The 115,343-nt window shown below is 56.5% G+C and carries 101 protein-coding genes, 1 tRNA gene, 1 pseudogene and 1 riboswitch (1 of these 104 only partly in view); of the genes and pseudogenes, 40 read left to right on the forward strand and 63 right to left on the reverse strand.

All coding sequences use genetic code 11. The features are described from left to right. From cphA to NZ705_02655, 6 genes are all read right to left on the reverse strand, one after another. Positions 1–2,126 (reverse strand): cyanophycin synthetase (gene cphA / locus NZ705_02630; GenBank protein ID MCS7291855.1); only part of this gene is annotated, 2,126 nt, incomplete at its 3' end. 10 nt (positions 2,127–2,136) lie between these two features. Then, a complete protein-coding gene (locus NZ705_02635; protein ID MCS7291856.1) occupies positions 2,137–2,958 on the reverse strand; it encodes a cyanophycinase in 822 nt (273 codons plus the stop codon). Positions 2,959–3,012: 54 nt separating this feature from the next. Continuing rightward, entirely contained in the window at positions 3,013–3,693 is a 681-nt protein-coding gene (locus tag NZ705_02640) for a M15 family metallopeptidase (GenBank protein ID MCS7291857.1), read from the reverse strand. Further along, on the reverse strand, positions 3,690–4,325 hold the full coding sequence (locus NZ705_02645) for an alpha/beta fold hydrolase (GenBank protein ID MCS7291858.1): 636 nt from the start codon (positions 4,323–4,325) through the stop codon (positions 3,690–3,692). The genes NZ705_02640 and NZ705_02645 overlap by 4 nt, the downstream gene beginning before the upstream one ends. Next, positions 4,322–4,783 carry a GNAT family N-acetyltransferase gene (locus tag NZ705_02650; protein MCS7291859.1) on the reverse strand — a complete coding sequence of 154 codons (462 nt, stop codon included), beginning with the start codon at positions 4,781–4,783 and terminating at the stop codon, positions 4,322–4,324. Before NZ705_02650 ends, NZ705_02645 begins: the two co-directional genes overlap by 4 nt. 122 nt (positions 4,784–4,905) lie before the next feature. Next, entirely contained in the window at positions 4,906–6,450 is a 1,545-nt protein-coding gene (locus NZ705_02655; protein ID MCS7291860.1) for a tetratricopeptide repeat protein, read from the reverse strand. Between the two features lie 388 nt (positions 6,451–6,838). Here NZ705_02655 and NZ705_02660 point away from each other — a divergent pair, with 388 nt between their 5' ends. Both NZ705_02660 and NZ705_02665 read left to right on the forward strand, forming a co-directional pair. Beyond that, positions 6,839–7,222 carry a helix-turn-helix domain-containing protein gene (locus NZ705_02660; protein MCS7291861.1) on the forward strand — a complete coding sequence of 128 codons (384 nt, stop codon included), beginning with the start codon at positions 6,839–6,841 and terminating at the stop codon, positions 7,220–7,222. A gap of 354 nt (positions 7,223–7,576) precedes the next feature. Then, positions 7,577–7,663, forward strand: a pseudogene (locus NZ705_02665) (transposase). 645 nt (positions 7,664–8,308) lie between these two features. Here NZ705_02665 and NZ705_02670 read toward each other — a convergent pair. The 3 genes from NZ705_02670 to NZ705_02680 all read right to left on the reverse strand — a co-directional run bounded on the left by NZ705_02670 (position 8,309) and on the right by NZ705_02680 (position 10,636). Next, positions 8,309–9,292 carry an alpha-ketoacid dehydrogenase subunit beta gene (locus NZ705_02670; GenBank protein MCS7291862.1) on the reverse strand — a complete coding sequence of 328 codons (984 nt, stop codon included), beginning with the start codon at positions 9,290–9,292 and terminating at the stop codon, positions 8,309–8,311. A 9-nt stretch (positions 9,293–9,301) separates the two neighbouring features. Further along, entirely contained in the window at positions 9,302–10,336 is a 1,035-nt protein-coding gene (gene pdhA, locus NZ705_02675) for a pyruvate dehydrogenase (acetyl-transferring) E1 component subunit alpha (protein ID MCS7291863.1), read from the reverse strand. Positions 10,337–10,405: 69 nt separating this feature from the next. Beyond that, positions 10,406–10,636 (reverse strand): hypothetical protein, encoded by a 231-nt coding sequence (locus NZ705_02680; GenBank protein ID MCS7291864.1) that lies wholly within the window; start codon positions 10,634–10,636, stop codon positions 10,406–10,408. A 93-nt stretch (positions 10,637–10,729) separates the two neighbouring features. Between NZ705_02680 and NZ705_02685 the strand changes: the two genes are divergently transcribed. Beyond that, a complete protein-coding gene (locus tag NZ705_02685; GenBank protein ID MCS7291865.1) occupies positions 10,730–11,179 on the forward strand; it encodes a phycobiliprotein lyase in 450 nt (149 codons plus the stop codon). 100 nt (positions 11,180–11,279) lie between these two features. Here the strand turns inward: NZ705_02685 and gshB are convergent, their stop codons facing one another. Genes gshB through NZ705_02700 form a run of 3 tightly spaced genes read right to left on the reverse strand, consistent with a single transcriptional unit; the run spans position 11,280 to position 13,380 of the window. Further along, on the reverse strand, positions 11,280–12,248 hold the full coding sequence (gene gshB / locus NZ705_02690) for a glutathione synthase (GenBank protein ID MCS7291866.1): 969 nt from the start codon (positions 12,246–12,248) through the stop codon (positions 11,280–11,282). Next, positions 12,245–12,499, reverse strand: coding sequence for a glutaredoxin 3 (grxC, locus tag NZ705_02695; GenBank protein MCS7291867.1), 255 nt, complete (start codon positions 12,497–12,499; stop codon positions 12,245–12,247). Before grxC ends, gshB begins: the two co-directional genes overlap by 4 nt. Beyond that, positions 12,496–13,380 carry a ferritin-like domain-containing protein gene (locus NZ705_02700; protein MCS7291868.1) on the reverse strand — a complete coding sequence of 295 codons (885 nt, stop codon included), beginning with the start codon at positions 13,378–13,380 and terminating at the stop codon, positions 12,496–12,498. Before NZ705_02700 ends, grxC begins: the two co-directional genes overlap by 4 nt. 130 nt (positions 13,381–13,510) lie before the next feature. Here NZ705_02700 and ftsH point away from each other — a divergent pair, with 130 nt between their 5' ends. Beyond that, positions 13,511–15,397, forward strand: coding sequence for an ATP-dependent zinc metalloprotease FtsH (ftsH, locus tag NZ705_02705; GenBank protein ID MCS7291869.1), 1,887 nt, complete (start codon positions 13,511–13,513; stop codon positions 15,395–15,397). A 4-nt stretch (positions 15,398–15,401) separates the two neighbouring features. On the opposite strand, the gene NZ705_02710 is transcribed toward ftsH, so the two are convergent. From NZ705_02710 to NZ705_02725, 4 genes are read right to left on the reverse strand one after another with little or no spacing between them, the layout of a single operon-like run. After that, complete coding sequence (locus NZ705_02710; GenBank protein ID MCS7291870.1) at positions 15,402–16,364, reverse strand: DUF928 domain-containing protein; 963 nt, start codon at positions 16,362–16,364, stop codon at positions 15,402–15,404. 16 nt (positions 16,365–16,380) lie between these two features. After that, positions 16,381–16,605 (reverse strand): hypothetical protein, encoded by a 225-nt coding sequence (locus NZ705_02715; protein MCS7291871.1) that lies wholly within the window; start codon positions 16,603–16,605, stop codon positions 16,381–16,383. A gap of 35 nt (positions 16,606–16,640) precedes the next feature. Beyond that, positions 16,641–17,606 (reverse strand): alpha-E domain-containing protein, encoded by a 966-nt coding sequence (locus NZ705_02720; GenBank protein ID MCS7291872.1) that lies wholly within the window; start codon positions 17,604–17,606, stop codon positions 16,641–16,643. Between the two features lie 9 nt (positions 17,607–17,615). Next, positions 17,616–19,052, reverse strand: coding sequence for a circularly permuted type 2 ATP-grasp protein (locus NZ705_02725; GenBank protein ID MCS7291873.1), 1,437 nt, complete (start codon positions 19,050–19,052; stop codon positions 17,616–17,618). A gap of 1,304 nt (positions 19,053–20,356) precedes the next feature. Here NZ705_02725 and NZ705_02730 point away from each other — a divergent pair. Together NZ705_02730 and ppc are read left to right on the forward strand one after the other, a co-directional pair. Continuing rightward, positions 20,357–20,524 (forward strand): hypothetical protein, encoded by a 168-nt coding sequence (locus NZ705_02730; GenBank protein ID MCS7291874.1) that lies wholly within the window; start codon positions 20,357–20,359, stop codon positions 20,522–20,524. A gap of 28 nt (positions 20,525–20,552) precedes the next feature. Further along, the gene (ppc, locus tag NZ705_02735) at positions 20,553–23,441 is read left to right on the forward strand and encodes a phosphoenolpyruvate carboxylase (protein MCS7291875.1); all 2,889 of its coding nucleotides are present in this window, start codon (positions 20,553–20,555) and stop codon (positions 23,439–23,441) included. Here the strand turns inward: ppc and NZ705_02740 are convergent. The 4 genes from NZ705_02740 to uvrC are packed head-to-tail and all read right to left on the reverse strand — an operon-like array spanning position 23,379 to position 28,799. Then, entirely contained in the window at positions 23,379–24,059 is a 681-nt protein-coding gene (locus tag NZ705_02740) for a pentapeptide repeat-containing protein (protein MCS7291876.1), read from the reverse strand. The two genes, ppc and NZ705_02740, sit on opposite strands and share 63 nt — an antisense overlap. After that, positions 24,056–25,120: a metallophosphoesterase gene (locus NZ705_02745; GenBank protein MCS7291877.1), complete on the reverse strand. Its 1,065-nt coding sequence runs from the start codon at positions 25,118–25,120 to the stop codon at positions 24,056–24,058. Before NZ705_02745 ends, NZ705_02740 begins: the two co-directional genes overlap by 4 nt. Beyond that, positions 25,117–26,865: a cation:proton antiporter gene (locus NZ705_02750; GenBank protein ID MCS7291878.1), complete on the reverse strand. Its 1,749-nt coding sequence runs from the start codon at positions 26,863–26,865 to the stop codon at positions 25,117–25,119. Before NZ705_02750 ends, NZ705_02745 begins: the two co-directional genes overlap by 4 nt. Positions 26,866–26,924: 59 nt before the next feature. Then, a complete protein-coding gene (gene uvrC, locus NZ705_02755) occupies positions 26,925–28,799 on the reverse strand; it encodes an excinuclease ABC subunit UvrC (protein MCS7291879.1) in 1,875 nt (624 codons plus the stop codon). A 241-nt stretch (positions 28,800–29,040) separates the two neighbouring features. On the opposite strand from uvrC, the gene NZ705_02760 reads away from it, so the two are divergent. From NZ705_02760 to sppA, 3 genes are all read left to right on the forward strand, one after another. Further along, positions 29,041–29,325 (forward strand): DUF1830 domain-containing protein, encoded by a 285-nt coding sequence (locus NZ705_02760; GenBank protein MCS7291880.1) that lies wholly within the window; start codon positions 29,041–29,043, stop codon positions 29,323–29,325. 62 nt (positions 29,326–29,387) lie between these two features. Continuing rightward, positions 29,388–30,863 (forward strand): diguanylate cyclase, encoded by a 1,476-nt coding sequence (locus NZ705_02765; protein ID MCS7291881.1) that lies wholly within the window; start codon positions 29,388–29,390, stop codon positions 30,861–30,863. Between the two features lie 14 nt (positions 30,864–30,877). Then, positions 30,878–31,654: a signal peptide peptidase SppA gene (gene sppA, locus NZ705_02770; GenBank protein ID MCS7291882.1), complete on the forward strand. Its 777-nt coding sequence runs from the start codon at positions 30,878–30,880 to the stop codon at positions 31,652–31,654. A 384-nt stretch (positions 31,655–32,038) separates the two neighbouring features. On the opposite strand, the gene NZ705_02775 is transcribed toward sppA, so the two are convergent. The 7 genes from NZ705_02775 to NZ705_02805 all read right to left on the reverse strand — a co-directional run bounded on the left by NZ705_02775 (position 32,039) and on the right by NZ705_02805 (position 39,028). Then, positions 32,039–32,668, reverse strand: coding sequence for a methyltransferase domain-containing protein (locus tag NZ705_02775; protein MCS7291883.1), 630 nt, complete (start codon positions 32,666–32,668; stop codon positions 32,039–32,041). A gap of 55 nt (positions 32,669–32,723) precedes the next feature. Continuing rightward, positions 32,724–34,043 (reverse strand): amino acid permease, encoded by a 1,320-nt coding sequence (locus NZ705_02780; GenBank protein ID MCS7291884.1) that lies wholly within the window; start codon positions 34,041–34,043, stop codon positions 32,724–32,726. Positions 34,044–34,102: 59 nt separating this feature from the next. Beyond that, complete coding sequence (locus NZ705_02785; protein MCS7291885.1) at positions 34,103–34,477, reverse strand: STAS domain-containing protein; 375 nt, start codon at positions 34,475–34,477, stop codon at positions 34,103–34,105. Between the two features lie 22 nt (positions 34,478–34,499). Then, positions 34,500–34,823, reverse strand: coding sequence for a cupin domain-containing protein (locus NZ705_02790; protein MCS7291886.1), 324 nt, complete (start codon positions 34,821–34,823; stop codon positions 34,500–34,502). Between the two features lie 4 nt (positions 34,824–34,827). Next, positions 34,828–35,673, reverse strand: coding sequence for a glycosyltransferase family 61 protein (locus tag NZ705_02795; GenBank protein ID MCS7291887.1), 846 nt, complete (start codon positions 35,671–35,673; stop codon positions 34,828–34,830). A gap of 331 nt (positions 35,674–36,004) precedes the next feature. After that, positions 36,005–36,991 carry an L-histidine N(alpha)-methyltransferase gene (gene egtD / locus NZ705_02800; GenBank protein MCS7291888.1) on the reverse strand — a complete coding sequence of 329 codons (987 nt, stop codon included), beginning with the start codon at positions 36,989–36,991 and terminating at the stop codon, positions 36,005–36,007. Positions 36,992–37,030: 39 nt separating this feature from the next. After that, positions 37,031–39,028, reverse strand: coding sequence for a hypothetical protein (locus NZ705_02805; GenBank protein ID MCS7291889.1), 1,998 nt, complete (start codon positions 39,026–39,028; stop codon positions 37,031–37,033). Positions 39,029–39,154: 126 nt separating this feature from the next. Here NZ705_02805 and NZ705_02810 point away from each other — a divergent pair, with 126 nt between their 5' ends. Continuing rightward, positions 39,155–39,415: a hypothetical protein gene (locus NZ705_02810; protein ID MCS7291890.1), complete on the forward strand. Its 261-nt coding sequence runs from the start codon at positions 39,155–39,157 to the stop codon at positions 39,413–39,415. Here the strand turns inward: NZ705_02810 and NZ705_02815 are convergent. Further along, positions 39,378–40,208, reverse strand: coding sequence for an inositol monophosphatase (locus NZ705_02815; GenBank protein ID MCS7291891.1), 831 nt, complete (start codon positions 40,206–40,208; stop codon positions 39,378–39,380). The two genes, NZ705_02810 and NZ705_02815, sit on opposite strands and share 38 nt — an antisense overlap. A gap of 188 nt (positions 40,209–40,396) precedes the next feature. Between NZ705_02815 and NZ705_02820 the strand changes: the two genes are divergently transcribed. Next, positions 40,397–41,134 (forward strand): response regulator transcription factor, encoded by a 738-nt coding sequence (locus NZ705_02820; protein ID MCS7291892.1) that lies wholly within the window; start codon positions 40,397–40,399, stop codon positions 41,132–41,134. Positions 41,135–41,255: 121 nt separating this feature from the next. Here the strand turns inward: NZ705_02820 and NZ705_02825 are convergent, their stop codons facing one another. From NZ705_02825 to NZ705_02835, 3 genes are read right to left on the reverse strand one after another with little or no spacing between them, the layout of a single operon-like run. Beyond that, a complete protein-coding gene (locus NZ705_02825) occupies positions 41,256–41,771 on the reverse strand; it encodes a hypothetical protein (protein MCS7291893.1) in 516 nt (171 codons plus the stop codon). A gap of 28 nt (positions 41,772–41,799) precedes the next feature. Beyond that, entirely contained in the window at positions 41,800–42,441 is a 642-nt protein-coding gene (locus tag NZ705_02830; GenBank protein MCS7291894.1) for a hypothetical protein, read from the reverse strand. Beyond that, a complete protein-coding gene (locus tag NZ705_02835) occupies positions 42,431–42,718 on the reverse strand; it encodes a DUF1232 domain-containing protein (GenBank protein MCS7291895.1) in 288 nt (95 codons plus the stop codon). Before NZ705_02835 ends, NZ705_02830 begins: the two co-directional genes overlap by 11 nt. Positions 42,719–42,758: 40 nt before the next feature. Here NZ705_02835 and NZ705_02840 point away from each other — a divergent pair, with 40 nt between their 5' ends. Continuing rightward, positions 42,759–43,526 carry a biotin--[acetyl-CoA-carboxylase] ligase gene (locus NZ705_02840; protein ID MCS7291896.1) on the forward strand — a complete coding sequence of 256 codons (768 nt, stop codon included), beginning with the start codon at positions 42,759–42,761 and terminating at the stop codon, positions 43,524–43,526. On the opposite strand, the gene uca is transcribed toward NZ705_02840, so the two are convergent. The 4 genes from uca to NZ705_02860 form a co-directional block, all read right to left on the reverse strand. Next, complete coding sequence (gene uca, locus NZ705_02845) at positions 43,506–47,099, reverse strand: urea carboxylase (GenBank protein ID MCS7291897.1); 3,594 nt, start codon at positions 47,097–47,099, stop codon at positions 43,506–43,508. The genes NZ705_02840 and uca overlap by 21 nt on opposite strands. A gap of 4 nt (positions 47,100–47,103) precedes the next feature. Next, on the reverse strand, positions 47,104–47,745 hold the full coding sequence (locus NZ705_02850; protein ID MCS7291898.1) for an urea carboxylase-associated family protein: 642 nt from the start codon (positions 47,743–47,745) through the stop codon (positions 47,104–47,106). A 36-nt stretch (positions 47,746–47,781) separates the two neighbouring features. Continuing rightward, a complete protein-coding gene (locus NZ705_02855; protein MCS7291899.1) occupies positions 47,782–48,555 on the reverse strand; it encodes an urea carboxylase-associated family protein in 774 nt (257 codons plus the stop codon). A 77-nt stretch (positions 48,556–48,632) separates the two neighbouring features. Then, positions 48,633–48,740, reverse strand: a riboswitch (guanidine-I (ykkC/yxkD leader). Positions 48,741–48,811: 71 nt separating this feature from the next. After that, entirely contained in the window at positions 48,812–49,894 is a 1,083-nt protein-coding gene (locus NZ705_02860; GenBank protein MCS7291900.1) for an aromatic ring-hydroxylating dioxygenase subunit alpha, read from the reverse strand. Positions 49,895–50,253: 359 nt separating this feature from the next. Between NZ705_02860 and NZ705_02865 the strand changes: the two genes are divergently transcribed. The 6 genes from NZ705_02865 to NZ705_02890 all read left to right on the forward strand — a co-directional run bounded on the left by NZ705_02865 (position 50,254) and on the right by NZ705_02890 (position 56,312). After that, positions 50,254–51,222: an ABC transporter substrate-binding protein gene (locus NZ705_02865; protein ID MCS7291901.1), complete on the forward strand. Its 969-nt coding sequence runs from the start codon at positions 50,254–50,256 to the stop codon at positions 51,220–51,222. Positions 51,223–51,259: 37 nt separating this feature from the next. Then, complete coding sequence (locus NZ705_02870) at positions 51,260–52,084, forward strand: ABC transporter permease (protein MCS7291902.1); 825 nt, start codon at positions 51,260–51,262, stop codon at positions 52,082–52,084. Between the two features lie 32 nt (positions 52,085–52,116). Beyond that, a complete protein-coding gene (locus NZ705_02875) occupies positions 52,117–52,914 on the forward strand; it encodes an ABC transporter ATP-binding protein (GenBank protein ID MCS7291903.1) in 798 nt (265 codons plus the stop codon). Position 52,915: 1 nt separating this feature from the next. Then, positions 52,916–54,250, forward strand: a complete 1,335-nt coding sequence (gene atzF, locus NZ705_02880) for an allophanate hydrolase (GenBank protein ID MCS7291904.1) — start codon at positions 52,916–52,918, stop codon at positions 54,248–54,250. A gap of 130 nt (positions 54,251–54,380) precedes the next feature. Next, positions 54,381–54,797 carry a hypothetical protein gene (locus tag NZ705_02885; protein ID MCS7291905.1) on the forward strand — a complete coding sequence of 139 codons (417 nt, stop codon included), beginning with the start codon at positions 54,381–54,383 and terminating at the stop codon, positions 54,795–54,797. Between the two features lie 987 nt (positions 54,798–55,784). After that, positions 55,785–56,312, forward strand: coding sequence for a DUF697 domain-containing protein (locus NZ705_02890; protein ID MCS7291906.1), 528 nt, complete (start codon positions 55,785–55,787; stop codon positions 56,310–56,312). Positions 56,313–56,322: 10 nt separating this feature from the next. Here the strand turns inward: NZ705_02890 and cobA are convergent, their stop codons facing one another. Both cobA and cysS read right to left on the reverse strand, forming a co-directional pair. After that, a complete protein-coding gene (gene cobA, locus NZ705_02895; GenBank protein MCS7291907.1) occupies positions 56,323–57,789 on the reverse strand; it encodes a uroporphyrinogen-III C-methyltransferase in 1,467 nt (488 codons plus the stop codon). After that, the gene (gene cysS / locus NZ705_02900; GenBank protein ID MCS7291908.1) at positions 57,786–59,207 is read right to left on the reverse strand and encodes a cysteine--tRNA ligase; all 1,422 of its coding nucleotides are present in this window, start codon (positions 59,205–59,207) and stop codon (positions 57,786–57,788) included. Before cysS ends, cobA begins: the two co-directional genes overlap by 4 nt. A 117-nt stretch (positions 59,208–59,324) precedes the next feature. On the opposite strand from cysS, the gene pgeF reads away from it, so the two are divergent. The 3 genes from pgeF to NZ705_02915 all read left to right on the forward strand — a co-directional run bounded on the left by pgeF (position 59,325) and on the right by NZ705_02915 (position 62,474). After that, complete coding sequence (pgeF, locus tag NZ705_02905) at positions 59,325–60,032, forward strand: peptidoglycan editing factor PgeF (GenBank protein MCS7291909.1); 708 nt, start codon at positions 59,325–59,327, stop codon at positions 60,030–60,032. A gap of 128 nt (positions 60,033–60,160) precedes the next feature. Beyond that, positions 60,161–61,171 (forward strand): class II fructose-bisphosphatase, encoded by a 1,011-nt coding sequence (gene glpX, locus NZ705_02910; GenBank protein MCS7291910.1) that lies wholly within the window; start codon positions 60,161–60,163, stop codon positions 61,169–61,171. 10 nt (positions 61,172–61,181) lie between these two features. Continuing rightward, positions 61,182–62,474, forward strand: coding sequence for a glutamyl-tRNA reductase (locus NZ705_02915; GenBank protein MCS7291911.1), 1,293 nt, complete (start codon positions 61,182–61,184; stop codon positions 62,472–62,474). On the opposite strand, the gene NZ705_02920 is transcribed toward NZ705_02915, so the two are convergent. Genes NZ705_02920 through NZ705_02930 form a run of 3 tightly spaced genes read right to left on the reverse strand, consistent with a single transcriptional unit; the run spans position 62,471 to position 73,434 of the window. Then, positions 62,471–68,716: a DEAD/DEAH box helicase gene (locus tag NZ705_02920; protein MCS7291912.1), complete on the reverse strand. Its 6,246-nt coding sequence runs from the start codon at positions 68,714–68,716 to the stop codon at positions 62,471–62,473. The two genes, NZ705_02915 and NZ705_02920, sit on opposite strands and share 4 nt — an antisense overlap. Beyond that, on the reverse strand, positions 68,700–69,662 hold the full coding sequence (locus NZ705_02925; protein ID MCS7291913.1) for a hypothetical protein: 963 nt from the start codon (positions 69,660–69,662) through the stop codon (positions 68,700–68,702). Before NZ705_02925 ends, NZ705_02920 begins: the two co-directional genes overlap by 17 nt. Continuing rightward, positions 69,619–73,434, reverse strand: a complete 3,816-nt coding sequence (locus NZ705_02930; protein ID MCS7291914.1) for a hypothetical protein — start codon at positions 73,432–73,434, stop codon at positions 69,619–69,621. Before NZ705_02930 ends, NZ705_02925 begins: the two co-directional genes overlap by 44 nt. Positions 73,435–73,682: 248 nt before the next feature. On the opposite strand from NZ705_02930, the gene pflB reads away from it, so the two are divergent. The 7 genes from pflB (at position 73,683) to NZ705_02965 (ending at position 83,808) form a co-directional block, all read left to right on the forward strand. Next, positions 73,683–75,965 carry a formate C-acetyltransferase gene (gene pflB, locus NZ705_02935; GenBank protein MCS7291915.1) on the forward strand — a complete coding sequence of 761 codons (2,283 nt, stop codon included), beginning with the start codon at positions 73,683–73,685 and terminating at the stop codon, positions 75,963–75,965. Then, the gene (gene pflA, locus NZ705_02940) at positions 75,931–76,686 is read left to right on the forward strand and encodes a pyruvate formate-lyase-activating protein (GenBank protein ID MCS7291916.1); all 756 of its coding nucleotides are present in this window, start codon (positions 75,931–75,933) and stop codon (positions 76,684–76,686) included. The genes pflB and pflA overlap by 35 nt, the downstream gene beginning before the upstream one ends. Before the next feature lie 239 nt (positions 76,687–76,925). Then, on the forward strand, positions 76,926–79,571 hold the full coding sequence (adhE, locus tag NZ705_02945) for a bifunctional acetaldehyde-CoA/alcohol dehydrogenase (GenBank protein ID MCS7291917.1): 2,646 nt from the start codon (positions 76,926–76,928) through the stop codon (positions 79,569–79,571). An 11-nt stretch (positions 79,572–79,582) separates the two neighbouring features. After that, positions 79,583–82,318, forward strand: a complete 2,736-nt coding sequence (locus tag NZ705_02950; protein MCS7291918.1) for a bifunctional acetate--CoA ligase family protein/GNAT family N-acetyltransferase — start codon at positions 79,583–79,585, stop codon at positions 82,316–82,318. Positions 82,319–82,926: 608 nt separating this feature from the next. Beyond that, the gene (locus NZ705_02955; protein ID MCS7291919.1) at positions 82,927–83,064 is read left to right on the forward strand and encodes a hypothetical protein; all 138 of its coding nucleotides are present in this window, start codon (positions 82,927–82,929) and stop codon (positions 83,062–83,064) included. A gap of 298 nt (positions 83,065–83,362) precedes the next feature. Beyond that, on the forward strand, positions 83,363–83,605 hold the full coding sequence (locus NZ705_02960) for a hypothetical protein (protein MCS7291920.1): 243 nt from the start codon (positions 83,363–83,365) through the stop codon (positions 83,603–83,605). Positions 83,606–83,625: 20 nt separating this feature from the next. After that, positions 83,626–83,808 (forward strand): hypothetical protein, encoded by a 183-nt coding sequence (locus NZ705_02965; protein MCS7291921.1) that lies wholly within the window; start codon positions 83,626–83,628, stop codon positions 83,806–83,808. A gap of 332 nt (positions 83,809–84,140) precedes the next feature. Here the strand turns inward: NZ705_02965 and NZ705_02970 are convergent, their stop codons facing one another. From NZ705_02970 to NZ705_02995, 6 genes are all read right to left on the reverse strand, one after another. Continuing rightward, on the reverse strand, positions 84,141–84,509 hold the full coding sequence (locus NZ705_02970) for a PIN domain-containing protein (GenBank protein MCS7291922.1): 369 nt from the start codon (positions 84,507–84,509) through the stop codon (positions 84,141–84,143). After that, positions 84,493–84,720: a hypothetical protein gene (locus NZ705_02975; protein MCS7291923.1), complete on the reverse strand. Its 228-nt coding sequence runs from the start codon at positions 84,718–84,720 to the stop codon at positions 84,493–84,495. The genes NZ705_02970 and NZ705_02975 overlap by 17 nt, the downstream gene beginning before the upstream one ends. Continuing rightward, positions 84,717–84,908 carry a hypothetical protein gene (locus NZ705_02980; GenBank protein MCS7291924.1) on the reverse strand — a complete coding sequence of 64 codons (192 nt, stop codon included), beginning with the start codon at positions 84,906–84,908 and terminating at the stop codon, positions 84,717–84,719. Before NZ705_02980 ends, NZ705_02975 begins: the two co-directional genes overlap by 4 nt. Positions 84,909–85,191: 283 nt before the next feature. After that, positions 85,192–85,491, reverse strand: coding sequence for a hypothetical protein (locus NZ705_02985; protein MCS7291925.1), 300 nt, complete (start codon positions 85,489–85,491; stop codon positions 85,192–85,194). Between the two features lie 827 nt (positions 85,492–86,318). Then, positions 86,319–86,390 (reverse strand) — tRNA-Gly (locus tag NZ705_02990). Positions 86,391–86,420: 30 nt separating this feature from the next. Then, the gene (locus NZ705_02995; protein MCS7291926.1) at positions 86,421–87,719 is read right to left on the reverse strand and encodes a hemolysin family protein; all 1,299 of its coding nucleotides are present in this window, start codon (positions 87,717–87,719) and stop codon (positions 86,421–86,423) included. Positions 87,720–87,755: 36 nt separating this feature from the next. Here NZ705_02995 and NZ705_03000 point away from each other — a divergent pair, with 36 nt between their 5' ends. From NZ705_03000 to NZ705_03010, 3 genes are all read left to right on the forward strand, one after another. Further along, positions 87,756–89,075 carry a TrkH family potassium uptake protein gene (locus tag NZ705_03000; protein ID MCS7291927.1) on the forward strand — a complete coding sequence of 440 codons (1,320 nt, stop codon included), beginning with the start codon at positions 87,756–87,758 and terminating at the stop codon, positions 89,073–89,075. Positions 89,076–89,097: 22 nt separating this feature from the next. Beyond that, entirely contained in the window at positions 89,098–89,796 is a 699-nt protein-coding gene (locus NZ705_03005) for a TrkA family potassium uptake protein (protein ID MCS7291928.1), read from the forward strand. Between the two features lie 122 nt (positions 89,797–89,918). Further along, complete coding sequence (locus NZ705_03010) at positions 89,919–90,605, forward strand: DUF4349 domain-containing protein (protein MCS7291929.1); 687 nt, start codon at positions 89,919–89,921, stop codon at positions 90,603–90,605. Here NZ705_03010 and purF read toward each other — a convergent pair. After that, entirely contained in the window at positions 90,602–92,020 is a 1,419-nt protein-coding gene (purF, locus tag NZ705_03015) for an amidophosphoribosyltransferase (protein ID MCS7291930.1), read from the reverse strand. The genes NZ705_03010 and purF overlap by 4 nt on opposite strands. Positions 92,021–92,234: 214 nt before the next feature. On the opposite strand from purF, the gene NZ705_03020 reads away from it, so the two are divergent. Genes NZ705_03020 through NZ705_03030 form a run of 3 tightly spaced genes read left to right on the forward strand, consistent with a single transcriptional unit; the run spans position 92,235 to position 96,996 of the window. Further along, entirely contained in the window at positions 92,235–92,936 is a 702-nt protein-coding gene (locus tag NZ705_03020; protein ID MCS7291931.1) for a SpoIID/LytB domain-containing protein, read from the forward strand. Between the two features lie 46 nt (positions 92,937–92,982). Continuing rightward, positions 92,983–93,123, forward strand: a complete 141-nt coding sequence (locus tag NZ705_03025) for a hypothetical protein (GenBank protein ID MCS7291932.1) — start codon at positions 92,983–92,985, stop codon at positions 93,121–93,123. A 9-nt stretch (positions 93,124–93,132) separates the two neighbouring features. Next, on the forward strand, positions 93,133–96,996 hold the full coding sequence (locus NZ705_03030; protein ID MCS7291933.1) for a response regulator: 3,864 nt from the start codon (positions 93,133–93,135) through the stop codon (positions 96,994–96,996). Here the strand turns inward: NZ705_03030 and rplT are convergent. From rplT to NZ705_03065, 7 genes are all read right to left on the reverse strand, one after another. Further along, positions 96,993–97,343, reverse strand: coding sequence for a 50S ribosomal protein L20 (gene rplT / locus NZ705_03035; GenBank protein ID MCS7291934.1), 351 nt, complete (start codon positions 97,341–97,343; stop codon positions 96,993–96,995). The genes NZ705_03030 and rplT overlap by 4 nt on opposite strands. Positions 97,344–97,352: 9 nt before the next feature. Continuing rightward, a complete protein-coding gene (gene rpmI / locus NZ705_03040; GenBank protein ID MCS7291935.1) occupies positions 97,353–97,553 on the reverse strand; it encodes a 50S ribosomal protein L35 in 201 nt (66 codons plus the stop codon). Between the two features lie 59 nt (positions 97,554–97,612). Next, on the reverse strand, positions 97,613–99,004 hold the full coding sequence (locus tag NZ705_03045) for an NAD-dependent malic enzyme (protein ID MCS7291936.1): 1,392 nt from the start codon (positions 99,002–99,004) through the stop codon (positions 97,613–97,615). A gap of 73 nt (positions 99,005–99,077) precedes the next feature. Further along, on the reverse strand, positions 99,078–99,434 hold the full coding sequence (gene rplS / locus NZ705_03050) for a 50S ribosomal protein L19 (protein ID MCS7291937.1): 357 nt from the start codon (positions 99,432–99,434) through the stop codon (positions 99,078–99,080). A 44-nt stretch (positions 99,435–99,478) separates the two neighbouring features. Further along, positions 99,479–100,321, reverse strand: a complete 843-nt coding sequence (locus NZ705_03055; GenBank protein ID MCS7291938.1) for an RNA methyltransferase — start codon at positions 100,319–100,321, stop codon at positions 99,479–99,481. Then, positions 100,252–100,980, reverse strand: coding sequence for a succinate dehydrogenase/fumarate reductase iron-sulfur subunit (locus NZ705_03060; GenBank protein MCS7291939.1), 729 nt, complete (start codon positions 100,978–100,980; stop codon positions 100,252–100,254). The genes NZ705_03055 and NZ705_03060 overlap by 70 nt, the downstream gene beginning before the upstream one ends. A gap of 25 nt (positions 100,981–101,005) precedes the next feature. Next, the gene (locus tag NZ705_03065) at positions 101,006–103,198 is read right to left on the reverse strand and encodes a hypothetical protein (GenBank protein ID MCS7291940.1); all 2,193 of its coding nucleotides are present in this window, start codon (positions 103,196–103,198) and stop codon (positions 101,006–101,008) included. An 82-nt stretch (positions 103,199–103,280) separates the two neighbouring features. Here NZ705_03065 and NZ705_03070 point away from each other — a divergent pair, with 82 nt between their 5' ends. Continuing rightward, on the forward strand, positions 103,281–104,531 hold the full coding sequence (locus NZ705_03070) for a 2-oxo acid dehydrogenase subunit E2 (protein MCS7291941.1): 1,251 nt from the start codon (positions 103,281–103,283) through the stop codon (positions 104,529–104,531). Here NZ705_03070 and NZ705_03075 read toward each other — a convergent pair. From NZ705_03075 to def, 5 genes are all read right to left on the reverse strand, one after another. Next, positions 104,513–105,574 carry an aromatic ring-hydroxylating dioxygenase subunit alpha gene (locus NZ705_03075; GenBank protein MCS7291942.1) on the reverse strand — a complete coding sequence of 354 codons (1,062 nt, stop codon included), beginning with the start codon at positions 105,572–105,574 and terminating at the stop codon, positions 104,513–104,515. The genes NZ705_03070 and NZ705_03075 overlap by 19 nt on opposite strands. Positions 105,575–105,657: 83 nt before the next feature. Next, entirely contained in the window at positions 105,658–106,413 is a 756-nt protein-coding gene (locus NZ705_03080; protein MCS7291943.1) for a hypothetical protein, read from the reverse strand. Further along, positions 106,413–107,609, reverse strand: a complete 1,197-nt coding sequence (locus NZ705_03085; GenBank protein MCS7291944.1) for a bifunctional oligoribonuclease/PAP phosphatase NrnA — start codon at positions 107,607–107,609, stop codon at positions 106,413–106,415. The genes NZ705_03080 and NZ705_03085 overlap by 1 nt, the downstream gene beginning before the upstream one ends. A gap of 214 nt (positions 107,610–107,823) precedes the next feature. After that, positions 107,824–108,024: a hypothetical protein gene (locus tag NZ705_03090; protein ID MCS7291945.1), complete on the reverse strand. Its 201-nt coding sequence runs from the start codon at positions 108,022–108,024 to the stop codon at positions 107,824–107,826. After that, positions 108,021–108,587 (reverse strand): peptide deformylase, encoded by a 567-nt coding sequence (def, locus tag NZ705_03095; protein ID MCS7291946.1) that lies wholly within the window; start codon positions 108,585–108,587, stop codon positions 108,021–108,023. The genes NZ705_03090 and def overlap by 4 nt, the downstream gene beginning before the upstream one ends. Before the next feature lie 155 nt (positions 108,588–108,742). Here def and NZ705_03100 point away from each other — a divergent pair, with 155 nt between their 5' ends. The 5 genes from NZ705_03100 to NZ705_03120 all read left to right on the forward strand — a co-directional run bounded on the left by NZ705_03100 (position 108,743) and on the right by NZ705_03120 (position 111,530). Continuing rightward, positions 108,743–108,940 carry a hypothetical protein gene (locus NZ705_03100; GenBank protein ID MCS7291947.1) on the forward strand — a complete coding sequence of 66 codons (198 nt, stop codon included), beginning with the start codon at positions 108,743–108,745 and terminating at the stop codon, positions 108,938–108,940. 5 nt (positions 108,941–108,945) lie between these two features. Next, positions 108,946–109,665 (forward strand): response regulator transcription factor, encoded by a 720-nt coding sequence (locus NZ705_03105; protein ID MCS7291948.1) that lies wholly within the window; start codon positions 108,946–108,948, stop codon positions 109,663–109,665. Between the two features lie 5 nt (positions 109,666–109,670). Then, positions 109,671–110,228 carry an alpha/beta hydrolase gene (locus NZ705_03110; GenBank protein ID MCS7291949.1) on the forward strand — a complete coding sequence of 186 codons (558 nt, stop codon included), beginning with the start codon at positions 109,671–109,673 and terminating at the stop codon, positions 110,226–110,228. Beyond that, positions 110,229–111,125, forward strand: a complete 897-nt coding sequence (locus NZ705_03115; protein MCS7291950.1) for a TIGR01777 family oxidoreductase — start codon at positions 110,229–110,231, stop codon at positions 111,123–111,125. 96 nt (positions 111,126–111,221) lie between these two features. Further along, positions 111,222–111,530 carry a hypothetical protein gene (locus NZ705_03120; GenBank protein MCS7291951.1) on the forward strand — a complete coding sequence of 103 codons (309 nt, stop codon included), beginning with the start codon at positions 111,222–111,224 and terminating at the stop codon, positions 111,528–111,530. A gap of 164 nt (positions 111,531–111,694) precedes the next feature. Here NZ705_03120 and NZ705_03125 read toward each other — a convergent pair whose 3' ends face one another. The 4 genes from NZ705_03125 to NZ705_03140 all read right to left on the reverse strand — a co-directional run. After that, the gene (locus NZ705_03125; protein MCS7291952.1) at positions 111,695–113,044 is read right to left on the reverse strand and encodes a class I SAM-dependent methyltransferase; all 1,350 of its coding nucleotides are present in this window, start codon (positions 113,042–113,044) and stop codon (positions 111,695–111,697) included. A gap of 710 nt (positions 113,045–113,754) precedes the next feature. Beyond that, positions 113,755–113,994: a hypothetical protein gene (locus tag NZ705_03130; protein MCS7291953.1), complete on the reverse strand. Its 240-nt coding sequence runs from the start codon at positions 113,992–113,994 to the stop codon at positions 113,755–113,757. Positions 113,995–114,281: 287 nt separating this feature from the next. Continuing rightward, the gene (locus NZ705_03135) at positions 114,282–114,509 is read right to left on the reverse strand and encodes a hypothetical protein (protein MCS7291954.1); all 228 of its coding nucleotides are present in this window, start codon (positions 114,507–114,509) and stop codon (positions 114,282–114,284) included. Positions 114,510–114,617: 108 nt separating this feature from the next. Next, on the reverse strand, positions 114,618–115,343 hold the 3' portion of the coding sequence (locus NZ705_03140) for a glycosyltransferase (protein MCS7291955.1). 537 nt of this gene lie beyond the right edge of the window; 726 of the gene's 1,263 nt are visible here — the last part of the coding sequence; the start codon falls outside the window, past its right edge; it ends in the stop codon at positions 114,618–114,620.

Raw genomic sequence — 115,343 nt, forward strand, 5'->3', positions numbered from 1 at the left:
GTCACCCCCTGGGCATAGGCCGCCAACACCGCCGCCAGCACATTGGCAATCATAAACGGCACCCGCCCACCCAAGGTCAAAGGCACGTCCGCCGCCCGCAGAATTCGCAGCGTCCATTCCCCCTGGTAAAGCCACAACTCGCCCTGGTCATAGACCGCCGCCAAACCTCCCCGTCGCCGGTGGGCTTGAATGCGGGGATGGTCCGCCTGGAGCGAAAAGTAGGCCACTCGACCCTTGACCCGCTCGGCCATCGCCGCCACCCGCTCGTCCTCGGCGTTCAATACCGCTACACCGCCCGGGCGCACTACCTCCGCCACCACGCTTTTGACCTTGGCCATGTCGTCCAGGGTGTCAATGTCGTAGCTCCCCAGGTGGTCCGCCGCCACGTTCAACACCACGCCGACATCGCACTCGCGAAACGCCAGGCCTGAGCGCAAAATCCCGCCCCGCGCGCACTCCAGCACCGCAATCTCCACCAGCGGGTCGTTGAGAATCAAGCGAGCGCTCTGGGGTCCCGTGTTGTCCCCTGGCTCCACCAGGTAATCCCCCACATACGTCCCATCGGTGGTGGTAAATCCCACGACCTTTCCCGTCTGTTTGAACAAGTGAGCTGTCAGGCGTGTCGTGGTCGTTTTGCCGTTGGTACCGGTGATGGCAATGATGGGAATGCGACAGGGACGCCCCGGCGGAAAGAGCGCATCCACCACTGGCGCCGCCACATTGCGGGCGAGTCCTTCGCTCGGGCGGTAGTGCATCCGAAACCCCGGCGCGGCGTTGACTTCTACCACCACTCCGTCTGTCTGGCGCAGGGGCCGGGTAATGTCGGTCGTCACCACGTCAATCCCAGCGATATCGAGTCCGACTGCTGCCGCTGCCCGCACCGCCAGCCAGGCATTTTCCGGGTGAATGTCATCCGTCCGGTCCACCGCCGTACCCCCGGTGCTGAGATTGGCCGTGCGTTTCAAATAGGCGATTTCCCCCGGCGCTAATACCGTCTGGGCGTGGTATCCCTGCTGGGCCAGAATTTGCTCAGTGGTCTCATCCCAGTTGATGCGCGTTAAGACATTGTCATGGCCTTCTCCCCGCCGCGGGTCGCGATTGACCTGAGCCACCAACTCACGAATGGTATGCACCCCGTCTCCGACCACGTGGGCCGGCACCCGTTGCGCCACCGCCACCACCTGGCCGTTAATCACCAAAATGCGATGGTCGTGGCCCTGGTGAAAGCGCTCGACGATCACCCGTCCCGCCCGCGACTCCGCCATGGCCAGGTCGTAGGCTGCCAGCGCCTCCTCAAAGGTGCGAATGTCCAGGGTGATCCCCCGCCCGTGATTGCCGTCTAAGGGTTTGAGCACCACCGGATACCCACCGACTTCGTGAATGGCATCCGCCAGCTCCCGCTCGCGCCGGATCACGGTTCCCTTGGGTACGGGGATCCCCGCCTCCTGGAGCATTTGCTTGGTGCCTTCTTTGTCACCGGCCAGCTCCACCCCGAGAATGCTGGTGCAGTCCGTCTGGGTGGCCTGAATCCGCCGCTGGTAGCAGCCGTAACCGAATTGAATAATCCCCCGCGCCCGCTCTTGCCAGGGAATCCCTCGCGCTTCACACTCTCGCACAATCGCTTCGGTACTCGGTCCCAGCGCTGCTTCCGCCCGGATTTGTCGCAGTTCCCCCACATCTTCAATCAGCTCTTCTAGGGGGTAGTCCTGCTCCTGGGCCAGGGTATGCACAATCCGCACCGCTGCTCGACCCGCAACCCGTCCCGCCGCTGGGTGTTCGTACTCAAACACCACCTGGGCTACCCCCGGCGTGCTCGTCCAGCGGGTGCGACTAAAGCTCACATTCATCCCGGCAATGTACTGCAGCTCCAGGGCCGTATGTTCCACCACGTGGGCTAAGGATGTGCCGTGCTGCACCTCTTGCAAAAAACCACCCCAGCGATGGGCCACGCAGTAGTGTTCCGCCAGCCCAGGGAGCAAGCGCGTCAACCGCTCATAAAACCCGGGAATGTCCGTCGTGCGCACCTCCGCCCACCGGCCCAGGTCCAACCGCAACACGATGAGTTGGGTGCGTTCAATGCTCCAGTAGTTAGGGCCGTTCAACGTCAGGATGCGCAGGATGTCCACGGCTCTTTCCTCACACGGGACAGTGCTGGTAAACGGGGGGTAACACCTTGCGCCGCTGGTAGTCGAACCGGTCGCCCCGCCGCAACAGATGCACCCGCAAGTTGTGAATGCTCACCGGCGTCCGGCTGTGGGGATAGGGTTCACAAAACGACGACGCCTCGCCCGCATCCAGAATCATCACCGTCCCACGTCCGACCACCAGCAATTCACCCGACGGTTCAAACACAGCGCACGTGTCCTCGTCCACACCCACGCCTAGACATTCGGGGTGCATCACGACCGCACTGAACAGTCGCGCCACCCGGTTGCGGTTGTGGAAATGCTGGTCCACGATCACGTCCGGTAAAAAGCCCAGTCCGTTGGCCATGTTGACCAGCGCCGGATGGGGCGATTCGCCGTTGCCGCCACCGGCAATCATGTGGTAACCCATGGCCGCTGCTCCTGCACTGGTACCTGCCAGCGTTAAACGCCCCCGCTCCCGATAATAATGTAACGCCTCTAGCAATGCCGAATCCGCCAGCAGCGTCGCCAAGCGCAACTGGTCGCCTCCGGTTAAGAAAATGCCCGTGAAATCCTGCAAGCGTTCATGCCAGCGGGGGTCTTCGCTCTGTTCCCGCTCCCGCACATCCAGCACCTGCACCCAGCGAGACCCCATGTTTTCAAACAAGCGCTGGTACAAACTACCGATGACCGCCGGTTCCCCCGAAGCTGAAGGGATAATTCCAATCCGTGCGTGGTATCCCCCTGCGCGCTTCCAGAACGTTTGGAGAATTTCCAATTGATTTACCTTGTCCTCTGCACCACCAATGACCAACGTCGGGGCTTGATCCATCGTGTTGTCGCTTGCTTACCGAAACTTAATCTTCAGTTAATCATAGCGGTTCCCCTAAATGGTGTTCCAGGATGCAATTTCTTCATCGACACGCCCGTAGCAAGCCATGCCAACGCCGCTCAACCAGGCCCACAGTTGGTCGCCCCAGGAAAAGTGCCACCACTCCTCGGGATGTCGCACAAACCCCGCCTGCGTCATCACCTGCTGCAACAACCGGCGGTGGCGCCCGTACAGACTGTCCGGCGGGTAGTAATCCGGGTGCGAACGGGGCGACAGTTCATCAATGGGTGACCCCATCGCCACCGGCTGGCCCTGCCCATCAAGCAACGTCACATCCACAGCGGCACCAGTGCTATGGGGGGGTGGCGTCAACGGGTCCTCGCTAGGCACGGCCCATACCTGGTACACCTGCGCCCATAACTTGGCGGCGGGTTGGTCGGGATATTGGCGGGCCAATTGCGCGTAGGTATAGTCCACCATAAACGCCTGCACCCGGTTAGGCCGGTAGCCATCGTAGATTTGCAAGCGCCAGCCCGGTTGAAGTGTTTGTAAATAGTCTTGCGCTTGTAATAATTTCTCCACCACGCGCCGGCGCAACCAAAAAGGCGATACCGCACCGTAGGGCGCTCCCAGGACAACGTAGGGATGGGGGTGAATGAGAGCCAGGCGTTCGGCGGGAATGGGAACCAGGGGTTCACCGCACTCTTGAATTGGCAAGTAACGATAGGGTTTCACAGCCCGAGAAACGTCACCATCTGTTGCCAGATCAGGTCCAGGCTCCGGTGCAAGGTGTGGTCGTCGTCCACCGGCACTAACGTCACCCAGGCGCGGGTACGGGCGTAATCTTCGCTCACTGCCAAGGGCACCACGTCATCCTGGCGGCCATGCACGATCAGCGTGGGCACCGGGCGTTGCAATTGGCTTTCATCATACATCTGCAAATCTGGCAAAAACCCGTAGTGCAACGGCAATTCTTTACCTTCGCCGTAGTGATAAACGGGGAGCGTCCCCTGGGTGCGCCATTGCTCCAACTGCTCGGGCGTCAATCGCTGGAGCCAGTACTCCGCCATGCGAAACGCCGGCGCCAGTAACACCAAATGACTCACCTGCGGGTGTTGTTCCGCCACAAAGACCGCCGTTAGCCCCCCAAAGCTAGAACCAATCAGTACCGTGGGTTCCGGGGTTAATACCTCCGCAACTCGCTGAATTTGGCGCGTCAGAGTCAGGTGGGTAAAATCCCCCTGGTTCAAATCGGGCACGGCAATCGGGATGCCGACCTGGGCCAGTTGTTTTTGCAGATACTGAGCTTTCCCGGAGCGAGGACTTGACCCAAAGCCGTGGATGTAGATAGCGCGGCTCGGTTTCATGGTGCAGGCACCGTTTCCACCAGGCGTTCGAGAGTCGGTAATGTTACCGTCGGCTGGCGTTGGTACCGCACCATGGTCGTCGTCAAATTTTCCTCAAACCCTAGCCGTTCATAGAACCCCTGTTGGCTGCTGGTCATCAGATACACCCGTTCCACCGACCGGATACTCGGGTGGGCCAACAGCGTTTCCACCAATTGACGACCCAAACCCCGGCCCCGGTACTCCGGATGAATCACCACATCCCACAACACCGCCCGGTACACCCAGTCCGATGTCGCCCGCCCAAACCCGATGAGCCGTTCCCCATCCCAAACCGTCACCACCGGTTCGCTATGGTCCACCGCCGTCTGCAAGTCCTCCAGCGTTCGGTTCACCGCCCAAAACGCCCCGATATTCAGCAGATGTTGCAGTTGCACCAGGTCCACCTTTTGCCGGTCGGTGCTCACAGTAATGGTCATTGTTGGATCAATCCAGGGACCAACCTGTATGAGCATAGCAAAAATTGCGGTCTTCTCACTCCGTTGGCGAGCGGCGACTGGTTATAGCTTGATACTTTTTGACCCCAACATTTAGATTCATTTCAACTTTCGCCCTGGGGCAGCATGAACGGGGGAATCTCTAGCGTGGGGTCCAGCAGCAATGCCCGGCGAATATCCCCGATGGCTCCCCGTTTATCCCGCAGTTGGTAGCGCAGCAAGCCGCGCCGGTAATAGGCCGGGGCAAAGTTGGGGTCTAAGCGCAATGCTTGGTTGTAGTCAGCAATGGCTCCCTGCCAGTCCCCTTTTTCCGCCTTGGTGTTGCCCACCGCATAAAAATCCGCCGCATCCTGGTGCGTGGGGTTCAACGCCGTGCCGTGGATGTAGGCAAAATTGGGGTTCAGTCGCAGCGCCTGGTTATAGTCCTGCACTGCTTCCCCATACTGGCCCATCCGTCGCCGCGCAATACTGCGGTTGTAGTAGGCATCGGCCAAATTCGGTTGTAGCTCAATCGCCCGTGTGTAGTCAGCAATCGCGCCTTCCCGGTCGCCCAGCCGGTAGCGCGTCAATCCCCGCTGGTAGTAGATGTCAGCCCGTTGGGGCAACAGTTGCAACGCCTGCTGGTAATCCTCCAACGCGCCCCGGTTATCGCCCTGTTCAAACCGCAGCCACCCCCGCCGGAAGTACGCCTCGCCGCACTGGGGGTCCATCCGCAGCGCTTGGTTGAGTTGGGTCAATGCCTCCTGGTACTGTCCGTCGCGAATGCACGCCAGCGCCTTTTGGACGTACTGGGCCGCAACGGTCGCCACTTGGGGACGCAGGGGAGCAGTCGGTCGGGGTTCAGGTTGCACCCGGTTGAAGTCTTCCATTGCTCCCCGCCGGTCGCCCACCATGGCGCGCGCTTCCCCCCGGTGGTAGTACACCTGCGTCAAACGCGGGTCCAGCAGCAAAGCCCGGTCATAGTCGGCAATCGCTCCCAGCAAATCCCCTACAGCTTGGCGCGCCAACCCTCGCCGGAAGTACGCCTCAGCAAAATCCGGTTTCACCCGCAAGCACTGGTTGTAAGCTTCAATGGCCGCCGTCCAGTTTTTTAGCTCGGCTTGGGCCAACCCCTGCTGATAGAACCGCTGGGCGCTATTGTGGGCTACCGCTTGGGCGGTCCCGTGGATGTGCGTGTAATTGGGGTTTAGTTTGAGCGCCTGGGTATGGTCCGCCACTGCGCCCTGGTAATCCCCTTCCCGGCGTCGCGCGATACTGCGGTTGTAATAGGCATCGGCAAAATTCGGTTGCAGTTCAATTGCCCGCGTGTAGTCCGCAATCGCTCCTCGGCGGTCCCCCAAGCGGTAACGGCTCAAACCGCGGTGGTAATAGATGATGGCTTTGTGGGGTTCGTACTGAAGCGCCTGGTTAAAATCAGCAATCGCCCCCTGGTAGTCATGGGTGTGAAACCGCACCAAACCCCGCTGGTAGTAGGCGGCGCTGTAGGCCGGTTGACACTGTAACGCCTGGTTGAAAAATCGAATCGCCCCTGGGTAATCCCCCGCCTCCACCTTTTTCAATCCCGCATGGTAAAAACTTTCCGCCTGTAATCGCAGGGTCTCTATGGACTGCTGTTGAGAGCGAGTGAGTCGGGGATCAAGATCGGGCATAATTGAATGACCTGAGCAGGAGCATAATTCCATCCTTATGGTTAGGTATAAGGTTTGCGAGTGATAGCAATCACACTGAGACCCTTTTTTGGCAAAATTGGGTGTTTTTGCGTAGAAAATGGCTTAGCTTATGTCAATACCAGTAAAACTACCGAAATTTGTCATTACGAACCAAGAAAACTTTGTGCATTGTCAGCACAACTGACATGCTACTGCCCTAGAAGAGTCCCGAACGGGTCGCCAATTCGCGGTCGCAGGGGAGGTACCCCCGTCTCTGGTTTTAGGTGATCTCTGGATGCTCAGCAGGTGCTTTTCTGGCAGAAATGGCTGTTCTAGTCAAGCTGTTTAAGATTGTCATATAATGGACATGTTGTTAGGGACGAGAGAAATGCCCAGGCCATACAACTACGATTTGCGCAAGAAGGCGGTAGAAGCCATCTTGAATGGTGCCACTATCATGGAAGTCAGTCAGTTCCTAAACGTCAGCTATCGAACGGTACAAAGATGGCTTAGACAGTGGTCAGAAACGGGAGATGTTCGTCCCAAGGAAGGCTATCAAAAAGGCCACAGTCATAAGCTGAAAGACCTGGAAGAATTCCAGCAGTTTGTGGATGCCAACCCCGGTCTAACCCAACGGGAGATAGCCGCTCACTTCGGTGTGAGCCGCGCTACTATCTGGAAGGCCCTACAAAAGATAGGCTATACCCTCCGAAAAAAACGTACTTCTATCACGAGCAAGACCGCCAAAAGCGGCAAGCTTATTGCGAGTTAATTGAGCAGATACCGCCAGAGCGGGTGGTCTATATGGACCAATCTGGCGTGGATAATACAGTCGGGCACCGAAAGGAGAGAGAGTCTACGGGGAGAAACCCGGCGATCGTGGGGAAAAAGTTATAGCCGAGCTGCTTCAGTTTGTCAGGGGGATACTAGGAGAACCCAAGGCGGGGCTGGGCCCTGCGACTCCAAAACATGACAAGCAGAGATGGCTTAGCTATAGCATCATGGCGGCTTATCAATCGGGGCGTGTGATTGAACCGTTCACTTGGATAGGCTATGGCGATACTCAGGTAGTCATCAGGTGGTAAAGCGAGAAACTTTTGCCAGCGATAGGTTCTGGGAAAGCTATGCGGCGGTGAGACAGGTCGTGGAAGCGGCTGGGTGTCGATTGGTTTATTTACCGAGATATTCGCCTGATTTGGATCCGATTGAGCAGGTCGGGTCTTGGCTATAGCTAAGCTGCTTTAGTTTGTCAGAAAGAGGAGAGAAAACCTAAAGGCGGGGCCGTGCTCTGGGACTCAAGGGCTGACAACCATAGATGGCTTGGCTATAAAGCGGTGGGTCCGCACAGAACCTACGTTCTCTGGTAAATGAAGCCGTCTGTCTTATATGTCAACCTTTGTCAGCTTAGATACAGCAGAAAACATTTAAGTTGGTGTGCTTGAGCAGCAAGCAAGGCAAAAGCGTCAAGGTTTTCAGTTGTTCTCACGCCAAACATTGTGTGCTTAGCGCTAGGTCGCAGGGTGCATCCCTGCCCTTAGTTTTTCTCTCATCTCTCTAACAAAGTGAAGCGGCTTAGCTATGGCTATAGGTTCGCAATTTTTGGTCAATGAAACTATCCGTAGCTGACGTCAAGTTTTGTGATTTTAGCTATATAGGTTTCTCTGACTGCTTTGGGAAGGGGCTTCTTGACTTGTCCACATTATTTTCCGCCCAACACCCAGTTGTTATTGCTCGCATAGGTCTCGAAAGCTTTTTGACCAAGTGCGCCACCTGACCCCGCTTGAACCCATGTGCTACCAGGATTATAGTCAAGCCGTCTTGCTTATCAACCGCACGGCAAGGCCCCATTTTATCTACCTTAAATCTTACCTCGAACCAAATCTGTCACCGTCTGGACAATTTGTTCCGGTTGCACCACTGTCAACCGCTCGAGGGTGCCGTTGTAGGGGGTGGGAACGTCCAGAGACGAGAGCCGCACCACCGGCGCGTCTAACTCATCAAACAACCGCTCCATTACCCCGGCGCAAATTTCGGCACCAATACCTCCCGTCTTCATACATTCTTCAACAACCACCAGCCGGTGCGTCTTGCGCAGCGATGCCCCAATCGTTTCCCAGTCCAACGGTTTCAGGGAAATCAAATCAATCACTTCGGGGTGAATGCCGCGCCGTTCCAACGCCGGTAGGGCCTGCAACACATGATGGCGCATGCGGGAATAGGTGAGTATCGTCACGTCTTCGCCCGGTTGCACCAACTCAGCTTTATCCAGGGGCAACAGGTACTCCTCGTCGGGAAGGTCCTGCTTCAAGTTGTAGAGTAGCACATGCTCAAAAAACAGCACCGGATTGTTGTCTCGAATCGCCGATTTCAGTAACCCCTTGGCGTTATAGGGGGTTGAGCAGGCCACAATTTTTAACCCCGGCACCGCTTGAAAATAGGCCTCCAATCGCTGAGAATGCTCCGCTCCCAACTGCCGTCCCACGCCGCCTGGTCCCCGAATCACAATGGGAATAGTGAAATTGCCCCCCGACGTGTAGCGCAACATGCCGGCGTTGTTGGCAATTTGGTTAAACGCCAGCAGCAAAAATCCCATGTTCATCCCTTCGACAATCGGGCGCAATCCCGTCATTGCCGCGCCAATCGCTAGGCCCGTAAAACTGTTCTCGCAAATGGGCGTATCCAACACACGGAGTTCCCCGTACTTCTTATACAGGTCTTTGGTGACCTTGTAGGAACCGCCGTAGTGGCCTACATCTTCCCCCAGCACAAACACGGTGGGGTCCCGCGCCATTTCCTCGTCAATGGCCGCTCGCAGGGCGTTGAACATAAAGGTTTCCGCCATGGTTACGCTTTACTCCTCCGCATAGACGTAGCGCCACAGTTCGTCGGGCGACGGCTCAGGACTCTGTTCGGCAAAGGCCACCGCATCGTCGACCACTTGTTTCACCTTTTGCTGAATCGCCTGCAAATCCTGGCTGGTCGCCAAGTCCTGTTCCACAAGAAAACTACCCAGGCGTTTGATGGGGTCGCGGCTCAGCCAGAATTCTTTTTCTTCTTTACTGCGCAATTCGTCGGGGTCGGCTAGGGAATGTCCCCGGAACCGGTAGGTCAGCGCTTCGATCAAGGTGGGACCTTCCCCCGCCCGTGCACGTGCGACAGCTTCTCGAGCCACTTCGCGCACCGCCAGCACATCCATCCCGTCCACCTCCACGCCCACCATATTGAACACACTGGCTTTTTTGTATATGTGGGGGTCGGACGCCGCCCGCGCATGGGCCATGCCAATCGCCCACAGGTTGTTTTCCACCACAAAAATCATGGGTAATTTCCACAGGGCCGCCATGTTCAATGTCTCAAAAAACTGGCCGTTGTTGCAGGCCCCGTCCCCAAAAAAGCAGGCGGTGACCTCATCCGCCTGGGCATCCCCAAGCACCTCCCGCCGGTATTTAGTCTGAAACGCTGCGCCGGCTGCGACGGGAATCCCTTCCGCTACGAAGGCGTAGCCCCCCAAAAACCGTTGCCGCGCTGAAAACAGGTGCATCGAACCGCCGCGCCCCTTGCTGCAGCCAGTGACCTTGCCAAAGAGTTCCGCCATGACTTCCCGCGCTGGGATACCGGCACTCAGAGCGTGCACATGGTCCCGATACGTACTGCACACGTAATCAACCCCTGGCCGCAGCGCTCCCCGGATCACTCCCGTCGAGACCGCTTCTTGACCGTTGTAGAGATGCACAAACCCAAACATCTTGCCCCGGTAGTACATCTCGGCGCACTTGTCTTCAAACGTCCGCCCCAGCACCATGTCCTCGTACAGCAGGAGACCTTCTTCCCGGGTCAACTGCAGCGTCGCTGGCGAAAAAGTCGGTAGCGGACGTTCCTGGACCATTGGTAGCAACGGTGAAAACAGTATTTTGTAGGATACTTCCGAAGGGGGCCATCCTTCAAGCAATGCCAGTTAATCCTCGAGCAAGATCACGCCCTGGCTGACCCGGTCCATGAGCTGGTTAAGCACCTCCAGCTCCTGGGGCGTGACGTGGCCGTCTTCGCGCACCTTGGCGCGAATTTCTTCCCACTCGCGCCGGGATAGGCGTCCATCGCGCGTCACCTGTTCGATTAAGCTAGTCAGTTCGGCCAGGGATTTTTGTTCCTCCGGCGTCGGGACGGTTTCACCGCTAATCTGCATCACACTCCCCCTTAGTCAATCGACACTCCCCTACCCTAACACAGCCCTTTGCGGGAAAAAGTTGCCTAAGTCGCATTATGATGGATGGGTATGGAGATGACCTTTACCGACCTGGAACAGTTACTGCAGCACCATGTCGGCACTTGGATCTGTCAGCGGACCCGTTTTTACCTAGACGGCGCACCCGCGAATCACGGCAAAGCCCAGTTGCAGGTAGCTAATTTAGGGCCTGATGCCCCCCATTCGCTGGGTCTGGTGCTGACCTGGACGGAAAACAATCAACCCGTAGGCCGTACTACGCTGGCCTTTGACCCTGCCTCGTCCTGCTTTTGGCATTACCCTGCAGGCGGCAGTCCCGCTACAGGACACTACACGTGGGACAGTCATGGCGTTTTAGAACTCACGCTCGCCGGGGCTGACGGTTTGCAGATTCAGGAACGCCTGTGGTTTGCTGCACCCAATCTACGGCTGCGAACCGTTCTAGTGCGTAACCAGCAAGGATTGGTCGCCGCTTCATTCTATTCGGATATCCGGCGGCTGACTTAGCTCAGAGGGCAACTACTGTTCAACCCCTGGTTTTCGATTGGCAAATACAGCTCAGCTATCTATGCTGGTCATGTCTTGAGGCCATAGGGAGTTGTTTGGATTACTTCTTGGCTTGGCATTTTTCTTCTAGCCAGGCAATCACCGTTTGCCCAAGTTGAGTACCGCTCAAGCGGTCAATTTCCCGGATGCCGGTGGGACTGGTGACATTTATCTCCGTTAGATAGCCGCCAATGATGTCAATTCCCACAAAGTACAACCCCGCCGCCTGCAGCGCTGGTCGCAAATGGGCCGCAATTTCTCGGTCCCTGGGAGTAATTTCCGCCGCCACCGCCTGGCCTCCCACCGCCATGTTGCCGCGAAAGTCGTGCCCGGAAGGGATGCGATTCACGGCGCCAATGGGTTCTCCGTCCAACAGAATCACCCGCTTGTCCCCCTGGCGAATCTCCGGCAGGTACATCTGCACCATCACTGGCAACCGCCCGGCAGTGCTCAACTCAACCAGCGACGCGACGTTCCGGTCCGCCGGGTCCAAGTACAAAATCCCTTCGCCGGCCTTGCCCCCCAGGGGTTTTAGCACCGCAGGTCCGTAGCGAGCCAGGAATTTGCGAATGAAGGTGAGCTGGCTGGTGACAAGGGTGGGCGGGAGCAGGTGGGGAAACCGCAGAGCATACATTTTTTCGTTGGCCTCCCGCAGGGCGCTGGGCCGGTTGAGCACCAAGGTTCCAGGAGGCACATGGTCCAGTAGATAGGTTGCCCACAGGTAGGCTGTATCCACCGGTGGGTCCTTACGCATCCATACGGCGGTCATTTCCCCAAGGGCTAGATGCGCCGGTTCCCCCAGGCGATACCAGGGCTGGGGAATCTCGTAGCGTCCCTGCTGGAGTCGTACCGGTTGAATCTGCACCGGTCGCAGCCAAGCCCAGGTCTGTCCGTCTTGCACGCTGAGCTGGTCAATCGTGGTGACCCAGACTTCGTGCCCCCGCTGGCAAGCCGCCTCCATCAGGGCGACCGTCGAGTCATGCCCCGGGTCCAACCGCTCCAGGGGGTCTATCACGAACGCCAGCTTCATGCCTGTAGGAGCCGGTCTAACTCACCCGCCTGTTCCAGTTGGTAGAGTTCGTCGCAGCCCCCGATATGGCGACCATTGATGAAAATTTGGGGCACCGAACGCCGTCCTCCCGCCCGTTCTGCCATGCGACTGCGAGCGGCTTCATCCCCATCAATGGCGTACTCGGTGTAGGGAATCCCCTTGCGATTCAGCAGCGCCTTGGCCCGGATGCAAAATGGGCAGGTGCGCCATGTGTAAATCTCCACCTTCATCGGCGTTGCACGGTTTTGGGCGAAGGGGGATTGGGGTTCAAAAACAGGGGAATAAATCGCTCCATCAACTTCTGGGGGTCCCGTCGCCAAGCCCGTTGCAGGATGTCCAGGCGAGTTTGCTGCAAATCGGGCGCCAGTAACGCCGACGGCAACCGCTCGATCAAATAGGCGGGGCGCTCCCACACAGGCAGGGTGCTGGCAATGGTCACCAGCCGCTCCACCCGCCGCAGTTCCGCGCCTAGGGTGATATCCATCCCCGACTCAAAAGCCGCCTGTTCAATCGCGCTGTAGCGGCGTTTGGCTTGTTCCACCAGTCGCTGGTGCTCTGGACTCTTGCGGGCCAACTGGGCCAGCCAGCGGTTGCCCCAGCGCACGTGGGCCGCCTCCTCCGGAAAAATTCGCTCGAGCGTCTCCCGAATCGCCACATTCTCTTCCGTCTGGGGCGCCTGTTTCAACGCTTGAATGTGCGCCGAGAAGTACTCACACCCCCGCTTTTCCGTGACATTGATGGCCGCTAGCGATGAAATAAGGAATTCATCCGTGCCCGGCGTGTGGGCATCGCTGTCTAAAAGGGTTTCAAATTGCTCGATGTAGCTCGTGCCAGGCGGTTTGCCCACTGGAGCGCCCAGGTCACAGAGCAAGTCTGTCAACCACATGGCATGGCGTGCCTCGTCGCTGATGTGGTGGGACAAATCCCGCACCAGTTCCGGGGGCTGGCCATTCAGGCGCTCCACCAGGTCGGTCAAGTCTTTGCAACTGCGCTGCTCGCTGAACCGGTAGCGGTTGAGGGTGATCAAATGAATCTCCCGGTCCTGGACAACCTGCTCCAGAATCGCCCGGGCGCTCCACTCTCCAAACTTACGGGGGTAGGCGACGGTCATGGCTCTTAACCTAAACACGCCGAGAAACCAGCCCCATGTTACCGTGTTTGCCGCGCCAGCGACAACCAAACCAGCCCCCCCGCTTGACTATACTGGTAGATAGGCAACAAACCATCCCGAATTTACAGATATGGCGATAAAAAAATCTCCTCAGTTTCCTAGCCCCCGCGCCATCGGCAACATTCTCTTTTTGATTGGCGTGGGTTTCCTGCTGCTGAACCTGTTCCTACCCGGGTTGCTGGGGCCGCGCATTCCCCAGGTGCCCTACAGCCTATTCATCCATCAAGTGGATGAGGGGCAAGTAGCCCGTGCCTTTGTGGGGCAAAACGAAATTCGTTATCAGTTGCGCCCGGAATACGGTGGCCAAGTCCTGGCGACCACACCGATTTTTGACCTGAGTTTGCCCCAACGTCTGGAGGAGCACGGGGTCGAGTTTGCCGCCGTGCCGCCGCCCCGGAACAACTGGTTCACAAACCTGCTGGGTTGGGTGTTGCCCCCCTTGATTTTCGTGGCAATCTGGCAATTTTTCTTGGGCAGGGGAGCCGGTGGGCCCCAGGGCGCCCTCTCTATCAGTAAAAGCCGCGCCAGGGTGTACGTGGAGGGCGAAATGGGCAAGGTCACCTTCGCCGATGTGGCCGGCTGTGACGAAGCCAAGGCGGAACTGGTGGAAATCGTGGACTTTCTCAAGTCGCCGGAGCGTTATATTCGGATTGGGGCGAAGATTCCCAAGGGGGTGCTGCTAGTGGGACCGCCGGGAACGGGGAAAACGCTGCTGGCCCGTGCTGTCGCCGGCGAAGCAAAGGTGCCGTTTTTCAGCATCTCCGGTTCGGAGTTTGTGGAGTTGTTTGTCGGGGTGGGTTCGGCCCGCGTGCGGGACCTGTTTGAACAGGCGAAAAAGCAGGCTCCCTGCATTATTTTTATTGACGAGCTGGATGCCATCGGGAAATCGCGGACGAGTGTCGGTTTTTACGGCGGTAATGACGAGCGGGAACAGACGTTGAACCAGCTCTTGACAGAAATGGACGGGTTTGACAGCTCCCAGGCGACGGTGATTGTCCTGGCGGCGACCAACCGCCCCGAGACCCTGGACCCAGCCCTGCTGCGGCCAGGACGGTTTGACCGGCAGGTGCTCGTGGACCGACCGGACCTAGCGGGGCGGGAAGCGATTTTGAAAATTCATGCGGCCAAGGTGAAGCTCTCGCCAGAGGTGGATTTGCACAAGATTGCCGCCCGTACCCCTGGGTTTGCCGGTGCTGACTTGGCGAATCTGGTCAACGAGGCGGCCCTGCTGGCGGCCCGCAACCAGCGCGCGGAAGTGACCATGGCCGACTTCAACGAAGCGATTGAGCGGGTGGTGGCGGGTCTGGAGAAAAAGAGCCGTGTGCTCAGCGAAAACGAAAAACGCATCGTGGCCTATCACGAAGTGGGACACGCGATAGTGGGCTCTCTGATGCCCGGCTCAGGCAAGGTGGAGAAGATTTCCATCGTGCCGCGTGGCATGGCGGCGCTGGGGTACACGTTGCAACTGCCGACGGAGGACCGGTTCCTCCAGAGTGAGCCGGAATTGCGAGGGCAAATTGCCACGCTGTTGGGCGGTCGCGCCGCCGAAGAGCTGGTGTTTGGGCAGGTGACTACGGGTGCCAGCAACGACCTACAACGGGCCACGGACCTGGCGGAACGGATGGTAACGGCCTTTGGCATGAGCAAGGTGCTTGGACCGCTGACCTTCCAGCAGCGCCAGCAGAATATGTTCCTAGGCAACGCCATGGAAATGCGGCGCGCGGTGAGTGAGGAAACTGCCCAGGCGATTGACCGCGAGGTGCGGGAGATTGTGGAGCAGGGGCATCAACAGGCGCTGGAAATCCTGCGCTACAACCGGGAGGTGCTGGAGGCGATGGCCCAGGAAATCTTGGAGACCGAAGTCATTGAGGGGGAAAAACTGCACCACTGGCTCAGCCAGGTCAAGCTTCCTCCTTCTCTCGCGCCTCAACACGCGCCGATGCCGGTGGCGGTTTGACGGTTCAGGAACAGAGCGCTACGCCTCCTTTTGGATTGGGTTGGACACAGCGCAGGGGCTGGTTGGCAATTCCACCCAGGCCGATCCGGCTCAGGAGATTCCGCCAGTCCTCCACCAGTCCTGGCTCGTTCGGATACTGTCGCCGCAGAACTACCAGGGTTTGCAAGGCGTCGTACCAAAGACCGGCTTCAGCCAAGAGCGCTGGGTAGTCCCCGAGATTGGCTTGCCCTAGAGCAGCCGCCAGTTCCCTATTCGCCGGTGCCACTCGCTCAATCCGCCCCATGACCACCATCCAGCTATCCGGCTGGTCCGCCGTACATTGCACCGCCAGGGACCATTCGTACTCCTGGCCCACCTGGAGCGCCGGTGCCTCGAGGGGGAGGGTCAAGCCGCCGATCCCGCCGCCAGTGGCCGTAAACGTGGTGGCGTAGAGGACTTCCCCCACTTGACCTTGGGGAGTTACGAGGCGCAGTTGAAATTCCACAGGTGTAGGGCGCTCTAGCTCCGGCAAATACCAGAAAAAGGTGGGGTAGTCCCGCAGCGTCCGACCGTAATTGGTTTCGGGCACAAGCAGCCGCACCCTTTGGTTTTTGTCCTGGGTGCAACCCGACCCCCGCTTGGAGGCCCCTTCCCGTTGTCCTGGACGCCCGACCGCCGGTAAGTTCAAGCTGACAAACGCCGGACGCCGCCGACCCATCGCCAACCGGGGTTGAAAGCTTGGGGGTAAGGGCGTGCGCAACGCCCGCTCCACCGGAGACAGGGGAATGACCAGTTGTTGACCCACTAGGATCAAATCCGGGTCCCGGCGTAGCTCCGGATTGGCCTGCAACATTTGTTCCAAGGTCAAGTTATAGCGACGGGCAATCCCGGTCAGGGTATCCCCGAGCTGCACCGTGTACAACGTCTGGGCAACCGCTAGGGAGGCCCCTAGCAAGAAAGTTCCCGCCGTCCAAATCCCTCGCCGCATGGTCCTAACTTTCGCATTACTGAGACGATGGACTGGCGCCGTCGGCAGGCGCTACGGTGGGGCTGATTTCCAAAGACGGCGTAGGCGCTTGATACAACCGGCACATCTCCTGCTCCAAGCGCTGTTGGCCCAGACTGAAAAACCGCTGGCTGCTGTTGAAACCAAAGCCCGCTGGTTCCGGCGTCCCTATCCAGGGCGAACAGACTTGCGCCATCAGCAGGCCCATTACAACCCCTGGCATAACCTCTCCCAAATTCGCCACACCCTCAGTCTAGCTCAGCTCCGCCCGGCTGGCTCGGGACGCAGGGCGAAAAACGTCTCAAAAATCGTATCGTCTAGGCGGTTGAATTCCACCAGCAGACGGTCCAAAAACTCGTGCAAACCGCCCTGGATAATCTCATCAATTGTGATGTATTCCAAATCGGCGCACAGGCGTCCCAGGCGGCGTTCGACCCCCATGCGCCAGTCCGGCAAGGCCGTTCCCGTAATGCAGTGCAACGAACGCTCGAGATGCCGCAGACAGAACAACACCGAGCGGGGAAATTCCCGGTTCAACAGTAAAAATTCCGCCACCAACCGAGGACTGATCAAATGCCGTCCCTGCTTGCGATACATCTCGTAGGCGCTAGCGGATTTCAGCAGGGCGATCCATTGAATTTCATCCAGGGTCGTCCCTACGTCCTGCACCGACGGTAGCAGCACATAGTACTTCACATCCACGATCCGCGCCGTCTTGTCCGCCCGTTCGAGCAGGCGGCCCATCTGGCCAAAATGCCAGGCCTCGTTGTGGGACATGGTGGCGTCCATGACGCCGGCGAAGCGGTGACTGGCCCGTTTCACCTCTTGAAAAAAGTGGTTCAAATCCACCTCTTGGCCCTGGGTGGCCGCCTGTTGCACCATCAAGTAAAAGGAATTGACCTCCTGCCACATTTCCGATGAAATAATCTCTCGCACCGACCGGGCATTTTCCCGCGCTGCATACAGACAGGACACGATGGAGTTAGGGTAATCGGCGTCGAACGTCAAAAACTGGATCACTTGCTCTTGGGTGGGCAAGCCGTAGCGTTCTCGAAACAGGGCCAAATCCCCCGTCACCATCACCAGGGGTTCCCATTGGGTTACCGACTGGTGGGGCAAATCCAGGATCAAATTCAAATTCACGTCCACAAAGCGGGCCACATTTTCCGCCCGTTCGATGTAGCGATTCAACCAATAGATGGAATGGGCCACTCGACTCAACATCGTCCTTACTTACTCCGCCAGTACCCAGGTGTCTTTGCTGCCGCCTCCTTGGGACGAATTCACCACCAGCGACCCTTTTTTCAGGGCCACCCGCGTCAGTCCCCCCGGATGCACGTAGAGGTGGTCGCGCCCGTGTAAGATGTAGGGCCGCAAATCCACGTGACGCCCTTCAAAGTGGTCCCCCACAATCGTCGGCACCCGCGATAGGGCAATCACGGGTTGGGCGATATAGTTGCGGGGAAACCGCTGGATTTTTTCGGCAAAATTCGCCCGTTCCTTGGGCGTGGCGCTGGGACCCATCAACATGCCGTAGCCCCCGGATTCATTGGCCGCTTTCACCACCAATTCGTCCAGGTGTTTCACCACGTATTCCCGGTCGGCGTCGCGCCAGCACAGGTAGGTGGGGACATTGGGCAAGATTGGTTCTGCGTCCAGGTAGTAGCGAATCATGTCGGGCACGTAGGCATAGACCACCTTATCATCGGCCACCCCCGTCCCCGGTGCATTGGCCAGCGCCACTCGTCCCTGGCGATAGACCTCCATCAGGCCTGGAATCCCGAGCAGCGAATCCGGGCGAAAGACCTGGGGATCAAGGAACACATCATCTACGCGGCGGTAAATCACATCGACCCGTTGGAGACCTCGGGTGGTCCGCATTTGCACATAGCCGTCCACCACCACCAGGTCGCGGCCCTCCACCAGCTCCACCCCCATCTGTTGGGCCAGAAACGAGTGTTCAAAGTAAGCCGAGTTATAGACGCCAGGAGTCAGCACCACCACACAGGGATGGTCCAGGTAGTCCGGCGCTAGACCTAGGAGCATTTCCAGTAAATGACCGGGATAATCATCCGTCGGGCGAATATCCAACATGCGGAACACTTTGGGAAAGGTATTTTTCATCACCCGCCGGTTTTCCAACACATAGGACACCCCCGACGGCACCCGCAAATTGTCCTCTAACACCCACCAATTGCCCTGGCGGTCCCGCACCAGGTCGCTACCCGTGATGTGACACCAAACCCCACCGGGCGGAGCAAGGCCCTGGCAGGCGGGTAAATAGCCCTGGGATGAGTAAATCACCTCCGCCGGGATCACCCCATCTTTGATGATTTTCTGGTCGTGGTAGATGTCCTGGAGAAATAGGTTCAGCGCTGCCACCCGCTGTTTGACACCCTGTTCCAAATAGGCCCACTCCTGGGCGGTAATCACGCGGGGAATCACATCAAACGGCCAAATTCGTTCCCGCGCCGCTGGGTCATTATAGACCTGAAACGTCACCCCCATTTGCATCAACACTGCCTGGGCGGCCTGCTGTCGTTGCTGGAGTTCGTCCGGCGGTAATTGATTAATGCGTTCAACCAGGGCGGCCACGTGAGGGCGGGGTTCCCCCTTGCGCACAAACCATTCATCATAAAAGTCTTCTGGATCGTAGTCGTGGAAATTCATAGCCTATTGAACCAGCGCGTATTTCCCATCCTAAGTTAGTCCAGGCAGTTCCCATTGGATGGTTACTTTCGGTACATTCTCATAGTCAGCGCAATGGGCCGCTTGCCGATGGTGGCGTCGGTATTTGTCTTCGTATGCTGACCCGATAGCTGACAGGGAGAAGACAGGAAAACCCGAGACGGGGCTGCATCCTGCGACCCAGGCCATGACAAGCAAGAAGCAGTGATTATCTTGCCTGTTTGCGCGAATCCCTCCAACATTACCAAGGACTCCCAACGACACCGAAGCCAGCCCAGAAGTAGGGATGGGACAGGTCAAATATCTGGATCGTACTCAACTCCGGGGGCAAAGGAATGGACTCCCCGCTGCGGGCGGCAAACTGTAGCCGTCCTCCTTCAATTTTGGCTTGCCCCCGCAACAGCGCCAGTTGAGCTTGCCGCAGAGTTTCCGCCTGGATGGGTAGTGCTATGTAAGTAATGTGGATGGGGTTGAATATAACGCCAATGTAAAAGGACAGAGTTCTTCTCGACTAACTCGCTGTCTAAAGGTGTCGTTGAAGTGTTCAATCAAGGACGTCCTACTACCCCCTTTGGCACGGGCTGCGTGTTGAGAGTTCGGAATAACCTTCCGACTAAACTGACCAACAATCAGTATAAAACTTTGCCCGTTTTCGCCAAATTATCGGCACCCTATGCCATAACTTTTTTGCTGTCTCTATGCTTCTGTCTCCTATACAGGCCGCTACAATCATATGTGTCCTTCTTTCTAGAACCAGCCAGAGCCCTTGGAGACAAAACGACCATATCTCGTATCGTTGCGGGACTGAATATCCATGATTTCTGATGTATAAGTTGTCTTTTGCTTTACATATTTATACACAAGATTGGGAGATTCCGGTCACCCGCGAGATGGTGGCGATTGGAAGTCGCTCTAGCAAGTTGCCTTTGCGCTTCAGAGCTTTAGGCGTAAATTGCCGATGGCTGTTTTCCACTATGTTCACAACGTTTTGAGACTGGCAACGGGGGGCGAGTAATTATACTCATGGTTCACCCAAACCCAACTGCCCCTACTTTGACCATTACAAGAATGGGACTACCGCGTTGGTAATCGGCGTCGTACAACGATTGGCTGGTCGTTGCAAACGCCATAGCAAAGCCCCCCGTCTAGTTGCAGGGCGCGGTCCCATCCTGGGTTTTCCTTCTGCCATAGGAAAGGAGCTGAGCTTTCGGCAAGGATACCCCACTAGCGACCGATCGGGCTTTGCTAGGCTAAAACGATATAATGAAGGCTATCGTCAAAACTCTATGCCGTCGGTTACCCACTGTGCGTTGAGCGTCTGTACTGCACCCGTGCTGGTCGTCCTGCTGGCCGGAGCGGCTTGGCAACGGGCAAATCAAACCTTGGGACAGTGGGCGCAAGAAGTGTTTCGGGGGGAACGCTTGCCTGTGTTAACAACACCGGTGCCGGAATAGCTACGGTAGGTCGCCGGGGAGACAGACGATGAGCACGCTTTTGCGCATCAACACGCCAGAGTCAGCGGAACTGCGGGCGGGGGTGGGGATTCGCCACTTGCCCTTGATGGAATCCCTGCTGGAATCGGTGTTGCGTGAAGAAGGCGGCCAGCACCTGGTGGATTTATTGCGCCAGTTGCAATCGGTTTGTCTGCTGGAGGGGAAGGCTCAAAGCGTCGCCAGTGCCGAAGCCGCCGCCCTGGTGGAAAAACTCGACCTCAATGCTGCGATCCGGGCCACGCGGGCCTTTGCGCTGTACTTCCAATTGGTCAACATCGTGGAGCAGTACCACGAGCAGTGTGAAAAAAAACGACAGCAATCCCTGGCGACGACCCTAGGGAATGGTCACCTGCCGTCCTACTGGGAACCGGGGGAAGCCGTTGGCAGTTTGCGTTGGGTCTTTCCCTACCTGAAAGGGCTGAATGTGCCGCCGGGCCGGATTCAAAAGGTGATTGACCAGATGGAAATCCGGCTGGTGTTCACGGCTCACCCCACCGAAATCGTGCGCCATACCATCCGCGACCGGCAACGGCGGATTGGGCATCTGCTGGCAAAATTGGACTGGACGGAAGCGGGGCTGGCTCAAGGGGTCACTGCGCCCTGGGAGGTGGAAGCTATCCGCGCGGAATTGCTCGAGGAAATCCGGCTCTGGTGGCGCACTGATGAATTGCACCAGATGAAACCAACCGTCCTGGATGAGGTAGATCACACGTTGCACTATTTCCAAGAGGTGCTCTTTGACGCTGTGCCGCTGTTGTACGAACGGTTTTGCCAGTCGTTGCACAGCGTGTTTCCCCAGTTGCGCCCTCCCAAGTTGGATTTCTGCCAGTTTGGGTCGTGGGTGGGGGCGGACCGAGATGGCAACCCGTCGGTGACGCCGGAGGTGACCTGGCAAACGGCGGTGTTCCAACGCAATATGGTCCTGAAAAAATACCTGCAATCTGTTGATAGATTGATCAGCTTGTTGAGCTTGTCATTGCACTGGAGCAATGTGTTGCCGGAGTTGCTGGAGTCGTTAGAACAAGACAAGTTGCAGATGCCGGAGGTGTATGACCAGTACGCGATTCGCTACCGGCAAGAACCCTATCGCATGAAATTGGCCTACATGCGCCAGCGGTTGCAGAATACGTTGAACCGCAACCAGCAGTTGACCCATCCAGATTGTGTGGTGCCGCTAGAGAGCGCGTATTACAAAACGGGGGCAGAATTCCAAGCGGAGTTGGATTTGATCCGCCGCAGTTTGCAGGCCAGTGGCTTGACGTGCCGGGCACTGGACCATTTGCTCATTCAAGTGGCGACGTTTGGGTTTATCCTGGCGCGGTTGGACATCCGGCAAGAGAGTTCTCGGCATGAGCAGGCGCTGGCGGAAATTGCCGAATATGTGCAGGTATTGCCCCGCAGTTACCTGGAGATGACGGAGGAGGAGCGGTCGGCCTGGTTGCTGAGCGAGTTGCAAACCCGGCGGCCCTTGATCCCGTCCCGCTTGCCCTTGTCGGAGGCGACCCAGGAGACGGTGGCGACGGTGCAGATGCTGGCGCGGCTGCAGCAGGAATTTGGGGTGGAAATTTGCCAGACGTACATCGTTAGCATGAGTCACTGCTTGAGCGATTTGCTGGAGGTCTGGCTGCTGCTGAAGGAGGCGCAAATCTATGACCCGGTGACCCATCGCAGTACGGTGCAGGTAGTGCCCCTGTTTGAAACGGTGGAGGATTTGCAGCGCTCGCCCCAGGTGATGGAGGCGCTGTTTCAGTTGCCCTGGTATCGGGATTACCTGCGCCAGAGCACGGATTCCATCCAAGAAGTGATGCTGGGCTATTCCGACAGCAACAAGGATTCGGGATTTTTGAGCAGCAATTGGGAGATTTACAAGGCGCAGCGGGCGTTGCAACGGGTGGCGGCCCAGTACGGCATCACCCTGCGGTTTTTCCACGGGCGGGGCGGGTCCGTCGGACGGGGCGGCGGGCCAACCTACGAAGCCATCCTGGCGCAACCGGGCGACACGATCAACGGGCGGATCAAGATTACGGAGCAGGGGGAGGTGTTGGCGTCGAAGTACTCGTTGCCGGAGTTGTGTTTGTTCAACCTGGAAAATGTGGCGACAGCGGTGTTGCAGGCCAGTTCCCTGAAGCTGGGGTTTGACGAGATTCTGCCCTGGCACGAGATTATGGACGAACTGGCCCAACGGTCGCGGCGGCACTACCGGCAGTTGATTTATGAACAACCGGATTTCCTAGACTTTTTCCACCAGGTCACGCCGATTGAGGAAATCAGTCAATTGCAAATCAGCTCGCGACCGGCGCGGCGCAAAGGGAAACGGGATTTTGCCAGTTTGCGGGCGATTCCCTGGGTGTTTAGCTGGACGCAGATGCGCTTGCTGTTGCCGGCCTGGTATGGGCTGGGGACGGCCCTGGCGGAGTTCGTCGCCGAAAACCCACAGGAGCATTTGAAATTGCTGGGCTACTTCTACGCCAAGTGGCCCTTTTTCCGCACGGTGATTTCCAAAGCGGAAATGACGCTGGCCAAGGTGGATTTGAAAATGGCCCGCCATTACTTGGACCAACTAGCCCAACCCGAAGATAAGCCGCGATTTGAACCGTTGTTTGCCCAGATCGTGGAAGAGTACCACCGGACGCGGGAGATGGTGTTGACGATTACAGGGCATGAGCAGTTGCTGGCGGGAGATGCGGGTTTGCAGCAATCGGTGCAGTTACGCAACCAGACGATTGTGCCGCTAGGCTTTTTGCAGGTGTCGTTGCTCAAGCGCCTGCGTCAAACCCAACCGGTGGGGCTGGCGTCTCGCTACAGCAAGAGCGAATTACTGCGGGGGGCGTTGCTGACCATCAACGGGATTGCCGCCGGGATGCGCAACACGGGCTAGGTCGCCGTCGGGCAAAATGGCATCGGTCAAGTCCGCCCAGTCCACGAGCACCTCCACCCAATGGGCTTGGTAGAAATTGGCCCCCTGCAGATTGGCCCCGCTCAAATCGGTGCCCAGCAACCGGGCGTACTGGCAACGACTCCGGCGTAAATTGGCACCCCGCAGGTCGGCTCCGGTCAAATCGGCGTCCACCAGTTGGATTTCCTGGAGTTCCGCCCCCGTGCCCATGCATTCCCGAAAGTTCGCGCTGTGGCAACTGGCCTGGTTGAGCACGGCTCCCGTCAAATCGGCTCCCTGCAGGCAAGCGCCGGCCAAATCGGCTTCCGTCAATCGAGCGCCCCCCAACTGCGCTCCCGTCAAATCCGCCCGCACCAGGTCGGCCTGCGCCAAAACGGCACCAGTTAAATTGGCGTGACGGAGATTGGCCCCGCTCAAATTCGCGCGACAAAACTTCGCTCCCCCCAGGTTGGCACCCTGGAGGTTAACCCCCACTAAAATCGCATCGCTCAGGTCAATCCCCCGCAAGTCCTGGTTGCCCAGGTCGGCAAAGCTAAGATTGACCCCGGTAAATGTCCGGCGACCGGCTTCGTAGGCAATCAGGAGATCGGCGACGTTCATGGCAAGGGCAACACAGCGTCGTTGTCGCCAGGAGGACGGTCGCTGCAGGCTTCAAAAAACTCCCGCACTGGCGAAGGTAAATCGGGGAATTCAAAATAGGCATCTCCCCAAGCAATATCCGGCCAAAAGTGGGCCAACCGGGGCGCTAGTTCTTGGGCCTGCTCCGGCGGCAAGTTCAGCGGCGGGTGGGTGAGCAGGTGGGCCATGAATTGGGGCGAACGACGCTCCATCCAGGCGCGAGCGTCGGCGAGTAAATGGGGTGCTTCGGGAATGGCCGTCACCCGTTCTGTGGTAATATGCATTTCCCGCTCGTACCAGGTCACCAGGCGATAGGCGTGGGGGTAGGCCGCCAGCGAACCCGTCGTCACATCAAAAAACCCGTCCTCCTCGGCGATGTCCTGCACGTGCAAGTGCCCGGTAAACACGACCCGAATCCCGTAGTGGGTCAACAACTGGCGCAACTCGCGCCGGTTTTCCAGTAAATAACGCCGCCCTAACACGCTCTGGGATTGGTGGGGGATGTGTTCACAGACATTGTGATGCACCATCACCAGCGTGTGTCGCCAGCAGCAATCCCGCAGGACCGTTTCTAACCACTCCCATTGCTCTGGGTCAATTTGCCCAAACAGCTCGCCTTGAGCGTCAAACTGGTTGGAATTCAACCCAATCAGCCCCACCCCCGGCAAGATTTCCTGAGCGTAGTAGAGCTGGTCGGTGTGGCGATACCCCTGTTGCCGGTAGTATTCAGGAAAGTCGGCGGGAGCAATAGCGCCGGGGTCCGGGGGGATGTCGTGGTTGCCCGGAATCACGTAGCAGGGAAACGGCAAGCAATTCAAGCGCTTGGACAACCAGGTGTGGTTGGCCGGCTCCCCGTGTTGGGTCAGGTCACCGGGAATCAGCAAAAAATCCAGCTCGTAACGGCTTAGGCGTTCCAGGGCCGCTTCCAGCACGGGAATGCTGTACTCCAGGCGGTGCAGGCGGTGGGGGTAATAGCGGAAAGTCTCCAGCGTGGTAACGTGGGGGTCGCTCAGGACGGCAAAGCGGCAGATTGGGTCGGTCATGGAGTCACCTCGACTGTAACGGGTGGTGGCGGGTGCATGGGCAACAAACACACCGGCTGGCCAGCGCTCAAGTCCTGGTAGTGGTGATTGCGAATCGCCGCCAGTTCCGCCTGGATCTGGTGGGGGGGCACCCCTAGTTCCGTGAGCAAGTGACTGCACAGCCCCAAACTGGCCTCAAAGTCGGGGTGAATCACCTTGCTAGCTCCCAACCGGTAAAGCAGCTCAATGTGTTCCTTGCGGGGCGCACACACCAGCACCGGCAATTGGGGCGCCAACTGGAGCACCCGTTGCAGGCACAGCCGAATACTCGCCAAATCCGGCAAGGTAATCACCATAGCCCGCGCGCAGGGAAGATTCGCCCGCTGCAAAATCGCCCACGCCGTGGCATCGCCCCACAGATAGGGAAATTCCCGTTGTCGCGCCTGGGCAATCGCCCGCTCGGATTGGTCTAGCACCAGCAGCGGGCAGCGATGCGCCGCCAGGATTTGGGCCACGTCTTGACCAATTTGCCCGTAGCCGCAAATCACGAAGTGGTCGCGCCATTGGGATTCTCCCGTCGTCGCCGGCGGTTGGGGCGTTGGGTCCCAGCGTTCCCAAAGTCGCGCCGCCCAGGGCAACAGCGCCGGACTCACCAACAACGTAATCGCCGTCGTGCCCACCACCAACAAATAAACACTGCGGCTAATCAATCCCAACTCCTGCGCCGCTGTCGCCAAGATGAACGAAAACTCCCCAATCTGGCTCAACCCGCACCCCACCAGCACCGCCATCGGCCAGGAATAGCCAAACAAGCGGGTAACTGGCGCCGCAATCAAAAACTTGCCCCCCATCACCAGCAACACCAACCCCGCAATCAAGGGCGCGTGGGCCAGGATAAAGCGGGGGTCAATCAGCATCCCGATACTGGCAAAAAACAGCGCACCAAACACGTCCCGCAGCGGTTCCACATAATCCAACGTCTGGTCGGCGTAGTCCACCTCGGCAATCATCAACCCCGCCACGAACGCCCCCATTTCACTGGACAACCCCAGCCGTTCCGTCAGCAGGGCAACCCCCACGCACAGGCACACCACCCCCAGCAGAAACAACTCCCGGCTCTCCCGTTGGGCCAGGAATCGCAGGAAACGGGGCACCCCCCAGCGTCCCAAGGCGACCGCTCCCAAGCTAAACAGCAACAATTTCAACAAGGCCACCCCCAGGGCTGTACCGATTTCCTCCCAGGTCACCGCCAGGGCCGGCAAGACGGCCAAAATCAACCCCACCGCCAAGTCCTGGACAATCAGAATCCCTAACATAGCCTTGCCCGCTAGGCTATCGGTTTGCCCAATTTCCGCCAGGGATTTCAGCGCCACCGCTGTGGACGACAAAGCCAAGATCGCGCCCAAGACGACCCCCGCTGTCGGCGACAACCAACCGCTCACCGCCACCCCATAGGCCGTCAAAGCCATCGTCAGACCCATTTGCAGCAGGCCGCCACCTAGGGCAAAGACCCCCACCTGGCGTAAGCGGGCAAAGGAAAACTTCACCCCCAAGGAAAACAGCAACAGCGTCACCCCGAACTGGGCCAGGGTTTCCACCTGCACCACTTCCCGGATGCCCCCAAACCCCGTCGGGCCAACCAGCACCCCCGCCACGATATAGCCCAACAATGGCGGTTGTTTCAACAGCGCGGCTAACGTCCCCCCGCCCAGGGCCGCCGCCAGCACCACGACCAGATCAACGATCAGTCGTCCGTCTGCCTGCATGGTGCACCACTCCGATTGCCCTTTCCACCTTAGCGATTTTCGCCGGTCATCCGCGCCGTTTAACCGTCCACCGCCGGGTGAAAGTAGCGATAGATCTGCTCCGCCAGACGGGGGCCAATGCCCGGCACTCGCGCCAGTTGTTCCGCCGTCGCCGCCTGGATCATATCCAGCGAATGGAAATAGGCCAAAAGCTGTTGTTGCCGGTGCTGCCCCAAGCCCGGAATCTGCGATAGGGTGGAATAGCGATACCGCCGCGCCCGTTGTTGCCGGTGGAATTTCACCGCAAACCGGTGGGCCTCATCCCGCAGGCGCCGCAGCAGTTGCATCCCCGGTTGTTCCGGGTCGGCCACCAGAGGTTCTGAGCGTCCCGGCAGGTAAACTTCCTCGTGCTTTTTCGCCAGGGCAATCACTGTTAATTCCTCACTCCCCGGCCAGTCTTGCAACACCTGCATCACCGCTGACAATTGCCCTTTGCCCCCATCAATCAGCACTAGATCCGGCCAATCTGGGTCGCCCAGGGTGGGGCGTTCTGGGTCGTGTCTCCAGGGGGCAAACCGCCGGGAAATCACCTCCGCCAGACTGGCAAAATCGTCGCTGTGGCCAGGGCCAACCTGGGGATTTTTGATGTGGTAGTGCCGGTAATGTTGTTTTGCCGGTTGCCCCTCAATAAAGACCGCCCGCGACGCCACTACATTTGTCCCCTGCAGGTGGGAAATGTCATAGGCTTCCATGCGGTGGGGAATATCCGGTAACTGCAACAATTCCGCCAGGTCTGTCAACGCGAATAGATGGGACTCCCGTACCCGCTGCCGCCGTTGCAATTCCAGTTCCGCATTGCGCATCACCATTTGGATCAGTTCTGCTTTTTGCAGGCGTTGGGGCGTGTGGATTTTCACCTTACCCTGGCGTTTTTCGCTCAAGAAATGGCTCAACCACTCCGCATCCGGCAGCTCATGCTGCACCAGAATCAGTGGCGGAATTTCCACCCCTTCTACATGGGTGTAGTGTTCCTCCAAAACCCGCTGCAAAATGGCGCCCGGTTCATCCCCTTGTCGCTGGGTAAAAAACCCCAATCGCCCCACTAATCGCCCCGCCCGCATTTGGAACAACTGGATGCAAACATCTCGGTCATCCATCGCCAGGGCTACTGCATCCAAAACGGCGTGGTCATCGGGCAAGTTCACCTTGGGTTGTTCCCCCAAACCCTGCAACCGCCGGATTTGGTCCCGCACTTGGGCCGCCGCTTCAAAGTTCATGGCCTCGGCAAATTGCTGCATCTTCTGGGTGAGTTTTTGAATCAACTCCTCGGTGCGACCTTGGAAAATCATGGCCACCTGCGCCACCGTTTGCCGGTAGGCCTCTGGGCTGATCAATCTTTGGCACACGCCGGGACACCGACCGATTTGGTAATTCAGGCAGGGGCGGTCGGGGAACAAGGGTTTTGGGCGTTGGCGCAAGGGAAAGAGCCGGTAAATCAACCCCAGGGTTTGCCGCAGTTGAAACGCATCTACGTAGGGGCCGTAGTACCGGTCTTTGGGGTTCGTCAAACCGCGTTTGCGACTGATAAAAATGCGCGGGTAATCCTCCGACCAAGTGATGCAGACATAGGGATAGGTTTTATCGTCCTTGAGCAGGATGTTGTAGTGGGGCTGGTGTTGCTTGATGAGATTGGCCTCTAGTACCAGCGCTTCCGTCTCGGTGTCGGTGACGATGAACTCAATGTCGGCCACCTGCTGCACCATCAGGGCAATCCGGGGACTCAAACGCGCATCAGCCCGGAAATAGGACTGCACCCGGCTGCGCAAGCGCTTGGATTTGCCAATGTAGAGGATGTTGTCCTGCCGGTCCTTGAAAAGATACACCCCCGGCTCCAACGGCAGGTCCGCTAAACGTTGCTGCAGGAGTTCGGGCTGCTGAACTAACGGCAGTTCCATCCCCAGAAGCCCACTGCATCCGCCTAGGCAAGGATTGTAGCAACCACCAGCGTCAACACTCTCCCGTCTTGCTTAACAAATCTTTACATTTCGTTACACCAGGCCGGTCAAGGCCGGCGCTGTCTGGGCTAGCCGGTAAGGGGTGACCTGCGAGGCGAGCGATTCGTAATTCTGATTACAGCGATAGGCAGAAATGAATGCTAAGGTGGAGCGCGTAGGATGATGTTTTATGAAGCACCAAATGATGAGCCAAATTCTTGATCCCCTGCCGGTGACTGCCACGGATTGCCTTATTTGTTGTTATGTTAACGCCACCAGTCAGATTCAAGTGGTGCGAATTACGAATATCCCCAATTGGTACTACGAGCGGGTGGTTTTTCCGGGACAACGGTTGATCTTTAGCGCGCCCAGTGACGCCCATTTACAGGTCCATGCTGGAAGTATGGGGGAGTTGGATGAGGTGATTCCCTGCCGAGATTTACAGCTTTTGGGGAGCGCAACGGAAGAGGCGTTGGTGCTGTCCTAAAACGCTTTGGCTTAGGCCCAGCTAGCGGTTGCACTAGAATAAACAGGTAGTGCAGGTCGTGTGTGGGCAAAACAGCGGCGGGGGGCATGGTCACACTGCCATGGCGTCAGGGAGCGCCAGTAATCCTAGTGGTGGATGATGACCGTTCTGTTCGCGAAATGCTCCAGGGAGAAATGGAGCGTGAAGGCTACCGTGCCCTGACTGCCAGCAACGGAGTGGAAGCGCTAGAGGTGTGCCGCAGGACTTTGCCCGATATGGTGTTGCTTGATGCGGTCATGCCTCAGATGGATGGGTTTCGTTGCTGCGCTGAAATTCGCCGCTGGCCGGCTTGCGAAAATTTACCGGTGTTGATGATTACCAGCCTGGATGACGAGGAGTCGGTGGCGGAAGCCTTTGCCGTCGGTGCGACCGACTACATCATCAAACCGGCCAAGCAGATTCACTGGAGTGTGTTGCGCCAGCGGGTACGCCGGTTGCTCGAGGCCTACGCCGCCATGCAGGAGCTGCAACAGCGCAGTGCCCAGGAGCGGAAGTTGACCCAGATCACAGCCCACATGCGCGGCTCGTTGGAAATGGACACCATCCTGAAGACGACGGTGGCGGAGGTGCGCGACCTTTTGCAGGTGGAGCAGGTGGCAATTGGCGAGTTCCAGGCCACGGGCGGTTTCCAGTTCACGGTGGAATCCACCAACCCTGGTTGGCCGTCGGTGGTCCACAAACCCTTGCCGCTGATGACGCCCCAGACCGATGGCATCGATTGGCTGGTGCAGGTGGCCGATGGGGAAACAGTGGACACTGATACTTGGTATGGGCAACTGATCCGGCAATGGGGAATGCAGGCATTCCTGGCGGTGCCAGTGGTCGTCGGGGAACGGCTGTGGGGCCTGTTGACGGCGCACCATTACTCGACCCCCCGTCCCTGGTCTCCTCATGAAGTAAATATGTTGCAGCAGTTGACCATGCAGTTGGCCAGCGCCCTCCAGCAGTCCCAGTTATACCACCAGTTGCAGGCGGCCAACGGGGAATTGCAACGCCTGGCGGCTTCCGACGGCCTCACTCAGGTCTACAACCGGCGGCGGTTCGATGAGTATCTGGCGCAACAGTGGCAGCAATTGGCGAGCGAAGGGGCGAGCCTGGCCTTGATCCTGGCGGACATCGACTTCTTTAAACGCTACAACGATACCTACGGTCATCTAGCGGGGGACGAATGCCTGCGGCAAGTGGCCCAGACCATTACGCAGGTGGCGAACCGCACAGACAACCTGGTGGCCCGCTACGGGGGCGAAGAGTTTGCAGTGGTCCTGCCGCGGGTGCCGCTGGCGCGAGCGGTGACCTTGGCGGAGCAGATACGGGTGGCGGTGGAACAGCTCCGGATTCCCCACTCCAATTCAATGGTGCATGAGTGGGTGACCTTGAGCTTGGGGGTGACCTGTATGACCCCGACTGCGGATAACAGTCCGGCGGAACTGGTAGCGGCGGCGGACCATGCCCTGTACCAGGCGAAACAACAGGGGCGCAACTGTGTGGTTCCCTACTGATGGAGGCAACAGTGATGCGTTGGCCTTGGTGGGGACGACCTCGATGTGTGGCCAAGGTGGAAATTAGCGGCGTGATCAACGGCGCCCAGCGCCAGCGGGTACTCAACGCGCTGAAGGTGGTGAAAACCCGCCGGTATCCCGCTTTGGTGGTGCGCATTGACAGTCCCGGCGGCACGGTTGGGGATTCCCAGGAAATCTACAGCGCCCTGTGCGCCCTGCAACCCCACACCCACATCGTCGCCAGTTTTGGGAATATCGCTGCGTCGGGGGGAGTTTACGTTGGCATGGGAGCGCCCCACATCGTAGCCAATCCTGGCACGGTGACCGGCAGCATCGGCGTCATCCTGCGGGGCAACAACCTGGAGGAACTGCTCAAAAAAATCGGCGTGTCCTTCAAAGTGGTCAAATCGGGACCCTACAAGGACATCCTGGCCTTTGACCGCGAACTGACCCCCGAAGAGCACCAAATCTTGCAGCAACTGATTGACGTTAGCTACCGGCAATTTATTACAACAGTGGCGACAGCGCGGCGGTTGCCCCTAGAGCGGGTGCAGGAATTTGCCGATGGCCGGATTTTTACCGGTGAGCAGGCTCTAGCGCTGGGGGTGGTGGACCGCTTGGGAACAGAGGAGGATGCCCGCCGCTGGGCCTGCGAATTAGCCGGTCTAGACCCGGAACGCACACCGATGCGTACCATCCCTGGACGGCCCCGTTCTCCCCTGGCCCGTTTCCGTAACCAAGCCTTGCCCTGGGAGTACGTGGGCATTCCCCTGTGGCTCTACAGCCCCTAGCCACGAAAAAACCAGCCATGGCGGCTGGCCCTGACTGCTGTGTTGAGAGGAGAAAAGATCACAACTGCTGACCTTTGCTCTGTAAACAAATGTAAAGGGCTTGCAGGAGAAACGCAAGTCCTGGATGGATTGGATCCGATAAGCTCAGGCAATACCCGCATAGTTTGTCAGGGAGGAGAGTCAATAATCCTTTCCGTACTTTGGCTGGTCCAGAATATACGCTTCAGTTTGTCAGAAGCGATTTAGCTAAGCCGCTTCAAAACCAAAGACGGTGCTGTGCCCTACGACCCAAGGGATCAGCTATAGTAGGAAAACCCAAGGCGGGGCTATGCCCTGCGAGGAACAACGAGCCTACCCCATAGGTAACGGCCAGGCGCGTTGGCGTCACTCCTTCACTTCCTTGAGTAAGTGAGGCGGCACCTTTTCCAGTGGCGGCACCACCCACAAGTAAATCATTCGCCCGTCCACCTGCTCCACCTTGTCCGGCTGCCATTCCCCCATATCAAAGGCATGGGACACAATCCGCGTCCCCGGTCGCAACCGTAACAACTTGTGACGCAAGCGTAAATTCACACTAGGTAATAAATACATTGTAATAACAGTATACTTGCTTAGGTCGGCTTCAAACAGGTTTTGCTGGATGATTTCGGCGCGGTCGGCCACGCCAGCGGCTTGGATATTCCGGCGACTCTCGGCCACCAACGCCGGGTCAATTTCGATGCCGACAGCTTTCTTCACGCCAAATTTTTTGACCGCCGTAATCACAATCCGGCCATCGCCGCTGCCTAGGTCCACCAGCACGTCATTGCTGTTGACGTTGGCCAGTTTGAGCATGGCGTCCACCACCGGTTGGGGCGTTGGGACGTAGGGAACATCCTTGGCGATGTGTTCTTGGATGACAGGCGCTGGCGTCGCGCTGCGGCGAACGGACTCGGCCTGGAGCGGCTCCGTCCACCAGGGCAATAGGGCCGCCACCCCCAAACCCACCAGCCAAACGATGGTTTTACGTCCCATATTCACCTCCACACGCTCGCCATCCTATGTTACGCACAACCGGAACCGGTAGGATTCAGGTCGCCTTAGATAGGAAGCTCAACGGTAGCCCGACCGCCAGTACCGCAATGCCTACCAGCGCCCCCATCCCCGTGTAGGCCAGGCTGGCGTAGAGCAAATAGCCGCAGGTGGCGCAAAACAGCAGGGGCGTCCAGGGATAGGCGGGTACGCAAAAGGGCCGTGCTTGTTCCGGTTCTCGCCACCGCAACCCTAGCAACGCCACGCCGGTGAGCAGCATAAACAGCCAGAACACCGGCGCGGTGTAATCCACCATGGTGACAAAGCCTTTGCGTGTCCAGGTGCCCAAGCCCACCAGCGCCAGACAGATGGCGCCTTGCCAGACCAAGGCACTCACAGGCGCATCCCAGCGGCTGTTCCAAACGCCCAGCCAGCGCAACGGGGCAAAATCTTGGCCCAGGGCATAGTTGGTGCGAGCACCGGTGATCATCGTCCCCTGAATCGCCCCTAATGCCGACAGGGCAATCACGCCACTCGTCAGGGCTGCACCTGCTGGGCCAAAGGTCTGGCGCATCAGGTCTGCCGCCACCGCCTGGGATTGGGCTACGCCGGCCAGTCCTAGCCCCCGCAGGTAGGCCCCGTTGACCAGAAGATACAACACGGTCACCGCCCCAATCCCTCCCAGCAACACCCGAGGCATCGCCTGTTGGACATTGCGGAGTTCCGCCGAGATATAGGCCGCTTCGCTCCAGCCGCCATAGGTAAACAGGACAAAGATTAAAGCCAGCCCCAAGTTGAACGTCGGAGTTGGCGCCGCTGTTCCCAACGTTGTCCCAGTCGCCCGCCAGCCCGCCAGCACCACCAGCAGTAGACTCAGCACCTTAGCCCCGCTTAACCCCGCCTGGAGCCATTTACTGGGGCGCACCCCTAGCAGGTTGCAGCCGGTCAACAGTACAATCACCGCTGCCGCATACCAGGAGGCGCTGTAGCGCCCCAGCGACCACAACTGCGTGCAATAGTCCCCAAACACAAAGGCCAGCAGGGCAATCGAACCCGACTGGATCACCGTCATCCGCGCCCAGCCGAACAGAAAGGCCAGCCGCCAGCCAAACATCCGGTCCAGGTAGTGGTAGATGCCCCCAGCGTGGGGATAGGCCGCTCCCAATTCGGCCACGCACAGCCCGCCAACCAGGGACAGAACCCCCCCTAGTAGCCAGACGCCCAGGACTTGGGCAACGCTGGTCAAGTTGCTGGCCACCCACACCGGCGTCTCAAAAATCCCCACACCCACCACAATCCCAACAATCAGGGCAATCCCATCCCAGGTGGTCAACTGGGGACGCGGGCCGGCCACTGTCTCTTCTGCCGCAGGGGTCATCGCGCCACCGAAGCTACTTGTTACCATAGGCGAGAAGCTGCCCGCTTGACAAGGCAAGCCTACCAAGACCGGTCGGGGTCCAGCCCCTGTTCAAAATGCTCCCGCTTGGTGTAGATGGGGATGAAGCGGTAGACCGCCACCGTCTCCAGCAGCACCAGGATTCGGGGTTGAGGAGCCACTAGGGCCATCTGGTTGCCGGTCGCCTGCAACTGCTTACTACAGCTCACCAGGGCGCCCAACCCGCTGCTATCTATAAAGTCCACCGCGCTCAGGTTCACGCCGACGAGGTAGCCTTGACCATTGCAGCAGGCGAGACACTGGGTTTTGAAGAGTTCCGCCGTTGAGCCATCCAAGCGGGTCAGGGGAATTTCGACAAACTGGGGAGGGTCACCGAAAGACTCCTGCGTCATCGGCGTAAACAGAACGCGTTCCATCGGTTGCCTTGGGACGTGCGATTCAGTCAAAACGATAGTGCTTGCGTACCGGCTGCGTGATCTTCCAAGTGCATTGCAGACCCTTAGGAAAGACGGCCAAATCCCCAGCTCGCAGGGTCACCGGTTCACCTTGCGCCGGCGTGACGGTCACCTCCCCCGCCAGGAAATAGCAGGTCTCCTGCGTCTCATAGGTCCAGGGAAACTCCGAAATTCCCTTTTCCCAAACCGGCCAGCTTTTTACCCCCAAGGCATCCTGCTCCGCCGCCGAAATTTGGCGTTTCACTTGGATGCCCTCCTGCTTGGTCACGCCTTCCATGCTGCCCATCTCCACCCCTTCCCCCTCCATCTTATCAACTTTCAAAGTGTTCCACGACTTGTGGAAACATCGCCATATCTATCCAGAGGTCTGCATCGTAGTTTTCATTCCCGTGCTGGCTATCGGGATACCAGTAGTAGTAATCCCATCCCGCCTGATGGGCCAAAATCCAGTAGCAATCTCGACAGGGCACAGCGGGGAAAATCTCCAAAACTCGACCCCCCGATTCACCCCAGACGAGATTGGTCAAACCCGCGCCGTGCACACCAATGACATACCTGGCCCCACGGAATAGACCCACTTGCTCTAAGAAACTCAAATCCTCCAAGCAACAGACCGTATATCCCCGTGACACCAGGTAATCCACGACCTGCGCCTCATTGAGAATGCGCCGGCGTTGGGCCTTCCGCCGACTGATATAGACCTTGGGATGCGGTTGGAGCGGCGCTTGGCCGTAGGGCAAAAATGACGTTCTCAAACCATCTAAAATCCAGGGGGGAATTTCTCGGATAAAAGTCGGCACAACCACCAGGGGACTGCGCAATGAGTAGTTAAATTTGGTGGGAATCCTTTTAGCTTGGGGAACCCCCAGAATCTCCAGGGTGATCTCCAGTTGTTTCAGCGGTTGATCTACCAGGAAATAGTCAATCTTTGGCCAGACATCGCCCTGTTGCAGCAGGATGAACTTGGGGACGATGTTGATCAACCAGTGCCAGTAGTTGGCCCCACCGCTGCCATCGGTCATCACTGCAATGGTATGGTCAACCCACTGAACCGGGGGAAACCGGCGGTGCAGGGCTTCATTGTGGGCAACGGGGAAGCTGCACTGGCGCGAACTGTCATGGATGACGCGGCCATCGTGGGCGATGACACTCCCCATCGAACGATACGCTCTCAGAATGGTGCCCTTTGGTACAGTCAGCCAGTAGGTCTCAGGTATCTGCCGATGTGCTCGCTGGGAAAAGCAGGGGTGAATGTCAGTGTGAATGGTGTGCGGTAGCCTGTAAGTAACTTCATAACCTGGATAACAAACATGGTATTCTAAATCCGGTAATTGCCCGCAATAGTTTTGATAGTATTCCCAACTGGAAGCCCAATACCCTTTCGCTGGTATGGTTCCTAAAATAGGAGTTGTCCACTTCAACCAGCGGCGATGTATCTTTTCAAAAAGTTCGTATTTGCTGCCTACTGCTGTTGTCATTTGTGCGTCACTATACCCGTTTACATAGCAATAAAGCAAACCACTTTTGCTCATCTTGCCAGACCCGTTGCACTGGTAAACCGTGGCAGTCAAGTTGTTTGGCCATTAAAGTGACATCAAACTTGCGGGAAATTTCCGTGCGAATTGTTTCCTGAGGGGCGAAATCCACCCTTAAGCCTAGGCCCGATAACTCCACCACTTGATGCGACAAGCTGACCAGATGCATTTCAATTTGATGGAGTTCCTGGTTGTAGAAGGCCCAGTGGGCAAAATATTCTAGGTTAAAGTTGCCGTTGAATTCGCGGTTCAAATGCCGGAGGATGTTCAAGTTAAAGGCAGCGGTGATGCCTTGACTGTCGTTATAGGCCGCTGTCAAAATCTCTGCGTCTTTCTGTAAATCCACCCCCAATAAAAAGTAATCGCCCGGCGATAGACGACGGTAAATTTGTTGTAAAAATACCTGCTCTTCCTGGGGCGAGAGATTGCCGATGGTGCTGCCTAAAAAGATGAGCAAACGCGGCTGTCGCGATGGGGGCAAATGGTCCAGGGCGATTTGATAAACACCGGCCAGGGCGTAAATGGAGAGTTCGGGGTAGTCCGCCAACAAGCGCCAGGCCGTCGCCTGCAGCATCGTCGTGCTGACGTCAATGGGGATATAGGTCAACCGACCCTGCAACCGGGTGTAGGCGTCGAGCAACAGGCGGGTTTTGCGGGAACTGCCGCTGCCCAGTTCCACCAGGTCGCAATGGCCCGTCAGCGCGGCAATTTCTGGGGCGGCGGTTTCCAAAATGTGCTGTTCGGTGCGGGTGGGGTAATACTCCGGCAAGTTGCAGATTTGTTCAAACAACTCCGAACCGCGCTGGTCGTAGAAGTAGTAGCTGGGAAGCGTCTTGGGACGACGGGTGAGGCCGTGAATCACTTCTGCTCCCCGTTGACCCGCCGGCATGGGGATTGACTCACAGCGATACCGGCTCGCTGGGTCTGCGTCGGATGCCATGGCGTTTATCCCCCCCCCCCGTTAGCATAGCACGCTTCTTCAGGGGAAAACCGGCAACCGCCGTTCCAGCCGAGGTCGCCCTACACTGTAGCCCAGGTGATAGCTCTGGGCCAGCCAAGCCAGCCACCGCTTGGGGAAGCGACGTTCCAGCCAGGGTTGCCACCGCCGCAATAGTCGCGGCCACCAGGGAAGCAGCACTGCGCTCACCAACGCCTCCCCGGTAAACACCAGGTAACTGCGTAGCCAGCGCAGGAGGTCTCCCCAGCCGGTCAGCGGCCAAATCCAGACTAGAAGTAAGGGGTTGGTCCAGGCGGCTTTGAGGGCCATGGCGGTAAATTCGCCCCAGCCGCTGCGGTCTTTGATGAACCGGTCGGCCACCTCCGGCGGGGCTTTGGCCAACAACCCAAAAAAGGTGTTGAGGATGCTGTTGATGCGGGCTGGCGGCAACCGCTTCCCAGTGGGCACCATCATCCCTTTGGAAAATAACCAGGTGACCGACGTGTTACCCTGGTAAGCCCGGATGACATTTAGGGAGTCGGCCCCCAACAGGTCATGGCGCAGCGCCGTATCCAGCAAATCCACCAGCCGGGGGAGATTGCGCACCAGCGACCCAAACCCGGTAAAGACCAAAGGGGACTGCAAAGCGGCGGCATCGCCAATGCTGATCACTCGGTCCCAGGCCACGCGGCGTTCCCCAAACCGACTGCTGAAATGCCCCGGAATATAGCCAAAGGTGGCCTTGACCCACTGCAACTGTTCCATTTCGCAACGCCGGTACTCAGGCAGGATATGGAAAAAGTCTTCGTACAGCTCCAGCAGGGAACCCGGATTTTCTGGGCAGGGCTGGTGGTAGTGGAACAGGTACACCGTTAGTTCATCCCGCGCTCCCGGAAATAACTCCCAGATCAACTGCCGCCCGCGCGAGATGTCCCCGTGACTGTGAAGCACATCTCCGTAACGCCGGTCCCACACCTGGGGGTCCAATCCCCGCAACACCGCCCCGACCGTGGGGCACACGCTGTCAAAGGCCCGTCCGCCGTTGAGTTGCCAGGCAATGGGCGAAGCCGTCCCCATCGCATCCACCAGCAACCGCCCCGTGACTTGCTGGGTTTGCCCCGTGCGTAAACACCGGAACTGGACCTTGACCCCCTGGGCGCCGATTTCCGCTTGGAGAAACTCGCATTCGTCCTGGATAGTTCCTCCAGCCCGGCGCAACTTTTCCCCCGCCAATTCCAGGAGCTTTTGTGCCTCCAGCGCTACGTTCAACACCGTCGGCGTGTGTAGCACCGGCGCTCGCACCCGTTTGGGCACCTCCGGCCAGTAGAACTGGTGAAACCCATCTTCGTACTCACAGGCAATCGTGCGCTCAATTTCGGCGGCGGTAAACAGATTCAGGTCGATCAGGGCTTGCAGCTCGGCGCGGGAGATGTTCCATTCTCGGTTCATCCGCCCAAACGGCAGCCGCTCCAGCAGCAACACCCGGTAGCCCAAGCGGGCCATCACCGCTGCGTGTAAAGCCCCCAGAGCGCCCCCCACGTACACTAGGTCGTAGTCCGGTCGGGCGTCCACCGTCCCCGGAAACAGCACCCGGTTGACCTGAGGATTGCGCACCCCCTGGCGCCAGCGCTGCTCCCACCAATACACCCGCTTTAGGTCAGATGCGCCGTTGGGTATCTTCTGGAAAAAATGCACTGTCGCCGGGTAGTAGGGAGCCAGGGCTGTGAAAACGTCTGTCTGGGTCAGGTCGACCTCCGGAAAGGCTGGATACTGCAGGGGGAACTCCCGGTCCAAAGCAGCCGTCAACTGCCGCAACCAGACGCGCTCACCAGGTCCCGCTTGCCAGCGAAACACCTTGAGGTAGGTCGTGCGCTGCAACCCCCATGTCACCACCGTCCACTCGCCGCTCCCCTGGCGCAGGTGCAACCCTGTCGGCGTTGGCGTCACCGTCAACCCTGGCGCTGACCACCGCTGCAACCAGGCCCGCACCCGCTCGACCACCGGACAAGGAATCTCTCGGTACAACAGCTCCTGGATCACCGGCCTCCATCCCCAAAATTTGTTACACTCTTAAAAGCATCCTTAAAAAAGTTTACATTCTTCTCATAATAGCGGGGACATTATCTATAGGGTATTACTTACTGTACTTACTGATTGTGGCCTGCGATGGTACTGCCGATTCCCCAGACCCCTGAAGAATTTGCGGCGCTGCGGCAGCAACCCCCCAGTCCGGACCGGATTGCGGTGGCGATTGCGGGGGTGGTGCGTTTAGGGCAAGCAGCAGGGCAATCCCTGGCGGACCTGCAGGCGCAAATTCTCGCGGAAGATGGCCTATTGGAACCAGCGACGCGCTGCTGGTTGAGCCAACTGGTGGCCCAGGCGTGGGAACTCATGGCCCCAGAAGCACCTGCGTCGTACAGTGGGTGAGGGCTTGGCTCAAGGCGGCGTGAATCCAACCGTTGGTAGCCAGCAAGCGCCCCGAAAAAACATCCACCGGGTTGCCGTCGTAGGCGGTGACCAGGCCGCCTGCCTCCCGCACCAGAACAATCCCGGCGGCGATGTCCCAGGGGGATAGGCCTCGCTCCCAGTAGCCGTCGAGTCGTCCACAGGCGACGTAGGCCAGGTCGAGGGCCGCCGAGCCGCCCCGGCGTATCCCTTGACAACGGTGGGTCAGGTGGCAAAACTCGGCGTAGTTATTGTCGGGGGTTTCCCGGCGGTCGTAGGCAAAACCCGTCACCAGCAGGCTGCGCTCTAGCGTGTCTGTACGGGAGACGCGCATGGGTTGCCGGTTGCAGGTAGCACCGAGTCCCTGGGCGGCCCGGAAAAGTTCCTGGCGCAGGGGGTCGAGCACCACTCCCACCACTGGCTCCCTCTGGAACAACAACCCGACGGAAACGCTGAACATCGGGTACTGGTGGGCGAAATTGGTTGTGCCGTCGAGGGGGTCCACCGCCCAAAGAAAGTCCTGCTGGGGATGCACCTGCTGCCAGCCCGATTCCTCCGCCAGGATGTTGTGACTGGGAAAGTGGCGTTGGAGCACCTCCAGGATGGCGGCTTCCGATTCGCGGTCGGCGACGGTGACTAAATCACCGCTGTAGCTCTTTTCTTCGATTTCGGCCAGCTTTCCCCAGTAGGTCTGCAACACAGCGGCGCCCGCCCAGGCAGCTTCCGTGGCGATGTCGAGGTAGATGGCCAATTCCTGCTGGGAAAGAGGTTCCATGGGTCTTTTCTGCCTCCAAACCGCAACATTTTTTTACTCTACCTAGCATTTGCCTAGCCGCATGGGATACCATCGGAAATAAGATTAGGACGGTTGTAAATCCTGTTAAAATTGAGTTAAATTAGACACAATCACTTAAAGGTAGGGCGTCTGATACGGTGCGTGGGTCTATGGCGGCAACAGCGACGTTGGATAACCGGAAGGAACGGATTTTGGTGGTGGATGACGAGGCCAGCATTCGCCGGATTTTAGAGACTCGTCTTTCCATGATTGGTTACGACGTGGTGACGGCGGCGGATGGGGAGGAGGCCTTGACTGTCTTTCGTCGGGAACACCCGCACCTGGTGGTGTTAGATGTCATGATGCCCAAGCTGGACGGTTACGGCGTTTGTCAGGAGTTGCGCAAGGAGTCCGACGTGCCAATCATCATGCTGACGGCCTTGGGGGATGTGGCAGACCGGATTACGGGCTTAGAGCTGGGGGCGGATGACTACGTGGTGAAGCCCTTTTCGCCTAAGGAACTGGAGGCTCGCATCCGGTCGGTGTTGCGCCGGGTGGAGAAAAATGGCAGCACTAGCAACATTCCCAGTTCGGGGGTCATTGTCGTTAACAACATCAAAATTGACCTGAATAAACGCCAAGTGTACAAAAACAACGAGCGGGTTCGCCTAACGGGGATGGAGTTCAGCCTGTTAGAGCTACTGGTCAGTCGCTCTGGGGAACCTTTTTCCCGCACGGACATCCTTCAGGAGGTGTGGGGCTATACACCAGAGCGGCATGTGGATACGCGTGTGGTGGATGTCCACATTTCCCGCCTGCGGGCCAAGTTAGAGGACGACCCCAGCAACCCGGATTTGATCCTAACGGCGCGTGGCACGGGTTACCTGTTCCAGCGCATTACGGACCAGAACAAGGCGTCGGAGTAAGGTTAGGAAAACCAACAGCGGGACCTTGTCCACAGCTAAACTGCTTGAGTTACGGATTTTTGCCTGCAACTCCCAAGTATCCGTTGGCGGTTGAGACGGAACTTTTTGCCCAGTAGCAGCGCTACCGTTTTAGGATGTCCTGAGGACGCGCGAGTGTGATTTGGCCTTCGGGCAATTTGGGGGAATAACCCAACTGGATAGCCTTCTCGGCCAAAGCGGGAGTGTCTGGGTCAGTCACGCCGTGGCACACGCCCCAGTATAAAACGTAGGACGCATAGTGGGACATGGCACGAGGGCCGTTGACTGGGTCCAGTAGGTGGGCTGTGTAGTTGCCAGGGTTGCCAAAGATGTAGGCTGGGCGCGTGCGCGAGCAGTAAGCGTACTCCTGGCGGCGAGTCTGGAAACTCGCAGGGGGTGATTTATCTTCCATCCAGGTGCGTTGCCCAACGGTCACTCGGTAGAGTCGCCCCTGGGGCGTTTGTTGCTCTAGCCGCACGCTCAACACCTGAGTCTGGACACATTGCCCTTGCCGGCAGGTGGTGTACAGGATGGGTTTGCCCCGACCTCCTTGGGGTTGGGCAAGCGCCGGTAGCCCCAGACTCCACAGCCCAACTAGGCCAATGACGACAGCACGCATGCGTTCAGTCCCCCTGATTTCTATTTGATTATGGCTGCTGGGATAGGTGTCGTTCAATCGCCGCAATACACTCGGCCACCGATTTCCTTTGCCGCATCGCCTCAACCAAAGCCCAGTAGGCTGCGGCGTGGGTTTGTAGCAGGGCTTGGGCTTCCCGTTGGGCCAACCGCAGTCGCCAAGGCCGTTCCGCTGGTGGAAAACCCTCTAAATGGCGTAGCGCCTGCTCCTGATCCAGAACACCGCCCCGCACGTCGCCGTAAAGCCATTCCTCAGCGGCAACCCCTGCCATCCACACCACCGGACAGCGAGGCCAGAGCGATAGGGGAACTGCACCCAACCGCACACCCGCTTCCGTCGGGGGATAACCGCGCCGCCAACTGCTCCAGCTATCCAGTGTGTAATCTTCAATGGGAATTCCCATCAAGTGTGCGACGAGAAAGTGACCCGCTTCGTGGTGCAAGACCCGCTCGGATGGCCATAGTCCCAGCAGGAAGGTCAATCCCTGCGATTGCCACAACCAGGCATCGGCGGTGGCCAGCCCCATGAGAACTAGGGTGGTACTAGCAACCCACGCCGGGGAAAGGTGAAACCAAGGCCCGAGCAGTGCCGCTAGGGTGAGACCAAACACGACAACAGCCACGAGATTCACCCAGCGTTCCTCATTCATCATCGGGTATGGAGCGCGCTTGGACATCTACGACGGGGCCGTCGGTCGGGCTTGCCGATGCGCCACCAAACAATAGGGTGGATAGTTCACCCACCAGGATCGCCAGCAACAAGCCATCATCTATCCAGCCTAAGAAGGGGAACACATCAGGGGCGATATCCACCGGGCTTAGTAAATACAGCAACGACCCGAGTATCAACAGCCACCGGTAGGGCGAGTAGCGCAACGTGTCCCGATACCAACGATAGAAACTGGCGAAAGGCTGCACGGAGTGACTCATATAGTACTGTCTTTTCCAGTTTAGTCCGGTTCTTCGGTGTATGGCGTATCCCCCTTGGCTGCACTGGCTGGATGAATGTCCCAGCACCAACACCTGGGCGCTGCAATCTCTAGCGCGTTTACAACCGGGAGATGTCATCTACACGCCACGGCAAACGGCTGGTCGCGGGCGAGAGGGACGAGCCTGGTATGCGCCACCGGGGGTGTTGACGGCTTCGTTTGTACTGCATCCCGTTGTGGCAGCACACCTCCCTCAGTTGAGCTTAGCGGCGGGACTGGCGGTGATCCATGCCGTCGAAGATACGGTTCCCCTCTCGCCTGGCACCCTAGGCATCAAATGGCCGAATGACGTGGTGCTCAATGGCCGCAAGTTAGCCGGGGTGTTGTGTGAGCCGTCGTTGCCCTGGGTTGTGGTGGGCGTTGGCCTCAACCGCGCAGTGGATTGGCATACAGTTCTCGCAACGGCAGCGCCAAATTTATCCCTCGCCCAAGTCGCCAGTCTACTGGACGTCACACCCCATCCACCCGATGTCCTAACGGTGCTGAGTACATTGCGGCGTTACCTGCTCGAAGCCCACAGTTTGCTCCAGCGGGGGGGATGGGCTAAACTCTTGCCCCAGTTGCGCCAGCGGGATGTGCTGGATGGTTGCCCCTTGGTGATTCACACGGGTCAGCAAACGATGGCAGGCGTAGGGGCGGGCCTGGATGACCAGGGGCGCTTGCTACTGCAGGGAGCGGACGGAACTATCCACGCCCTCACAGCCGGACATGTAGTGCGCTGGGAACCGTTACGTTTCGTCGGGGATTAAGGTCAGCACCGCTTGCCCTGCAGTAACCGGTTGTCCGGGTTGACGGAGAATTTGGGCGACCATCCCAGCGCAGGGGGCCAGCACCTCAATTTCCGTTTTCATGGCTTCAATGACAGCCACCTTTTGACTAGGGGCCACCCGCGCCTGGGGAGTGACATCTACCCGCCGCACCGTACCGCTCACTTCGGCGTAGACCGCCACTTGTCCTTCAGGAATTTCTACCTCTGACAAGGCAGCCGTAAAGACGGGTACCTCCTGACTCGCGCGGTCAAATTCCCCAGCCGCCACCCAGCGCTCCCGTTCCGCGTTGAAGGCTTGCTGTTGTTGGGTCTTGAACGCTTGAATCTCGGCCGCGTTTTGCGCCAAAAAGGCCAAGTAGTCTCGCAGTCGAAAGGTCTGCTCGTATATCTCCAATTTGACCCGACCGTAGATCAGGTCTTCCCGATAGCGCAGGAGTTCTTCAGCAGTGACTGGGAAAAAGCGAATCTGGTCAAAAAACCGCAGCAACCAGGGACGAGAAAACTCGCGGGTTCGACGGTAGCGGTTCCAGACAGGTACGGTGCGTCCTACTAACTGATACCCCCCTGGTCCCTCCATGCCATAGATGCAGAGGTAGGCGCCGCCAATCCCTACAGCATTTTCCGGCGTCCAGGTGCGGGCCGGATTGTACTTGGTGGTTACCAGCCGATGCCGCGGATCCAAAGGAGTAGCCACAGGCGCTCCCAGGTACACATCCCCCAAGCCCAGCACCAAGTAACTGGCGGCAAACACAATGTCATGCACCTGCTCGATAGCAGCCAAGCCGTTGATGCGCCGGATAAATTCCAGATTGCTGGGGCACCAGGGAGCATCTGGCCGCACCAACTGCATGTATTTCTCGATGGCTAATTGAATCGCGGGGTCGTTCCAGGACAGGGGCAAATACACGATGCGCGTCGGCACCTCCATGTCCTGGACTGGAGGCAACTCCCGCTCCGCCTGGGCCAGCAGTTCCAGCAATGCCGCGCGGGGCAAACGCCGGTTGTCGTAATGCACCTGCAACGAGCGAATCCCCGGTGTCAGGTCAATAATTCCTGGTAGCCGCTGCGTCTGGAGCCAGGTCATCAGAGCATGCACCCGAAACCGCAGGGTCAAATCCAACGTCAACGGGCCGTATTCAATCAAGATGTATTTATCTCCCGCCTGGCGATAAGTGACGCCCACCGGATGGGTTTCAGTCTCCTGGCGCAGGATGGGGTTTTCTATCACAGTTAGCGCCGCAGGCCGGGGTTGGGGTTGCAGGGTAGCAAGTTCACGTTCTTGTTGCTCCTCCCAGGCGCGGGCCATTTCCTCATCAATGGGCACAAACCGCACCGTATCCCCTGGTTTCAATTGCCCGATTTTCCACAGTTCCGCCTGCACAATGGTAGCTGGACACACAAACCCACCCAAGCTCGGTCCATCGCACCCCAAGATGATAGGCATATCCCCGGTAAAATCAATCGTGCCGATGGCGTAGGCGTTGTCGTGGATGTTGGACGGGTGCAATCCCGCTTCTCCCCCATCCGGTCTGGCCCAGGTGGGCTTGGGACCAATCAGGCGAATGCCCGTGCGGTCTGAATGGTGATGCACCACCCAGGCGTGGTTCAACAACATTTCGATGTCCTCTGGCGTAAAAAAGTCGGGTGCCGCGTGGGGGCCAATCATCACCCCAATCTCCCAGGCGTGGGTGTAAGTCGGGATGAGTTCCGGGGGTAAAGCTTGGGGTCTGTCTTCCCCTGACCAAGGGACTAACGGTAATACATCCCCTGTTCGCAGCGCTCGGCCTGCAGCTCCCCCGAATTGTCCGAGGGTAAACGTCGCCCGACTGCCCAGGTACGGCGGCACAGGAATACCCCCCTGGATAGCAATGTAGGTGCGGCAACCGGGTCCCTGTACCGCTTTGAGTTCGAGCACGCTTCCCGCCGGCACCACCACCGTTTGCCAGTAGGGGATGTCCTGGCCATTTAATTTTGCTGGCATGTAAGCTCCCGTTAGACATATCCGCGTCGGTGCGTTGAACCGCAACGTTGGCCCCACCAGTGTACATTCCAGTCCAGCGGCATCGGGTGGATTCCCCAGCAAACGATTGCCCCAGCGAAACGCCAGATGGTCCATCGGTCCCGACGGTGGCACCCCCACATCCCAGTAGCCCAAGCGCCCGGGATAATCCTGCACCGTCGTCATGGTTCCCGGTGCCAACACCTCTATCGTGTGGGGTTGATAGGGAAAATCCCCTAACAGACGGGTGTGCACCTCTCCCTGCTGAAACGCGGGCGCCGCCAACACCTGTTGCAAATACTCCAGGTTGGTGACAATGCCGGCGATGGTGGTTTGGTCCAGGGCTGCTTGTAATTTTCGGAGCGCTGCCGTCCGGTTTGTCCCGTGGGCAATCGCTTTGGCTAGCAACGGGTCATAAAACGGCGTTACTTCCGTGCCTGTTTCAATCCAGTGGTCCCAGCGAATACCGGATGCCAACTGTACATAGGTCAACGTCCCAGCGCTGGGTTGGAAATTTTTATGGGGGTCTTCGGCGTAAATCCGGACCTGGATGGCATGACCGTGGGGATTGGGTGTCCAGGCATCGAAAAACGCCCGCTCACCCGCCGCCAGTCGCACCATCCATTCCACCAAATCCACGCCCCAGACCAGCTCGGTGACCCCATGCTCCACCTGCAGGCGGGTGTTGACTTCCAGGAAGTAAAACCGTTCCGTCTGCACGTCATAAATAAATTCCACCGTGCCCGCTGATTGGTACTGCACCGCTTCGCCTAGCCGTCGGGCTGCTGCTGCTAAGGCCTGGCGGATTTCCTCACGCAAACCGGGCGCTGGTGTTTCTTCAATCACCTTTTGATTCCGGCGTTGAGTCGAACAGTCCCGTTCCCCCAGCGCCAGTACCCGCCCCTGCCCATCCCCAAAAATTTGCACCTCAATGTGGCGCGCCCTCGGGATGTACTTTTCCAGGAAGACACCTGCGTTACCAAAGTTGGCCTGGCTCAGGCGTTGCACCTGCTCATAGGCTGCGGCCAGTTCTGCCGGGCTATAGCAACAGCGCATCCCAATCCCACCGCCGCCTGCCGTGCTTTTGAGCATGACCGGGTAACCGATGTCAGCCGCCGCCGCTTGAGCTTCCTGGAGACTATTTAATAAGGATGTGCCGGGCACCAGGGGAATGCCGTGGGCTTCGGCTAGAGAACGGGCGACGTGTTTGAGACCGAATTGGCGCACCTGTTCCGGTTTGGGGCCGATGAATACCAGTCCTTGTTGGGCGCAGGCGTCAGCAAAATCGGCATTTTCGCTTAGGAACCCGTAGCCTGGATGAATCGCCTCTGCCCCCGTCGCCCTGGCAATTTCCAAAAACCGGTCTGCGCACAGGTAACTCTCGCTCGCCAGGGTTCCCCCTAGGGGTTGGGCCTCGGTGGCCATTTGCACGTGGAGACTGTGGCGGTCTGGTTCTGAATACACAGCCACACTGGCAATGCCCAGCCGATTCAGCGTACGAATGACGCGACACGCAATTTCCCCCCGGTTGGCCACCAAGACCTTGCGGAACATCCCCTTACGCAGCGTCCCAGACCAGCAGGCGGATTGGAGTAGGGTTGTAGGCGTTGCAGGGGTTATTGATCTGGGGACAGTTGGAAATCAGCACCATCACATCCATCTCTGCCCGCAGGTCCACGTATTTCCCCGGCGCGGAAATCCCATCCACAATCTCCAAGCGCCCATCGGCAGTCACCGGCACGTTCATGAAGAAATTGATATTGCTCACCAAATCCCGCTTGTGCAGGCCGTACTTGCTCAGCTCCAGCAGGAAATTCTCCACACAGGCGTGCAGGTGCTTCTTGTGCAACCCGTAGCGCACCGAATTGCTCTCCATGCTGCAAGCACCTCCCAGCGTGTCGTGGCGGCCACAGGTATCCGCAATCACCGTCATCAGCACGTTGCCCAGGTTGGAGATGAGCTGGGTTCCCGTGGTGATAAAGATATTGCCCTGGCGCACTACCGTATCAGGGGCGCTGTAGCGTTCGGACGGGTCATGGGCGTTATAAATCAGGGTGTCCACCGCCTGGTTGCCCTCCAGGTCCACAATCCGCAGGACTTGGCCTTTGGTAATCACCTTGGACCAGGGTTGACGCGCCGGCAGCACATAGTCGTAAATTGCTTGGGCTGGGTCCAGTACACGTTCCGTCGTCGCCACCATGATGGTCACCTCCTTACGTACAACAACAGCACAGAATTACAGCGCGTAGGTCGGCATGAGCGGTCGTTGCAGCCACCAGGTATCGGTGTTGATGAAGGCCCGTTTTGCCTCTTCATTGGCCGTGCGGCACAGGTCATCAGGTCCCGGCGCAGGGGAACGCCACACCGTCAGTTGCACCGGCGGCGGGTTGTAGGTCGTGTCGGGATGCAGGACGTGGGGGCAATTGGCAACCACCACCAGCACATTCATTTCCGCCCGTAGGTCAATGAAGCTCCCTGGTTTGGCCGCTGTGGCATCGTAGTGCAACTCGCCATTGGGTCCCACCGTCACCCGGCTAAAGAAATTCACACAGGGCATCAAATCCCGGCGACTCATACCCCACTTGCCCAGCGCCCGCAAAAACTGGTCTCGCGCGTTGTGGAAATCCCGCCGGCCAAACTTGTCATCGCCCCCTTCCCCATACTTGGCGCGGTTGCGCTCCGGCGTACTGCACCCGCAAATCAGGTCATGCCCGTTGGACGTGTCCTCGGTGATGGAAAACAACACCCGCCCCATGTCCGAGTAGAGCACCATCCCCTTGCGCAAAAACGCATTGAACTGAATCTTGGCCGTATCCGCCACATTCAGCCGCTCCATGGGTCGGTCCGCGTTGTAGCAAATCATGGACACCCCGTGGGACCCGCCCAAATCCGTGATGCGCAGCGTTTGCCAGCGGGGGACAATGCCGTGCCAATAGGCCCCACCTGGTAACTTTTCCGACCAGACCACCAACTCCGGTGCAATGTCCGTGGGATTGATTGTGGCAACCATCGCTCTCCCTCCATGCGGTTCAAAACAACGAAGCCCAGGAGTCTCGTCATCCAGCCTGTTGCCAGACCTTCAGCACGTCCTCCCGGGCTTTTATCCCGCCGTGTGACCGCTACCTGTTCGGGTAACGGCTTGCTTCTCTTGGACCAGTCGCGGCTACTGCCGCCGGAACCCTAGAAGCTCTCCTGCTTGCTCTATTGCCACAAACTAACCCTGCAACACTGGCAAAACAGTCGCCTACGCTACTTTTTACAAAAATTTACATGCCAGCCAGTGTCGTCATCGCGCCTTGCAGGTGAGCCAGCAGGAGTTTTTGGTGGTGCAGGATGCGGGCTTCCAGGGGGTGAACCGGTCCCGGCTGGTAGCGACCGCTGGCGTAACCCCTTTGCACTGATTCCGCCAGGGCCATGTCTTCCCGCATGAAAGCCTCTAGTTCAGCCAGCAGTTCGTCCAGGTTGGTCTCTGGCATCCCGTAAATGTCCGTCACCACATCGCACTCGTCCACTGTCACGGGGTCAATGCGCAGGCAAGCCAGGGAGCCGTCGGGGAGCGCCAGGATGTGCAGGTTGGGGAACACCCCGAACGTGTAGAAATGGGTTTGGTTTTCCGGCGGCAAATCCCTACGCACCCGATGGCAAGCCAACCATTCTGGGGGCACCGGCGTCACCAGGGCATTGACGTAGCGACCAAAGCGATGCTGGTAATGGCGCACCGGTCCCTGCAGGCGGTGGAGCGTCTGGCTGTGAGCGACCGCCACGTGGTAATCGCACAGCGTGTTGTCGTGATAGACCTTCCAGTTGCAGGCCACCCGCCGGGTCTGCTGGTGCCGCCACCGCCATTCCCCCTGCGCGTACAGACCCAGCATTTGCGACATAGGCGCTAGATACTCCGCCAACGGCATCACGTCCGGGTTGAAACTCACAAACAGCAATCCTTGCCAAACTGCAACGTGCACCGGCTGCAACGGATAATCCCGACCGTCAAACCCTTCGCCAAACCCTTTCTGCCGCGCCGCTGCTACAAATTGCCCTTGCAAGTCATACACCCAGGCGTGGTACGGGCAAATCAGGCGCTTGGTCTGAAAAATCCCCGGTTCTGGACAAAGTTCCATCGCCCGGTGGGGACACAGGTTGTGAAATCCCTGCAATTGCCCGGCTTCATCCCGGATGACCAGCACGCTCACACCCGCAATGTGGGTTGCCCAAACCGTTCCCGGCATGGCAACTGGTTCGGCTGGCCCGAGATACAACCAGGTCTGGTGAAAAATCTGTGCTTGTTCCTGGGGAATCAACGTTGGGTCTGTGTAATGCTGCGCCTGCAGCAGGAATCGGTCAAGTTTCATACTGCGGTCATACAAACAACGCCATTATTCCGGCTGAGCAGGCAACGGCTTGAACTCAGTCGCTATCACCAGCTCTCCCGGAAGCAGTCCTCATCCTTGCCCCCGCCACCCTGGAAAAAAGTATAAAAAACTACTTCTTTACAAAAATTTACAATTAAAAATTTTGGGGGCTTATATATGTATCGGGGTAAAGAGAGAGAAAAATAACTGTAGCTTTTGATACTGTTTTTCAGAAAACGAAATTGGGATGGTGAAAAAGGAGCTTGCTGGTAAAACGGTCAAGTGTCAGCAGGCACCTTTCAGTGCGGGTTTGTATCGCTATGAGACGAAAATCATCTCAGCTTGCTGGGGTTTTGTTTGTGCTGAGTTTGTTGCTGGCGGTTAGTTGCGGGCCAGCGAATGTCACGTCCGATGATGTTGTGGTGCGGCTTGGTTTTAGTGCTTGGCCAGGCTGGTTTCCCTGGCAAGTCGCCCAGGAGAAAGGCATCTTTCAGAAGCACAATGTGCGTGTGGAATTGCAATGGTTTGACAGCTACACTGACTCTATGAATGCCCTCAAAGCCGAGCAACTCGATGCCAATTCACAAACGTTAAACGACACAATTAGTGCCGTGGCTGGTGGGGCTGACCAGGTGATTGTTTTGGTCAACGATAACTCCACCGGTAATGACCAAATTATCGTGCGCGAAGGCATCAACACTCTGGCGGATTTGAAGGGCAAAAAACTAGCAGCCGAAGAAGGCTCTGTCAGTCATTTCTTCCTATCGTTGGTGTTAGAACGGGCGGGGTTAACGTTGCAGGATATTACCTTTGTGCCCTTGGAAACGGGGAAAGCCGCCGCCGCTTTTGCCGCTGGTCAAGTGGATGGGGTCGCTGTTTTTGCACCCTTTACCACCCAGGCCTTGAAACGACCGGCTAGCAAAGTGTTAACCAGTTCCAAGGATTTTCCAGGTGCCATTTCCGACCATTTGGTCTTTACTCGCCGGTTTGTGGAGCAGTACCCACAGCAGGTGCAAAAAGTGGTGGATGCCTGGTTCGATACGCTCAAGTACATTCAGGAACATCCTGATGAATCAGTAGCCATCATGGCGAAACGGGCTAACGTCACGGTGGCTGAATACAAGCAATATGCTACCGGCACTCGCATTTTTAATGCCCAAGAAAATGTCACAGCCTTTCAACCCGGCAAGGACATGACATCCCTACCATTTGCAGCCCAGAAAGTCAGTGCCTTTTTGGTGCAGACAGGACTGGCAAAAACTCAACCCGATGTAAGTCGGTTATTCGATGACCGATTTGTGAAAACCTACGTCGCCCAAGCTCAGTAACGCCTAGGCCATGACTCCCGACTCGACACCCCCCCAAATGACGCCGCGCCGTTTGCCAAAGCCGTCTCTACAGCCATCGGTATTCTGGCGCTTGGCTGAAGATATCCCCGCCCCCCTGTACCGGCGATTAATGCTGGTGTCAGTACTAGTGCCCCTAGTGGCCTGGTGGTTGCTAACCACGTTTGGACAGGTGGACGCCAAGTTTTTGCCATCGCCAGGGCAGGTTGCCACGGCAGCACTCCGGCTAGGTCAATCCGGGGAATTGTGGCAGGACACCTGGGCCAGTTTGCGGCGGGTGGGCATTGGGTTTGGGTTGTCGGTACTGGTGGCGGTGCCAGTAGGCGTTTTGATGGGGTGTTTCCAGAGTTTGCGGGCGCTGGGAGAACCCCTATTTGGGTTGATGCGGTATATGCCGGCGCCAGCGTTTATCCCCTTGCTGATTCTGTATCTGGGGATTGACGAAGCCCCCAAAATTGCCCTGATTTTTATCGGTACTTTTTTCTACAACGCTCTGATGGTCATGGACACAGTGAAATTTGTCCCCAAGGAGTTAATTGAAGCGACCTACATGCTGGGTGGTAATCGGGTGAATACAGTTATACGGGTGATTTTTCCCCATGTATTGCCGGGAATTTTGGATACGTGCCGGATCAATTTTGCATCGGCGTGGCAGCTTGTAATTGTGGCAGAACTGGTGGCGGCAACCGAAGGCTTGGGACGGCGGATCAGTTTAGCAGGACGGTTCCTGCGCACGGATGAAATTTTTGTGGGTTTGATGGTCATCGGACTCATTGGTTTGGGTCTAGATTTGTTCTTCCAATATCTGGTGCGGGTGACCTGTCGGTGGGCGCAGCCAGAATGAAGGTTTTTGAGTTGTTGCTTCGGAGGTGATGTATGTTTCTGCAAGTGCGTGAGTTGACCAAGGTTTTCTCCACCCGGCAAGGGCCTTTGCTAGTGCTGGAGAATATCAATCTCTCCGTTGCGCAGGGGGAATTTGTCTGTGCCGTGGGGGCGTCCGGTTCTGGAAAATCCACCTTGCTTCGACAGATCGCAGGCCTTGACCAACCGACGCGGGGCGGGGTGTGGATTGACGGCCAGCGAGTGACGGGTCCGGGGGCCGACCGGGGCATGGTATTTCAGCACTACACGCTCTACCCCTGGATGACGGCGCAGCAGAATGTGGAGTTTGGTTTAGAGCTGCAGGGGGTGCCGAAACGGGAACGGCGAGAACGGGCGCGTTACTACCTGCAGATGGTGGGGTTAAGTCACTTCACCCAGGCGCTGCCCCGGCAGTTATCCGGTGGCATGAAACAACGGGTGGCGATTGCACGGGCGCTGGCGACGGAACCTCGGTTGCTCCTGCTGGATGAACCCTTCGGCGCTCTGGACCTGCACACGCGGGAGATGATGCACGAATTTATGCTGGACCTGTGGCAGCGCACGGGTCTGACAGTGTTCATGATTACGCATGACGTGGAGGAGGCGGTGTTTCTATCCACGCGCATCTTTGCCCTGAGTGCGCGTCCCGGTCGCATCGTGCGTGAAATCACGGTAGACTTGCCTGATCGTTCCCAGGGGGTGATGGCGACCAAACGGCACCCCCGTTTCCATGACTACCGGGATGAGCTGGTGATGCTGTTGCGACAAACGGGTCAGGCGGCTCAACGGCGAGCAGTGGCGATGGCGGCCTGACATGGGGAGTGACGTTCGCCTAGACCTTCAATCCCTACGCCAAGCCTACATCGCTGGTAAACTCGCGCCCACTCAGGTGGTGAAGCAGGTTTACGAGCGCATCGAACGCTACAGCGACCCAGCGGTATGGATTTATCTGGCTCCCCCAGCAGAGAGCTTGGCCCGGGCAGCGCACCTGGAAACCCGTGACCCGGCGGGCTTACCCCTGTACGGTATCCCTTTTGCCATCAAGGACAACATTGACTGGGCGGGAGTACCCACAACGGCTGGCTGCCCAGCGTTTGCCTATGTCCCAGCAGTTTCGGCAACGGTCGTAGCGAAGTTGGAGGCCGCTGGCGCGATTCCCATTGGCAAGACCAATCTCGACCAGTTTGCGACGGGGCTGGTGGGGACGCGCTCGCCCTACGGCATTTGCCGCAATCCCTGGCATCCAGAGTACATTCCTGGCGGGTCCAGTTCCGGCTCGGCGGTGGCGGTGGCGGCGGGTTTGGTGAGTTTTAGCCTGGGGACGGATACGGCAGGTTCAGGTCGGGTGCCGGCAGCGCTCAACGGCATCGTCGGTCTCAAACCTACGCGCGGTTATCTCAGCACCAGGGGCGTTGTACCGGCAGTGCGCAGTTTGGATTGCGTGTCCATCTTCGCCCAGACGGTGGGGGATGCCCAAGCTGTTTTCCAGGTGGCGGCGGGTTTTGACCCGGAAGACCCCTTTTCTCGGCGACCGGCTCCACCCCCGGCGTTACCCCCAACAACGGTGCGTCTAGGCGTTCCCCCGCTGGAACAGTTGGACTTTATGGGCAATCAAGCGGCGGCCCAAAACTACCAGGCGGCGGTGCAGCGGTTTGCCGATATAGGCGCACAGGTGGTGACGGTGGATATTCAGCCGTTTCTCGCCGCTGGGGAATTACTCTACGAAGGAGCGTGGCTGGCCGAACGCACGGCGGCGGTTGGGGATTTTTTAGTCCAGGACCATCCCGGCCTAGACCCGACAGTACGCCAGATCATCCTGGCGGGACGAGAGATTTCGGGTGTCCAGGTGTTCCGGGACATGTACCGCCTGCAAGCGCTGCAACGGGAAACCGAAGCTCAATGGGAACGGATGGACCTGCTGCTGTTGCCAACGATAGGGACAGCCTACCGGGTGCAGGAGGTGCTGGCGCAACCGGTGGAACTGAACCAGCGTTTAGGGCGCTACACCAACTTTGTGAATTTGTTGGATTTGTGTGCGCTGGCGTTGCCCAGTGGCTTTCAGCCTGATGGGTTGCCAACAGGTGTCACTTTGATAGCCCCAGCTTGGCACGAAGCGCAGTTGTGCGCATGGGGTGAGCGTTATAGCTAAGCTGCTTTAGTTTGTCAGAGAGAGGAGAGAAAACCCAAAGGCCAGGCCGTGCGCTGGGACTCAAGGGCTGACAACCATAGATGGCTTGGCTATATTACCAGGCGCTGCCACGGAGAAAAGACCCGTGAGTATGACGGAACCCTGGGTGCGCTTAGCAGTGGTGGGCGCTCATCTCACCGGTCAACCCTTGAATGGGGAATTGCTGGCGTTGCAGGCTCGATATGTACGCACCTGTACCACAGCTCCTATTTACCGTCTCTACGCGCTGCCCGGGGGAGAAATCCCTAAGCCAGGTCTCATCCGTCAACCGCCGGGCCAACCGGGTTACGCCATCGAGGTAGAGGTATGGGAACTGCCGGTGGGAAATTTCGGTCGCCTGGTAGCGCAAATTCCTTCGCCCCTAGGGATTGGGACCGTAGTGCTAGCTGACGGCGAGATGGTGAAAGGTTTTTTGTGTGAATGGTTTGCTATCGTGAACGCCCTAGATATTTCCCATTTCGGGGGTTGGCGAGCCTACTTACGCCAGAGCTACAGCAATCCCACTTGAGGGCACAACAGCCTAGGAACGACTAGGCAATCCCTTCTCGACGTAGCCAAGTCATTCCCCCTTCTTCATTGCCAGTCTAACTGGGTATTGTCATATATAGCTAAAATTACAAAACTTGACATAATTCACAGATGGTTTTATTGACCAGGGATTGCAGATGTTCCACCGCACTTGCCTGTAATTTTCACACCTTTTGCTTAATTCGATACCATACATGCTTAATGGGATTTAAATCTGGTGAATATCTAGGCAAATATATCAGCTCACACCCAGCCGCTTCCACCACTTGCCTAACCGCCGCCGACCGGTGAAAACTGGCATTGTCCATCACTATCTTTTTGCCAGGACCAATCGCTGGTAACAACCACTCACGCAACCAAGTTAAAACGACCTGTAAATTGCAGCTCCCTATCCAGGTTAATGGCTCAATTAATCTCCCGAGATAATCACTACCCATCATATCCCACCCGCCTTCTTCCCATAATTACATAAACTGCTCGCTGGTCAATGCCGGATGGGTCTATGTAAACAACTTCTTCCCGCTTCACAGCCTTCATGTTCTCGAGATATGCTTGCCGCTGTTGCTCGTCTTTTAAGCGCCCTACAAATCGTCATACTAGCCGCCATTTCCTTCTGGGTCAGACTGGAATTTGCTTCGACAAACTTGCGAAATTTATGACTATGCCCCTTTTGGTAACCGGTTTTAGACCATTGCTTGAGCCAACGTTGTAACGTGCGATACCCGATGTGGAACATTTGGCTCACTTCGACCAGTTTCGCACCCCCCACGACCGCTTCAATGGCTTTCTGACGCAGGTCTGTGCTGTAGGCATAGACATCACTCCGTAACCTATCAGCTTTATTCTACGTCGGACTAAATGTTTTTAGCCACATAATTACCACAGTCTAGTTCTTAATAATTTTTTTACTAATAATCCAATGCTTTTCGACTATAATCGGACCGTGGTTGGGCCAGGTAAAACCTGGGTGGAGGATTCAATGGGGCTGGAAAGTGTCATAAACTACTTTGGCAGTAAGTGGGAACAGATAAACCGGTACTTGAGCGGTGATTTTTCGAACTCCACAGATGAAGAAAGAGCGCGGTTTTCCGAGCAGGTTCGACAAATCTGTGCCGTGACGGCTGGGCTTGTGGCTCCCCAACCTATACCAATCGCTGACATATGGATAATCACACCGATTCAATATACGATGGTTAGAGCGATTGGTAACATTTACGGTTATAAACTTGACCCATCTTGCCTCGCTGAGGTAATGGCAGTTGTTGGTGCTGGTATAACTGGCCAACAACTTTGCCTAGCTCTCTATAAGTTGGGTATGCCAGGACTTGGAGGGTTGTTTGGTGCAGGTTTTGTTTTTGCCTGGACACAGGCGATTGGTCATACTGCTGAAGCCTACTTCAAAAGTGGTATGACTATGGTGAAAAGCGAGCTAGAGAAAATACGCGAAGAAGAATTCAAGAAGGCTAAAGACTCGTATTCCCAAGAAAACTCATAATCCTTGATGCTCAGCCGTAGTAGTTTATGATAGCCTTAACCAAACCATCGAGGGTGTATTCCTGAGCTTGAATGTCCACGCGCTGGAAATAGCGTTCACAGGTGCGAGACGTCTGGGGGCCAATTGAGGCAATTAAGCTGTGGGCAATCCAGGTCTGCCAGGTGCCGGGAGCTGCTTGTTCTAACAACTGGCAAAAGTGAGCAACGGTCTTGGAACTAGTGAAGGTCAGCACATGAATGTGACCTTGGCGCAAGTAGCCATAAATGTAAGGGGGAATGTCGCGGGGACAAACGGTTTCGTAGGCGGCAACTTCAGTCACGTGGGCGCCCCGCGCTTGTAAGCCTTCGGTGAGGACCTGCCGTCCCCCACTGGCCACGCGCGGAAATAGCACCCGCATTCCTGTACAATCCTTGGGAAATTCGTCAAGTAAGGCATCGGCGACAAATTCTTTAGGAACTACATCAGCACGTAGTCCCTTGCTCTGTAAATAGGTCGCTGTTTTTTCGCCCACGACTGCGATTTTCAAGTGCGCTAAGGCTCGCCAGTCGTAACCCTGCTCCCACAGGCGGGCCAGGAAAAAATCCACCGCATTGGCTGATGTCAAGATGAGCCAATCGAAGGTGGCTAACTGGTGCAGGGCCTGGTCCAGAGGCGTCCAATCGGGTGGGGGCGTGACGACTAGCGTTGGCAAGCTAACTACCTGAGCGCCCAAACGTTGCAACCGGTCGGTCAATTCACTGCCACTGTCAGCAGCCCGCGTAACGAGGATGTTTTTGCCAGCTAAAGGCAACCGGGATTGTCCCAACTTCTGCTGCGCCGCGCCTGGTCCAACAATGACCACACTGGGTGGTTGCGCTGGCTGTTGCGCCAGTTCCCCTAGCGTTCCCGTCCACACCATTTGCCCGATTTGACCAGCGCCGTGGATGATGGCTGCCGGTGTGTCTGGGCTTTTGCCGTGGTGGAGTAGTTGGGCTTGGATGGCGTCCAGTTGACCGCCCCCCATCAAACACACCACCGTATCCAGACCAGCAATGGCCGTCCAATTCAGGTGTTCCGGTGCATGGGCCGTCACAATGCCGATGGAGCGCCCCCACTGTTTATCTGTCAGGGGAATCCCTGCTAGGGTTGCAGCGCCGGTTGCAGTGCTGACGCCGGGAATGACGTGATAACAGCAATGAGCAGCAGCAAGCGCAGCCAGCTCCTGGGTGGCTTTGCCGAAGATAAACGGGTCGCCGCTTTTGAGTCGCACCACTTGGCGGTTCTGGCGGTAGTGTTGGACCAACAAGTCATTGATTTGCGCTTGGGATAGCCCCTGCACGGAATAGACCTGAGCGCCAGGACGTACCAGCGCCAACACCCGCGGGTCCACCAGCGTGTCGTGAATGACCACGTCGGCTTGTTCCAGAGCTTGACGCGCGGCATAGGTCAAATGCTCTGGCGCCCCTGGCCCTGCTCCCACCAGCCAAACGGCATTCATTCCCGATACCATTCGGTGACGCCGCCGGGCTTATCCACGAGGCGAATCCCCTGGGCTGCTAGGAGTTCCCGAATCCGGTCGGCTTCAGCATAGTTCTTTTGCCGGCGGGCTTCTTGTCGCTGGGCAATCAGAGCGGCGATTTCTTCGCTGATGTCGGGCACTTGTGGTGGTGTGGGCGCAGGGGGCGGGTCAAATTTCAACCCCAGCACCGTTTGCCCCAAGTACACCAGCGTCCGCCACAGACGTTGAAATTCCGGTGTGTGCCGGTGGCCATTGCCGCTGTGGGCCAGACGTTTCAGCTGCTTAGCAACACCAAACAGAACCGCCACTGCTGCCGGGGTGTTGAAATCGGCATTCATCGCTGTTTCAAATTCAGTGCGCACCTGCGGGTCTAAATCGTCCTTTGGCACCGTGGGGACGGCATCCCAGTCGCCCAACCAGACCGCTTGCTGCAACGTGTGCCAACCGGACTGGGCGGCTTGCAGGGCTGGGGGTGTGGCTTCGATGGGTTGCCGATAGTGGGACTGCAAAATCCACAGCCGCAACGCCATCGGTGCGTACTCGGTTAACACATCCCGAATGGTGCGGAAATTGCCCAGGGATTTGGACATTTTTTCACCCGCCACCGTCACAAACCCGTTGTGCAACCAGTAACGGGCCAGGGGTTTTTGGGTCACCGGTTCCGACTGGGCAATTTCGTTTTCGTGGTGGGGAAAAATCAGATCGCTGCCGCCAGTGTGGATGTCAATGCTAGGACCCAGGGTTTTGTAAATCATGGCCGAGCATTCAATGTGCCAACCGGGGCGTCCGGGTCCCCAGGGCGAATCCCAGGCTGGTTCACCAGGTTTGGCCGCTTTCCACAGGGCAAAATCCAAGGGATGCCGTTTGTGGGCCATTTCGTCATCCACTCGCCCGCTGGCGCCGGCTTGCATTTGCTCCAAACTGCGGCCTGATAGCGTGCCATAGCCGGGAAAGCGTTCCACCGCGTAATAAACGTCACCCCCACTGGCGTAGGCATACCCTAGGGTTTCCAATCGCTGGATGAGTTGAATGATTTCGGGGATGGTTTCCGTGGCGCGGGGGGTGTCTTTGGCCGGTAGGATGTTCAAGCGAGCCAAATCTTCGGTGCAAGCTTGGATGTAACGCTCTGTGATCACCTGCATGGGCACCCCTTCCGCCTGCGCCCGCCGGAGAATTTTGTCGTCAATATCGGTGATGTTTTGCACATGCTGGACGTCGTAACCCAGGTACTCCAAATAGCGGCGCACCACGTCCCAAACCACATAACTGCGGGCGTGTCCCAGGTGGCAATAGTCGTAGACCGTCACCCCGCAGACATACATCTTCACCAGGCCAGGTGTTTGGGAAACAAACGGTTCGAGACGCCGGGTGCGGGTATTGTAAACGGTCAGGCTCATGGCAATGCCCAGCCAACGCCAGCAACGACTATCTCTAAGATACCGAGTCGCATGAACCGTCCGGCTACCGCTTACGGAAAACTACAATGAAGGGAACGCTGGGGAGAACGTTCACTCATGGGCTGGCACTGGCACGGCAAGACCCATCTCACCTGCGATTTGCTATCCCCCTGGCGGCATCAGTTTGGTACACGCTGGGGAGGGTCGGATTTTCCCACGTTGCGTAACTATCGCCTGCGCCAGATTCACAGCGGTGTGGTGTTGCTAGCAACCGAAGCCCCTGACCCGCCGAGGGGCGATGGGTTGATTACTACGGAGCCAGGCCAGGGCGTTTGGGTCTGTAGCGCCGATTGCGTGCCGGTGCTGATTGGTTGCGTCAAAACCGGACAGGTGGCTGCGCTCCATGCCGGTTGGCGGGGAACGGCGGCGCGGATTCTTCCCACTGCCATTCAAAAAATGCTGGCCCAGGGGAGTGATTTGACCAGCCTGCGGGTGGCGCTGGGACCGGCCATTAGCGGCGCGAATTACCAGGTGCAAATGGAGGTGGTCACAGCCCTGGCGGCAACCGTAACCACACCGACGTGTCCAACCGTCGAAGCTGTTATCGCCACCTGGCAAACCCAACCTGAATTGCTCCGTCCCGATGGGCAACGCTGGCGCTTGGATTTACGCTACGTCCAACGCCACCAACTGCTGCAACTGGGCTTGGCTCCCGAGCAGATAGACATCGCGCCCTGCTGCACCTACGCCGATGCCCAGCATTTCTACTCCTATCGCCGCGATAAACAAACCCAGGTGCAATGGTCCGGCATCGCTAGCAAATGAATGGGACAGTTGCCAAGGAATCGTCAAAATTATTTAGGACAGTGCCACAAAGTTTAATATCAGCACCCCCCGACGGCATGGACCGGCCCTGATAGACTGGAACAGGGGAGCGTCGTTGAGGGACAGCCGTGGATAGCACGATTGGGTTGGAAATGATCGAGGTCGTCGAGCAGGCGGCCATTGCAGCGGCTAGATACGTAGGCAAAGGCGATAAAAACGGGGCCGACCAGGCGGCGGTGGAAGCCATGCGGGCGCGGTTGAATCAAATCCGCATGCGGGGCCGGATTGTGATTGGCGAAGGCGAGCGGGACGAGGCCCCCATGTTGTACATCGGCGAGCAGGTGGGAACGGGAGCAGCCGACGCCCCAGAAATTGACATTGCGGTGGACCCCTGCGAAGGCACCAACCTGGTGGCAAAGGGACAAAACGGTTCGATGGCGGTGCTGGCTGTGGCGGAAAAGGGGGGCTTGTTTGCTGCGCCTGACTTTTATATGAACAAACTGGCGGCGCCCCCAGCGGCTAAGCACAAGGTGGATATCCGCAAAACGCCGACGGAAAACCTAAAAATTCTCTCCGAATGTTTAGACCGGGCAATAGAGGATTTGAACGTGGTGGTGATGGACCGGCCCCGGCACAAAGACTTGATTGCCGAAATTCGGGCGGCGGGGGCGCGGGTGCGGCTGATTAGCGATGGGGATGTGTCGGCGGCCCTATGCTGTGCCTTTGCTGGAACCAATATCCACGCTCTAATGGGGATTGGCGCCGCCCCCGAAGGGGTGATTGCGGCTGCTGCGATGAAATGTTTGGGTGGCCATTTCCAAGGGCAATTAGTTTATGACCCCGCGGTGGTGCAAACCCCGGAAAGTGAAAAATGGACCCGCGAAGGCAACATCCAGCGCCTGAAGGAAATGGGCATTGAAGACCCCGATAAGGTCTATGACGCCGAAGAACTCGCCAGCGGTCAAAACGTGCTATTCGCCGCCTGTGGCATTACGCCGGGGGTATTCATGGAGGGCGTGCGGTTTTTTAGCGGTGGCGTGCGCACGTCTACCCTAGTGATTTCCACGCAATCCCGAACGGCTCGCTTTGTGGATACCATTCACCTGACTGGCCAACCCAAAGTCATCCAATTGCGTTGAGGAGGAGACCATGCCCGTTGCGGTGGTGGGTTTGAGTCACAAGACAGCGCCGGTGGAGGTGCGGGAAAAACTGAGCATTCCTGAAGAAAAGCGCGTCGCCGCCATTCAAGAACTGTGCAGTTATCCCCATATCCAAGAAGCCACGGTCCTGTGTACCTGCAACCGGATGGAGGTCTATTTCGTCACCGGCGATACCCACCACGGCATCCGGGAGGTCACGGCCTTTTTGTCGGAGCACAGCGGCATTCCCCTGCCCCAGCTACGGCCTTACCTGTTCACGCTGTTGCACCAGGACGCGGTGATGCACTTGTTGCGGGTGGCGGCGGGTCTGGACAGTTTAGTGCTGGGAGAAGGACAAATCCTGGCTCAGGTCAAACACAGCCACAAGCTTGGGCAAGACGCCAAGGGCACCGGCACCGTCCTGAACCGCCTGTTTCGGGGCGCATTGGAAGCGGGTAAACGGGTGCGGGCGGAAACGGGCATCAGCAGCGGGGCAATGTCCATTTCGTCGGCGGCGGTGGAATTAGCCCACTTGCGGGTACCCCAGTTGCACCGGGCGCGGGTGACGGTCGTCGGCGCTGGGAAAATGGCGCGGCTACTGGTGACGCACCTGGTGGCCAAGGGGGTCAACCGGTTAACGCTGGTGAATCGTTCGGCGGAACGGGCCATGGAACTGGCCAGTCAATTCCCCGAGACTCAAATCCACATCCGTCCCCTGGAAGAGTTGGCGAAAACCATCCCCGAATCCGATGTGGTCTTTACCAGCACGGCGTCCACCGAACCCCTAATTCACCGGGCGTTATTGCAATCCTGGCTCTTGCCCCATCAATCCCTGATGCTCTTTGACATTTCTGTGCCCCGCAATGTCTCTGCCGATGTGAACGAATTGCCCCACGTGCATACCTACAACGTGGACGACCTGCGGGAAGTGGTCAGTCGCAACCAGGAGCGGCGGCGGCAAATGGTCATCGAAGCCGAAGCCATTTTGGAAGAAGAACTGGAAGCCTTCGACATGTGGTGGCAATCGCTGGAGACGGTGCCTACGCTGAACCAGTTGCGGGAAAAAGTCGAAGCCATTCGCACCCAGGAATTGGAAAAAGCCCTATCCCGTCTCGGCGCTGATTTGAGCGGCAAGCACCGGGAAGTGGTGGAAGCTTTGACCAAAGGCATTGTCAATAAAATCCTGCACGACCCGATGGTGCAATTGCGGGCGCAGCGGGACATTATGGCTCGACGCCGGGCGATTCAAGCGTTACACACCCTGTTTAATCTCAATCCCGAAGAGTCCTTGTCCCAAAGCTAACCCCTGAGCAGAACAATATAGGTTGGTTCTGTCACTGAATAGGTACCCTGCTCATCCTTGACCAAGAAATCCAACCCCTTGTCGAACAGGACTTGGTGGTGTCGTTGCTCCCCATCAATCAGGGTTAATTTACGCATGTGGGGAATGGCTTTGAGCTGTTGAGGGGGATAGCACTTCAGCTCGAGCGTAACCGCTAAACCCTTTTGCTGAAGATAGTTTTGGATGACGCGCTGGATTTCGGCTCTACGCTTGTAATTTTGCTCCTGGTTCTCATCCCAAAGCTGCACCATTTCTAAAATCATCTTTTCAGTACCAGGGCCAAGCTGTTGCTCCAATAGACCTATTAAAATTTCCGCCTGTTCTGGTTGCAGGTACCGGTCTTGATAGTGAATGACTTTAGCGGGCGAGGGGGTCAGAAATTGCGTCCATTTGAGTCGTTGCTGCAACGTCGTAATACTCATAGACTTCCAGGTCTTATCGGGGAATACCACCTCAGTGTTTTTATCCTCCAGTTCCGCAGCCATCACCGGTCGCGCTTGCTGTTTGAGATGTTGCAAACGCTGAAGCACCGTATTAACACCGCGTTCTGTCGTCGTTTTTAGCCATTCACCGGTTTCAGAGTCTAAAGCGCCCTGTAGAGCCAACCGGTGGGCACCAACATAGCTGCTAAGACATAACTCAATCGGTCGCCGTTCCTGATCCTGAAGAAGATACAGTTGCAAAACACCTTGGTCAAGCCATTGAAACAGTCGCTTGCGCAGCAACCGAGCAGTCGGGGAAGTCGGTTGGGGCAGTTGGCTCACAATGAGTTCCACGCTTTGATTGCGGCTATAAACTGCTTTGATGAGCTGTTCTAGATTATGCAGGGCAAAAGGTTCTGGGTGTGGCAATTCCGGGAGATAGATAATACTTTGACCGTCGGCATGTTGGCTGTAGGCATTGAACTCCTGTAGGGCTTTCTGATGGGAAATACGATAGGCATCCGGCGCAAACGCCTGTAGTTCCGGATCGGGCATGATTTTTTCCATCAGCGGTTGCAGAAATTGCTCAACCTGGTGCCGGTCCAGCTGGTCATGAAATATTTGATTGGCATAAGTTCGCAAGCAACTATAGCAACTGCGACTACAACGACAAGAGCGGACAATTTCATAGGCCCGTTCCAACACCTGAGTAAAGTTTTCACCAATCTTCCGGCTGTAGCCCGCTCCGCCAGGCACGTTGTCATAGATGATAATTTCCGCTGTGATATTTCCTTCTGAAACGGGTCGAAATAAACCGTCTAGCTCGTTGCGGGGGACGTCAATCACTTGAGCCGCTGCCGCCAAGAGCGCGTAGGTCAAAGACCGCCAAAAATCAACATTGACTTGGGGCGATGCGTCCAGGGAGAGAACCTCCTGTCCTGTCGTGACATGTTTAACAGCAAATAATCGGGGGGTATTGGTTTCCGGTTTGAACCGAATTTTCAGCAAGTCACTCACAAATTCATGCCCCAAACTGATCCACTCATAGGTACCAGAACAGGGCCGGTTTGTCATGGGGTTCGTGTGTTGAATAGGTCCAGACTTTTTGCTCTTCGATTTCTTCTGATGGTCTTCCTGTTCTTCAACCTGGGCTGTTAAGTCCCGTCCGCAGAGTCGACAAATGGCATATCCCCTGAAACTTGGACCCTGATTGCACAAGAAAAATCGTCCTCCGCGACTATAAATCAACTGGAAGAGTTCATGCTCACCAGATAAACATTCCGTTTGATGACCTTCCTGGGCCAAGAAAACCTGTGATGTTGGCTGGCGTTTGGGTTTGATATAGGGGGTTACTTTCGGTTCCGTACCCCATTCAGTGGTAAAGGCGATGGGTATTCTATAGGGACGACTCTTTTTGGCAATGGCCACACTCGGTACTCCACCGCAAACGGAACACGTCTCAAACGTTTCGCTCTTAACACCTGAAGTAAAGTAGTTGCAGTGCTGACATATCCAGTAGTAACGTTCCTCCAACTTATTGGGCTGAACAATACCGACGCTGGTGTACACCCGGTCATCCACAATAACATCTTGACCTGGCGCATATTCGCTCAAGGCAACACGCCGGTCCCGCTCCAGGCGATGTTTTGTCCGGCCTTGCGGGTCTTTCTCCCCCGTCATGAGACGTACTACATCAATTGGGAAACCGTAAATGGGTAAAATGCCAGCTCGAGCCAATTCGTCGTGCAAACGACGTTCAGTGACTTTTTTCAGCTCTGCTTCAACACTGTCAATACGCCGGTCAATCCTTTTCCGTTCCGTAGGCCTTTCTCTTCTCTCATTTTCTAGGTAAATTCGCATATCAACCAGGCTCGACCAATCAAGGAGTTGTTGCTTCTCAAAGCAGCGCATGGATGCTACAAATTGATTTAGGAAGCTCATCTCCGAGTTTGACTGATTAGCTAGCTTAGACAACCAGAACTTAGCTGTTTCTTGGGCTTCAGTCGTTGCCAACCAATGCAAGAACTGCACCGCTAAAGATTGGGGGGATGGGTTAAAGTCATCGCTGGAAGACAGTGATAGAACATTAGACGGTAAGTCAAAAAAGTTGGCAATAGTCAAGCTCTCCACACTGCAGTCGTGCTTCCGTAAAAAGGCAGCTAATAGCTCTGTCCGAATATGACGTTCTTGAATTTGGGAGTTTGTAGGATCCAGTTTGGGAATCTGGTTTTTACCTGCAATCAACAGCTCGGGTTGTTCAAAGTAGTAGCGGTCATGAGGACGACGTTGACCATAGACAAGGCTAACAGCCACCCCATCCGTGCGTCGTCCAGCTCGACCAGCCCGCTGTTGATAATTACTGACATGGGGCGGAAAATTGCGCATGACAACTGCTTGCAATTCACCAATATCTACCCCCATTTCCAAAGTTGTTGAGCAACTTAGGAGATTGACACTCCCTCGGCGAAACCGACTTTCTCGTTGGGCCAAATCATCCGTTTCCAACTGAGCAGTGTGTTCCTGTGCTCGTAGAGGTAAAATCTCTCGACTGCAAATCAGATAGCGGTAGTGGTTGTAATCATCATTGATAGTTTCGAGAGTGATAGGCTCTAAAACACCAGTGCATTTGAAAATGGGACACTTTCTAATGTTAAAACTGCTAGATACGTTATCAACCTGCGAAAAGTAGGGTAGGTGCATTATCTGCCGGCAGGTATTACAACGGCACCAATCCGATTTTGTCTCGTAGATATTTAGGAGGTTCCAGGTCAGTTGATAACCGTGGCCATACTTTGTAAAAATACCATACTGATCCATCCACTCATAGAACTTGATTTGTACCTTCTTAAGTTGTTCATATTCACTTTGCGCATCCCAGCCAAATACTTTTTCAAAGTAGTTAGCAAAGGCGCTGGTGACTAAGCGATTGTTTGCCGCAAAATAGGCGCAAAAAGAGATAGCATTCCGATCATCTTTAATTGCTTTCTGGAGTTTTAGAAACTTCTTAATTCGACCATGACTATCCAGGAGACTGGGCTGCTCTCCTTCAATACCACCCACTTCTGGGAAATAGTCTGACGGCCTTTCGATGCTGACCAAACCGTAAAGCCGGATCAAATCGGTCAGTGCGGTCAAGAAAACGACGGCTTCCGATGGAGATACTTGAAAGTCTTTGCAGATTTCGTCTATCCAGGCCTGGTAATGCACATCATGCCAATCCAGATGACAGGTTAACAATCCAAGGGATTCTATCGAGAAACGACGCGATGCAGGTAATCCAAACTCGCGCAACAGCAATTCTCTAGCGCGACGGCGAGCGCGGTCTTCACAATCCTTTCGATTCTTTGCGCTACTATCAAGGGGATCATGAGGCACATAGCTCTGATGGTGCCACTCAGGAGAGCGGTCTGGGTGAGGAATAGAAGCGGTCAAAAAATATTGAATGAGCGCGTTTTCTACTTGACCTACGGAAGCAACTCCCTGTGGGTCGCGAGACTGTTGGAAAGCTTGCCAGACACACTGACGATAGAGAACTTCGGTATGCGTGCGTTGAAAGTCAGAAGCAAAGAAAGCTGCATCTTGTCGCACGTCCGAGAAAACAAGCAATTTACGCCGTGTTGGCTGATGCGTTGGTCTAGCTGATTCAGGTAGCAGTGTAAACAGGCTATCAATCATCACTTCCAGTGGTGCATCGGTATAGGACACAAAACGGCTAATCACAGAGGTTTGACGTCGGTTCGCCGAACAGGCCGGACACTTGGACAAGTATCCTCCTTGGGTATTTTTCGTGCCTGGTGGTACATGCCAGGTCAACCGGTAATGGTTCCCAGAAATATCACAACTTGGGTTGCTGCTACGTCCAACTTCTCCCAACCAACCATCACGCTGATGTAGCAAACACCACCCTGTTGGCGACAGCTCTGTTTCTTCTTCTTCTTCATCCAAGGTCATGCTATCTAAACCAGTGCTTAACACGTAAACCGATGGATCAACTTCCAAGGCCTCTAGGGAAGAAGGTAAAGGCAATAATCGTCCTTGACTATCGAGGCGCATCAAAGTATACGCTTGTCCACATTTGCGGCAACTGGCTAGTTCCAGGACCGGTGATTTACAGTAGTCACAAATTTTCTTCTGACTCAAGTAGAGCTTTCCATAGCGCTGGTTTGGTAAGCCCTCTGTACCAGGACACTTAGGGTTCACACAAACATAGGCCCCTTCCATACTGCGAAATAGCAGATGCAATCGTACTGGTAGCAAGGGTAAGCTCTCAGGACTTTCTCTGGCCAGCGTACCTAACTGTAGTAGATGGGCTAGAGCTTGTTCAAGTTTTTGTTTTTCCTGCTCAGTTATAGCGCCATCTAAACCGGTATGGACCGACCAAAGCAAAGGCGACTGAGTTACTTCCTCCCAGGGTTTTGGACCTGCTGCTAATAACTCAATGACTCGATGAAAAAGGGGATGTTGTTTAAGTGCATACCAAAGGAAGCTGTGTATTTTTTGTGGATAAGGTAGGTGTTCAACTTTTCGCTTTGCGCTTTCAAGTTGGTCTGGCGGAACAATATAACTTAATTCGCGTTCCCATTCTGTTAAATCTGCTTGCAAATCCGGTAAGTTTAATGCATAGAAGTATTCATAGATCTCTTCTGCCAGGACGTGTTCAGGTAGGTTGTAGGGCTGTCCCAGTCGTTCGACAGGCGATACCCGTTCTCCCCGTATGACCTGCTTAAATGCTTCACCGAACAAATCCTGGGCAAACTGTTGGATTTGGGTATCGGCTGACCGGTCGCCAAGCGTTGCACTAGTTGCAATACAGCGTAATTGACCTGCCGTATCTATACCCACTGTATGTTTCAGTCGCTTTAGCAGCATAGAAACTTCTGTACCAACTGAACCATTATAGGTATGAGCTTCATCAAGGACTAACAGGTGAAAATATCCCCGTGAGCGCTCAAAGATAGCTTCTCGTTCCCGAGGTCGAATCAACATGTACTCCAACATGGAATAGTTGGTCACCAGGATGTGTGGCGGCGAAGATTGGATTTCCTCGCGGGACAGTACCTGAACCCTTCTGACTGTCTGAACAGCTTGTTTGACTACCTCCTCTCGATGACCGTCTGAAATGAGCTGCTTTGCATGATCTCGTTCATCGCAGGGTATAAGTCGTAGTAATTCCTCATCGCTATAGGCTGCTAGCTCATCCCGAAGTTGTGAGTCTGCATCCTTCGGTTTCTTACAAGTACGACTTGTATAAAAACTAAATTTGATAAGATAGGACGTCTCGCACTGATGACACAGTAGGCTACGTAAGCGTTTAATCTGGTCATTAACCAGAGCGTTCATAGGATATAAAATCAAAACTCTCACTCCTGCCTGTTGTAGCCTTGAACCTTCCCTAAGCATCGTATCAATAATAGGGATCAAAAAGCATTCTGTCTTACCTGAGCCAGTTCCAGTGGCTACAATAACGTTTTCTTGATTGGTTACTACAGCACGTATGGCTTCAACTTGATGTTGGTAGAGAGGGCGGTCAGGGTCAAAGAATTGAAGAATATCTGGATGCAAAACACCCTGCTCGGTTAATTGACGCAATGTTAAAGAAGGACGATAGGGCTGTGTTCCTTCCAGATAAGGCACTTGCCAGATGTTGCCAGGTTTTTCTAGTTCTTCCTTGAATTGCTGACGTAGGTTGTCATCTCGCAGGGGATAGGCCGTGAGCAAATAGCGAATTAAATCCTCACGCAACTGACGAATAACAGCAACTGGATCAAGATAGTGGTTCATCGTAGATGCACCCTAACCGTTCAAAAAGTATTTTTATCAGACTTTGTTTAATACCCTCAACACGGTAAACCGATTGGCTTATCTTCTGCAAGTATCGTTCACACCACTGGTAGTAGGCCTTTGGCAAATAGATGCCGCTTAAGTCAAGCTCTTGGTTTCGATAAGGGATAATCCGCAAGGGATATCCATCCCTGCGGTCTAAGTAGAACATAGCGTAGATTGCTTGGTCCTTTTCTAATTGATACCACTTCCCATCTTCCAACCAAAAGTACTCCTCAGAATTTTTACCGAAGTCAACCTTAATCAGGCTTTCATTTGTCAAGCCTTCTCGGGAAAGAAGCCGCCAACGCTCACTTTGATTGCAATGAGCAGGGGTATACTGCCAACAGTCACTACCTGTCAGCGGCTCAGGAATTGGCTGACTGCTCCAGACCTGGGGTTTGCTAGGCAATGGTAGTTCTTCTATCAGCTCCCGCAAAGTAACCAATCTAATCCCGTAGCGAGCTAACTCCATCTTGGCATGATGAAAATCACTCACTCGTGAGAGTAACCTTTCTTGATTGGGATTGCTTGTCTTCAAAATTCGGTGAGCCAGGGGAAGATAAGCCCTATCACCGCGAAATTTTAGGTGTTCCGTTCGTATATCTTCGCTCCCTGAGAAAATGATTGGCGGGGCCATACAGTAGTAGTTGTTCGCTCCTCGGAGCACTTCTCCCAACATCTCTAACTTGGATAAAATTTCGTTTATTGCAACCTCAAGTTGCCCATTTTCTTGACCAGGGGCAGCACAGCGGTGCAAGGCATTGACAATATCAACTCTTCGCAAGGGCGCTGGTAAGGTGGGTTTATCAGGCTGGCGATGTTGACTCAGGAGAGTGATGATCTTCCTGGTTACTGTGTTCTCATCCATGGCAGTTCTCATCAGGTAAAAGCTCGGCAATTTCATCTGGAGTTAGCGGTTGCCTACTCATCCAAGCGAAACCACTGGTCGACCTTAAGCAGTCTAAGGCAACTTCCATATCTGAGGGAGATACTTTCACTAGAGCAATATCCCGTTGGTTTTTATCAGGATGTCGTTGGAAATCCAGAATAATACTCCAAAGGTTGTCTTGGCGGATTCGGTCTAACAAGTCCCTACGGAAGTCACCCCTTTTACCTGTTTCAACACCAACCTTGTACCAGTCCCCTTGACGAGGTTCTAAAATTGCTTGCAGCTTAGCTATTAGTGCATTGGCATCTAGCCACTCAGGGAAGAAGAATTCCCTTCGTTGTAGTGAGCGTAGTACCCCTTGAATCCAATTCCTATCCCAGTCCAATTTCAGTGCAACTTTCTGAAATTCATTCAGCAAGCTATGGTCTAGGATAGCGTAGCAAAATTCGGTCAAATTCTTATTTTCATCGGGAGATATACTAAAGTCATATTGTTTGTAACCGCACCACCAGCCAATAGCTTTCACAACTTTCTCGGCATCGTCAATCTGCCAGTAGTAGATGCCAGGATTAATATTCTCTAGCGATATAGTGACCTGGGAACCTTCAGGAATCGAAATTGCCACTTGCGCCTCATGGGGTCTCAGTAAATTCCAACCTATCAGTTTGTAATCAGAATGGGGATTCAATCCTTTCAGCAGGAGAGCTTTGTCTTGCCATTCCCAGGTTATTTGCCTTAGGAAAACTAATGCTTGGGGTGACTGACCGCTACGCCGGTAATCAAGACGAGTTGCTGACGGTAATAAATCACGCAGGCTGGCTAGTTCCACAGTCAATTGACCGTTTTTGTCAGCCTGTCGCGTTTGGCAAACGGAGCAGTCAAGCAGTAAATCAACCGGCTCTAAGGGCCATAGCCCTGTGATGATCAATGTCTCAGACCAAAGTTGATGGCTACCGTCTAGTTCAAGGGGTAGCTGGTTAATTCTCACGCAATCAACGCCCTGTCTCCTTAGAATTGCAACCTCTGGAAATTCAGCAACATGCTCTTCCCTAATCTCATAGCTGGCCTTTACATCGAAAGCTTGGGACCAATCACGCAAGCTAACTCTGTATTGTCCAGGTTGTTTAATCCACTCATCTAAGTTGATAGGTAGCCAATCATTGCTGTGGAAATCAGTTAATCGTTTCTCGAAAGGAGTGTCTGATGCTGGTGTTTCAATAGCAAGTACTAATTCCGTTTCTTCCGGGCGCCGCAGATACCAAAGGGTAGGTACTTCCAGATAGGAGAATCTCTGGCGCGGCAGAGATAAACCTCTTAAACAGGCATCTATGGGGGACAAACGCCATTCTACCTTGCCAAAGGAAAACTCTAATTCGCCGAACTGGGCCGTGAGCTTCAATCGCTTGCCGTACCAGCCGCTGATGCTACAGGGCACATGGGCATCAATCACCTCTACAGCAACCCCTGGGTGAATCTCATTGCCTTCCTGAGTAAAACAGAAGATTTCCGTAGCACCAGCGATAGACGGTTGAGATTGTAGATATTCGCCGGTCCAGGCATCAAATATCAATGCAGGGAAGTTAGATGAAATCCCATTGACCTCCCAGCATAGTAACTCCCTCCCCTGGTCATCTGTGAGTTGCCACACCCATTTTTCAGGGATGTGCTGAAGGGTTTGGGTAAGTTCAGGAATCGTGACTTTTCCAGAGGGGTCAATGCGGCCCTGCCAGTTGACTTGGGGAATGAAGCAAACCCCTGGTGACCAGTTAATATGCTGTAGGTATTGCTCAGGAAGGACTAGTTGGATATTTAAGGTTTCTACATCGAGCCATAGTGTTAGAGGTCTGCGCTGGATTGTTAGCCAATTCCGGCCTGGTCGTTCAGGACTCAAAATTCGGACAACCGCATCCCAGTCTCTCACAAAAAATTTGAACTCAATTTTTTCCGTTACTATAAACTCCTGACGCTGGGCATCATCCAGTAGAATCTCCGGCTGCTTGCCATGCTCCCTTAGAACCACAGCTACACGAGCGATGTCCTGGAGTATTTCCCCTGAGATAGGCTCCATACCGGGCCGACAACTGTACTCTAGAAACCGCTTGAGTAATCTTCTGCTAGGGTAACGATCTCGACAAATATCGAGCAGCTTTTGGGCAAGTGATAAGGTGTCGTAATCCCTGATCTGCTGCCAGTTTAGTTCTGCACCTAAGTCCACGATGACATCGGCAAAATGGTGTAGGTTGTGTCGGGGGATGCCGCTCTGCAGCCAAAGGGTAGAGACCACTTCGTAGCCGTCTTCTGCAATTGGTAGCTTAAGCTTTTTGATGCCCTGCCTAGCAATTTCTCTTAGTGAATTCTGCATCTTCTGTTGACTTGGAATATCTAATCTCTTGCACAAGCCTTCCCAGAAGCGATTTTCATAATCTTCTTCATCACTATCCATGTAGTAAGCATACTCAACAAAAGCGAAGGTAATAATTTTAAGCCAGTAGAGGTTTTCTTCATCACCGCAGCGCTCGTGTAGATGATCGTACCTAATGTTGTTTTCCCCGAATCGCTTCAGCTCGGAGCCAACGATGCTGAGAATTGTTTTGGTCCCCCAAGTTTCATCAGTGTCTTTTTTAGGCAAGCAGATGCTACCTAGAAAAAGTGGGTCTTTTTTGGTGCAGCGGGGCCACAGTACATCTTCCCATAGCCACTCTGTATGCTCAACGTTACTCAACCGAAACTCCTTAGGTGGAACAAGAGGTACAAATTTTCTGACCTTACTGGAAATGGAAGTAAGCTGCCTATCTACAGTTACAGTTGTCGTTTGGCTAGGGGCTGGTACTCCAAGCTCCAAACCTTGCTCTTGAGGTGGTGACGACTCTTTTCCTTCAGAATGTAGAGCATCTTCCTGTAGAACACGCTGGCACTGCGCCTGTAACTGTTCCAATGTCCGGCGCAACTCGTCCTGTCTTGCAGTAAGTGTATCCAACTCTTCCTGACACTGTAACTTGCTAGTTTCTAGTTCCCTTTGACGCTGCTTCAAAACTTCGATTTCATCTCGAAGTGTTTCAATCTGATGATTCAACTGGCTTTTCTGCTCATGCAGGTTGCTGAGTTCGTCTCGGGCGGACTGGATTTGCTGCTGTAGGTCTTGTCCCTGTGATGCGAGAAGATTGAGTTCGCAATTTAAATCTTCTTTGGCCTGTCTAAGTGCTTGCACATCTTGCTCTAAATGTTGTCGCTGCTCTGCGAGTTCTTGTCGCCGGAGTAGTAGAGTCTGTCGCTGATTTTCTAAGTACTCGACTTGGGCACCTAACGCTTGCCTTTGCTGCTCAAGACGATTAATTTCATCCTGAACCTGCTGCGTTCGATGTTGCAGTTCTTGCTCTTGGAATGAGAGTGCCTGAACCTGCTCTTGTCGGGTCTGGACTTGTTGGTAAAGTTCTGCTTTCTTTTGCTCAAGTTCATCAATGTCGTTCTGTAGAGACTTTTGGCGGCTCTCTAAGGCGGCAATCCGTTGTTCTAGCTCGTGGCGCTGACCATCTAAAATGCAATGTCGCCTATTTAATAACTCGATCGCTTGGCGGATGGATTCTCTCTGCTGAATCAGTTGCTCCAGTTGAGCGGATGGAGTGGAAGGCTGTTTTTGAAACTTCTCGATCAGTAAAACACTAGCAGCAGAAACTGTGGCAATTGCACCGGTTACCACAGCTTTTTGTGGGTTTCTGCTCACAATGAGACTAGCAACAAAACTTAGCCCGAAGATGCAACCGCCTGCAATTAACCACCGATGACCCACAGACACCCCCAATCGGTTGCTGGCCTTCAGATTAGTAACAATTGATACTGTTGAACCACGGCCCTGACAGCTTGACCAGTCGTGACTATTTTACCAGACGGGAACGGGGAGTTGTTAGACAAGTTTACTGATGCAGTTACAGGCTGTAAAACGTTAACGGAATCGTAAAGTTACGGAAGCTGCCGGAGTTGCAGATGGATAATGGAAATGGGGAGTGAATTGAATGCCCCCCAAAGGAGGCGTAAGCCATGGCCAAAGAAGGTTTGGAAGTTCTGGAAAAAATCCACCCCGAAACAGAGACACTGCGACCGGAATGGCAAGGGTTTCAACCAGGGGTGTGGCAAACAGAAGTGAATGTGCGGGATTTTATCCAACGGAATTACACGCCCTACACAGGCGATGGGTCGTTTTTGACGGGGCCGACGGAACGCACCCGCAAACTCTGGACGCAGGTTCAAGAACTGATGCGCCAGGAACGGGAAAAGGGGATTTTGGACGCGGATACATCGCTGCCGTCGAGCATCACATCGCACCCACCAGGCTACATTGACCGGGAACTGGAACAAGTTGTGGGCTTGCAGACGGATAAACCCCTGAAACGGGCCATCATGCCGTTTGGGGGGATTCGCATGGTGAAAAACGCCCTGGAGGCCTACGGCTATCAACTGGACCCCAAGACGGAGGAAATTTTCACCAAGTACCGCAAGACCCACAACGACGGGGTATTTGATGCCTACACACCGGAGATGCGCACCTGCCGCCGCTCGGGGATTATTACGGGGTTGCCGGATGCCTACGGACGGGGGCGGATCATTGGCGACTACCGGCGCGTGGCGCTCTACGGGACGGCGTTTCTGATTGCGGATAAGCAGGCGCAGTTGCACTCGCTGGATGACCGGGAGATGGATGAACCCACCATCCGGCTGCGGGAGGAACTCGCCGAACAAATCAAGGCCCTGCGGGAGCTGGAAAGCATGGCCCAGAGCTATGGGTTTGACATTTCCCGCCCGGCGGCCAATGCCAAGGAGGCGTTCCAGTGGTTGTACTTCGCTTATCTGGGGGCGGTCAAGGAGCAAAATGGCGCGGCCATGTCCCTGGGACGGGTGTCCACGTTCCTGGATATCTACTGTGAGCGGGATTTGCAGCGAGGGTGGTTGACGGAAACCGACGTCCAGGAACTGGTGGACCACTTCGTGATGAAGCTGCGTATGGTGCGGTTTTTGCGGACGCCGGAATACAACGAGCTGTTTTCGGGGGACCCCACCTGGGTGACGGAATCCATTGGCGGCATCGGGGAAGATGGGCGACCCCTGGTGACCAAAACCAGCTTTCGCTTCCTGCAAACGCTCTATAACCTGGGGCCGGCGCCGGAACCCAACTTGACCGTGCTGTGGTCGGAGCGCTTGCCAGAAAACTTCAAACGGTTCTGCGCCCAGACGTCTATTGCCACCAGTTCCATCCAGTACGAAAACGATGACCTGATGCGCCCCTACTTCGGCGATGACTACGGGATTGCCTGCTGTGTGTCGGCGATGCGCATTGGCAAGCAGATGCAGTTTTTTGGGGCGCGGGTGAATCTAGCCAAGGCGCTGCTGTATGCCATCAATGGCGGGCGAGATGAAAAATCCGGGGAACAGGTGGCGCCGCCGATGCCCCCCATCACTAGTGAGGTGCTGGATTTTGAGGAGGTGAAGCAACGCTACGAGCAGGTCCTGGCATGGCTGGCCCGCACCTACATCCACACGCTTAACGTCATCCATTACATGCATGACAAATACTGCTACGAGCGGTTGCAGATGGCGTTGCACGACCGGGATGTGTACCGCACGATGGCCTGTGGGATTGCCGGGTTGTCGGTGGTGGCGGATTCCCTGTCGGCCATTAAATACGCCAGGGTGAAACCGATTCGGGATGAACGGGGCCTGGCGGTGGACTTTGTGATTGAAGGGAGTTATCCCGCTTACGGCAACAACGACGACCGGGCCGATGAACTGGCGGTGTGGGTGGTGCAGACCATGATGCGGGAGCTGCGCAAGCACAAAACCTATCGGGATGCGGTGCCCACGCAATCGGTGCTGACCATCACATCCAATGTGGTCTATGGCAAGAAGACAGGGACAACGCCGGATGGTCGTAAAGCGGGACAACCTTTTGCCCCTGGCGCCAACCCCATGCACGGGCGGGACTGCTGCGGGGCGCTGGCATCACTCGCATCAGTGGCGAAATTGCCTTACAGCGATGCCTTGGATGGCATTTCCAATACCTTTTCCATCGTGCCGGAGGCGCTAGGACGCACGGAGGCGGAGAAGGTGAACAACCTAGTGACCATGCTGGATGGCTATTTCCACGACGGCGGGCACCACATCAACGTCAACGTCCTGCGGCGGGAAACGCTCCTGGATGCTATGGACCACCCTGAACGCTACCCGCAGTTGACCATCCGGGTGTCGGGCTATGCGGTGAACTTCATCAAACTCACCCGTGAGCAACAGTTGGATGTCATTAATCGCACCTTCCACGAGCGCCGTTAAAGGCCGGATTCATTCCTACGAAACCATGGGCACGGTGGATGGTCCGGGGATTCGCTTTGTGGTGTTTACCCAGGGCTGTCCACTCCGGTGCCTGTACTGCCACAACCCCGATTGCCGGGATTTCTACAGCGGGCGAGAGGTGACGGCGGGAGAAGTCATCGCCGAAATTGCCAAGTACCGGTCTTATTTGAGCAAGGGGGGTGGCGTCACGGTCAGCGGCGGCGAACCCCTGATGCAACCGGAATTTACGGCGGCAATTTTTCAGGGGTGTCACGCGCAACTGGGGCTGCACACAGCGCTAGATACATCCGGCTACTGCCCGATTGCCGTTGCCCAACCGGTGCTGGAACACACGGACCTAGTGCTACTAGATATTAAATCCTTTGACCCAGACATCTACCAGCGCGTTACCCATGTGTCCCTAGAGCCAACCCTAGCAATGGCGCACTATTTAGACCAGATTCACAAGCCCACCTGGATTCGGTTTGTATTAGTGCCGGGGTTGACCGACCCGCCCCACAACATCGAGGGCCTGGCGGATTTTGTGGCGACGTTGGGCAATGTGGAGCGGGTGGAAGTGCTGCCCTTTCACAAGATGGGGGAGTACAAGTGGGAACAGTTGGGCCTGGAATACTTGCTCAAAGATACGCCGGAACCCAGTCCCGAGCTCGTAGAGGCGACCAAGGCGGTTTTTCGCGCACGCGGCTTATTCACGCCTTGATCCTAAGAAGAAGCTGAAGTTTTGGGGGAAATCCTTTGGCGCTTTGTAGCCTGGAGGTAGGAGGGAATTTATACCTAGACGCAACGGTTATTGCTAAGGCACCTATGCTGGTTACCCCTTAGGTCGCAGGGCCTAGCTCTGTTATTACTGCTTGCTCTGACCCAGGCAAGTGGCTTGGCTGCTAAATCAAAGGGGATGATATAGCGCGTATTGGGATTTGGTATCAGGAGGAACAGACCATGCGAGTAACCAACGAACAAGAGTTAAATGAATTGATTGCCCAGGTAAAAATTGCGCAGGAGCAATTTGCCCGTTTTTCCCAGGAGCAGGTGGACCGGATTTTTCACCAGGCAGCGATGGCGGCCAACGAAGCCCGGATTCCCCTGGCGAAAATGGCGGTGGAAGAAACGGGGATGGGCGTGGTGGAAGACAAGGTGCTCAAAAATCACTTTGCCGCTGAGATGGTTTACAACAAGTACAAAGACACCAAAACCTGCGGTGTGATTGAAGAAGACCCCCATTTTGGCATTAAAAAAATTGCTGAACCCGTGGGGATCATTGCCGGGATTGTGCCTACCACCAACCCCACATCGACGACCATTTTCAAGGCGTTGATTGCGCTCAAAACCCGTAACGCCATTATCTTTTCACCCCACCCCCGCGCTAAACGCTGTACGGTTGCAGCCGCTAGCATCCTTCGCCAAGCGGCGGTGGCCGCCGGTGCTCCAGATCCGGTGATCGGGTGGATTGATGAACCGTCGGTGCCGTTGTCCCAGGCGCTCATGCAACACCCCGACATCCAACTCATCCTGGCAACGGGTGGACCGGCCATGGTGAAAGCGGCCTATTCGTCGGGGCATCCGTCTTTGGGGGTGGGAGCCGGCAACACGCCTGTCTTGATTGACGCTAGCGCCGATATTCCCATGGCGGTGAGTTCCATCCTGCTGAGCAAGACCTTTGACAACGGCATGATCTGCGCGTCGGAACAGGCGGTGATTGTGGTCGAGCCGATTTATGAACAGGTAAAGCGGGAATTCCAACACCGGGGCGCCTACATCCTGACGCCTGACGAAGTAGATAAGGTGCGGCGGATTATCTTGGCGGAAGGACGCTTAAATCCCGAAATTGTGGGCCAGCCGGTGGCAAAGATTGCCGAGATAGCTGGATTTACAGTGCCGCCGGGAACGCGCCTGCTCATCGGGGAGGTAGAAACCGTTGGGGAAACGGAACCCTGGTCCTACGAAAAACTGGCGCCCCTGCTAGCGATGTACCGCGTGCCCAACTTCTACGCCGGGGTGGCGATTGCCGCGCAGGTGGTGAATTTTGGCGGGCGAGGCCATACGGCGGTGCTCTATACTGACCCGGCCAATAAAGATGACATCGCCTACTTTGAGCAGCAGGTGACGGCCAGCCGGGTGCTGTTGAATACGCCGTCGTCCCAGGGGGCCATTGGCGACCTGTACAACTTCAAGCTGGACCCGTCGCTGACCCTGGGGTGTGGCACCTGGGGCGGCAATTCGGTTTCTGAGAATGTGGGGCCGCAGCACCTGTTGAATATCAAAACGGTGGTGGACCGGCGCGAGAACATGCTCTGGTTCCGAGTGCCCCCCAAAATTTACTTCAAATACGGGTGTTTGCCAGTGGCATTGCGGGAACTGCAAGGGCGACAGCGGGCCTTTATCGTCACCGATAAACCCCTGTTTGAGTTGGGGATGCTCAAGGAAGTGGAGCAGGTGCTGGAGGAACTGGGCATCGAGTTCCAGGTGTTTTATGACGTGGAGCCAGACCCCAAACTCAGCAACGTGGAAAAGGGCCTGGAGCGGTGCCGCAGTTTTCAGCCGGATGTGCTGATTGGGTTTGGCGGTGGGTCGCCCATGGATGCGGCCAAGGTGATCTGGCTGATGTACGAGCACCCGGAAGTGGAATTCAGTGGCATTGCTATGCGGTTCATGGACATTCGCAAGCGGGTGTACACGTTGCCGCCGTTGGGACAAAAGGCCATTCTGGTGGCGATTCCCACCACATCGGGGACGGGTTCGGAGGTGACGCCCTTTGCCGTAGTAACGGATGACCGCACCGGCATTAAATACCCGCTGGCGGACTATGCGCTTACCCCCACCATGGCCATCGTGGACCCGGAACTGGTGATGCACATGCCGAAAAAACTCACAGCCTACGGGGGGATTGACGCCCTGACCCACGCTTTGGAGGCCTACGTGTCGGTGCTGGCGACGGAATTTACCGAGGGGCTGGCGCTGGAGGCCATCAAGTTGCTGTTTACCTACCTACCCCGGGCCTACAAATACGGCGCCAAGGACCCCGTCGCTCGGGAAAAGGTGCATTACGCGGCGACGATTGCGGGAATGGCCTTTGCCAATGCCTTTTTGGGAATTTGCCACTCCCTGGCCCACAAGTTGGGTTCCACATTCCACTTGCCCCACGGCTTAGCCAACGCGCTGATGATTGCCCACGTGATTCGCTACAACGCCACCGACGCCCCCTTCAAACAAGCCATTTTCCCGCAGTACACCTACCCCCACGCCAAGCAGCGCTACGCGGAAATTGCTGATTTTCTGGGACTAGGGGGGCGCACGGAAGATGAAAAGGTAGAGCGCCTAGTGGAAGCGGTAGAAAACCTGAAGCGGGAGTTGGAGTTGCCCATGTCCATCAAGGAGGCCTTGCCTGATAAGGAACGGGAGTTTTATGAGCAGGTGGAACAGATGGCCGAACAAGCCTTTGACGACCAATGCACCGGCGCCAACCCCCGCTATCCCCTGATCCGCGACCTGAAGGAGCTGTACGTGCTGGCCTACCAGGGCTGCCGGCTCGAGAGCGTGCTCTACCACCGGGAAGAACCCCTAGCGCTGGCAACAACCACGAATTAGGGGGAGGAGCGATGGACTTGGCAACGCGCTTACCGGTGCCAGAGGGGGTCTCGGACATTTGGCGCACCCAGCCCCGCTCGCCCCTGGAGGCCATCCTGCGTCCCCGGACAGTGGCGGTGGTTGGGGCTACAGAACGCCCTGGGAGTGTGGGCCGCACCCTGCTGTGGAACCTGATCAGCACGCCGTTTGGGGGAACGGTGTTTCCCGTCAATCCCAAACGTCCAAGTGTGCTAGGGATCAAAGCCTACCCCCGCATCCAGGACGTACCCGACCCAGTGGATTTGGCGGTGATTGCCACGCCGGCCCCAACCGTTCCCGAGGTCATTGCTGAGTGCGCCCAAGCCGGTGTGAAAGGCGCCGTGATTGTCTCGGCGGGGTTTCGAGAAACAGGAGCTGAAGGTCTGGCGCTGGAGCAGCACATCCGGGCCAACGCCGGTTCCATGCGCATCATCGGCCCCAACTGCTTAGGGGTGATGAATCCCATCATTGGGCTGAACGCCACCTTTGCCAGTGCCATGGCGCGCCCCGGGACGGTGGGGTTTATTTCCCAAAGCGGAGCGCTGTGTACGTCCATCCTGGACTGGAGTTTGCAGGAAAACATCGGGTTTAGCGCTTTTATCTCCATCGGCAGCATGCTAGATGTGGGCTGGGGAGATTTGATTGATTACCTGGCCGACGACCCCCACACCAAAAGCATCGTGCTCTACATGGAGTCCATTGGCGATGCCCGCTCATTTCTCTCGGCGGCGCGGGAAGTGGCCCTAACCAAACCCATCATTGTGCTCAAGGCGGGGCGCACCGAGGTTGCAGCCCAAGCGGCAACTTCCCACACAGGCGCCTTGGCCGGGAGTGATGAAGTTGTCAGTGCGGCTTTCCGGCGGTGCGGCGTGTTGCGCGTCGATAACATTTCCGACCTGTTTGACATGGCGGAGGTGCTCTCGAAGCAGCCCAAATTACCCCAGGGGAATCGGCTAGCAATTGTCACCAACGCTGGGGGACCCGGGGTGATTGCCACTGATGCTTACTTGCACGGCGGAGGACAACTGGCGAACCTGGCGCCCGAGACGATTGCTGAACTGAATCGCCTGTTGCCGCCCCACTGGAGCCATGGCAATCCGGTGGACATCTTGGGGGATGCCGATGCCGAGCGTTACGCCCAGGCTCTAGAGATTGTCAGTCGCGACCCCAACAGCGACGCCATCTTGGTGATTCTCACGCCCCAGGCCATGTCCCAGCCTACCGAGACCGCTAACCGGTTAATTGCCTGCGCGCAACAGAGTCGCAAGCCCATCCTGGCCAGTTGGATGGGGGGTGAAAGCGTGGCACCGGCGATGAATGCGTTAAACGCGGCGGGCATTCCCACGTTTAGTTATCCCGACACCGCCGTTCACATCTTCAACTACATGTGGCGTTACAGCCGGAATCTACGCGCCCTGTATGAAACGCCGCAATTGCCGCCTGATTCCGACGAATTCACCCCTGACCGCCCGTTGGTGCAACGCCTTTGTACGCAAGCGCTTCAGGCCGGCCGCACGCTGCTGACGGAATACGAAGCCAAACGAATCTTGAGCGCCTATGGAATTCCCACCGTGCCGACGGCAGTAGCCCACACCAGCGATGAAGCAGTGACCATCGCCGAACAGATGGGGTATCCGGTGGTGCTGAAATTGCTCTCGGAGGTCATCACCCACAAAAGCGACGTCGGCGGTGTGCAATTGAACCTGCGCGATGCCGAGGCGGTCCGGGCGGCCTTTGAACAAATCCGCACGCAGGCCCAGGCCTACCATCCCAGTGCCTTCCAGGGGGTCACGGTGCAACCGCTGGTGCGGGGTCCCGGTTACGAACTCATCGTGGGCAGCAGCGTGGATGTGCAGTTTGGGCCGGTCATTTTATTTGGAAGCGGCGGGCAACTGGTGGAGGTGTTTCAAGACCGGTCGCTGGGATTGCCGCCCCTGAATAGCACCCTGGCCAAGCGTCTGATGGAACGCACCCGCATCTACCAAGCCCTGCAGGGCGCTCGGGGACAACGGCCAGTGGATATCGAAGCGCTCGCCCAATTACTGGTGCGTTTTAGCCAGTTGGTCGTCGAGCAACCCCAGATTCAGGAAATAGACATCAACCCCCTGTTTGCTTCGGCGGACCAGTTGCTGGCTCTGGATGCGCGGGTGGTGTTGCGCCAGGGAGACCCGCCCAAGCTGGCGATTCGTCCCTATCCCACCCAGTACATGAGCTGTTTCACGCTCAACAACGGCCTGCGCGTCACCCTGCGTCCCATTCGCCCGGAAGACGAACCGCTGCTGGTGGAATTTCACAAATTGCTCTCCGAAGAAAGCGTGTATATGCGCTATACCCACCTGCTGAAACTGCAACACCGGATTGCCCACGAACGACTGACCCGCATTTGCTTCATTGACTACGACCGGGAGATGGTGCTGGTGGCCGATTACAAAGACCCCGCCACGGGACAGCATCAGGTTATTGGGGTGGGGCGTTTCAGTCGCTACCACAACTCCGACAACGCCGAATTTGCCATGATTATTGCCGACCGCTACCAGCGTCAGGGACTGGGTACGGAACTGCTTCGGCGACTGATTGACATCGCCCGGGCCGAGAATGTCCGGCAACTAGAGGCTTATATGCTTCCCCACAACATTGCCATGCGCAAAATCTGTGAGCGACTGGGGTTTGAACGACAACCCACTAGCCACGCTGACGAACTGGTTTACGTCCTGAAGCTGCAACCGTGAGGGGCCCGGCGTCCCCAAGCGGAAAACACCGGAGCGAACCTGAGGGGTCTGTTGTGTCAGGGGACACCGGCGCTTTCATCCTAGCAATCTTCTGAGGAGTGCTACCCCTCCTTGAGCAGTGGCATGCCCGATGGGCGCAGGACCAGGTTCATCGTCGCTCGCACATCCCCTTCACAATACTCCTTAATTTTTGGCAAGTTTCTCTCCCGCCAGTACAGTTCATCTGGCTGCCATCCATATCGACCTTGGGGCTTGGAATTTTGAATAAACGCGCCAAAAGCGCCAAGCTCGTATGATTCTTCATTTCGCCAAACCTCTACAACTCCATCGTATCCACGCGAAGAATTTCCTAGGGTTTTTTGCCGTGGTTATTGAGTTGTCTATAGCAAAAAACATTTGAGCTGGCGTGTTTGAGCAGCGGGCAAGGCAAAAGCGTCAAGGCCTCTAGTTGTAGCTCATGCCAAACATTGTGTGCTTAGCTATAGGAAGGGGAAAGATGCCATGGATCAACATCCAGCGGGCCAGTGCTGGGCAATCAAATTCCTTGATATAGCTAAAAACACTTAGTCTGACGTAGAATAAGGGTGATAGGTTACGGAGTGATGTCTATGCCTTACAGCACAGACTTACGTCAGAAAGCCATTGAAGCGGTCTTGGGGGGTGCAACACTCGTCGAAGTGAGATATCGCACGTTACAACGCTGGCTCAAGCAATGGTCTGAAACCCGGTTACCAAAAGGGGCATAGTCATAAATTTCGCAAGTTTGTCGAAGCAAATTCCAGTCTGACCCAAAAGGAAATGGCGGCTAGTATGACGATTTGTAGGGCGCTTAAAAGACGAGCAAGAGCGGCAAGCATATCTCGGGAAAATGAAGGATGTGAAGTCGGAAGAAGTCGTCTACATAGACCAATCCGGCATTGACCAGCGAGCAAAAGGTGAAAGGGTTTATGGGAAGAAGGCGGGTGGGATATGATGGGTGGTGATTATCTCGGGAGACTCATCGAGCCATTAACCTGGATAGGGAGCTGCAATTTACAGGTAGTTTTGACTTGGTTGACGGAGTGGTTATTACCAGTGATTGGTCCTGGTAAAAAGATAGTGATGGACAGGCGGCGGTTAGGCAAGTGGTGGAAGCGGCTGGGTGTGAGTTATTCACCCGATTTGAATCCAATCGAACAGGTGTGGTGTCGGATTAAGCAAAAGGTGCATAAGTTACAGGTGAGTCCAATCGAAAATCTGCAATCTTTGGTCAATGAAACTATCCGTAGCTTATGTCAAGTTTTGTGATTTTAGCTATAGAATGCGCTATGGAATCGTCTATCTTTCCACTCCCTGCGGATGTACAGGACTTTGTAGCCTGTTCCTTAGAGAGCCTGGCTGGACAAAACGAGTCTCCCGATGTGGACACCCTGAGCAAGTGGGAGTACCAGTTAAGTAAACTGGCTGCCCTGCTGCACCAGGCCAGGCGGCAATCCCTGGTGATGAAGTAGTTACCACCCCAAGACTTTCAGCATCAGGTGCTTACCAAGCTATGCCACACCAACACTCGCCTGGACAAAGCGGCTAGGTACGGATGTGCGGGCTACCGTCCAACAGGTGATTTACCGTCAGCCGCACAGTGATTGTTGCAGTGGTCACGGCGGTTGTCTTTGCCTTGCTCCGGCCCCAATAAAAAGTGAAATTGCTTTTGGGGTGTAAGTAAGAAAAGCCTGCGGGCCGCGCGCCGCAGTCGAAAAAAGTCCCAAAAAGTACCTAAGTGGCGGGACTAGCGGCAATTCTAAACTTTTTGTGATTTGCCCCCCACGTGCCATTATTCGACTCCCTACGAAGGACAGTAAGCAAGCTGCAAAGACTGGGCAACTGTCAGGAGACGTTTATCCCTTGTCCAAAGCTGGTATTGCGTCTGGGCTGTCGCAGCTAGCAGGTGAGCATCTACCCAGCCAATCCCACTCCCCATGAGTTGATGCCGCTCGACAAAATCTAACACTCGCTCATGACTCACTAGGGGAAGACTAGGTAAGTCCCGCAGAAAACTCAAGACTCGGTGGCGATTCTTGAAATTACCCAGCGCTAGTTCACCGATAATCATTTCGTGGATGCACACACGGCTTGTTTCTAACAGGTTTCTCAGCACGGGATTACCACTACGGAAGTAGTCAATCCAGATAGATGTGTCAACGACTATCTTCATGCAGGCTATCCCACCGGCGACGGGGTATGTCTTGCAAATCCGGTTCAGTTCCTTCTAACTCCAACAGGGCTTGTGCCGCTTGCTTTGCCCGCATCTCCGGCGCATATTCTTCCACAATGGTTACTAGGACGCGAGCCGCTGCAATGTCCGGTTGCTCGCCTACCCAGTGAATCTGTCCATCCCTGTAAATCGCTTCGTAGGTTTTCATCATACCGTCCCTTGTTGAACAAGACGCTCAATCAACTGCTTGAAGTCACTTTCTATGTCATAAACGGAAGTCAACTCAGCAAATGCCCAGCGGCCATAGATGCCCAGCCTGTTGACTCCAGGAACCCACAGGGTGCGCATCGTTGTTGCCTTCCCCTTGGCATCTTCGAAGACAACCGTTGCTCTAATCATACAGGCGGAACCCAGTTGGGCGACTCATCTACCGCTAGGAGCAAGTAGTACTGTCATGCAACGGGCACCTACTGCACCAGGGCCTTTGCTACGGGACTTCTATAGCCGAGCCATCTATGGTTGTCAGCCCTAGGGTCCCAGAGCACGGCCCCGCCTTTGGGTTTTCTCTCCTCTCTCTGACAAACTAAAGCAGCTTAGCTATAGCGCTTTGCCAGCCAGCAATCGCTTTAGGTGTCCAAGGGGCATCCCCAATCTACCCAGCCTAGCGTTATTGGTTAGGGGGTTAAGCCTGGTGAATCGCTGTCAGAACCTTTTGCTGCAAAGACGATTCCAGTGCCGTCCAAATCCGACGCTTTACTGCTGGGGGCCAATCGCGAAGCCAATCCAAACAGATTTCCGCTAGAGCTTCTGGTGAGTCTTGACAGGTTTCCAGCAAGCGAACCACAGCTTCAACGTCAGCAAGTGTGGGTTTGCGCCAGGGTTTGGGTTCGTACAGTCGCAAATCTCGCAGGGGTACCCGGTGAGTAATAGCTTTCCACTGGGATGAGTCCAGCACGGCTGTATCTCCCTGCAGCGCCTTCACAAATAACCCCTGCCCTTGGTGGGCCCGCGTCTATAGCTAAGCTATCTATACTGGTCATCTTCTAGGTTGCAGGGCGCAGCTTCGGCTTGGGTTTTCCTATCATCGCCCTGACAAACTGAAGCGGCTCAGCTATAGGACGCGCTTCAGCTTTCCATCAGCTCCGACGTAAACTACTCGCGCACCCGATGTAATTTCTGCGGCAACTTGCAAATGAGGGTCCCCAGAGTCCCCATGTACTGCATTTTGTGCTTCTGTGGCCCTATTCATCGGCGTTTTAGGATTGTAACTCTTCCTGTTACCCAGAGTCCCCGCGAGACTCCCCAGCGTCCCCGTTGGCCAACCCGGGTAAAGTCTTGGGAGATGTCGGTGGGGCTAATGGGAACTCCCCGGTGACCCCAAGATTTGCGCAGAGTCCCCGTTCTACAGCAGGCTTAACATCGGCGTTTCCGACGTTATTGTCATTACACGGTGACCCTGGTGACCCTTCTTTCCAACTCAGCCCCCAAATGAATGTCGTGACTGTATCTTGTCCACTCGTCCGAGAGCGCCGCCACCCGCCCGGCCACAAGACGCCGGTTCATCGGCTATCGGCTACCCCTAAGCCCCGCCAGTGAAACCGCGCCTGTAAACGCCCATTGGAGTTAATGAGTACCACCGCCCCCTTGGGCGCCCGCTTCATCGGTGTAACCCTACACTTGACTACACCAATCTTACACCCAAAATCCTGTAACACACTACGGTTTTGTACTAATCCTTACTTTTGATGTACTAACAGCGTTTTCGGCTAGAGTCTCGTCTGGTACGGGTTTTGGCGGTTTGATGGGGGAAGCGGGCGATGGGACTCGAACCCACGACGTTCAGCTTGGGAAGCTGACATTCTACCACTGAATTACGCCCGCAACTTTCTTTTATCTATCGTAGCATCTAGCCTACTTGGAGAGTTGCGGACAGGTAATCAACACCTTGTCCACACGGTTACCGTCCATATCTACAATTTCAAACTCCAAGCCAGCCCACTCAAAATGCTCCGCCACCCGGGGAATGTGCCCCAAATGGTCAATGATTAACCCAGCCAGGGTGTGGTACGAGCGGTTTTCGGGCAGTTCGGGAATGTTAAACAGTTCCTGGAATTTCTCGATCCCCATCAGTCCATCCACCAGCCAAGAACCGTCCTCTCGCTGAATGGCTGTGGGTTCGTCCTCGTCGTCGGTGGAGGGAATCTCGCCAATGATCGCCTCCAGGATGTCCTTGAAGGTCACCAGCCCCTGGACCACGCCGTACTCGTCCACCACCAGCGCCATTGGCGAACCGGATTGCCGTAGCAATTCCAACACCTTGAGCACGTGAGTGTTTTCTGGGACGTAAAGGGGGGGACTCAGGTGCTGGGTTAGGTCAAAGGGTTCTCCTCGCAATGCCTGGGCTAGCAAGTCCTGGGTGGATACAATTCCCACCACATGGTCCAAATCTCCCTGGCACACCGGAAATCGAGAATAGCTGTGGTTGCAAATTTCCTCTTGGTTTTTGCTGGGGGGGTCCTCCAGGTCAAGCCACACAATGTCGGGGCGGGGGGTCATCAGGGCGCTGATGCGCAGTTCATCCAACCGAAAAACCCGCTCGACCAAATCCTGCTCTGACTCAGCAAACGTTCCAGCTTCTGTGCCCTGCTGCAAAAGGAGTTTGATTTCCTCTTCGGAAACCTGGGGTTCCCGCACTGGCTGAATCCCCATTAGGGTCAAAATGGCCTGGGCCGACCAGCTCAAGATGGCAATCAACGGCGCCATCACCCGCGAAAGCCAGGAAAGCGGCGCAGCCACGAGCATGGCAATCGGTTCGGGATAGCTTAGCCCCACCTGCTTGGGCACCAGTTCCCCAAAAATTAGGGCAATGTAGGTGCTGCCGATAGCCACTAGCAGCGTGGAAAGCACATGGGCGTAGGGCGACAAAACCGGAATCTGGGCTAGACTGGCTTGCAGGTGATTGCCCAGCGTCGCTTCCCCAAACGCACCAATCAAAATGCCCACCAACGTAATCACGATTTGGATGGTGGACAACATGCGGGTGGGATGGCCGGCAAGGTCCAAAACCAGTTGGGCGCGATGGTCGCCTTCGTTTGCCTGTTGCTGGAGCCGGGTTTTGCGAGCCGACAGGATCGCCAGTTCTGACATGGCAAATAGACCGTTAATAAGCGTCAGAACCAGGATCAGGCCAAGCGCAGACCAACTGTTCATGTATAAAGGGTTAGGAAGCCACCCTAGTACCCCATTATGACCCCAGCCCGCACCATTTGTCTCGGTTTTCTGCTGGTAATTAGCGTGGGGACACTCCTGCTCGTTGGCCCCTGGGCCACCCAAACCCACCAGTGGAGCGATCCGGTAACCGCCCTGTTTACCGCTACTTCCGCCGTTTGTGTCACGGGACTTTCGGTGGTAGATGTTGGTACATATTACTCGCTGTTTGGACAAATCATACTGCTGTTGTTAGTGCAAATTGGCGGTTTGGGTTACATGACCTCCATGACCCTGTTGTTCATGGCGTTGGGGCGGCGGTTCCGGCTCAAGGATAAGTTAGCCATCCAGCACGCCCTGGACCAGAGTGGCATTGGCGGGATTCAGGGGCTATTGCGGTTGATCCTGGCGGCGACAGTGCTGATTGAGACGCTGGGGGCACTGGCCCTGTGGTCGGTGTTCCGGCGGGAATATGGCTGGGGACGGGGGCTATGGCTGGCAGTTTTTCACAGCGTCAGCGCCTTTAACAACGCCGGGTTTAGTTTGTTTCCCGACAGTTTAATGCGCTATCAACGGTCGGGACCGGTAGTGGGGGTGGTTTCGGCCTTGATCATGCTGGGGGGCATCGGTTATCCGGTGCTGTCGGACCTGTGGCATTGGTTCCGGCGGCGCCAGGCGGTGAGTCTCAATACCAAAGTGGTGTTGACGACCAGCGGGTTTCTCTGGGCCGTAGGGATGCTCCTACTTTGGGCGGTCGAGGTGCGCAACCCGGCCACTTTGGGGCGCTTACCCCTGGCCGGCCAGTGGTGGGCGGCTTGGTTCCACAGCGTCACGCCCCGGACTGCCGGTTTCAACACAATTGATGTGGGGCAAATGACGGTGACCGGACTGGTCATTACTATGGTGTTGATGTTTATCGGCGCCAGTCCAGGGGGAACCGGCGGGGGCATCAAAACGACCACTGTGCGGGTGCTGGTGCGAGCCACGCGGACCATTCTGCGGGGCCATGAGGAAGTGATTATGTACGAACGGGAAATCCCGCCGGTGCTGATTTACAAAGCCATTGCTGTGCTCATCGGGTCGCTGGGAGTGGTAATGCTGATGGTGACTTTGTTATCCATCACCGAGGCTGGCCAGGACCACGGGTTTTTGGCGCTGTTGTTTGAGGTGGTGTCGGCATTTGGCACAGTTGGGCTGTCTACTGGCATCACTGGGCAGTTGACGGTTCCAGGCAAGTTGTTGATCGCGGTGACGATGTACGTGGGACGGGTGGGGGTGTTGTTGCTGATGGCGGCCATCGTCAGTGAACCCCGCCCCCTGCGCACCCATTACCCCGAAGAGACTTTTTTGGTAGGGTAGAGCTAGGGACCCGAGGGAGCGCATGCAGGCGTTTTGGCAGCGCCGTCGCCACCAGCAGGGGCGCCAGTTTGGGGTCATTGGCCTGGGACGCTTTGGCCGGTCGGTCTGCCGTACCCTCAAGAGCATGGGCTGCGAAGTCCTAGGGGCGGACAAAAGGGAAGACCTGGTGGCGGCCATTGTGGAAGAAGGGATTGTGGACCATGCAGTGGAACTGGACACCACAGACCCCAACGCCTTGAAGGAAGCGGGCTTTTTTGAATTTGAAACGGTGATTGTCGCCATCGGCAACTACATCGAACAGAGCGTGATCACCACCTTAAATTTGCGCGAAGCCAACGTGCCGAATATCATTGCCAAGGCATCATCGGACATTCACGGGCGGTTGCTGGAGAAAGTGGGAGCCACCCGCGTGGTTTACCCAGAAAAACAAATGGGGGAACAACTGGCCCGCTCCCTGGTGCGTCCCAACATCATCGAGCGGCTGGAGGTAGACCCGGAAAACAGCATCGTGGAGGTGCGGGTGCCGCCGGCATTCGTGGGCAAAAGTATCGTGGACCTGAAGCTGCGCAACGAGTACGGGATCAGCGTGATTGCTGTGGGTCGTCCCGGTTCCCATTTTGAAATCAATCCCAACCCGACAGCGCCCCTGGAAGAGGGCATGATGATGTGGGTGATTGGCAGCAACCACGACCTGAACCGGCTGATGGATTTGACCCAATGAAGCGCCTGGCGCTGGTGCTGTTAGGGCTAGGGCTGGCAGGTTGCACGAACCTCCAGACAACAAAGGCTCCTCCCAAATTGGCTATTGAACAGTCTGTCCCCACAACAACCAGGACGGCAAGAGTGCTCGCGGTACCTACCCAGTTGGTCAAAACTGCCAGCCTGTCCCTGCAAGTCGCGGATGCCACTGCCGCCAGCCAACGGGCCATCACTTGGGTGCGTCAAGCCGGTGGGGAGCTGTTGAACTTGGAAGACAGCGGCATGGTGGGGGACGTGCGCCGGTTAAGTTTGGAACTGCAAGTGCCCGCTCCTCAGTTGGAAACCATGCTGGAGCGTTTGACAACGTTGGGCACCCTGGAGAGCCGGCAAGTGACCGCCGAAGACGTGAGCGACCAACTGGTGGATTTGAACGCCCGCCTGCGCAATCTCCGCCGGACGGAAGCGATGCTGCTGAAGATCATGGAGCGCTCTGGTTCAGTCGGGGACGTGCTCAAGGTGGCTCAGGAGGTCGCTCGCGTGCGGGAGCAGATTGAGCAGTTGGACGCCCAGCGGGTGAACCTGCAAAACCGCGTGCGCTACGCCCGGATTCAGGTGCAACTGGCGGCTACCCAAGTGAAAGCGCCTTCTCTGGGTGACCGTCTGGGGGAAACTTGGGGACAGGCCACGAGTGCTCTGAGTCAGTTCACTACCGGCGTTCTCCAAATCGCCCTGTGGACGGTGGTGTTTAGTCCCTACTGGCTCCCAACCGGCCTAGGGCTTCGGTGGTTCTACCGCGTACTCCGGCAACGACGCCCCTCGCCCGGCCCCTAAACCCGTTCCAGCATGAACTTCGAGCGTTTGAGAGTGTCAGGAACCGGAATCGGGTAATTGCCGGTGAAACAGGCCGAACAAAACTGCTGGGGGGACTGACCCGTGGCGCGGAACATGCCTTCCCAGCTCAGGTAAGCTAGGGAGTCCACCTCCAAATGAGCGGCAATTTCCGGCACTGACTGGCGCGCGGCAATCAGTTGGTCCTGGTTGTCCGTGTCAATCCCGTAGAAGCAGGGGTGGGTCACTGGCGGCGACGAAATCCGCATATGCACCTCGCGCACGCCCGCTTCCCGCAACGCCCGCACCAATTTCCGGCTGGTGGTCCCCCGCACGATGGAATCGTCCACCACCACCACTCGCTGCGACTGCAGAACATCCCGCAGCGGGTTGAGTTTCATGCGAATCCCCGTTTCCCGCATCGTCTGGGTTGGCTGGATGAAGGTGCGTCCCACGTAGCGGTTTTTGATCAACCCTTCGGCGTAGGGAATGCCGCTGGCGTGGGCGTAACCAATCGCGGCAGGCACCCCCGAATCCGGCACAGGAATCACCAAATCCGCATCCGCGGGGGCTTCCTGGGCCAAAATTTCCCCCAACCGGCGCCGGTAGGTGTAGAGACTGTGGCCCTCCATGATGCTGTCGGGGCGGGCGAAATAGATCATCTCAAACACGCACAACTTGCGGTTGGCCGGTTGCCACTGGCCGCTGGTCAAGCCTTCCGGTGTGATCCACACCCATTCCCCCGGTTCGACCTCCCGCAGGTAGTCCGCTCCGATGATGTCCAGGGCGCAGGTTTCCGAGGCCAGCACCAACCCCTTTTCCCCTAGGGTCCCCAGCACCAGCGGGCGCACCCCATAGCTATCTCGCAGCCCGAGAATTCCCGCTGGTGTGCCGATGACAACGCTGAAAGCTCCTAAGCACTGCCTAGCCATTTGCACAGCACCGGTGACCCAATCGGCCCCTGCATCCACCGCCTGGGCCAACAACTGGGCCATGACCTCCGAATCCGTCGTGGCCTGGAGGGGATAGCGGTCGGTGGGAAGCGCACGCCGCAGCTCCAGGGTGTTGATGAGATTGCCGTTGTGGGCGAGCGCCAAGGACCCCAAACGACTGGAAACCACCACCGGCTGGGCATTGACCACTCGGCTGCTCCCGGTCGTGGAATAGCGGTTATGCCCAACCGCCCACTGCCCCGGTAATTGCCGCAGGATGTCTTCCCGGAACACCTGCGAAACCAGCCCCATCTGCTTGTAGCAGTACACCTGTCCCCGGTCAAAAGTGGCAATGCCGGCCGATTCCTGGCCTCGGTGCTGCAGCGCGTAGAGACCGAAGTAGGCAAGCTTGGCCACTTCTTCCCCCGGCGCGTACACGCCAAAAACGCCGCAGGCTTCTTCCGGTTTGTCGGGCGGGCTGGTCATAGTGCAGTCACCGAGATTACTTTTAACCCAATCTTAACAATAAAGGCGCTCCCCTTTTTAGGGTACCGCTGTGGCTGGGTCCTGACCACCAACCCGCCGTTTCGTTCTATAGTAGGAGTCGGGTGTGAGGTCGAAGGCTGTGCTGCGCAAGGGGTGGTGGGCTGTCCTTTGGCTCTGGATAAGTTGGGCCACGCCAGGGTGGGCGACAGTCACAATGCGGGTTTTTTTACGGCAGACCTACCAGCCGCTGACGCTGGGGACTTCAACCCCTGGCCAGGTGGTGGATGCCTACGGGCGACTGGTGGCTACCCTGCCGCCGCTTAGACGCCTAATTGCCCAAGCTCACAACGGCGAGGTGACCATCGCTGGGCAACGGGGGCCGTGGTTTTGGGTGCTACCGAGCAGCGGTGGGTATGTCTATGCGGGTGACGGCTGGTATCGGGGGCGGCTGTTGCTGCTGGCGCGTAACGGTTTGAGCGTGATCAACTATGTGGACCTAGAGGAATATCTCTACAGCGTGGTGGGAGCGGAGATGTACGCCCACTGGCCAGCGGCAGCCCTACAGGCCCAAGCGGTGGCTGCGCGTTCTTATGCCGTCACCAAGCGCTTGCAACCGGCGGACCGGTATTACGACCTGGGCACCACCGAGCGCCATCAGGTGTACCGAGGATTGCGCTCCGAACAGCCCAGCACGCGGGCGGCGGTGGATGCCACGCGCGGGCAAATTCTCACCTACCGGGGGGGCATTGTCCTGACCCAGTACGCCGCAAACGACAACATCGTGCGAGACGTGTTTGGAGGACGGGGCATGAGCCAACGACGGGCCTACGAGCTGGCGAAACGGCAGTACAACTACCTGCAAATTCTTGGCCACTTTTTCCCAGGAACTCGCCTGGGGCGTATTCAGGGGTACTGAGCCTTTTCGCTATGATGGAAAGGTAAAAACGTCACAGGTCAAGGGAATGGCGGCGGAAATTTGGAGTCACGCAGCGGTCATTGCGGGGATGGTGCTGGTGGGCGTGGCCAGTGGGTTTGTGTTGATCAAACTCACGGGGGAATCTTCCGCTGGACGGCTGTTTAAAATTACGGGCAAACAAGAGTAAACGGTGCCCATGGCTGACCCGCCTGCTGACGACATCCTGGCTTGCTTTCGGGCCGAAGCACCCCAGCTATTGGCGGAATTGGAGAAGGGTTTGTTGAATCTACGGCGGGAGCGGTCAGCGGCGGCTTACTACCGTCTGATGCGAGTGGCCCATTCCCTGAAAGGGGGCGCAGCCAGCGTCGGGATGCACAGTATTCAGACCTTGGCCCAGCGCTTGGAGGAGGTCTTGCAAATCCTAACCGTGCGTCCTGAAACGGATGTTGACGCCATCGAAGATTTGTTGCTGCAGGGCTTTGACTGTTTGCGCTTGCCCCTGGCCCAGTGGCTGAAAACGGGGGTGTGTGACGCCGAGCCGAGCCTGCGACGGGCTGAGGTGATTTACCCGCAGTTGACGGAACGGTTAGGGCCAAAACCCCAGGCGGTGGAACCCTTGACATCGCAGGATTTGCAGGTGGACCTTGTGCAAACCCTGTTGGAGACAGATATTGCCCCTAAAATCCAAGAAATTCGCGGGTTATTAAGCCAACCCCACTCCCCCCTGCTGGTGGGAGAACTGCGGGCACAATTCGACGTGCTGGCGGGGTTGGGGGAAATGCTGGATTTAACGGGATTGACTCGCATCAGTCGCTTGGCCTTGGCGGCCTTGACCCACCATCCCGAGCAGGCGTTGACCATTGCCGAGATGGCGCTGCGGGACCTGGAAGCTGGAGGGCCACAAGCAGCGCCGAGTCCTGAGCTGGTGGCCTGGAGTGAATCTCTCGGATCCCCAACCGACGTCGAGCGGGTGGCCCTGAAAGAAACCCCTATTCCGCAGGAGCAGCCAGCCCTGGCCGACAACGGGGGTGCACCGTTTCCAGTATCCCTGTGGGAGGAAATCGCCAATCAACCGACCGAGTTTGACCCAACGGCGCAGGGCCGGGTGGCCGAGACTGCGACTTCCCTGGGAGAAGCAACCGGTTTGGAGTGGTCGTCAACCGCAGATGCGCTGGCACCGGCGATGAGCGATGCATCCACTGCTTGGGCTAGTGGCACGCCCATCGAACCGGCTCCGGCAACGGCACCTGCTGGAGACGTTGAACCGATGCCCGATACGTCCCTATCCCTTTGGGAGGAGTTGGGTCGTCTCGAATTCACCGAATCCCAGGCGTCTGACACGCCGCCACCTGGTGACCAAACTGGAGCTGAAGCTACGGCGGATGGGTTCTGGACCGGCCCGCCTTTGCCGCCGCCCACGGAGACCAACGCGGACGCGCTGGCGTTTTTTGCCCAGGAGGCGCAGGAGTTGCTCCAGACGTTGGAAACCGGTCTGCTGGAGTTGCGCCAGCACCACGACATTCCCCATATCCATGCCCTGATGCGGGCGGCCCATTCCCTTAAAGGAGGGGCGGCGACGGTGGGTTGGACGGTGGTGCAAGGGATTGCCCATCGCCTGGAAAATGCTCTGCAAGCCCTGTACCACTGGCCAGGGGCGGTGGACCTGTCCCTGGAGGAGGCGCTGCTGCGGGCGTTCGACAGCCTGCGCCACCCGTTGCAAGCGCAGTTGGAGGGTCTGGAGCTAGACCCGAAGACGGTGCTCCAGCAAGCTGAGCAGGCCTTCCGGCCCCTTGAAGCGATGTTGGGTGCTACGGCATCCGCCCCTGCGCAAACCTACGTGCCTTCGTCCCAGGATTTGGGGGTGGACATGACCGCCACCATCTTTAGCGGCGATGTGCAGCAGGGGTTAACCCGTCTGGAGCAATGGCTGGCCCAACCGACACCGGACGACCTCACCGAGGTGAAAACCCAGTTGGAGGTTCTGGCCAGCATCGGAGAACTGCTCAACTTGGCGGGCTGGCGGGCGATTTGCCAAACCGGTCTCCAGGCGCTTGCCCAGCATCCAGAACAGGCAACGGCGATTGTGCCGGTCATCGTGCGGGATTTGCGCCAGGGCTACGCGCAGGTCATGGCAGGCGAGCGGGCGTATGGCGGTGCGGTCAGCCCCGAATTGCAGGCGTTTGTGGAACCAGAGACCGCGCCCCCACCGGTGGCAGAAACGCCGGCGCCGACCAGTCGCAGCGTGCGGGTAGACGTCGAGCGCTTGGAACGCCTGAACAATCTCATCGGCGAACTGGTCATCCAGGAGAACGGGGCGCTCTTGTACCAGCAACAGCTCCAGCAGCTGGTGCAGCGGTTTAACCAGCGCCTGCACAAGCTGGAAACCCTCAGCCGGTTATTGCAGGATGCGGCGGACCAAGCGACACTGCTATCGCCTCAAACCGGCGGCGGGCAACCGGCGTTGGACCCCCTGCAGATGGACACCTACAGCCCGCTCTACAGCTGGGTGCAGACGGTGATCGAGGAGGTGGCCCAGGTAGCGGAGATCATGCGGGATATGGGCTTGGTCACCCAGCAGGCCCAGGAGCAGTGGCGCAAAAAGCAGCAGACCCTTAAACACATCCGGAGTGATTTGCTGTGGATGCGCATGGTGCCCCTAAACGACCTGCTGCAACGCTTCCCCCGCCTAATCCGCGATTTGAGCAGCCAGTATGGGAAGCAGGTGCGGCTGCGGCTGGTGGGGGCCAACACGTTGGTGGACAAGGCGGTTTTGGAAAAATTGAGCGACCCTCTTGTGCATCTGGTGCGCAACGCCTTCGACCACGGGATTGAACCGCCAGAGGAGCGCCGCCAGCGGGGGAAAAACCCTGAAGGAACCATCGAGATTCACGCTTATTACCGGGGTAATCAAACCTACATCGTGGTGCGGGATGACGGGCGGGGCATTGATTTTGAACGGGTGCGCCAAAAAGCAATAGAAAAACAACTGTTGACCCCCGAACAGGCGGTCCAGGCAACGCAGGAGGAACTCATCAACTGCCTGTTTACGCCTGGCTTCTCAACGGCCCCAACCGTGAGCGATCTGTCGGGCCGGGGTGTGGGTTTGGACGTGGTGCGCTTGCAAATTCAAGCCCTGAAGGGCACGATTCAGGTGCATAGTGAGCCAGGGCAAGGCACGACCTTCACCCTGCGGTTGCCCCTGACCTTGACGATTACCAAGCTGCTGGTGTTTCGGCTGGAGCAGCAGTTGATGGCGCTGGCGGTGGATAGCTTGGCGGCGATTGTCCGTGTGCCGGATGAGGCATGGCTGACGGTGCAGGGACGGCGGTTGTACCGGTGGCAAGGGCGCTTGGTGCCCCTGATTCCCCCGTCGGTCCTGGCGTACCACTATCCGGTGCGGTGGAACCGGGCGACGCCGCCAGCCGAGCCTTTACCACTGGGGCAAACCCTGTTGTTGCTCAGCGTTGGCGACGCAGTTTATGGGCTGGAGATTGACCAGATTGTGCTGGAGCAGGACTTGGTGATCAAGCCCTTGAGCGGTCTGTTTCCCGCGCCCCCTTACGTGTATGGCTGTACGATCTTGGGAGATGGCCAGCTAGTGCCAGTGTTGGACGCCACAGCGCTGGTGCAGCACTGGCTCCGCACGCCGGAGCTAGGCGTTGTCACGCCCCCAACACCTGTGCGCACCCTCGGCCAAACCGAAATCCTGGTGGTGGACGATTCCCTGACGATGCGGGGGATGTTGACCAAAACCCTGAGCAAACACGGCTACCAGGTGTACACGGCGGCGGATGGGCGGGAAGCCCTGGACGTCTTGGCGCAGCATCCAGGGATCAAGGCCGTCTTTTGCGATGTGGAAATGCCCCGCATGAACGGGTTTGAATTTCTAAGCGTTTGTCGCCAGCAGGGACGCTATCCCGATTTGCCCATCATCATGCTGACCTCGCGCGCGGGGCAAACCCATCAGCAACTGGCAAAAGCCCTCGGGTGCAGCGCCTACTTGACCAAACCCTACCTAGAACCCGAGTTGTTGCAAACCTTGCGCCAGCTGACCGGTTAACCCGCCTGTTTCGCCGCCTCCACCACCTGGGCAAAGGTTTCGGGGTCAAGAATGCTCATCTGAGCCAGCATTTTTCGATTGAGGGCGATGCGGGCCTTGTGCAATTGCCCAATGAACTGGCTGTAGGACAAGCCTGCCAGACGGGTGGCTGCATTGAGCCGTGCGATCCACAGGCGGCGAAAATCCCGTTTTTTCTCGCGCCGGTGCCGGTAGGCATAGCGCAGGGCCTTCATCACCCGCTGGTTGGCGGTGCGAAACAGCACCGATGCTGCGCCCCGAAATCCCTTGGCCAGCTTGAGAATTTTTTTCCGTCGCTTCCGGGCGACATTTCCCCGTTTGACGCGCATGGCAACCCCCTACTGCACCAGCATCAACCGCACATTGGCCAAGTCGCTTGCATGCACCAACACCTTGTGGGCTAGCCGCCGTTTGCGTTGACTGGACTTTTTCTGCAACAGGTGATTGCGCATACTCTGCCGCCGCAGAATCTTGCCGCTACCCGTCACCTGAAACCGCTTGGCCGCCGCCTTCCGGGTCTTGAGCTTTTGCTTCGACATGGCCCTCACCAAAGTCATAGAGATCAATTATACAGTCAACGCCCGAGCCATCGCAAGCGCTACTTGGCGGTGAGACCGGCTTCGCGAGCCGCTTGGGCGACCGCCTGGGCCACGGTGGGCACCACCCGCGAGTCAAACACTGACGGGATAATGTACTCCCGCTGCAACTCCTGGGGGCTGACCAAACTGGCAATGGCTCGCGCCGCCGCTAAGTACAGTTCTGGGGTCAATCGCCGCACTCGACTGTCGAGCGCCCCCCGAAAAATACCCGGAAACGCCAGCACATTGTTGATCTGGTTGGGGTAATCGCTGCGGCCCGTGGCGATCACCGCCACCTTATCTTCAATCCACTCCGGCTGGATTTCCGGCACCGGGTTGGCCAGGGCAAACACAATCGCGTCAGGCGCCATGGTACGGACCATGTCTGGGGTGACTGCGCCCGGCACGCTCAACCCCAAAAACACGTCGGCCTCCACCAGCGCCTCGGCCAGGGTACCGGTTTGGGGCACAGCAAACGCTTGTTTCATCGGATGCAGGTCGTTCCGCTGCGTACTGACAATGCCCTGGGAGTCACACAGGACCAACCCTTGGGCGCCCGCCCGTTTCAAGAGCGCCGCCACCGCTAAACCCGCCGCACCCGCCCCGTTGATGACAATGCGCACCCGTTCCAGGGACTTGCCGACCCAGCGCAGGGCGTTCAACAGGGCTGCGAGCGTCACCACCGCCGTACCGTGCTGGTCGTCATGAAACACCGGCATATCCAACTCCTGTTGCAGGCGTTGTTCGATCACAAAACAGCGGGGTGCGCTGATATCCTCCAGATTGATGCCCCCAAACACCGGTGCCACATGCTTGACCGTCTCCACGATGGCCTCTGGGTCCTGGGTATCGAGGCAAAGGGGAAACGCATCAATGCCGGCGAATTCCTTGAATAGCATGGCTTTGCCCTCCATCACCGGCAACGCAGCGTAAGGCCCTAGGTTCCCTAGCCCCAGCACGGCGCTCCCGTCGGTGACAATTGCCACGCAATTTTGCTTGATTGTGAAGCGGTAAACCTGGTCGGGGTTTTGGGCGATTTCGGCGCAGACCCGCCCGACACCAGGGGTGTAGGCCATCGCCAGGTCCGCCCGATTTTTCAGGGGAATTTTGCTCTGCAGGTGAATTTTGCCCCCCTGGTGCAATTTGAACGTCCGGTCGTCCACGCTCAACAACCGCACCTGGGGCAAGGACTTGAGGGTAGCGATGATTCGTTCCTCGTGCTCTGGGCTGGTGGCATCAATCGTGATTTCACGGATGGCGGTCTGGCGGGTTTGCTCGATGAGAGTGATCGGCCCCAAGTTGCCGCCAGCTTCCCCAATCGCCTGGAGAACCGAGGCCAACTGCCCCACCCGGTTTGGGATGGCAATGCGTACCGTCAGGCTAAAACTAGGGCTGGGGGTCAGGGCAGTCATGGGAGGTGGATGATGCAGGAATTCCGTTGTCAACCCTAGCGTAGGCGGACCAGGTAAACCGTTCAGCCCGAACCTAGATGTCAAACCGCTGTTTCAGGCGAGTCGCCTTGCCCACCCGTTTGCGCAGGTAGTACAGCTTGGCCCGCCGTACCACTGACTTCCGCAGCACTTCGATACTGGCAATGCGCGGGGAATGCACCAGAAAGACCCGTTCGACGCCGACTCCTTGAAAGGTCCTGCGCACCGTGATACTGAGATTGACCCCTGTACCGCGCCGGGCAATCACCACGCCCTCGTAGGGTTGCACCCGTTCCTTGCCCCCTTCTTGGATGACCACTCCCACCCTGACCGTGTCCCCCACATCAATTTGGGGCACATCCGACTTGAGATACTCGGCCTCAATGGACCGGATGATTGCCTGGGCGTTCATGACCTAACCCCCCTACGCCAAACTCCAATCATATGCCAATTTTTTTAACTTGTCCAGCGCTGGCGCCAAGCCTCGTACAGGCAAACGGCGGCGGCCACCGCCACGTTCAAGGATTCGACTCCCGGTTGCTGGGGAATCCGCACCACCTGGTCGGCGACCTGTAACCAGGCGGCGGGCAAGCCCTGAGCTTCGTTTCCCAGCAGCAAGAGCGTAGGCCGTCGCCAATCCACCTGCCAGTAAATCTGGTCGCCCTGGGCATCGGCGGCGATCACCTGCACCTGCTGTTGCCGGTAGAGCTGCAGAACGGCTAGGGGGTCGTGACACACAACGGGCGGGCAACGGAACCATTGACCCGCCGCCGCGCGCAGGACTTTGGGATGGTAGGGGTCCACGCTGTCGTCCGTCAACCAGAACTGGGTCACCCCCACCGCCGCCGCTGTGCGAATCAAGGTGCCCACGTTCCCTGGGTCCTGCAACCGGTTGCCCAATAGATGCAGCCAACCCACAAGGGGTTGGGATGGAGCGGTGGGGATGGGCGCGACAGCCACGACGCCATCGGGATGGACGGTTGTGGCCAGCACCTCCAGCACCGCTGGACTCACGGGTTGGGCAATCCCCGGCGGCAACCGGCCGAGCAACTCGGGATGGTGTTCCGCCCAGGCCGACGTGTAGCAAACCTGTTTCAGGGCAACGCCTTGGTTGAGGGCTTCGCTGAGCAAATGCGTCCCTTCCAGTAAAAACTCCCCTCTTTCTCGGCGTCCCCTGGCAGTGTGGAGCAAACGAATCTGCTGCACCAGGGGGTTCCGACGGCTGGTGATCACCACCACGAACGCCAGTACTGCCGTCGCAGGCGGGCAATCACCGTCAAGGGAATGCGTTGGGGGCACACTGCTGCACACTCACCGTGGTTGGAACAATGCCCAAAACCCTCCGCGTCCATTTGGGCTGTCATCTGCCGCACCCGCTGCGCCGCCTCCAGTTGACCCTGGGGCAAAAGGCTGAGATGGGTAATTTTTGCCCCAACAAACAGCGCTGCCGACTGATTGGGACAAGCCGCCACACAGGCGCCACAGCCGATGCAGGTTGCCGCCTGAAACGCTCGTTCCGCTGTCGAGGCCGGAATCGGGATCGTGTTGGCCTCGGGGGCGCTGCCCACGTTGACGCTGATGTAGCCGCCCTGGGCCATGATCCGGTCAAAGGCGCTGCGGTCCACCACCAGATCCCGCACCACTGGAAACCCTGGAAATGGCTCGAGCGTCAGCGTTTGACCCGTGCGAAATTGCCGCATATACACCTGGCAGGTGGTCAGCCCCGCTTGCCCGTGGGGAATACCATTGACCAATATCCCGCAACTGCCGCAGATCCCTTCCCGGCAATCACTCTCAAACGCCACCGGTTCCTGTCCGCGCTTGATCAAGGCTTCATTGAGTTGGTCCAGGGTTTCCAGGAGCGACCACTGGGGAGAAACCTCCGGAAGCGAGTAAGTCATCCAGCGCCCCGGCTGTTGGGGACCCGATTGCCGCCAGATTCGCAGGGTGATGTGCATGTGGGGAATTGGGTCGCCATTAGTTTCAATTATTACAGGCACAGGTGAAGGACGAGTTCTGGGCTAAGTAGCGTTCCCACATTTGCCAGAGCATCCGGTCAAATTCACGAGCGAATTGGCGGGCATTCCACAGGGGCGACGTGCGACGCGACAGGAACAACGTTTGCCGCACCCGCCGGCGCAGTTCGGCATCTGTCCCTAAACGAATTCCCCACTCGACATATTCCTGAGCGTTCCAGGCAATGCCCTCCTGCACCCCGCAATTCACCAGGAAACTGTAGCTATTGCGGGCCGCGTACTGTTGCCCTACGCGCGTCACCAAAGGCACCCCAACCCACAGCGCCTCTAGGGTCGTCGTTGCGCCGTTGTAGGGATAGGTATCCAAAATCACATCGGCAATGGCCATATTGGCGCGGTGAATGTACTCATTAGGGTCGCGCTCCAGGAATTTCAAACGGTCGGGATTCACGCCCTGTTCCTGCGCCAAATCACAGAAAAATTCTTGGATGCCCTGCTGGTCCCCTAGCCCCTTGATGAGCAGATAACTATTCGGGACTTCCCGGAGAATATCGAGTTGCAAGCGCACCGTTTCGTAATGGCGTTTGTAACTGATTTGAGCACTGTAGAAAACGGTGGCCTCTGCAGGAATCCCCAGGTTATCCCGGCGCAAGGTTGGCACTCCCACTTCAAATCCATCTACGGCAATATAGCAGTGCGGCAACCGCCAGAGGGTTTCGCTGTAGTGCGCTTGAGCATCTTCAGGTAACACATACGGATCCACAACAAAGTAATCCACTGTAGGCGAACCCATTGCATCCCAGCCAAGCCAATCCACGAGCACCGGCGCTGGTTTATAGGCCAGAACTTCGCCAATCACATTGAGCGTTACACTGTCCAAATCAATCAGGATGTCAATGCCGTCTTGATAGATTTGTTTAGCCATCTGGTTGGGGTCTCGGTAATAGTGGCACGCGACCGATTTTGGGAGCAAGAACTCATGGGCAAAACCATCCGGCTGTTGCGTAAGCGAATACATATAAATATCCAACTTTTGCCGGTCACAGTAGCGCAGATACCAGCGCAGCAGCCAGCCCACTGAATGCCGTTTCAAGGTATGGGACAAAAAGCCCACCCGCAGTTTTTCCCGCTGACGAGGCGCATGGGTAAAGACGGTGATTTTCTTCTGTAAACAGGCGGTAACTTGACTGACAAATGCCCGTTTCAAGCGCTGGTTGTTTACCAGGTCATCGCGCAGGTAGGGCAGCCAAAATGGAATATTAAAAGGCCAAGTCCCACTCAACATATTCTCAAAACTTTGCGGTGTGCATTGGGTCAGTCGTTCCAGGGTATCAATGTATCTCTGGCCAGTTTCATAAACTTCTTGGTTGGTTCTACTGCGTACGTACAGCAACCCCTGCAGCATGGTTGCAAGGGATTGTAGCTGGTTCAGGAAGGTGCCCTGCTGCTGGGATAACTCGCAAAGTTGCCGTGCTTTTTCCAACCCTATGCGGTATTCTTTCAATCGATAGAGAATACCCACCAAAAAATATTGGTAATCCCAGTTTTGGGGTTCCTTTTCAATACACCATTCCAGTAGGGTGCGTGCCATCGGAGTGTTGCCATTTTCATGGTATTGGAGAATAGCGCTTAAAAAAACTCCATAGGTGAAATGAGGGACATAGGCCTGTCCCAGGTCCAGCAGGGCTTGATGCCAAGGCTGTAGCGTCTCACCAGGGATTTTCTGGAGGATGAGATGCAGGGTGTCCCCCAGGAGCTTGGTATTTACTTTTTCAGGCGGCAGGCGGCGAATCTGCTCAGGGAGATTCAGCGCTTCCAAACGGGCAAAGTCCTGTCGTTGCGCTAGGAATTCTGCAAACAATAGGAGATTTTCAGTGTCCTCGGGCGCCACCTCCCAAATCCACTGCCGCAACCAACCGGCTAGAGGGGTATCCTCCTGTTCCTGGTACTGGTCGGCGACTTGCTTGAGCACCTGGAAAACCTGCACCGTAGCCGTTTCCTCCAAATGCAGCAGGGCGTGCAACCAAAGTGCTTGCGCCGCCTCGATATCTTCCTGGGCGAGATAGCCAATCAACCCGTAAGCATAGGCGCTGGGTGCCTGGGGGTCTTGTGCTAGCCAGTCTTGAACGTAGTCGACAAGTTCCTGGTAAGACTGCTTGGCGAGATAGCTCTGGGCCTGGGCTTCTCGCATGATTGGCATCAGTGCGACCCGTCGAGACTCCTCTATGATAGTGGTTCCTGAAACGGTTACAATCAAGCATGGTTCTTTGTCGGATGTCCCCATGATCCACCCGTTTGTGATGCCGGTTTTGAGTTCCACGATGACCGAGGGCAAAATTGTCGCCTGGCTAAAGCAGGTGGGTGATTACGTCAAGGCCCATGAAAACATTGTGGTGGTGGAATCCGACAAATCCGACATGGAGGCTGAATCGTTCCAGGAGGGCTATCTAGCAGCGATTTTACTGCCGGCGGGTGCCCAAGCGCCGACTGGTACGCCCATTGCCCTGATCGCCGACACGGTGGAGGAAATGCAGCAGGTGCAGCAAAACCCTGAAAAGTATCTCGCTGAGTTGCAAGGGGAAACCGCATCGTCTGCTGCGACGCCAGTAGCGACGGAAACCCCTCGCCCTGCAGCGGCGGTATCGCGGGCGACCAACGGGCGCGTGATTGCTTCCCCCCGCGCCAAGAAGTTGGCCAAGGAACACCAAGTGGATCTGCGTCAGATCCAGGGAAGCGGTCCCTACGGACGGATTACGGCTGAGGATGTCCTGAAAGTCGTGGCACCCCAAACGGCTACACCCGCAGCACCTGTCACTCCCGTCCCCCGAACGCCTGAAAAAACGCCGCTGGTCCTTGAGGGGGGCACCCTGACGCCGCTCAATACCCTGCAACAGGCGGTGGTGCGAAATATGGTAGCCAGCCTGGCCGTGCCCGTGTTCCGAGTGACCTACGCCATCACCACCGACGCCCTAGACGCCCTATACCGGCAAATCAAGGGCAAAGGGGTGACCATGACAGCCCTGCTGGCAAAGGCGGTGGCGCTGACCCTAGCGAACCACCCGCTGCTCAACAGTCGCTACACCGAGCAAGGGATTTACCAGCCCGAAGGGATTCACATTGCCGTCGCTGTAGCCATGGAGGACGGCGGTTTGATCACCCCTGTACTTGCCAACCCCCACCAGCAGGACATCTACAGCCTCTCTCGCACCTGGCAAGACTTGGTGCAGCGGGCGCGGGCGAAACAACTGCAACCCCACGAGTACAACAGCGGGACATTTACCCTATCGAATCTGGGGATGTTCGGTGTGGAACAGTTTGACGCCATCTTACCTCCTAACCAGGGAGCCATTCTTGCTGTGGGGGCAGCCCAACCCGAAGTGGTCGCCCTTGAAGATGGCTGTATTGCGGTGCGACGCCGGATGCGGGTGACCCTCACCTGCGACCACCGGGTGATTTACGGTGCCCATGCGGCGGCCTTTTTGCAGGATTTGGCGAAACTCATTGAAACCAACGCTCAGTCCCTAGTGCTGTAGGCCTGTTGATAGACCAGTTTTTGCACCGCGCCGATGACCGGGTTGATCTCCCAATTGCGTCGCCGGGGGTCTTCTAGGTACGCCTGCTGCTCCTGCTCCATCATCGCCACGTCCTCGCGGAGCAAGCCCTGGAGGAAGCCTCTGGCGGCATTGAAACAGCGGTTTTTCACCCAGCGGCGGAACCAGACCGGCAGGCGATGCAAACCCCGAAACGCCCCCAGCGAGACCGTATGCACCAGATAGGCACGGGTTTCGGTGGCGTGGACCGGCACTATCAGGCAGTACAGCCGAAAGTCCTGGCCCAACCAAGCGTGCCAGTGGGGATACTCGTAGCGCACCACGAGGGAAGTCAAAAACCGCTGGCGCAAGGGAGGAATAAACAGTTGAATGACCGACCAAGGCCGTTTGACTTGGAAATAGCACTCGGCTTGATATTCCGCCTCAACCCAAGCTGGTCCAGCGTTCCTTTTGCACAAAACGGCGTTGCCCCACGGTTGAAAATAACGGTGCAAGTGGCCGTGATACATATCCATTAAATTTTCTACCAGGAATGAGAAATGGGCGCGGAACTGGAAGGGGGCCACGCTCACAACGTAGTTCAAATGATCCCATTCAAATAAATCTGGAGGTTGCGTCTGGAGCGCTTGGTCCAGGTCACCGGGAAAAATCCAAATAAACCCCTGTTTTTCCTGCACAGGATAACAACGTAAACGACAGGGGGGCAACTTCTGGGATTCCCTCAGGTAGGGAATGGCGACACAGCGGCCTTGACCGTCAAATTGCCAACCGTGATAGACGCACACAATGGCGTCGCTTTGCACATAGCCGCTGCTGAGTTGAACGCCCCGATGGGGACAACGATTTTCTAGGGCGTGAACTTCGCCCTGCTGGTTGCGAAATAGGACGATTTTTTGACCCCAGATTTGCACCGCTAAAGGCTTTTTCCCCAGTTCTCGACTGAGGGCAACGGCGTACCAATAATTCAAATTGACCGGCGCTGTTCTTAATTGCTCTAACCGGGGCACGCCCGCTGATGGCTCCATCTCTTTCTCGCGCACGCCTCAATGCCTGATAGGATAGCATTGGGGGGGTAGGGAGTTGTAGGGAATTTGCGGCGTTATTGGTCCTAGGTTTGCGTTGCCAAGGTGTAGGATGGCTTGGTCAAAAGCTGGGCAGCTTGTTGAGCTAACTCCGCCAGCCCACAGGGTTCAACCGTGAGCTGGGGGGTCAACCGCGCCGTCACCAGGGGATTTACCAGCAGGAATTCCTGATGCAGTGGCGTGCCCAACACCTCGACCACCCCCAGCAGGACCCGCTGGAACAGGTAACGGGGAACGGCGAGGTCGAAGCAGAAGGGAACGGGACCTGGCTGGCCGCCGAGCAGGGGGTGTTGGAGCTGCATCACCAGCGCCCTTTGCAAAGGGTCGTGCAGCCGGAAGGACAAGGCCTGGCCTGTGGTCACCCACCCCTGGAGTCGTAGCGTCTGATGCCAGGGAAATTGGCAGCGGTAATGCCAGTGCAGGGCCAACACCTGGGGCGGACAAGGCTCTAGCGTGATCTGTAAACTCAGCCCGTCCCCCCAGGACTCCCAAGTGCGGTTGGGTTTTTCTACCCAGCAGCGCAACCGCCATTGCCCCGCCTCCCACCGGGTCCAGGGCAACAACAGGGCCATTCCTCGCCGGTTGACCCGCACCTCCTGGTGTCGCACGCGCTGGCGACCGGTCCTTGTGGGCCAGAACCATTCCACCGTTACGCTTCCCGGTTGGACCACGGGAGTGCGCCCCCACAAGCGATAAACGCCCGGCACGAGGGGTTGCTTCCCCCCCAACCCGCAATAGCTTCGGGGGGCGTCCTGTCGCTGCAGCAGAAATTGCCAGGCCATCAGGTCACCGGCGCCGGTCGGTCAGGATTGATCAACCGCAGGAGCTTTTGCTTGATTTGGGTGTCGTACACTTCCCACTTCAAATTGGCGTAGTTGGGGTTGTCGTTTAGGCCGGCCAGGAACCCCATCGGGATTTCAAACCCGCCCGCTTGGGAACGCCCACCGCCGAAAAAGCGTCCCTGCGGATCATGCCCAAAGGCCTCCTTCAAAAATTCGTCCGGGTCCAGGGTTAATTTGGTCGTGCGCAAAGACCCAATCACCAATTCCCGCTCCCGGTCCTTGTCATAGACAATCCCATAGACCACCGCCGTGTGGACATTGTCTTCGGTCACCAGGAAGTCCGCCGCCTGAGGAATGGCGTCGCGGGCGTCGTAGCGCAGATACCCTACCCCCGCCAGGGAGAAGTTGTTCTGGATAATGCGGTTTTTCAAGGCCCGCTCGATCACATCCATCGCCTGCTTGCTGCGATTGACCTGCAGGATGGAACGCAACAACTGCGGGTCGTGGTAGCGGGTGAGGTAGGCCACCGCCAGCAAGTCCTCCTCCTGGGCCTGGAGTAACGCCTGGGTGTCGGAACGGATGCCGTGGATCAGAGCCGTGGCGCACTTGACGTGGTCACTCACGTTGCGGTCGAGCACTAGCAGCTCTCCCTGCAGGTACTGGGTGAGAATAGTGGCCGTGGCCTTGACGTTGGGCCGGATGTCTACAAATTCCGCTGCTATTTCCCCCTGGGAGTGATGGTCAATCACCGCAATCACCGGCAACTGTATCTGCCGCACCCAGGGCGTCAACTGGCTGGTCGCCCCCTGGTTGTCAATGAACACGCACCCCTGGTAACAACTCCAATCCCGGTCCTTCAGGGTGGTGGGGGACCAATTTTGCACCGGCATCCCCGTTAACTTCACCAGCGCAATGTTTTCTTGATGGCTGATGATCCCCGTATAGACCAGGTCACAGCGGATGTCGTACTGCTGCGCAATCAGCAGGTAGGCCCAGGCCGACGACAGGGCATCGGGGTCTGGAAAATCCTGCAAAATCACCAAGTGCCGCTCCCCACTGTGGCGGGTCAAGACTCGGTGCAATTCCTCCAAACGGTGGTCGTTAAAGTGACGGACACGGGTCGTTAGCGTTGCCCCGTTCAGGTTTGGACCGTTGGTGGGTACAATCAACAAGCTGTTCTCACGGGATTCAGCCATCGGCGTCTCCGTCGGCGCCCCCTCGACCTTTGACTGTGGATTGGGAGATTCAGTCGGTTCGTTGCTCATAGGAATTGACCTAGGACAAACAGATAGGCCCTATCCATTCACTTTGCCCCTTGTCCTTGTCCCTAGGGTACCCTAGCTGTCCTTGGCTAGAGACTCCCACCCTTTATCCTAACCCATCCCCGGCCCTTGACGACAGGGGGGTGAGCTACTCCTGCCGAGCTGAGCGCACCGCCGCCCAGAAACAAGCAACTCCCGTTGGGATACTCAGCACCAAAATCGTCCAGGTCAAGGGCACACCCAACGGCGGCTGGCCGTAACCCAGTTCAAACATGCAACCCACGGCTGCGATGGCTGCAACACAGGATCCCGCCAAAAATAGGCCACTTACCGGCGTCAAGGGACTCATCGCACTCGCCGCACATCCGCTAGGGAGAACCGGTGCTTGCTCAACTCCCGCGCTAGAGCCAGGGGGTTTTCCACCCGGTCCACAAACATCACCCCCTGCAGGTGGTCCATCTCGTGCAACACCACCCGCGCCAGCAAATCCGTAAACTGTCGCCGCTGCCATCGCCCCCACTCGTCCCGGTAACTCACAGTCACCTGGGCGGGTCGTTTCACCGGCAAAAACACCCCCGGAATGCTCAAACAACCCTCTTCGCCTACCACCCATTCCTCACTTTGGGCTTCAATCACTGGATTGACCAGCACCAGCGGGGGGGTAGCTGCATTATCCGGTTCCGTGTCCACCACGATCACCTGCTTCAGAATCCCCACCTGGGGCGCTGCCAGTCCAATTCCCTCCCGGCTATACATCGTCTGCAACATCTGCACCGCCAAGTCTCGCAGCTCTTGGTTCACCTGGGGCACTCGCTTGGCAGTCTGCCGCAAAACCTTACTCCCGAGTACCTCCACCCGTAACGGCGGGGCAGCCAATTTTGTCTTCTCAACCGGCAGGGCCGCTGTCGTCATGCAATATCAACTCACAAATCCTGTTTTTTACTGTAGCATGGGGATAGGCCGACCGGGAGAGATAACAGACGTACTGGTTTCAGCTTCCGGCCAATCCCGAACGGGTTCCCCAGTACGTCAACCTTACCCTGGCCAATCAACTCAACGACGACGGCGTGATTGACGTTGGCTTTCTGGACCCGTTCTGTCTGCCCTCAAGAGTTGAACCCAGCGGCGTGCTGGTGCAACTGGTGGCGCGGGTAGCGATGAACATCCGGGTGGTTGAACAACTATACCAACGGCTGCACCAAACTCTAGTGCAACGCTGTCATCGGTCTCCCTCCCTTAACCCCAACGGAACCGGTAAACCCTAACGTCTATGGCGCTGCTGTTGGTGGAAGATGACCTGGACTTAGCGGAACCCTTGACTGCGCTCCTAGCCCAACAGGGGTACCAGGTGACAGCGGTGCGCGACGGCGAAACGGCCTATGGATTGGTTAAACAACATCACTACGAACTGCTGATTTTGGATTGGCTGTTGCCCCGCCTCGATGGCCTAACGCTCTGTCAACGGCTGCGACGGGAAGGGGTGACCACGCCGGTTTTGTTTCTCACCGCCCGCGATGGGGTGACCGACCGGGTCCAGGGTCTCGATGCCGGTGCTGACGACTATCTGGTTAAACCCTTTGCTTTTGCCGAATTGGCCGCCCGTGTGCGGGCTTTGCTGCGCCGACCGCCGCCGACCTCACCTACCCGGTTGCAGGTGGGGGATTTGGTGTTACTGCCGGAGCAACGCCTGGCCTACCGGGGCGACCGCCCGATTGTACTTTCCGAAAAAGAAACCCAATTGCTAGCGCTGTTGCTGCAACAACCGGGGCAAATTCTTTCCCACACCCAGCTCCTAGCTTGCCTGTGGCCGGGGGAAACGCCTGACCGGAATTTGCTGGCCGCCCACATCCGCCTGTTGCGCCGCAAGCTGGAGGCCCAGGGGGAACCGCCAGTCATCCAGACCGCCTATGGACGGGGCTACGGGCTGCTGGTGCCGGGGGCCGACCGGGCTATGATAAAAGGCGTGGGTCGTGATGGTAAAGCGAGGTGAACAGGATGCGTCTCAAGCACGGGGTGTGGGGAATAGGTGTGGCGTTGGCCTTGGGAATGGTGGCCTTGCCGGCGCAAGCGGCTCGAACCGTGAACTTTTGGTTCAATATTTTTGAGGTGGCCAGCATTTCGGTGCCGGATTTGCGGCGGTTTGTGGATAAGAATGAACTGTCGCCTTCGCTGCGACGGACGCTGCAGCTGTTGCCGGAGCGAGACCGGCAGGGGTTTGAACAGGTGTTGCGGTTCAAGCTGTCCCTAGAGCCACGGCAAGTCATTCGGCTGGTGGACTCGCCGTCGGTGGAGCAGGTCTTGATGCAAATTCCACCCGTGTTTTTGCCTAACCAATCGCCGTCGGTGATGCCAGGTCTCAAGGGAGCGCTCATCCTAGCTTCGATTCCCCGAGAGCGGGGGGGTTTTCGGGACAAGGATGGGTTTGGCCTGGTGAACGTGCTGGAGGCCTACCCGGCGCAGGAAATGAATCTGGATATTCCGGCGTTGTTGCGTTTAGGCCAGCAGGGGTTAGACCTGCAACGGCTGCTCGGGGGCGGTTTACTGTCACGTTAAATGACGGTTCTGGTTACGGGGGCGACGGGGTTTATCGGGTCGCGGTTGGTGCACCGGTTGTTGATCGAAGGGGAGTCGGTGCGCGTGTTAACCCGATCACCGGCGCGGGCACAGGCCTTGTTCCCTCAAGCTCAGGTGTTCCCCTGGACGGCGATTACGGAAGCGGTTGAGGGTTGTACGGCGGTGGTGAATCTGGCCGGCGAACCCATCATCGGGCGGTGGACGCCTGTGCGCAAGCAGGCCATCCTCGACAGCCGCATTAGTGGAACCCGGCAACTGGTGACCGCCATCGGTCAAGCGCAGCAGCGTCCCCAGGTGCTCATCAATGCGTCAGCCATTGGCTACTACGGGGCCAGTGAAACCGCTACCTTCACAGAAGAAAGTCCCCCCGGCAATGACTTTCTGGCGCAGGTGTGTCAGGCCTGGGAGCAGGCGGCGCAGCCCGTGCAGAACCTGGGGGTGCGGTTAGTGATTTTTCGCATCGGCATTGTGCTGGGGTTGGGCGGTGCAATTCGCCGGATTTTACCGCCGTTTCGAGCGTTTTTGGGGGGTCCGATTGGGTCCGGTCGCCAGTGGTTTGCCTGGATTCATCAGGACGACATGGTGAACTTGATTTTAACCGCCCTGTGGGATGAAGGCTGGTCGGGAGTTTACAACGCCACGGCTCCCAATCCGGTACGCATGGCCGAGTTTTGCCAAACCCTAGGGCGAGTTTTGCAGCGCCCTTCCTGGTTGCCGGTGCCGGGCGTCGTGTTAGAACTGTTGCTAGGAGATGCGGCGCAAGTGATTCTCACGGGTCAACGGGTATTGCCAGCGCGGGTTCAGGCCATGGGGTTTACCTACCAGTACCCCACGCTGTTGCCGGCGTTACAGGACATCCTCGGGTCTGAAAAATAACGGGAGATAACAATTCATTACGGTCCTGTTGGCATTGACCACAAAGGGCCATGGGCGTTGCTAGGTTAAAAACGATGCGCAGCAATGGGGATGGGGATGAAACGGTGGGCGGATGCCTGGATTGACCAGTGGTGTCGGGAACAGGGCTGGAGTGAATGGATGGCTGTGGAGGGGACCTACTGGGCGTTTCCTCCCCAAGCAGTGATGCCGGTGCCGATTCCCGAGGAAGCTCTGCGCCAGCTCAAGACGACCCACGGCTTGTCTCCCCAGGAGCGGTGGGTTGTGGGACTGCTGGGGATAAGTGGGCTAGCGGCGGTTCTGGGGACCTGGTATAGCCACTGTCCGCTGCCGCTAGTAGGCGCGTTCATCCTGGGCGCCCTCCTGACCGCCGCCTGGGAAGATTAGAAGATAGCGTTTCCCGTAATTCCGCTCCCAGAGAGTGTAACCAGGGCACCTGCAATTTGGCGAAGGTCAAAAGTCTTCCCGTTGTTGGCTCGCTCTCTAACAAACTTTGGCTACACGTTCCAGGCTAACTTGACGGATTCTCGGCACAGTCGAGCGTGGAGATATCAACTGTCCGTAGCATCGCTGTCCGACTCATCAGTCAGCAGCACGTAAAGATACCGATTCAGAAATAACAGCAGTTCGCGCAACATACCTGCCGCTTGTTCTTCCGATAGCGGCTCTAACGTAAGCAAATCACGGGGATAAAGTTGCAACCATCGTTGGAGTAAATTTTGGAATGGCTGGGGACCTTCAAACAAGGGCCACAAAGCTCCGAGAGCAATTGCGTCAAGCTGCACCTCTTCGATTTGGAAGAGACCTTTTACCGGTACTTTCAGATAGTCCGACAACAGAAGCGGCAGGCCACTTTGTAAACGTGATTTCCAGGCCTGTTGAACCTTTTCATGACAGAGCTGGGGATGGAGAGAAACCAGTGGTTGTTCCGAAGGAGAAACAGGGGACGCCGGCTGTGGATGACCGCACCACAAATCCAGCAGGCGTTCGTTGGGGTGTAGTAAGTTCAGAAGATGCAAAATTTCCGCCGGACTTGCTCCATCAATCGCCAGTGCCAACGCCGCAGGAAGATTTTCCGGGTCTTTGAAAAGCGACGGCAAACGCCAAACCGGCCAATGCACCATTTCAATAAATTCCAATCCCGCCGCTTCCAAACAGGCAAAAAACTCAGGAATGGTAAACCCCTTATCTCCCTGGAGCAGGTGGTTCATCAGGATAAATTCGGAGAGTTTCTCATTGAGTTTATCCCCCAAACTTTTTCGGTCTCGGTTCTCCCAGGTTACCCTCTTAACATAAACTTCATCGGCCAGTTGTTCCATAATTTCATAAACTGTCTGGACTTCAAACTCCTCAGGATTATCCCGCATCAGCCCTAAAAGACTAAAAAACTCCTGAGCTTGGAAAAAGTATTGACGCTGGTAGCGATTGTGAACATTGACCCGCAGAATACCCTGGGCCTTGAGAACCTGTTTTAGAGCTGTTAAAATTTCTACTGGATTGGGAACCAATGTCAGCACTTCATCACAATTGATGTAGTCAAATTTCAGCCCCAATTCGCTAACATTCTCAATCATTAAGACATGAAATTCACAGTTGGAAATTTGGTGAAATTCTAGGCGTTTACGGGCTAATTCAATCGACGCTTCCGATAGGTCAATGCCCACCACCCGCGCGCCTGGATTCGCCAGCGCCAGCGCTAAGGCCTTGTACCCTGAGCCGCAACCCGCATCTAAAATGGTCACCTCCTGGGGAGGTCGCTTCCGATAGCGTAAATAGTAGGGTGTTGTTAGGTTGTGAATAAACAAGGTATCCAAATCGTCTTTGGGCGATGTCTCTAGGGATATGCGCGGGTAGGGCCCGTAATCAAATTGCTGGCGAATTTTTTCTAAAATCTCATCCATATCAACCAGCAAACGGTTAAGTTTTTAAATCAGTATAACCGAAAATGGGAGTATCGCTAGGCATGAACTGGCTTAAAACAATCGGAAATTTGTGGTTCACTGGGCTGTGTTCCTGACGGGTCATCCTGCGTAGGCTATCCGTAGGAGGCGTGTGGCTGGCATTGGGGAGAGTCAGGGGATAGGGCGCTGGAGACGACGGCTTAGGTTTTGGGGAGTGGTTAGATGGGTCGAGTACGATCTTACGGTCTATCCCATCACCGAAGCGATGGCCGCAGCCGCCCTTGCTCCAGGAGTTAACCGTTGAATTTACCAGCACTAGCGGTAGGTTTCGCAAATTCTATGAAGGGTAGGTAGTGCTATGTAAGTAATGATGTATTATAGTGGTGGATGAAGTTGAATATAATGCCGATGTGATTTTCTAGGTTTTTAGAAAAGGACAGAGTTTTCCTCGTCAAGCGACTCACTCGCTGTCGAAGCGTGTTGTTGAAGCGCTCAATCAAGGACGTCTTACCACTCCCTTCGACACCGACTTCGTGTTGGGATTTCGGAATCACCCGCCGATAAACTGGCCAAGAATCAGTATAAAATTTTGCCCGTTTTCGCCAAACAGTTGGCACTCTCTTCCATAATTTTTTTGCTGTCTCTATGCTTCTGTCTCCCACACAGGCGGCTACAATCATACGTGTCTTCCTCTCGGGAACTACCCAGAGCTACTGGAGATGCTTTTTTGAGCCGCAAAACGACCATATCTTGTCGCATTCCAGCTCTATCTCTTCATCGTCACCGAGCTGAATATCCATCATTTCTGACGTATAAATTGCCTTTTGCTTTACATATTTATACAGCCAAGATTGTGAAATGCCAGTCACCCGTGAGATGGCGGCAATTGAAAGTTGCTCTGACAGGTCACCTTTGTGCTCCAGAAATGTTTTTTTTCTGGCTTCAGGCATAAATTGCCGATGGCATTTATAGCAGATATAACGCTGTTTTCCATAGCTAAGCACAGAATGCTTGACATAGGCAGCAACCGGAACCCTACATGTTTCCCTGTTGGTTGTTGGTTGCTTCTCAAGCGCGGCAACCTAAATGTTTCCTGCTATAGCAACACGTTCATTATATGACAACCTTAAAAAGCTTAGCTATAGACCACATAGACCACCTGCTTTGGTGGTATCTGTTTGATTAACTCACCATAAGCCTGTCGCTCTTGCGGGCATAGCCTATCTTTTGCAGGGCTTTAACTCACACCGAAGTGAGCAGCCATCTCCCGTTGATCCACAAACCGCTGCAATGCTTCCAGGTCCTTCAGTTTATGACTATAGCCTTTTTGATAGCCTTCCTTAGGGTGGACATCTCCCGTTTCAGACCATTGGTTGAGCCAACATTGTAACGTGCGATATCTCACTTCAACCAGTGTCGCACCCCCTCCCCCAGCTTTCCGACGTGGCTCCGTGCTGTAAGGCATAGACATCGCTTCGTAACCCATTAGCCTTATTCCACGTCAGACTAAATGTTTTTGGCCATGGATCAACTTTCAGTACTCGCTCAATAACGAGGTTTTTTCATTTGAATTTTAGGAACAGCCATGGTCGCATAACAATCTCTTCCAGTCACCTACTAGTTTCTGCATATCAAAGTTTTTAGCTCTCTCTATTGACCTTTCTGAATAGCTTTTCCTTAGTGCTTCGTTTCTAAGAAGTTCTGCTAAGGTTTTTACCCATGTTTTCTCTTTTTCATCTAACGGTTCATTCATCATAGAGTATCTTGTTCCAAGGACGGGCATAAGGATGCCATATCGCGCAAGTTCAGGCTCTTTCGTCTCATATTCGGGGTCTGTCTCCGGTGCCAAGATTTCTCTAGGACCCGATTTGCAGTCAGCAGAAACGATGGGTAAACCACAAGCCATAGCTTCTAGTATTGCGTTAGGCAAACCCTCCCAGAGGGATGGAAACACAAAAAGAGTCGACCTTGCTATGAACTTGAAGGGGTTCTTCTGAAAACCTACCAGGTAAACGTCGGCATCCTGCTCCAGACCCTCTATGTCCCAAGCACAAGTTCTGAGGCCAAGTGATCTGGAAAAATCCACTAGGGAATCTTTAAGCTCTCCTTCTCCAAGAATTACAAGCTTCAGCTCTGGAAAAGATTTTTTAAGTTCTCTGAGCATTCTCAATAAATGCCATTGACCCTTTTGCTGGGTTAGCCTACCCATGTTTAAAAGGGTGGGAGATGAAAAAATTTTTTGGTATTCTCCTAGGGGTTCTAGCATATTTCTTTGGATTTTTGAAAGGGAAATTGGGTT

The organism is Gloeomargarita sp. SKYB120, assembly GCA_025062155.1.
Classification (GTDB): domain Bacteria; phylum Cyanobacteriota; class Cyanobacteriia; order Gloeomargaritales; family Gloeomargaritaceae; genus Gloeomargarita.

Bases quoted from the DNA above. Each gene is read 5' to 3' on its own strand.
- NZ705_03120 (MCS7291951.1), top strand. From the start codon at position 111,222: ATGAAACGGTGGGCGGATGCCTGGATTGACCAGTGGTGTCGGGAACAG.
- pdhA (MCS7291863.1), bottom strand. From the start codon at position 10,336: ATGGTCCAGGAACGTCCGCTACCGACTTTTTCGCCAGCGACGCTGCAG.
- NZ705_02955 (MCS7291919.1), top strand. From the start codon at position 82,927: ATGCCTTACAGCACAGACTTACGTCAGAAAGCCATTGAAGCGGTCTTG.
- NZ705_02635 (MCS7291856.1), bottom strand. From the start codon at position 2,958: ATGGATCAAGCCCCGACGTTGGTCATTGGTGGTGCAGAGGACAAGGTA.
- NZ705_02750 (MCS7291878.1), bottom strand. From the start codon at position 26,865: ATGCAGGCAGACGGACGACTGATCGTTGATCTGGTCGTGGTGCTGGCG.
- pflB (MCS7291915.1), top strand. From the start codon at position 73,683: ATGGCCAAAGAAGGTTTGGAAGTTCTGGAAAAAATCCACCCCGAAACA.
- uca (MCS7291897.1), bottom strand. From the start codon at position 47,099: ATGTTCCGCAAGGTCTTGGTGGCCAACCGGGGGGAAATTGCGTGTCGC.
- NZ705_02655 (MCS7291860.1), bottom strand. From the start codon at position 6,450: ATGCCCGATCTTGATCCCCGACTCACTCGCTCTCAACAGCAGTCCATA.
- NZ705_02780 (MCS7291884.1), bottom strand. From the start codon at position 34,043: ATGACCCCTGCGGCAGAAGAGACAGTGGCCGGCCCGCGTCCCCAGTTG.
- NZ705_02810 (MCS7291890.1), top strand. From the start codon at position 39,155: ATGGTACTGCCGATTCCCCAGACCCCTGAAGAATTTGCGGCGCTGCGG.
- NZ705_03080 (MCS7291943.1), bottom strand. From the start codon at position 106,413: ATGGCCTGGCAATTTCTGCTGCAGCGACAGGACGCCCCCCGAAGCTAT.
- NZ705_03085 (MCS7291944.1), bottom strand. From the start codon at position 107,609: ATGGCTGAATCCCGTGAGAACAGCTTGTTGATTGTACCCACCAACGGT.
- NZ705_02835 (MCS7291895.1), bottom strand. From the start codon at position 42,718: ATGAGTCACTCCGTGCAGCCTTTCGCCAGTTTCTATCGTTGGTATCGG.
- ftsH (MCS7291869.1), top strand. From the start codon at position 13,511: ATGGCGATAAAAAAATCTCCTCAGTTTCCTAGCCCCCGCGCCATCGGC.
- NZ705_02995 (MCS7291926.1), bottom strand. From the start codon at position 87,719: ATGAACAGTTGGTCTGCGCTTGGCCTGATCCTGGTTCTGACGCTTATT.
- uvrC (MCS7291879.1), bottom strand. From the start codon at position 28,799: ATGGAACTGCCGTTAGTTCAGCAGCCCGAACTCCTGCAGCAACGTTTA.
- NZ705_03065 (MCS7291940.1), bottom strand. From the start codon at position 103,198: ATGCCAATCATGCGAGAAGCCCAGGCCCAGAGCTATCTCGCCAAGCAG.
- egtD (MCS7291888.1), bottom strand. From the start codon at position 36,991: ATGGCATCCGACGCAGACCCAGCGAGCCGGTATCGCTGTGAGTCAATC.
- NZ705_02670 (MCS7291862.1), bottom strand. From the start codon at position 9,292: ATGGCGGAAACCTTTATGTTCAACGCCCTGCGAGCGGCCATTGACGAG.
- NZ705_02795 (MCS7291887.1), bottom strand. From the start codon at position 35,673: ATGGGGAGTGTCATCGCCCACGATGGCCGCGTCATCCATGACAGTTCG.
- NZ705_02790 (MCS7291886.1), bottom strand. From the start codon at position 34,823: ATGGAGGGGGAAGGGGTGGAGATGGGCAGCATGGAAGGCGTGACCAAG.
- NZ705_02870 (MCS7291902.1), top strand. From the start codon at position 51,260: ATGACGCCGCGCCGTTTGCCAAAGCCGTCTCTACAGCCATCGGTATTC.
- NZ705_03020 (MCS7291931.1), top strand. From the start codon at position 92,235: ATGCGGGTTTTTTTACGGCAGACCTACCAGCCGCTGACGCTGGGGACT.
- ppc (MCS7291875.1), top strand. From the start codon at position 20,553: ATGAGCACGCTTTTGCGCATCAACACGCCAGAGTCAGCGGAACTGCGG.
- NZ705_02885 (MCS7291905.1), top strand. From the start codon at position 54,381: ATGACGGAACCCTGGGTGCGCTTAGCAGTGGTGGGCGCTCATCTCACC.
- NZ705_02925 (MCS7291913.1), bottom strand. From the start codon at position 69,662: ATGAAATTGCCGAGCTTTTACCTGATGAGAACTGCCATGGATGAGAAC.
- grxC (MCS7291867.1), bottom strand. From the start codon at position 12,499: ATGAAGGTGGAGATTTACACATGGCGCACCTGCCCATTTTGCATCCGG.
- NZ705_02715 (MCS7291871.1), bottom strand. From the start codon at position 16,605: ATGCCAGGGGTTGTAATGGGCCTGCTGATGGCGCAAGTCTGTTCGCCC.
- NZ705_02710 (MCS7291870.1), bottom strand. From the start codon at position 16,364: ATGCGGCGAGGGATTTGGACGGCGGGAACTTTCTTGCTAGGGGCCTCC.
- NZ705_03070 (MCS7291941.1), top strand. From the start codon at position 103,281: ATGATCCACCCGTTTGTGATGCCGGTTTTGAGTTCCACGATGACCGAG.
- NZ705_03060 (MCS7291939.1), bottom strand. From the start codon at position 100,980: ATGCACATCACCCTGCGAATCTGGCGGCAATCGGGTCCCCAACAGCCG.
- NZ705_02850 (MCS7291898.1), bottom strand. From the start codon at position 47,745: ATGGTGGCGACGACGGAACGTGTACTGGACCCAGCCCAAGCAATTTAC.
- NZ705_02840 (MCS7291896.1), top strand. From the start codon at position 42,759: ATGGCGTATCCCCCTTGGCTGCACTGGCTGGATGAATGTCCCAGCACC.
- NZ705_02760 (MCS7291880.1), top strand. From the start codon at position 29,041: ATGATGAGCCAAATTCTTGATCCCCTGCCGGTGACTGCCACGGATTGC.
- NZ705_03075 (MCS7291942.1), bottom strand. From the start codon at position 105,574: ATGGAGCCATCAGCGGGCGTGCCCCGGTTAGAGCAATTAAGAACAGCG.
- NZ705_03000 (MCS7291927.1), top strand. From the start codon at position 87,756: ATGACCCCAGCCCGCACCATTTGTCTCGGTTTTCTGCTGGTAATTAGC.
- NZ705_02685 (MCS7291865.1), top strand. From the start codon at position 10,730: ATGACCTTTACCGACCTGGAACAGTTACTGCAGCACCATGTCGGCACT.
- NZ705_03125 (MCS7291952.1), bottom strand. From the start codon at position 113,044: ATGGATGAGATTTTAGAAAAAATTCGCCAGCAATTTGATTACGGGCCC.
- rplT (MCS7291934.1), bottom strand. From the start codon at position 97,343: ATGCGCGTCAAACGGGGAAATGTCGCCCGGAAGCGACGGAAAAAAATT.
- pflA (MCS7291916.1), top strand. From the start codon at position 75,931: ATGTCATTAATCGCACCTTCCACGAGCGCCGTTAAAGGCCGGATTCAT.
- NZ705_02855 (MCS7291899.1), bottom strand. From the start codon at position 48,555: ATGGTTGCCACAATCAATCCCACGGACATTGCACCGGAGTTGGTGGTC.
- NZ705_03030 (MCS7291933.1), top strand. From the start codon at position 93,133: ATGGCTGACCCGCCTGCTGACGACATCCTGGCTTGCTTTCGGGCCGAA.
- NZ705_02785 (MCS7291885.1), bottom strand. From the start codon at position 34,477: ATGGAACGCGTTCTGTTTACGCCGATGACGCAGGAGTCTTTCGGTGAC.
- NZ705_03130 (MCS7291953.1), bottom strand. From the start codon at position 113,994: ATGCCTGAAGCCAGAAAAAAAACATTTCTGGAGCACAAAGGTGACCTG.
- NZ705_02875 (MCS7291903.1), top strand. From the start codon at position 52,117: ATGTTTCTGCAAGTGCGTGAGTTGACCAAGGTTTTCTCCACCCGGCAA.
- rplS (MCS7291937.1), bottom strand. From the start codon at position 99,434: ATGAACGCCCAGGCAATCATCCGGTCCATTGAGGCCGAGTATCTCAAG.
- NZ705_03110 (MCS7291949.1), top strand. From the start codon at position 109,671: ATGCGTCTCAAGCACGGGGTGTGGGGAATAGGTGTGGCGTTGGCCTTG.
- NZ705_03025 (MCS7291932.1), top strand. From the start codon at position 92,983: ATGGCGGCGGAAATTTGGAGTCACGCAGCGGTCATTGCGGGGATGGTG.
- NZ705_03105 (MCS7291948.1), top strand. From the start codon at position 108,946: ATGGCGCTGCTGTTGGTGGAAGATGACCTGGACTTAGCGGAACCCTTG.
- gshB (MCS7291866.1), bottom strand. From the start codon at position 12,248: ATGAAGCTGGCGTTCGTGATAGACCCCCTGGAGCGGTTGGACCCGGGG.
- cobA (MCS7291907.1), bottom strand. From the start codon at position 57,789: ATGAATGCCGTTTGGCTGGTGGGAGCAGGGCCAGGGGCGCCAGAGCAT.
- NZ705_02975 (MCS7291923.1), bottom strand. From the start codon at position 84,720: ATGATGAAAACCTACGAAGCGATTTACAGGGATGGACAGATTCACTGG.
- NZ705_02650 (MCS7291859.1), bottom strand. From the start codon at position 4,783: ATGACCATTACTGTGAGCACCGACCGGCAAAAGGTGGACCTGGTGCAA.
- NZ705_02815 (MCS7291891.1), bottom strand. From the start codon at position 40,208: ATGGAACCTCTTTCCCAGCAGGAATTGGCCATCTACCTCGACATCGCC.
- NZ705_02730 (MCS7291874.1), top strand. From the start codon at position 20,357: ATGCCGTCGGTTACCCACTGTGCGTTGAGCGTCTGTACTGCACCCGTG.
- NZ705_03005 (MCS7291928.1), top strand. From the start codon at position 89,098: ATGCAGGCGTTTTGGCAGCGCCGTCGCCACCAGCAGGGGCGCCAGTTT.
- NZ705_02915 (MCS7291911.1), top strand. From the start codon at position 61,182: ATGCCCGTTGCGGTGGTGGGTTTGAGTCACAAGACAGCGCCGGTGGAG.
- NZ705_02965 (MCS7291921.1), top strand. From the start codon at position 83,626: ATGGAATCGTCTATCTTTCCACTCCCTGCGGATGTACAGGACTTTGTA.
- purF (MCS7291930.1), bottom strand. From the start codon at position 92,020: ATGACCAGCCCGCCCGACAAACCGGAAGAAGCCTGCGGCGTTTTTGGC.
- NZ705_02660 (MCS7291861.1), top strand. From the start codon at position 6,839: ATGCCCAGGCCATACAACTACGATTTGCGCAAGAAGGCGGTAGAAGCC.
- NZ705_02740 (MCS7291876.1), bottom strand. From the start codon at position 24,059: ATGAACGTCGCCGATCTCCTGATTGCCTACGAAGCCGGTCGCCGGACA.
- NZ705_02725 (MCS7291873.1), bottom strand. From the start codon at position 19,052: ATGAATTTCCACGACTACGATCCAGAAGACTTTTATGATGAATGGTTT.
- NZ705_02825 (MCS7291893.1), bottom strand. From the start codon at position 41,771: ATGCGTGCTGTCGTCATTGGCCTAGTTGGGCTGTGGAGTCTGGGGCTA.
- NZ705_03045 (MCS7291936.1), bottom strand. From the start codon at position 99,004: ATGACTGCCCTGACCCCCAGCCCTAGTTTTAGCCTGACGGTACGCATT.
- pgeF (MCS7291909.1), top strand. From the start codon at position 59,325: ATGGGCTGGCACTGGCACGGCAAGACCCATCTCACCTGCGATTTGCTA.
- NZ705_02920 (MCS7291912.1), bottom strand. From the start codon at position 68,716: ATGAACCACTATCTTGATCCAGTTGCTGTTATTCGTCAGTTGCGTGAG.
- adhE (MCS7291917.1), top strand. From the start codon at position 76,926: ATGCGAGTAACCAACGAACAAGAGTTAAATGAATTGATTGCCCAGGTA.
- sppA (MCS7291882.1), top strand. From the start codon at position 30,878: ATGCGTTGGCCTTGGTGGGGACGACCTCGATGTGTGGCCAAGGTGGAA.
- NZ705_02830 (MCS7291894.1), bottom strand. From the start codon at position 42,441: ATGATGAATGAGGAACGCTGGGTGAATCTCGTGGCTGTTGTCGTGTTT.
- atzF (MCS7291904.1), top strand. From the start codon at position 52,916: ATGGGGAGTGACGTTCGCCTAGACCTTCAATCCCTACGCCAAGCCTAC.
- NZ705_03115 (MCS7291950.1), top strand. From the start codon at position 110,229: ATGACGGTTCTGGTTACGGGGGCGACGGGGTTTATCGGGTCGCGGTTG.
- NZ705_02745 (MCS7291877.1), bottom strand. From the start codon at position 25,120: ATGACCGACCCAATCTGCCGCTTTGCCGTCCTGAGCGACCCCCACGTT.
- NZ705_03090 (MCS7291945.1), bottom strand. From the start codon at position 108,024: ATGAGTCCCTTGACGCCGGTAAGTGGCCTATTTTTGGCGGGATCCTGT.
- NZ705_02970 (MCS7291922.1), bottom strand. From the start codon at position 84,509: ATGAAGATAGTCGTTGACACATCTATCTGGATTGACTACTTCCGTAGT.
- cysS (MCS7291908.1), bottom strand. From the start codon at position 59,207: ATGAGCCTGACCGTTTACAATACCCGCACCCGGCGTCTCGAACCGTTT.
- NZ705_02720 (MCS7291872.1), bottom strand. From the start codon at position 17,606: ATGTTGAGTCGAGTGGCCCATTCCATCTATTGGTTGAATCGCTACATC.
- NZ705_02700 (MCS7291868.1), bottom strand. From the start codon at position 13,380: ATGACCGTCGCCTACCCCCGTAAGTTTGGAGAGTGGAGCGCCCGGGCG.
- NZ705_02950 (MCS7291918.1), top strand. From the start codon at position 79,583: ATGGACTTGGCAACGCGCTTACCGGTGCCAGAGGGGGTCTCGGACATT.
- rpmI (MCS7291935.1), bottom strand. From the start codon at position 97,553: ATGTCGAAGCAAAAGCTCAAGACCCGGAAGGCGGCGGCCAAGCGGTTT.
- NZ705_02645 (MCS7291858.1), bottom strand. From the start codon at position 4,325: ATGAAACCGAGCCGCGCTATCTACATCCACGGCTTTGGGTCAAGTCCT.
- NZ705_02775 (MCS7291883.1), bottom strand. From the start codon at position 32,668: ATGGGACGTAAAACCATCGTTTGGCTGGTGGGTTTGGGGGTGGCGGCC.
- NZ705_02860 (MCS7291900.1), bottom strand. From the start codon at position 49,894: ATGAAACTTGACCGATTCCTGCTGCAGGCGCAGCATTACACAGACCCA.
- NZ705_03135 (MCS7291954.1), bottom strand. From the start codon at position 114,509: ATGCCTTACAGCACGGAGCCACGTCGGAAAGCTGGGGGAGGGGGTGCG.
- def (MCS7291946.1), bottom strand. From the start codon at position 108,587: ATGACGACAGCGGCCCTGCCGGTTGAGAAGACAAAATTGGCTGCCCCG.
- NZ705_02980 (MCS7291924.1), bottom strand. From the start codon at position 84,908: ATGATTAGAGCAACGGTTGTCTTCGAAGATGCCAAGGGGAAGGCAACA.